The sequence below is a fragment of the Candidatus Uabimicrobium helgolandensis genome (genome assembly GCF_041508025.1).
GTDB lineage: Bacteria > Planctomycetota > Uabimicrobiia > Uabimicrobiales > Uabimicrobiaceae > Uabimicrobium > Uabimicrobium helgolandensis.
On sequence record NZ_CP165719.1, the window covers coordinates 917,573 to 1,032,915 of the forward strand.

At 35.5% G+C, this 115,343-nt stretch carries 74 protein-coding genes, 1 tRNA gene and 1 other RNA gene (2 of these 76 running past the window's edge); 33 read left to right on the forward strand and 43 right to left on the reverse strand.

All coding sequences use genetic code 11. The features are described from left to right. The 7 genes from UABHE_RS03425 to hflK form a co-directional block, all read right to left on the reverse strand. Positions 1–458, reverse strand: partial view of a metal ABC transporter permease gene (locus UABHE_RS03425; protein ID WP_372368822.1) — the 5' portion only. The gene continues 364 nt to the left of window position 1, outside the view; 458 of the gene's 822 nt are visible here — the first part of the coding sequence; the start codon lies at positions 456–458; the stop codon falls past the left edge of the window. Between the two features lie 5 nt (positions 459–463). Continuing rightward, complete coding sequence (locus UABHE_RS03430) at positions 464–1,219, reverse strand: metal ABC transporter ATP-binding protein (protein ID WP_372368823.1); 756 nt, start codon at positions 1,217–1,219, stop codon at positions 464–466. Positions 1,220–1,360: 141 nt separating this feature from the next. Further along, positions 1,361–2,500, reverse strand: a complete 1,140-nt coding sequence (locus UABHE_RS03435; protein ID WP_372368824.1) for an ATP-binding cassette domain-containing protein — start codon at positions 2,498–2,500, stop codon at positions 1,361–1,363. A gap of 105 nt (positions 2,501–2,605) precedes the next feature. Further along, the gene (locus UABHE_RS03440; protein WP_372368825.1) at positions 2,606–4,477 is read right to left on the reverse strand and encodes a heavy metal translocating P-type ATPase; all 1,872 of its coding nucleotides are present in this window, start codon (positions 4,475–4,477) and stop codon (positions 2,606–2,608) included. A 1-nt stretch (position 4,478) separates the two neighbouring features. Then, positions 4,479–5,582, reverse strand: coding sequence for an SPFH domain-containing protein (locus tag UABHE_RS03445; RefSeq protein WP_372368826.1), 1,104 nt, complete (start codon positions 5,580–5,582; stop codon positions 4,479–4,481). After that, positions 5,582–6,883, reverse strand: coding sequence for an SPFH domain-containing protein (locus tag UABHE_RS03450; RefSeq protein WP_372368827.1), 1,302 nt, complete (start codon positions 6,881–6,883; stop codon positions 5,582–5,584). Before UABHE_RS03450 ends, UABHE_RS03445 begins: the two co-directional genes overlap by 1 nt. Positions 6,884–6,893: 10 nt before the next feature. After that, positions 6,894–8,801, reverse strand: a complete 1,908-nt coding sequence (gene hflK / locus UABHE_RS03455) for a protease modulator HflK (protein WP_372368828.1) — start codon at positions 8,799–8,801, stop codon at positions 6,894–6,896. Positions 8,802–10,125: 1,324 nt separating this feature from the next. Between hflK and UABHE_RS03460 the strand changes: the two genes are divergently transcribed. Then, positions 10,126–11,958, forward strand: a complete 1,833-nt coding sequence (locus UABHE_RS03460; RefSeq protein WP_372368829.1) for an efflux RND transporter periplasmic adaptor subunit — start codon at positions 10,126–10,128, stop codon at positions 11,956–11,958. Continuing rightward, positions 11,955–15,227 (forward strand): efflux RND transporter permease subunit, encoded by a 3,273-nt coding sequence (locus tag UABHE_RS03465; RefSeq protein ID WP_372368830.1) that lies wholly within the window; start codon positions 11,955–11,957, stop codon positions 15,225–15,227. Before UABHE_RS03460 ends, UABHE_RS03465 begins: the two co-directional genes overlap by 4 nt. A 13-nt stretch (positions 15,228–15,240) precedes the next feature. On the opposite strand, the gene rho is transcribed toward UABHE_RS03465, so the two are convergent. The 3 genes from rho to UABHE_RS03480 form a co-directional block, all read right to left on the reverse strand. Continuing rightward, complete coding sequence (gene rho / locus UABHE_RS03470) at positions 15,241–16,416, reverse strand: transcription termination factor Rho (protein WP_372368831.1); 1,176 nt, start codon at positions 16,414–16,416, stop codon at positions 15,241–15,243. A 595-nt stretch (positions 16,417–17,011) separates the two neighbouring features. After that, a complete protein-coding gene (locus UABHE_RS03475) occupies positions 17,012–17,851 on the reverse strand; it encodes an inositol monophosphatase (RefSeq protein ID WP_372368832.1) in 840 nt (279 codons plus the stop codon). 100 nt (positions 17,852–17,951) lie between these two features. After that, positions 17,952–19,199 (reverse strand): ComEC/Rec2 family competence protein, encoded by a 1,248-nt coding sequence (locus tag UABHE_RS03480; RefSeq protein ID WP_372368833.1) that lies wholly within the window; start codon positions 19,197–19,199, stop codon positions 17,952–17,954. 148 nt (positions 19,200–19,347) lie between these two features. Here UABHE_RS03480 and UABHE_RS03485 point away from each other — a divergent pair, with 148 nt between their 5' ends. The 4 genes from UABHE_RS03485 to UABHE_RS03500 all read left to right on the forward strand — a co-directional run bounded on the left by UABHE_RS03485 (position 19,348) and on the right by UABHE_RS03500 (position 23,992). Next, positions 19,348–20,169: an aspartate dehydrogenase domain-containing protein gene (locus UABHE_RS03485; protein WP_372368834.1), complete on the forward strand. Its 822-nt coding sequence runs from the start codon at positions 19,348–19,350 to the stop codon at positions 20,167–20,169. Positions 20,170–20,496: 327 nt separating this feature from the next. Continuing rightward, the gene (locus UABHE_RS03490) at positions 20,497–21,015 is read left to right on the forward strand and encodes a macro domain-containing protein (RefSeq protein WP_372368835.1); all 519 of its coding nucleotides are present in this window, start codon (positions 20,497–20,499) and stop codon (positions 21,013–21,015) included. Between the two features lie 399 nt (positions 21,016–21,414). After that, complete coding sequence (locus UABHE_RS03495) at positions 21,415–23,046, forward strand: SPFH domain-containing protein (protein WP_372368836.1); 1,632 nt, start codon at positions 21,415–21,417, stop codon at positions 23,044–23,046. Next, positions 23,033–23,992: a reverse transcriptase domain-containing protein gene (locus UABHE_RS03500; RefSeq protein WP_372368837.1), complete on the forward strand. Its 960-nt coding sequence runs from the start codon at positions 23,033–23,035 to the stop codon at positions 23,990–23,992. The genes UABHE_RS03495 and UABHE_RS03500 overlap by 14 nt, the downstream gene beginning before the upstream one ends. On the opposite strand, the gene UABHE_RS03505 is transcribed toward UABHE_RS03500, so the two are convergent. The 4 genes from UABHE_RS03505 to UABHE_RS03520 form a co-directional block, all read right to left on the reverse strand. Beyond that, complete coding sequence (locus tag UABHE_RS03505) at positions 23,989–24,657, reverse strand: DUF4336 domain-containing protein (RefSeq protein ID WP_372368838.1); 669 nt, start codon at positions 24,655–24,657, stop codon at positions 23,989–23,991. The two genes, UABHE_RS03500 and UABHE_RS03505, sit on opposite strands and share 4 nt — an antisense overlap. Positions 24,658–24,669: 12 nt before the next feature. Further along, complete coding sequence (locus UABHE_RS03510; RefSeq protein ID WP_372368839.1) at positions 24,670–25,500, reverse strand: NAD-dependent deacetylase; 831 nt, start codon at positions 25,498–25,500, stop codon at positions 24,670–24,672. Positions 25,501–25,522: 22 nt separating this feature from the next. Next, positions 25,523–26,413 carry a DMT family transporter gene (locus UABHE_RS03515; protein ID WP_372368840.1) on the reverse strand — a complete coding sequence of 297 codons (891 nt, stop codon included), beginning with the start codon at positions 26,411–26,413 and terminating at the stop codon, positions 25,523–25,525. A gap of 117 nt (positions 26,414–26,530) precedes the next feature. After that, positions 26,531–29,977, reverse strand: a complete 3,447-nt coding sequence (locus UABHE_RS03520) for a hypothetical protein (protein ID WP_372368841.1) — start codon at positions 29,975–29,977, stop codon at positions 26,531–26,533. A 286-nt stretch (positions 29,978–30,263) separates the two neighbouring features. On the opposite strand from UABHE_RS03520, the gene UABHE_RS03525 reads away from it, so the two are divergent. Next, the gene (locus tag UABHE_RS03525; RefSeq protein WP_372368842.1) at positions 30,264–30,791 is read left to right on the forward strand and encodes a hypothetical protein; all 528 of its coding nucleotides are present in this window, start codon (positions 30,264–30,266) and stop codon (positions 30,789–30,791) included. A 134-nt stretch (positions 30,792–30,925) separates the two neighbouring features. On the opposite strand, the gene UABHE_RS03530 is transcribed toward UABHE_RS03525, so the two are convergent. Further along, on the reverse strand, positions 30,926–31,219 hold the full coding sequence (locus UABHE_RS03530; protein WP_372371560.1) for a pentapeptide repeat-containing protein: 294 nt from the start codon (positions 31,217–31,219) through the stop codon (positions 30,926–30,928). Positions 31,220–31,238: 19 nt separating this feature from the next. Between UABHE_RS03530 and UABHE_RS03535 the strand changes: the two genes are divergently transcribed. Genes UABHE_RS03535 through UABHE_RS03550 form a run of 4 tightly spaced genes read left to right on the forward strand, consistent with a single transcriptional unit; the run spans position 31,239 to position 36,077 of the window. After that, the gene (locus UABHE_RS03535) at positions 31,239–31,655 is read left to right on the forward strand and encodes an ankyrin repeat domain-containing protein (RefSeq protein WP_372371561.1); all 417 of its coding nucleotides are present in this window, start codon (positions 31,239–31,241) and stop codon (positions 31,653–31,655) included. Between the two features lie 3 nt (positions 31,656–31,658). Beyond that, on the forward strand, positions 31,659–34,430 hold the full coding sequence (locus UABHE_RS03540; RefSeq protein WP_372368844.1) for a protein kinase: 2,772 nt from the start codon (positions 31,659–31,661) through the stop codon (positions 34,428–34,430). 13 nt (positions 34,431–34,443) lie between these two features. Continuing rightward, entirely contained in the window at positions 34,444–35,571 is a 1,128-nt protein-coding gene (locus UABHE_RS03545) for a hypothetical protein (RefSeq protein WP_372368845.1), read from the forward strand. Beyond that, the gene (locus UABHE_RS03550; RefSeq protein WP_372368847.1) at positions 35,571–36,077 is read left to right on the forward strand and encodes a hypothetical protein; all 507 of its coding nucleotides are present in this window, start codon (positions 35,571–35,573) and stop codon (positions 36,075–36,077) included. Before UABHE_RS03545 ends, UABHE_RS03550 begins: the two co-directional genes overlap by 1 nt. Positions 36,078–36,522: 445 nt before the next feature. Here UABHE_RS03550 and UABHE_RS03555 read toward each other — a convergent pair whose 3' ends face one another. After that, positions 36,523–37,491 (reverse strand): ABC transporter substrate-binding protein, encoded by a 969-nt coding sequence (locus UABHE_RS03555; RefSeq protein WP_372368848.1) that lies wholly within the window; start codon positions 37,489–37,491, stop codon positions 36,523–36,525. A gap of 9 nt (positions 37,492–37,500) precedes the next feature. Continuing rightward, complete coding sequence (locus tag UABHE_RS03560) at positions 37,501–37,881, reverse strand: hypothetical protein (protein WP_372368849.1); 381 nt, start codon at positions 37,879–37,881, stop codon at positions 37,501–37,503. 246 nt (positions 37,882–38,127) lie between these two features. On the opposite strand from UABHE_RS03560, the gene UABHE_RS03565 reads away from it, so the two are divergent. The 3 genes from UABHE_RS03565 (at position 38,128) to UABHE_RS03575 (ending at position 48,368) form a co-directional block, all read left to right on the forward strand. Beyond that, the gene (locus tag UABHE_RS03565; protein ID WP_372368850.1) at positions 38,128–46,437 is read left to right on the forward strand and encodes a HEAT repeat domain-containing protein; all 8,310 of its coding nucleotides are present in this window, start codon (positions 38,128–38,130) and stop codon (positions 46,435–46,437) included. Positions 46,438–46,510: 73 nt separating this feature from the next. Beyond that, positions 46,511–47,401, forward strand: coding sequence for an MBL fold metallo-hydrolase (locus tag UABHE_RS03570; protein WP_372368851.1), 891 nt, complete (start codon positions 46,511–46,513; stop codon positions 47,399–47,401). Positions 47,402–47,414: 13 nt separating this feature from the next. Continuing rightward, positions 47,415–48,368 (forward strand): hypothetical protein, encoded by a 954-nt coding sequence (locus tag UABHE_RS03575; protein ID WP_372368852.1) that lies wholly within the window; start codon positions 47,415–47,417, stop codon positions 48,366–48,368. Between the two features lie 232 nt (positions 48,369–48,600). Here the strand turns inward: UABHE_RS03575 and UABHE_RS03580 are convergent, their stop codons facing one another. Further along, positions 48,601–52,515 carry a DUF4062 domain-containing protein gene (locus UABHE_RS03580; RefSeq protein ID WP_372368853.1) on the reverse strand — a complete coding sequence of 1,305 codons (3,915 nt, stop codon included), beginning with the start codon at positions 52,513–52,515 and terminating at the stop codon, positions 48,601–48,603. 346 nt (positions 52,516–52,861) lie between these two features. On the opposite strand from UABHE_RS03580, the gene UABHE_RS03585 reads away from it, so the two are divergent. Further along, positions 52,862–56,290 (forward strand): serine/threonine protein kinase, encoded by a 3,429-nt coding sequence (locus UABHE_RS03585; protein WP_372368854.1) that lies wholly within the window; start codon positions 52,862–52,864, stop codon positions 56,288–56,290. 93 nt (positions 56,291–56,383) lie between these two features. On the opposite strand, the gene UABHE_RS03590 is transcribed toward UABHE_RS03585, so the two are convergent. Beyond that, the gene (locus UABHE_RS03590; RefSeq protein ID WP_372368856.1) at positions 56,384–58,993 is read right to left on the reverse strand and encodes a serine/threonine protein kinase; all 2,610 of its coding nucleotides are present in this window, start codon (positions 58,991–58,993) and stop codon (positions 56,384–56,386) included. 121 nt (positions 58,994–59,114) lie between these two features. Next, a complete protein-coding gene (locus UABHE_RS03595; protein WP_372368857.1) occupies positions 59,115–61,781 on the reverse strand; it encodes a protein kinase in 2,667 nt (888 codons plus the stop codon). Between the two features lie 496 nt (positions 61,782–62,277). Here UABHE_RS03595 and UABHE_RS03600 point away from each other — a divergent pair, with 496 nt between their 5' ends. Both UABHE_RS03600 and UABHE_RS03605 read left to right on the forward strand, forming a co-directional pair. Continuing rightward, positions 62,278–62,727, forward strand: coding sequence for a GatB/YqeY domain-containing protein (locus UABHE_RS03600; protein ID WP_372368858.1), 450 nt, complete (start codon positions 62,278–62,280; stop codon positions 62,725–62,727). A 49-nt stretch (positions 62,728–62,776) separates the two neighbouring features. Continuing rightward, positions 62,777–64,798, forward strand: coding sequence for a prolyl oligopeptidase family protein (locus tag UABHE_RS03605; protein ID WP_372371562.1), 2,022 nt, complete (start codon positions 62,777–62,779; stop codon positions 64,796–64,798). 342 nt (positions 64,799–65,140) lie between these two features. Here the strand turns inward: UABHE_RS03605 and UABHE_RS03610 are convergent, their stop codons facing one another. From UABHE_RS03610 to UABHE_RS03630, 5 genes are all read right to left on the reverse strand, one after another. Further along, positions 65,141–66,154 (reverse strand): DUF1573 domain-containing protein, encoded by a 1,014-nt coding sequence (locus tag UABHE_RS03610; protein WP_372368859.1) that lies wholly within the window; start codon positions 66,152–66,154, stop codon positions 65,141–65,143. A gap of 11 nt (positions 66,155–66,165) precedes the next feature. Further along, complete coding sequence (locus tag UABHE_RS03615; protein ID WP_372368860.1) at positions 66,166–67,353, reverse strand: multiheme c-type cytochrome; 1,188 nt, start codon at positions 67,351–67,353, stop codon at positions 66,166–66,168. A gap of 8 nt (positions 67,354–67,361) precedes the next feature. After that, entirely contained in the window at positions 67,362–68,570 is a 1,209-nt protein-coding gene (locus UABHE_RS03620; protein ID WP_372368861.1) for an MlaD family protein, read from the reverse strand. A gap of 68 nt (positions 68,571–68,638) precedes the next feature. Further along, the gene (gene pheT / locus UABHE_RS03625) at positions 68,639–70,432 is read right to left on the reverse strand and encodes a phenylalanine--tRNA ligase subunit beta (RefSeq protein WP_372368862.1); all 1,794 of its coding nucleotides are present in this window, start codon (positions 70,430–70,432) and stop codon (positions 68,639–68,641) included. Further along, positions 70,423–71,946, reverse strand: a complete 1,524-nt coding sequence (locus UABHE_RS03630) for a phenylalanine--tRNA ligase subunit alpha (protein ID WP_372368863.1) — start codon at positions 71,944–71,946, stop codon at positions 70,423–70,425. The genes pheT and UABHE_RS03630 overlap by 10 nt, the downstream gene beginning before the upstream one ends. A gap of 346 nt (positions 71,947–72,292) precedes the next feature. Here UABHE_RS03630 and UABHE_RS03635 point away from each other — a divergent pair, with 346 nt between their 5' ends. The 3 genes from UABHE_RS03635 (at position 72,293) to UABHE_RS03645 (ending at position 72,969) form a co-directional block, all read left to right on the forward strand. Beyond that, positions 72,293–72,427 (forward strand): hypothetical protein, encoded by a 135-nt coding sequence (locus UABHE_RS03635; protein ID WP_372364459.1) that lies wholly within the window; start codon positions 72,293–72,295, stop codon positions 72,425–72,427. A gap of 12 nt (positions 72,428–72,439) precedes the next feature. Then, positions 72,440–72,634 (forward strand): four helix bundle protein, encoded by a 195-nt coding sequence (locus UABHE_RS03640; protein WP_372371558.1) that lies wholly within the window; start codon positions 72,440–72,442, stop codon positions 72,632–72,634. Between the two features lie 122 nt (positions 72,635–72,756). Further along, complete coding sequence (locus tag UABHE_RS03645; RefSeq protein ID WP_372368864.1) at positions 72,757–72,969, forward strand: hypothetical protein; 213 nt, start codon at positions 72,757–72,759, stop codon at positions 72,967–72,969. Between the two features lie 678 nt (positions 72,970–73,647). On the opposite strand, the gene floA (UABHE_RS03650) is transcribed toward UABHE_RS03645, so the two are convergent. The 13 genes from floA (UABHE_RS03650) to UABHE_RS03710 form a co-directional block, all read right to left on the reverse strand. Beyond that, positions 73,648–74,604 carry a flotillin-like protein FloA gene (gene floA / locus UABHE_RS03650; protein ID WP_372368865.1) on the reverse strand — a complete coding sequence of 319 codons (957 nt, stop codon included), beginning with the start codon at positions 74,602–74,604 and terminating at the stop codon, positions 73,648–73,650. Positions 74,605–74,614: 10 nt separating this feature from the next. Beyond that, positions 74,615–75,163, reverse strand: a complete 549-nt coding sequence (locus UABHE_RS03655; RefSeq protein WP_372368867.1) for a hypothetical protein — start codon at positions 75,161–75,163, stop codon at positions 74,615–74,617. Between the two features lie 26 nt (positions 75,164–75,189). Then, positions 75,190–76,194 (reverse strand): flotillin-like protein FloA, encoded by a 1,005-nt coding sequence (gene floA / locus UABHE_RS03660; protein WP_372368868.1) that lies wholly within the window; start codon positions 76,192–76,194, stop codon positions 75,190–75,192. A 26-nt stretch (positions 76,195–76,220) separates the two neighbouring features. Further along, positions 76,221–76,607: an NfeD family protein gene (locus UABHE_RS03665; protein ID WP_372371564.1), complete on the reverse strand. Its 387-nt coding sequence runs from the start codon at positions 76,605–76,607 to the stop codon at positions 76,221–76,223. A gap of 42 nt (positions 76,608–76,649) precedes the next feature. Next, a complete protein-coding gene (locus UABHE_RS03670; RefSeq protein ID WP_372368869.1) occupies positions 76,650–77,114 on the reverse strand; it encodes an NfeD family protein in 465 nt (154 codons plus the stop codon). Position 77,115: 1 nt separating this feature from the next. Beyond that, positions 77,116–78,609, reverse strand: coding sequence for a nodulation protein NfeD (locus tag UABHE_RS03675; protein ID WP_372368871.1), 1,494 nt, complete (start codon positions 78,607–78,609; stop codon positions 77,116–77,118). Positions 78,610–78,621: 12 nt separating this feature from the next. Next, positions 78,622–78,945, reverse strand: a complete 324-nt coding sequence (locus UABHE_RS03680; protein WP_372368872.1) for a YbaB/EbfC family nucleoid-associated protein — start codon at positions 78,943–78,945, stop codon at positions 78,622–78,624. A gap of 12 nt (positions 78,946–78,957) precedes the next feature. Then, positions 78,958–80,691, reverse strand: a complete 1,734-nt coding sequence (gene dnaX / locus UABHE_RS03685) for a DNA polymerase III subunit gamma/tau (RefSeq protein ID WP_372368873.1) — start codon at positions 80,689–80,691, stop codon at positions 78,958–78,960. Between the two features lie 32 nt (positions 80,692–80,723). Further along, positions 80,724–80,990: signal recognition particle sRNA large type (gene ffs / locus UABHE_RS03690), an RNA gene on the reverse strand. Positions 80,991–81,004: 14 nt separating this feature from the next. After that, positions 81,005–81,091: transfer RNA gene (locus tag UABHE_RS03695), tRNA-Ser, on the reverse strand. 4 nt (positions 81,092–81,095) lie between these two features. After that, positions 81,096–81,581 carry a tRNA adenosine(34) deaminase TadA gene (gene tadA, locus UABHE_RS03700; protein WP_372368875.1) on the reverse strand — a complete coding sequence of 162 codons (486 nt, stop codon included), beginning with the start codon at positions 81,579–81,581 and terminating at the stop codon, positions 81,096–81,098. Between the two features lie 108 nt (positions 81,582–81,689). Further along, a complete protein-coding gene (locus UABHE_RS03705; RefSeq protein WP_372368876.1) occupies positions 81,690–83,255 on the reverse strand; it encodes a hypothetical protein in 1,566 nt (521 codons plus the stop codon). 270 nt (positions 83,256–83,525) lie between these two features. Beyond that, positions 83,526–85,307, reverse strand: coding sequence for a multiheme c-type cytochrome (locus UABHE_RS03710; protein ID WP_372368877.1), 1,782 nt, complete (start codon positions 85,305–85,307; stop codon positions 83,526–83,528). A 1,053-nt stretch (positions 85,308–86,360) separates the two neighbouring features. Here UABHE_RS03710 and UABHE_RS03715 point away from each other — a divergent pair. Both UABHE_RS03715 and UABHE_RS03720 read left to right on the forward strand, forming a co-directional pair. Then, positions 86,361–87,521, forward strand: coding sequence for a cytochrome c biogenesis protein ResB (locus UABHE_RS03715; protein WP_372368878.1), 1,161 nt, complete (start codon positions 86,361–86,363; stop codon positions 87,519–87,521). Between the two features lie 323 nt (positions 87,522–87,844). Next, positions 87,845–90,055 carry a cytochrome c biogenesis protein gene (locus tag UABHE_RS03720; RefSeq protein WP_372368880.1) on the forward strand — a complete coding sequence of 737 codons (2,211 nt, stop codon included), beginning with the start codon at positions 87,845–87,847 and terminating at the stop codon, positions 90,053–90,055. 406 nt (positions 90,056–90,461) lie between these two features. Here UABHE_RS03720 and UABHE_RS03725 read toward each other — a convergent pair whose 3' ends face one another. Together UABHE_RS03725 and UABHE_RS03730 are read right to left on the reverse strand one after the other, a co-directional pair. Further along, positions 90,462–91,280 (reverse strand): STAS domain-containing protein, encoded by an 819-nt coding sequence (locus UABHE_RS03725; protein ID WP_372368881.1) that lies wholly within the window; start codon positions 91,278–91,280, stop codon positions 90,462–90,464. A gap of 276 nt (positions 91,281–91,556) precedes the next feature. Further along, a complete protein-coding gene (locus tag UABHE_RS03730) occupies positions 91,557–92,696 on the reverse strand; it encodes an STAS domain-containing protein (protein WP_372368882.1) in 1,140 nt (379 codons plus the stop codon). Positions 92,697–92,894: 198 nt separating this feature from the next. Here UABHE_RS03730 and UABHE_RS03735 point away from each other — a divergent pair, with 198 nt between their 5' ends. Continuing rightward, positions 92,895–93,065 (forward strand): hypothetical protein, encoded by a 171-nt coding sequence (locus tag UABHE_RS03735; RefSeq protein ID WP_372368884.1) that lies wholly within the window; start codon positions 92,895–92,897, stop codon positions 93,063–93,065. Between the two features lie 171 nt (positions 93,066–93,236). Then, complete coding sequence (locus tag UABHE_RS03740) at positions 93,237–95,042, forward strand: hypothetical protein (protein ID WP_372368885.1); 1,806 nt, start codon at positions 93,237–93,239, stop codon at positions 95,040–95,042. A gap of 447 nt (positions 95,043–95,489) precedes the next feature. Here the strand turns inward: UABHE_RS03740 and UABHE_RS03745 are convergent, their stop codons facing one another. Then, a complete protein-coding gene (locus tag UABHE_RS03745) occupies positions 95,490–97,808 on the reverse strand; it encodes a hypothetical protein (protein WP_372368886.1) in 2,319 nt (772 codons plus the stop codon). 253 nt (positions 97,809–98,061) lie between these two features. Here UABHE_RS03745 and UABHE_RS03750 point away from each other — a divergent pair, with 253 nt between their 5' ends. The 5 genes from UABHE_RS03750 (at position 98,062) to gshB (ending at position 105,992) form a co-directional block, all read left to right on the forward strand. After that, on the forward strand, positions 98,062–102,759 hold the full coding sequence (locus tag UABHE_RS03750) for a protein kinase (RefSeq protein WP_372368887.1): 4,698 nt from the start codon (positions 98,062–98,064) through the stop codon (positions 102,757–102,759). Positions 102,760–102,880: 121 nt separating this feature from the next. Beyond that, positions 102,881–104,068, forward strand: coding sequence for a glycine C-acetyltransferase (kbl, locus tag UABHE_RS03755; protein ID WP_372368888.1), 1,188 nt, complete (start codon positions 102,881–102,883; stop codon positions 104,066–104,068). Between the two features lie 112 nt (positions 104,069–104,180). Next, on the forward strand, positions 104,181–104,672 hold the full coding sequence (locus tag UABHE_RS03760) for an ATP-binding protein (RefSeq protein WP_372368889.1): 492 nt from the start codon (positions 104,181–104,183) through the stop codon (positions 104,670–104,672). Between the two features lie 9 nt (positions 104,673–104,681). Next, positions 104,682–105,050 (forward strand): STAS domain-containing protein, encoded by a 369-nt coding sequence (locus tag UABHE_RS03765; RefSeq protein ID WP_372368890.1) that lies wholly within the window; start codon positions 104,682–104,684, stop codon positions 105,048–105,050. Between the two features lie 9 nt (positions 105,051–105,059). Beyond that, a complete protein-coding gene (gene gshB / locus UABHE_RS03770) occupies positions 105,060–105,992 on the forward strand; it encodes a glutathione synthase (RefSeq protein ID WP_372368891.1) in 933 nt (310 codons plus the stop codon). Between the two features lie 318 nt (positions 105,993–106,310). On the opposite strand, the gene UABHE_RS03775 is transcribed toward gshB, so the two are convergent. Together UABHE_RS03775 and UABHE_RS03780 are read right to left on the reverse strand one after the other, a co-directional pair. Continuing rightward, the gene (locus UABHE_RS03775) at positions 106,311–106,559 is read right to left on the reverse strand and encodes a hypothetical protein (RefSeq protein ID WP_372368893.1); all 249 of its coding nucleotides are present in this window, start codon (positions 106,557–106,559) and stop codon (positions 106,311–106,313) included. A 72-nt stretch (positions 106,560–106,631) separates the two neighbouring features. After that, positions 106,632–107,693, reverse strand: coding sequence for an App1 family protein (locus tag UABHE_RS03780; RefSeq protein ID WP_372368894.1), 1,062 nt, complete (start codon positions 107,691–107,693; stop codon positions 106,632–106,634). A gap of 79 nt (positions 107,694–107,772) precedes the next feature. Between UABHE_RS03780 and gcvP the strand changes: the two genes are divergently transcribed. From gcvP to UABHE_RS03800, 4 genes are all read left to right on the forward strand, one after another. After that, positions 107,773–110,655: an aminomethyl-transferring glycine dehydrogenase gene (gcvP, locus tag UABHE_RS03785; protein WP_372368895.1), complete on the forward strand. Its 2,883-nt coding sequence runs from the start codon at positions 107,773–107,775 to the stop codon at positions 110,653–110,655. 22 nt (positions 110,656–110,677) lie between these two features. After that, positions 110,678–111,907, forward strand: coding sequence for a threonine synthase (gene thrC / locus UABHE_RS03790; protein WP_372368896.1), 1,230 nt, complete (start codon positions 110,678–110,680; stop codon positions 111,905–111,907). A 1-nt stretch (position 111,908) separates the two neighbouring features. Beyond that, positions 111,909–113,495 carry a leucyl aminopeptidase gene (locus UABHE_RS03795; RefSeq protein ID WP_372368897.1) on the forward strand — a complete coding sequence of 529 codons (1,587 nt, stop codon included), beginning with the start codon at positions 111,909–111,911 and terminating at the stop codon, positions 113,493–113,495. 579 nt (positions 113,496–114,074) lie between these two features. Then, positions 114,075–115,343 carry the start of a hypothetical protein gene (locus tag UABHE_RS03800; RefSeq protein ID WP_372368898.1) on the forward strand. It continues 1,569 nt past the right edge of the window, so the window shows 1,269 of its 2,838 coding nt (coding positions 1–1,269); the start codon lies at positions 114,075–114,077; its stop codon lies beyond the right edge, outside the window.

A 115,343-nucleotide genomic window follows, 5' to 3' on the forward strand; every position in this document is an offset into this window, starting at 1 on the left:
TGAACAACAAAATAGGTAATCATTACAATGAGAGAAATAACGGCAAAAACTATAACTTCAAACATTCCACTACCAATAATACTCGATGCAATAAGTGATTGAATTTGTTTTACACCTTGAGGATGATTAGCGAGAAGTAGCACTGATAAGCTTGCTGAAACCAGAAACACCCACGCGCTAAATTCTTCGCGATTGCTTCCGCCTCGTTTGTCTTTCATTCCCGATATAACTGCTGCAATTATCGAAAAAGTAACGGCAGCGATCATTGGTTGTTGTAAACCTATTATTATATCAACAGCTATTCCAAGTGTTGCGGCTTGCGAAATGGCTGCGGTTAAGAATATTTGCTCTCTATTTACTACAAGAATCCCAAGCATACTTAAGAAGATAGCCATAAATAGCGCTGATAAATAGGTTTCGAAAAATAAAGGAAAAGAGATCATGAATTCTTGTAGCATTGTTCTTATTCCTCATTGCTAGGTTGACGGAAAGGAAAATTAACGGCAATACCAAAGGTTTTTTCTAAATTTTCATTATTAAAAACCTGCTGTTTTGCCCCTGCTATTACGTTTTTATCGTGGAACATTGCTACATGTGTGGCTAAATCTTGACAGATATTTAGATCGTGGGTCACAAAAATAACTGTGATTTTTTTTTCGCGATTTAAGTCAGTGATTGTTTTTAGTAGTTCGTGAGCAGCACGAAAATCAAGGCCAGATGTAGGCTCATCAACAATCATAAGTAGTGGATCGCGAACCAAAGCGCGAGCAATCATTGCTCTTTGACGTTGTCCACCGGACACGTTCCAAATACTACTATTTTTGATGTGCTTAATTCCCATAATTTCCATTACTTTTAGGGTACGTTTTTGGCGTACACTTTTCTTAAAAGTAATTCCAGCAAGACCACATGAAACGAATTCTTCTAATGTTGTTGATACTGACTTGTTTAGTTCACTTTCTTGAGGTACGAATCCTATCCGCGTGCGCCGTGCAAAATCTTTGCGTAAAAAAACAATCCCTTTTAAAGTTCTTATTGCTCCGAGAATAGATTTGATCAAGCTTGTTTTTCCACTACCATTCGAACCGATAAAACACCAAAAATCACCAGAATGAATTTCCATATTTACATCTTTGAGAATGGCTTTTTTACCGTAACCTATAGTTGCTTTTTCAGCAACGATAATCGGGGTTTGTTCAGGTATTTGCTCTTTTTCCAATCGCACTCTCCTTTATTGATTAAGTAACCTGATAAAAACAATTATCTAATTGAATATGAAGCTTCATCTTCTAATGTAGTACAACAAGAGTAATAGAGGAGCAACAAAGTTAGAAAATAAAAAGCAAATTTCAATGAGTAATTATTTTGGAGGGTTATTAGTTTCTTTTTTGTTGATTAAGCTATCAATTAAATTTTGATTCACTTCGACTTTTACTTCACTTTCTTCTGTTGACTTAGGCTGTTCTTTTTTTATTAAGTCTTCAACCTTTACTTCTGGAGCAGGTTCTTCTTTTACTTTAGGTTGTTCTTTTTCTACTGGTTTAGCAACAAGTTGTTCCAGTACATCTTTAGGTTGTTGATCTTTTTGGACTTCAGCAACGAATTCTTTAAGTTCGCGTTTAGTTTTTTGTTGTTCCATTTGCTCTTCACGAGCTTTTTCTATTTGCTGTAAGAAAAAAGATTCAAGGCGTTGTTTTTTGTTTCCTAGTTGATAAACCTCAACTCCTTCTTTGGCAAACCAGTGGGCAAGTCTTTTTTGGCGATCAGGATCAAGACCTTTACTGGTTACTTGCATGACATCTTCATTTTCTAGAAGTGTATCAATATCGCCTTCACAGATTTTGTGTCCGTTATATAAAATACAAAAACGATCGCAAACATCTTCTACATCTGAAAGGAGGTGACTACAAAGCAAGATTGTTTTACCGTGTTTTTTTAGCTCAAGTATGAGGTCTTTAATTTCTCTCGTACCTATAGGGTCTAAGCCAGAAGTAGGCTCGTCGAGAATAATAAACTCTGGATCATTAATAAGAGCTTGGGCAATTCCAATGCGTCGTGCCATTCCTTTTGAATATTCTTTGATAAAGCGTTTACGTGCTCTATCTAAACCTACCATCTCAATCAAATCATTGACTCTTTTTTTACGTACTTTGGCTGGTAAATTGAATAATTTTGCATAAAAATTGAGTGCTTCTTCCGCATTTTGATAAGGGTAAAGGTAGCTTTCTTCTGGAAGAAAACCCAAGCGATTTTTGCTAAAAATACTCCGTGGAGATTGATTGAAAATTGTTACTTTACCATGACTTGGAAATAATAAACCCAGTAGCAGTTTTATAGTAGTAGTTTTTCCTGCACCGTTTGGTCCTAATAATCCAAATATCTCACCTTGACGAACATCAAAATTTAGGTTGGTAACAGCCTTAACTTTTTCCCTGCCCCAAAAGTCTTTATAAACTTTGTGAAGCTTCATTACTTCAACAATTTTTCTTGTATCACTCATTACTATCTCCTAGTAGTTTCGAGTTACTAACCTTACATAAAGATGAATTAACTAAAAGTGTCGTTATTGTCATGGCTACGACAATAACGACGCCCTGTAAATTTATTATATTAGTTCTTCACCAAATCTAACTAAACGCGCACTGTTGAATATAATTACTAATGCGCCAATATTATGTAAAATAGCTCCCCAAATAGGTGTCAGTAACCCAAAACCGGAGAGAGTAAGACCAACGATAATGAAAAATATACCGAAAAATAGGTTTTCGTTAATAATCAGTTTGGTTTTGCGTGCTAGCTTAATCAAAAATGGCAAGCGATCTAAGCGATCGTTTAACAATGCTATTGAAGCACTATTGATGGCTATGTCGTTTTCAGCAGCGGCCATGGCGATTCCAATATTTCCAGCGGCAAGAGCTGGAGCATCGTTAACACCATCTCCAACTACAGCAACACGGTAACCATCTTTTTTGATTTTTTCAACGATTTGTTGCTTAGTTTCAGGAAGGCATTCAGCGTGAACATTGGTACATCCTAGTTCTTTACCAACCTTACGTGCTACTGACCATCTATCTCCTGTTAGCATTGAAATTTCTTTGCAGCCTAAGGCTTTAAGATCGTTTGTGGCTGCAAGAGCTTCTTCTCTAGTGGTGTCTTCAAGACCAATCCAACCAATACACTCTTTGTTTTGCGCAATATAAAGAACACTGTATTCAGCATTTTCCATATCTTCAGGAAGTAATTTAGAAAAATCGCATCCTTCTTCACGTAACCAAGTTTCGCGGCCGATTAAGATAAGTTTTTGCTCAATATAACCGCTCATCCCTTTTCCTGCTGTTTCGTGCACTTCAGGGAGCTCAACGAGATCAATGTTGGCTTTTTTTGCCATGGCAACAACTGCGCGCGCTACGGGGTGATTACTGTATTGTTCAAGAGAACCTGCTACGGATAACAGATGGGATGCTTCTATGTTGGGAGCAGGAGATAATCTTGTTACCGCTAAATTTCCTGTTGTTAATGTACCTGTTTTATCAAAAACGATACTATTTAAATGAGCAGCTTCTTCTAAGTATTTGACATCTTTGATGAGAATACCCAGACGAGCAGCGCAGGATATTGATGCAACAAGAGCTGTAGGAGTTGCAAGAACTAACGCTGATGGACATGTAACGACAAGGGCGGTGATTGCACGTTCTATTTCTTGCGAAAAATACAAAATCATTGTTGCTAACATAATGATTGTTGGTGTATACCAACTGACATGCTTATCGATAATTTGCATAATCGGTGTTTTGGTCTTCTCTGCTTCGAGAATAAGTTGCTTCACACGGCCAAGTGTTGTATCTTCTCCAACTTTGGTTACTTTAATTTCTAGCATACCAGTGGAGTTAGTTGTACCTGCAAAAACTTCGCTGTCAATTGCTTTGTCTACAGGAAGAGATTCCCCAGTGATTTTTGCTTGTTCAACAACGCTTTGTCCTTTGACAACAATCCCGTCCGCAGGTATGTTTTCTCCTGGACGAACACGAACAATGTCGCCTTTTTGCAACTTAGTAACGGCAACGCGCTCTTCACTTCCTGAAGAAATGAGTGTTGCGTCATTGGGAGAAAGACGAATTAAACTTTCAATAGCATCTCGCGCGCCTAGAGCTGTTCTTGTTTGTAAAGCGTCGGCTACTAACATAAAGAAAGCAACTATTCCCGCTGTTTGATACATCTCTAGAGCTATAGATGATAAAATCGCAATCGAAGCTAGCTCTGTTACTTTCATTTGTCCTGTGGTAATAGAACGAATGGATTGAAGAATAACAGGAGCACCTAACATGATAGCTCCTAAAAATGCAGAAAGAGTTGCTATTTCTTTTGGGGTTCCAAATATCATTTCTAAAAAGAAGGAGTTTATGATTAGAGCTCCTCCCAAAAAAGTAGCAAACAATCTCAGCATTACACGTCGTTGTTGTTGTTGGGCAACAGCCATATTAGTTTTCCTCCTTTTCAAGGATATCAGGTTCCTGGCCTTCTGGCGCTTTGAATTTTTTTAATTCAGGATCGCGATTTATTCGTAGGCGCAATTCGCGGTTATTTGAAGAGCTTGATAGTATAAATAGTTCGTAAATTTCAGAACTAATCTCTTCTAGGACTTTGTTGTACTGCATTTCTTGATATACTTCGGGAGTATTTTTAAAGCGTTCTTTTATCGCTTGTAAATATTTGGCATCACTTTGCGCTCTCTGCACAATATTTGATTTAAAAGTTTCGGCATCTCTAATGATCTTAGCTGCAGCAGATTTAACTTCATTTTCAACTTTCATTGCGTAGCCAATGGCCATCTCTAAGTCTTTGAGTTTCTTTACTTCTGCTTTGATAACAGAGTCAAATGCATCTTGTACACTTAGTGGTGGTATAATACGAAATGATAACCAAGTAATTTCTAAGCCTGAGCGAAGTCTGTCTAAACGTTTTTGAGCATTTATTGTTACAAAATCGATCATTTCATCTGATTTTTTACGCGTATCGTTGACTGAAAAAGAGGCAACTGCTTTTATCGTTGCGCCTAAAACAATATTGTGTAGTAATTGCTTAGGATTTTCATTAAACATTACATAATTATAAGCGCTTTTTACTTTGTAACGTATTTGTAATTTCTCTACATGAACGATGTTGGCATCGTTAGTTAAAACATAGCCATCTTTTTCCGGATCGAGATTGTCCTTTGCTCGCCTACGACGCATTTTATCGTTAACATCTGGATCTTCATAATACCAAAAATCGTCAAGTATCAAAGTGCGGTCACGCTTGTCTACACGAGTTACTTTACTAATTGGAAATGGAAATGTCCAATGAGGACCAGGCTTCTTTTCTCTATCTACTTTTGTTCCAACAATGTCACCAAAACGCATGACAAGTGCAACTTCGTGCTGGTCAACAATGAACACTCCTGAGCCAATGAATACACAAATGAGAAGTAGCATAATTCCTTTGAGTATTTTAAAGCTAAGCTTTAAAGCTTCTTCAAGAGATTTATCAGCTAGTTCATTTACATGACTGAGTTCTTCAGAGTTATTGTTTTGTTCTTCAACCATTACTTATTTTCCTCCGCTTGATCTTGTTTCAGCTCAGAATTTTCATTGTCTGGTTGTTCAGATTTTTTGACTTCTTCAGAGTTTTTTTTGTTGTCATCTACGTTATCTGTATTTTCGTTCTCTGTTTTTTTGTTATTACTATCTTCTACAGAATTCTGATTTTCATCGGTATTTTTTTGCTCACTTGCATTTTCTTGACTATTTTCCGTTTTGTTGTCAGTAGCGTGTGTTGCTTGGTCGGTTTTATTGTCAGTAGCATGTGTTGCTTGGTTGGTTTTATTGTCGGTAGCATGTGTTGCTTGGTCGGTTTTATTGTCAGTTGAATTTTCTTGTTTTTTTGTTTGTTTGTCCGACTCAGAAAAAACACCTTGGATGTTTGAATTTTGTAATAAATCAAACGGTTTTGTTGAAGGATCAAGAAGTAAAGTACTACGGTTTGCTTTTAAAATATTGCGTAGAGATTCTAGTTTACGCAGCCAGATCGCTAGTTTTTTATCTTGAGCAAAAATTTTATACTCATCGGCAATCTCAGCGAAAGCTTCACCTTCTATTTCTTTGGCACGCGCTTCGGCCATAATTATCTTTTCTTCGCGAGCTGCATCTGCTTTGTTGCGCTCTATCTTGGAATCTCTTGTTCCTTCTGAAAGATATCTTTGGGCTAAACGATTGCGTTCTTCTTTCATTCTGTTTGCAACTTCTTTTGTTGTACTTTCCGGAAGAACTAAACGTCTAAACCCAAACTCAGTAACAATAAAGCCAAAATTCACAGCGTCTTTGTTGGTTTCTTTTTTAACTGCTTCTTCTATCTTTTCTAAAAAAGATTTTCCTTTTTGAAAAGATAGGACTTGGTTAAATGTATATTTTGCAACAATGTTGTATGTATGTCCACGAATAGAGGATTCTAAATGAATTTTTGCGTCCCATTCATTACCAGTACTTGTCAAAAATACTGCAGGATCATCTACTTGCCACCCAGTATAAGTCTGCAAAATAATACTCTTACCATCAGAAGTAAATATCTGTTCGAGTGTTCCCGTAAAAATTCGCGTGCGTGCGTCAAAGATGTCGACATTTTGAAAAGGATAAGGCCATTTCCAATAAAGGCCTGGTTGCGAGCCATTACTTGGATCTATCATCGTTGTTGGTTTACCAAAGGTCGTGATGACGGCTTTTTCGGTAATACGCACTTGAAAAGTAAAGTAATAAAAAAGTACAGTAGCTGCAATAATAATGGCTACGATCAAGGTAACAATATTTGGTCTTGTTTTTGTTTTGTTTTCATTTTTATTTTCAGTGGTCATTTTCTATACCTCAATTTCCCTCTATACTGTTGTTTTCATCTTCATCGGTAACAGGTATGTCATAGTCCACTATTTTCATGCCCGAATCTTCTAAGTTTAGACTATCCACATGGTGTTCGACGTTTTGAATATTAGTAATGATTAAGCGGCGGTTTTTTAAATTTTCTTCCAAGGCACTTAGATATTGTCTTATTAAGAAAATTTCTGGATCTTGTTTGTACGCTTTAAGTGTATTTTCAAAGACATGAGCTTTGGCTACAGTTGATTTTACTTTTCTTAGCTGTTTTATTCGGGCTTGTAGTATTATTTCTTTTATATAAGCTTCTGTCTTTTTCTCTACTTTTTCTTTGTAGGTTTTTCCAGCTTCGATTTTTGTTTCTTTGGTTTCTAAGGCTGAAATTACGTTTTCAAAATCTAAAGCGACATACGAAGGAGGATGAGCTTCTAACAAATTACAGGATAAAATTGAGATTCCTAGTTGTTTTTTCATACATTCGTTTTGGATTTCTTTTTTCAAAAACTCAGAGGTTTTTTGGCGATCTTTACCGATTAAATCATCTAGTTTTGCAGATGCAAAATAGCGCGTCATTACCTTATTTGCCAGACTATCTATAAGTAGTTCTGGATTTTGGTGTTTATAAATATAGGATTTTAAGTCTTCAATAGAATATGAAATGGCGGCTCTTGCAACCACTAAACTGATACTCAAATTTTCATCTTGTTGTTTGCCAATTATTAAAAATACATCTTCGTCAGCGTGGTGTTTTTTAGCGAAGATGCGCGCAGGAATAATCTCATCTCCATACTCATCGAATTTTTTGATTTCTTCGTTGTACATTTCTCCAAATTGGCCAACAATAATACTATGAGTTTTTTGCATGTCAACATGCACGGATCTTTCTACTGGCCATGGCCATTTGGTGTGGAAACCTGGAGCATAAATGCGATTAGGTGTTCCAAACCGTTCAATAATGACTTTCTCACTTGGATTTACAAAGACAATACAGTTAAGGATATATAGTGAAAAGATTTGAAATAAAAGAAGCGGGGCAATCGCTTGTTCCATAAATTGATAAAACCACGTTTCTGAAACTTTAAATCCAAACTGATAGTCAAACATTTGGGCAATTGTTTTAAGAACACCTTTAGAACCAGAGGACACTTCAAGTATGCGACTGTCAAAAGGAACGCGTGTTTCTTGATCGGAGATTCGTGGCCTATAAAAATCAAGTAATAGATTAAATAATATTTCAATACCGATTAATGACATGATAGTCAAAATACCGTAGGCTACGTACATATCTAAGTTATTAAAGCCAGTGTGAGAAAGTGCTACCGCCAAACAACATAAAAAAGATGTTGCTGCATTGACGTATAGAAAACTACCCCCTGAACGAAGAATACGTAAGTTTTTTCGTTGTGCCATTCCCAGTGCATATTTTGCAATTAGTAGAGAAAAGAATGCAAATCCACCTAAAAATGCGGCGCTTAAAGGTGCTTGTTCTACAATCTCAACAGATCCGTTGTTAATTTTAAATAAATTATATACAGCAATAGTAATAAAGCTTATAGCTAGTAAAAGCGAAGCGATAGGGATAATCCAATCGCGAAAAGTTTTTAGACGGTTTCTTGCTGATAAAGGATCGAGTTGATCAGCTTCATCAAAAATGGAATTTTTATTGTCTGTAACATATTCTTTCTCTGCTTGCTCTTCTTCTTCAGCTAATCTCTCTTGGCGTAGAGATAGATAGCTTAAAAACCATACAACAATTCCCATCATATAAAAAAGGCTTTGTGTACGAATAGAAAGAGAATTCCAATACGATATAGAAAAAGTTAAGAGAAAAAATAAGAACTGCAAAAAACAGGCAAAAAATGCAATGTTTTCTGCTTTTTTCATCGCAACGTTATCATTCATGTTTATTTCCCAGTTGAATTGTTTAGATAATGGTTTTCGCTCGCAAAAGCCGAACTCTTTACTACTCAGTTTTAGCAATTTAGAGTCAAAGTAGACTTTGCAAATACTAGTGCGTCATTAAATTAATTAGGATGGTGTTGCGTCCTGTTCATCAGGTTTAAATATAGAAACCATGCTTGGCACATGCCTTTTATACTCTCTATCGGTTTACGTATATCAAAAAGAATTGAAAAAATGCAATTTTACTTTAGAGTGCTAAAGTATATTTTATGTGCACTATATATTTTTTTCAGATATAAGAAAAATACACGAATTCTCTAGTGGAAAATAACCTCATAAGAGTATTACATGTTAAAGAGTTCCTAAATTTCAAGTTGACTTTAAAATTAATATTAAATTGTACTAGTTTATCCAAAGAGTGAGATAGAAGTGGTGTTTTAGGGTTAGGTTGAAAATTTGCAAAAGAAAATTTTGTTTTAGGAGTTGCGAACATAATTGTCGCTTTACCTAATGTTTGATTATAATAAGTTAATATTGCATGAAAATTATATACAACAACTGTTGTATAAAATATATATAGCCTAAACCACAAAGTGTATTTTGATGCACAATTAAAAACAGTCACTTTTTTTCCTTGAATAATGCTAAAATAGAAAAGTAATATTCCAACCAAAATAAGAAAATGAATAGATATTGTCAATGTTTTTTAAGGTTTTGCATCAGTTTTTTTGCTTTACAAAAGATAAATATTGCAATTATAATATCAAGATTGATAGTACAAAAAGGCACATTATTGAGCAAAATGAATCGCATACCACAAAAACTTGTAGTTGTTGTGATCATATATCGAATATTGATGGATATAAATTTTTGAAATATTCTTATTGTGAAGTCACCATTTATCGCGATTCAAACGGAGCTTGAAGAACAAATTCTTTGAGCATTGGGAGATAGCCCCTAGTTACTAGTAGTGCATCAAATAAATATCTATATAATTAAACTAGGTTATTTTGAGAATTCAACAAGGCGTTTCGAGGGTGCAAAGTATTTATTTTGCCACTAAAAACAGCGAAATTGAATCCAAAGAACTAATTAAATACATAGGATTTGTCTGATACTCTACTGGACGTGTCTACAATTAGTTATTTTAGAGATTAGTTTTATTACTTTGTCAATTACAGATTGTAGTTTGTGGGTTTCAAAGTATTTCGTCCTAAAATAATTCACATTATACAAAAATTAAATGTCGACACGCCCTAACTTTGTAACTTGTATTTGTTGACATTTGTTAACAATAATCTATCGGTAAGTAAAAGGAAACAATATGAGGTTTCAAGGTAAAACTTGTTTTATATTTATTTCAGTGGCTTTGTTACTCGCTTCTTGCAGTGAACCGCCTAGACCATCAAAAAAAGGGAAACGTTATATCCCTGTAGAGGTGACAACTGTTAAAGAATATAGTCTAGCGCGAAAAGCTCGATTAACAGGAACAATGTTACCATGGAAAACGGAAGAGCTGCGCTTCCAAGTTTCTGGGCGTCTTGCTAAATTGCATGTTAAAAGTCCTGGAAAAATGGTTCTGGGAGAGTTAAAAGATGAAAATGGGGTCTTAATTCGTCGCGGAGAAATTATAGCGGAATTAGATAAGGAACCGTATTTACTGGCTTTAGAAGAAACAGAAAATCAAAGGGACGCAGCAGAAACGAAACTTAACGCTGCGCGTCAATCTCTCATTGTATCAAATGAAACAATTAAAGCTGCCCAGGCACGGGTCGAAGCGACAAAAACAGACATAGAAAAAATATTTCCTCTCGATCTCAAAATTGTTCGAGAGCAAAGAAAATTGGCAGAAGAAGAATATAAACTTACAGAAAAAGCATATTCGAAACAAGATACGACAAATTCTCGTATCTTACAATCACGAACTCAGATGCTTGTGGCACAGACACAGGAACAAAAATTACTTCTTGCTGGAACACTAAAAGAAAAAGAGTTGAGAACACACCAAGGTGACTTGTCAAAAGCTAGGGTAGAAAAAGATCTACGTTTAGCTGAAATTAAAATACACGAAGCTGAATTTTTACACGCAAAAGCGGCTGTGAAAAGAGCAAAGAGGTCATTGTATAAGTGCGATTTGCGTGCGCCTTTTGATGGAGTTATCGCAGATATTAATGTTAATCCTGGTGTTTTGATTTCTGCAGCAACATCTGTTTTTGTTTTGGCAATGATGGATCCAATGCGTATAGATGTATCTGTTTCTTTCAAAAAACTTCGTGACTTTCACGTTGGAGAAGAGGTCTCTATATACACTTTAGAAAATCTTAATCCCTTTAATAAGCCAGAAAAAGGAATTCTATACTACTTGAATACTGCCGCTGATCCATCAACTAGAACTTTTTTAGCGATTTTTGCAGCAAGAAACTATCGTAAAGACCAAGTGGAGTCAGCAAAAAATTACAGACATTTTGATCAATTTAGTAGCTTGATATATAAAAACCCTAAAGGTGGTGGGAATCTATATGTGGATACAAGATGTCTACTGAAGGATAAAAAAGGTTTTTATGTATGGAAGGTCGAAGGAGAAAAATCTCTTGCTACAACAAAAAAAGTATATGTCAAAATAGGTAAAGATGTTGCTAATGTTATTACCTGGATATTTCGTGAGTTAGTAAATAGCAGTGGATTGAAAGAAAATGATGTATTGTTGGTGGCAAATCAAGAGGATTTGGATAAATTAAAAGATGGCGATTCTATTATTCGTCAGAGAAGTGACTGGGTATTTCGCCCGCGTCAACTTGTTGCTATAGAATATGCAAGCGAACTTCCTGAAGGTTTGTACCTTCCTGCTGATGCGATTATTAAATCTCAAGGAGAACCTACTCAATCGTTTTATGTTTTTGTTATTGAAAATGAAATAACAAAAAATGGCAAAACTACAGGAGAAGCTGTGCGCCGCGATGTGATCAAAACCAAAGTAGAAGATTTATGGAAAATAGAAGATGGTTTAAAGTCGGGAGAAAAAGTGGTTATCTACGGTGGGTATCGTATTAATAATCGTTATAGACCTTTAAACAAAAATATTCCGGTGCACATCAATAAGGAAATTGATATCAATAATTTGGTGGAAGGTTATGCGTTAAAAGGATCGGTGCGATGAATATACCACGCTTTGCATTACAAAATAAAACAATTACTCTGACCGCCACTTTTTTTGCGCTGTTGTGGGGACTTACAGTTTACGATACGATACCTCGCAATGAGAATCCCGTTATTGTTATACGTACTTGCTTGGTTACTGTTCCATGGCCAGGGGCAAGTGCAGAAAAAGTAGAGCAGCACATCACGAAGCCTATTGAAAGAGCTGTGAGTAAAATAAACTCTGTTTCGCGTATTTATTCAGAATCGCGGATAGGAGTTGCTGTGATTTACGTAGATGTAGATGAACGAATAAAGGACCCGCAACCTATATTTTCTAAAGTGGCAAAAAGTATTGAAGAAATTACTCATCTCTTGCCAAGGGATGCATTTCCGCCAGTAGTAAAATCTGACTTTACAGAGTTGTCTGTAATGCTCTTTGCTCTTTATTCTACAAGCCCAGGAAAAGCAAATAATTACCAGCGCCTGCGTAAACACGCTAAAGAAATAGAACGATATCTTAGTGATATACCAATGATAGGTAAATTTACCACAACTGGTATACAAAACGAAGTTATTAATTTAGAAGTTTCTTCTGGTGAATGGAGCAAAATGGATATCAGTGCTGAGGAACTTTCTTTGGCACTAAATCAAAAGAATATTGTTGCTCCAGGGGGAAGCTTAGATACAGGACAACAGCGTTACATTGTTGGACTGAGTGGAGAATTCGAAACAACGAAGCAAATAGAACAGGTAGTTGTACGTACTGTACAAGATAAAGCGCCTACTTATCTTCCTGACTTGGGAATTCAAGTAAGCCGAAATTTTACTGATCCAAAAAGTTTATACTGCCGTTTTACAAAAGACAGTTTTATTGGTGAAGAATGTCTTATTATTGGTTTTAATATGAAAAAAGGAGGAAATATCGTTGTTCTTGGACAAAAAGTTCGCGAAAAAATCAAAGAATTTTTAGACAAAGATATTCTTCCTGAAGATATTAAACTTACCATCGCATCTGATCAGCCCATTCACGTTGAAGAAGCACTGGATAGCTTTACTTCTAGTTTAGTACAAGGTATCGTTGTTGTTGTTATTGTTGGCTTCTTGATGATTGGTTTTCGGATTGCTCTTGTTATGGCAATGTCAATACCAATAGTGATGATTATATCGATTGGTATCTTTCGGCTTTTTGGAGTAGAGCTGGAAGACGTTTCTGTAGCAGCGCTTATTGTTTCTCTTGGTCTTCTGGTTGATAATGCTATTGAAGTTTCAGAAAATATTCATAGGTTTTTATCAGAAGGAAAAAGTCGTTTTGAGTCTGCGTGGCGCGGAGCAAGCGAAATGTCTATACCTGTACTTGCCGCAACTCTTACTACTGTTGCTGCATTTTTACCGATGTTAACAATACCTGGAAATGAGGGAGAGTATGTTTACGGATTACCAGTTGTTATAAGTACGACTCTTTTAATAAGTTGGCTTGTTGCGATGACCGTAACTACAATTCTGGGTTACTGGATTTTACGTCCAGCTGTAGTTCAAGGTGGTATTTTAGCATTTTTTGTGCGTTGCTGGATTTCATTTATAGCAATTACTACACGTATTCGTACAAAACAAGGACAGCTTTTTTCCTTTATTAAACGATTATTTGGATGGATTATTGGTCGCAATACAATGACTGGTGATGTGAATCATAGTCACGATCACGACCAAGAAGGAGTTGTGAAAACAAGATATACTAAAGTACTACGTTTTTGCTTGAACCATCGTTTTATTACTTTGGGTTTTGGTTTTGGAATGTGTGTTGTCAGTATTACTTTAATGTCAATGGTTGGAAGTCAATTTTTTCCAATGGCACTTCGCGATCAATTTGTTGTAGATATTACTGTTCCTGAAGGCGGATCTACTGATAGAACACATCGAGCATGTGAAAAAGTGGAAAATATTATTAAAAGCCTTTCGCATACAAATGTTGGTGGTGAAAAGGTAAAGCGCCTTAAAAATATGATTAGTTTTATTGGTGGTAGTGCTCCGCGGTTTTATTTGATGTTCGAACCTGGTCCAGAACTACACAATGTTGCGCAAATATTAGTGAATACAACAGAAGCAGAATACACAGATACTTATGCTGCTGAAATACGTGAGTTGGTTGATGAACAGATTAGCGATGCGCGCATTATCGTACGTAAATTAAATATGGGAACAAGCGCTGGTGCTCCTGTTGCTATGCGTTTAATAGGAGAAGATCCTCAAAAAATTTACGCTTACGAAAAAGAAGTATCAGCTTTGTTATTTGCTCACCCGCACATCACTCTTCTATATAATGATTGGGGAAATCCGGTATATCAAGTAAACGTAAACGTAAATACAGAACTCGCTAATATGTCAGGTGTAACTAATCAAAATGTTGCTGAGACCATGAATACATTTCTCGATGGTCAGTATCTAACAACTTTTCGCGAAGGGGACACTAATCTTCCTGTATTTCTTCGTTTACCTGCGAAAGAAAGGCAAAAATTACGTTCCATTAACGATTTTTATATACGAGGTAATAATGGTGTTGTTCCCGTTGAAGGGATCTCGCAAAGTAAAGTTACATGGGAAACAAGTACAATTGTTCACTTTCATCAAAAACGTACTCTAACAATTTATGCTTTCGTTCGCGCTCGAACACTTCCTAATGGAATTGTTATGGATATAATGCCACAACTGAATGAAATAAATGAGCGTATGAAAAAAGATGGATGTCTTCTTAAAATAGGAGGCGAATGGGAAGAAACTCTCAAAAGTGAAGAGAATTTCAATATCGCATTTAGTATATCCTTTATACTCATAATCTTTATTTTAGTATGCCAATATAGTGGTTTTGCAAAAACTTTTATGATTTTGCTCACCTTGCCAATGGCTTTTGCTGGGAGCATGGTTGGTTTAATAGTTACTGGTTGGCCTCTAAATTTTATGTCACAACTAGGCATGATTTCTCTAGCAGGAATGGTTCTTAACGATGCGATTGTTCTAATTGATTTTATTGATCGCCAGCTAAAAGAATCTGATTTGCCTGTAAAAGAAGCTTTAGTAAAAGCTGGTCGTATGCGTATGATTCCGATTTTACTAACGACTTTTACTACTGCAGGAGGTTTGTTACCACTGTCTTTTTGGGGAGGCCCGTTGTGGACTCCGATGGCAAATGTTGTGATTTTTGGATTAGTAACAGCTACGGTTCTTACTTTATTACTGATTCCAACAGTTTATCTTGTTCTTCATCAAGATTTTAAAATAAAAATGATAAAATAGTATTTTAGAGTGGCTATGATATTTTCCTGGTTAAAGAAAATTGCTTTAACAAAGCTTTATTGTTTGGCGTTTTCTTTAATCCTTTGATTAAATATTCCATAGCTTCTCTACTTTTCATGTCGTTTAGTATACGGCGCAATGCCCATATTTCTTGGATATTTTCTTTACCTAACAACAACTCTTCCCCTCTTGTTCCACTCTTTAACAAATCAATGGCTGGAAATATTTTGCGATCTGCAAGCTTACGGCTTAAATATAGTTCCATATTCCCGGTGCCTTTAAACTCTTCAAATATAACGTCATCCATGCGACTTCCAGTTTCAATTAAAGCTGTTGCTATAATTGTAAGACTTCCACCATCTTCGATATTACGTGCAGCTCCGAAAAGTTTTTTAGGTTTTTGAATTGCGTTAGCATCCATTCCACCACTTAATGTTCTTCCACTTGGAGTACTTTCTGAATTATAAGCTCGTCCGAGTCTTGTAAGTGAATCAAGAAGTACCACAACATCTTTACCTTCTTCTACTATTCTTTTCGCTTTTTCTAGCACAATTTCAGCTACCTGAATATGATTATTTGCTGACTCGTCAAATGTACAGCTAATGACTTCGCCTTCTATACACCTGCGCATATCTGTAACTTCTTCTGGACGTTCATCAATAAGAAGAACAATTAGGGCAATTTCGGGATGATTAATTGAAATACTTTTAGCAAGACTTTTTAAAAGTACTGTTTTTCCAACGCGCGGTGGAGCAACAACTAATCCTCGTTGTCCTTTACCAAAAGGAATGAGCATATCGATAACTCGTGGAGTAACATCATCGTTTCCTTCTAATTCCAGATTGATTTGTTCGTCAGGATAAATAGGTGTGAGAGTATCAAAAGTTTGTAGTTTGGTGAATGTTTGGGTTGGACCTCCGTTTACCGATTCGACCTTAGCTAGTGCTCGGTATTTTTCGCTTCCTTTTGCTGCACGTACTTGCCCGCAAACCATTACCCCTGTTCGGAGTCTAAATTTTGAAATTTGTGCAGGAGAAACATAGATATCTTCTTTTGAAGGAAGGTAATTGTGTTTTTGTGAACGCAAAAAACCAAATCCATCAGGTAAAATTTCAAGAACTCCTTCCCCTTTGATTGTGGGTCTATTATTTTTCTTTTTATTTGTATAATTTCGTTTATTATTTTGCATTTTTTTCCCCTAGATTGAAAATATAGCAGAATGATCAATACATTATATAGGTAGTATTGTTTGATGGATTAAAGATAGATTTTTGGTGAAAATGAAATGATAATTTAGGTATGCATTTCTGGACGGATAAATCTCGTACTTTGTGATTATAAGATCTATTGTTTAAATGTCAATATTTTTCTAAAGAGGCCCAATAAAATATTTATAGTACGATTTTATTTTAATAGGGCAGTGAAGTAAAAAGTAAATGTTCCGAGTGATTGTTTTGAGTGTTTTTTTATTAGATTTTTAAAGTATATTACTACACCTAAAACAACTGTGGAGGTACTAAAAGTATCAAATCAGTTTAAAAAAAAATTGTTTACCTAATACATAGGTAAACAATGCAGGAATGAATACTACATAATAAGGGATTGTATTAAGAGTATTTTTGAAAGTCTAGATAAGGAGATAACATAAATGAATTTTTCATTCAATTAAGTTATTCTTAATATTAGATTAATATTAACACATTTTTTGAGTATACACAAATAAAAAAAAGATTTTTTTGACATTTTTTTGCTTTTTTTGATTTTTTTAAAATAAACAAGATAATTTATTCGAAGTGTTTAGCTTTAAGCCTGTATTTCTTAAAACAAGCTAAAAAAGATTTGTGTACTTTTTTATTACAACTTGCAACTATTTCACCGGTATGCCCCATAGGGTTTATATTTTTGCCTTGAAAATCAGTTACGCATCCTCCCATGTTACGAATCATAGCTATTCCTGCGCATAAATCCCAGGGTTTTATTGGTTTGTCACTTGTGGTTACAAAACAAGTATGAGATCCTTTGGCTACACAAGCTAACGAATAAGCGATAGATCCGCCTTGGGTAATGAGTTTTGCAATGCGATTGTCATTCCAAATTTCAATTAAAGGATAAATAAGCTTTCTTTGAGAACGTGGAATGTGGTAATTGATTACAGCGTGGTTTAATAGTTGGTAATTTGTGAAAGGCAAATGGCGGCGATTTAAAGCAGAAGTTTTTCCAATAGAGGTTTGATACATGGCTTTAGTGAATGGGTTGTATATTGTTGCAGCAATACATTCGTTTTTTTCCAGTAGAGCCAGTTGTATACACATTGTGACTTCTTGATTAACATATGACCAGGTGCCATCAATTGGATCAAGAACCCATAAAAATTGACTTTTCGTTTGAAAATTAATCTTGCCAAATTCTTCGCTTAGTATTTTGTGTTTGGGAAAGTTTTCTCGAATAGCGTCTACTATTATTTTTTCAGCCATCTTATCACCAGCAGTAACTGGAGAATCATCGCTTTTAAAAGAAGTAGAAAAACCTTTCTCGCGTTGGAGTTTCAATATTTCTTTAGCGGCAATGCGTACCGCATCACGGCTAATCTTGAGTGCCTTGCGTACTAAATCTGAATTTATCAAACGTAAATTTCCTAGCTAAAAAATAAAACAGGGCATGTTAGCATTATATAAAACTTAACTGCCAACACACCCTGTCTAAGAGTATAAAAATGTTTGGGTATTATTTGCTTGTAGTTGTCGCCATTTCTTCCATTGTTTCAATTTCTTGAGCATCTCTAGAATAAGAGTGCTTTTTTGTACAAGAAATAGAATAGTTTTTGCTATCTCCAACCCAGTGTAAATCACCCGTTTTTTCACGAAGATGTGTTTGTATTTCTACTTTAATATTTTTATTGTATCCTGGATTTCTTGGTATTTTTAAAACCACATCTTTGTAGTATTTTACTTTTCCTTGCCAATAAGATGAGCCGTTTTCAGGTAAGTATGTGTATAAAATACGAGAATTTACATCTTCTAAGTTGTCAATAGTTTCTTTGTTTGGAAGCTGTGTTCCTGAAAAAGATCTCAGAGCTGATTGAATTATTGAGATTGTTGGTCGTGTAAAATTAGCGAAATCAACGTTTGTACTATGAGCACTGCCGTGATGATTTACTTTGAGGGCACAAAAATGAAAAGATTTGTCTTCTGGCCACGTTTTAAAGTAGTTCATTAACAAAGATTCTATATCTAAATAAGCAGGAGCTTTTCCGCCAAGATCACCACTTGTAAAATATTTAAAGCCTTCAAACTGCATTAGAAAACCATATGAATAGTCGTTTTCAGAATGCGCTTGCGCTTCGTAATCAATGTAGTATTTTGATCCGTACGACTTGTAAACTTTTACATTACTTGCAACACAAGTCATTTTCATTTTAGTTTTCACTTTTTTAGTGAGTTGAAATAGATCAACGCCAAGATCTATGTTTTTACGTGGAAATTCTGAAGCTTTTTTTAGAAAATCATCTAACGAAGCACCACGAAATGCAAATTCATCCACAGGATCATTATCAAAATAAGGATCACCGATAGTACTATCGTAACAACAGTCATGGATAATAAATGGAGCAACTCCATGTGTCTTTTTACCTTTGTCAATAACTATTCCTACTTTCCAGTTTTGTTCTTGAAAAGCGGTTAAAAGTTCGGTTGCGCCTCCGTAGTGATCAGAATGAAGATGAGACACAACAAGGCAATCTAATCGTTTATATTTACTACCAAGTAACTCTTGCATACGTCGAAAAATGGCACGGCCTTTACCACTACTGTTCCCAGCATCCACAAGTATTGTAGTGTATTGTCCATCAGCATGTTTCGCAATAATAAGTGTTCCATCTCCCTGACCAATTCCGAAGTGATGGATTTCTAAACTTTCGCCGTGTACAAAAGCAAAAGCAACTATAATAAAAAACACAGCCGTGTATTTCTTCATATAAAAACCTTCCACAAATAGTGAAAATAATTACACATTTATATAATAATATTGAATGTTGTTGCACATTTATATTTATTATAGGTTATTGTCCATGATATGTAAAATGTTATTCAACATTTGTTAGGAAAAGTTAGGAAAAGTTTTTATGGAAAATTCACCAAGAAAAGTAGGTGTTGTTGGATTTGGTAGTTTAGGAAAATATCTTGTAGAAAATATTGATGAATCAGTTGAACTAGCTTTTGTTTATAATCGCAATCCCGAAAAAATAATAGGTGTTGCTGAAAATAAAATCTTAAAAGATTTAGACGATTTTGCAAGTTACGATGTCGATTTGATTGTTGAGGTCGCACACCCTGAGATTAGCAAAAAATATGCAACACGCTTTTTACAGCACGCAGACTACATGCCTGGCTCTCCTACAGCTTTTGCTGATAAAGATTTAGAGAATTCAGTGCGTAGTTTTGTTGATAACGAAAATTCGCACGCTATGTATGTTCCGCGAGGGGCAATGTGGTATTTAGATTGTATTTTGCAACTTGTGGAAAATAAAAAACTGCATAGAATGAATATTGCCATGAAAAAGCACCCGATGAGTATACATTACTATGGTCCACTCGAAACTCCTCTTGCCGAAATTAACGAAGAGACCACTATATACTCTGGAAGTGTGCGCAAAGTGTGCACTTATGCTCCTAATAATGTGAACACAATGGCTGTCGCAGCTTTAGCGTCTGGGCTTAACATGGATGATGTTACTGCGCAACTCATTGTCAATCCAGCCCTAGAATCGCATATTATTGAAATTGAATTGTATGGAGTGGGAGAAGGGCAACAGTGCTATGTTGAAAAAGCGCAGCGTTTTAATCCTGCAAAAAAAGGTGCTGTGACTGGTAGCGCTACATATCTTTCGTTTCTCAACAGTATGAAACGAGCGTATGGACACAAAAACGGGATGCATTTTTGTTAGAAAATCGCGAGTTACATGATAAAGTTTTGGAAGTTTAGATGTTTTATCTTAAGCAAGTCACAAAAAGTTTGGGTGGTATCTCAAAAGTGATGTAATAGTTGATGAAGAAAATATTTGAAGTGGAGTCACAATACTGCTATTTTGCAGCTTATAAGTGACCCGCCAAAAGTATTTACCCATTGGCATTTTGTTCTTTTATTTACTAGTTTTGTTGCTCCTCGTTTACGCAGCTACAGCTGCGCGCTCTCGTCGCGCCGCGCTAGAAAATAAAAGCCCTGCACTGAGTGGGTAACTATTTTTGTCAGGTCACTTAGTAAAAGGAAAATTATGAATATTGAAGTAAGAAAAGCGAATATCATAGATGAAGAAGTCGATATCCTTATTTCCACTGCCAACCCATCTTTGAATATGTCAGGTGGAATAAATGGAGCAATCTTGCAACGCGGAGGTATGGGTGTTCAACAAGAACTACGCGATTACCTACAAAAGCAAAATCGCCATTGGGTGAAAGAAGGAACTATTGTAGTAACGAGTCCTGGCCCGCTGAAGGTAAAACGCATATTTCACGCTGTTGCTATTAATGGTTTTTATGAATCTAGTTGTCAACTAGTTAGCGAATTATTGAGATCTCTGTGGAAAAAATGTGAAGAATACCACGGGAAAACTGTTGCTGTTCCTGCTCTGGCTACAGGATATGGTCCTCTTAGTATCCAAGAATTCGCGGAGGCGCTATGCAATTCGCTCAGCGAAAGTATTCGCATTGAAAAATTGAATGTTGTACTCCATAAACAAGAATATGTAGAAATCGTCAATGAAATGTTGAAAAGTCGTAATAAATTGCTTTAGTTCGTTTGATGTTTTAGGTGGCGACTTGAGTTATTTTTCATTGCAATCAAAAAAAAACCGTATCTTTTCCGTATTTTGTTCTGCAAAAGCCCAAAAATCTCTGTATACTAAAAACACACACGGTACTCCCTGGTAAGGAAGAGTATTCCGTAGGAAGTTTATGCTGGTTAATTAGGCATTAGTTTACAGTTTATTGATTGAGCTGATCTCACTGCACAGTGAAATAAGTGGGCCTTGTAGTTAAGAGGATGAATTCTAAAAACAAAAACTGGTTATTGCTATTTTGAAATTGAGGCGGTCCTAGCTTCAATCGAGTAGTGATTATCATTTGCTGTATTAGAATTAATTTTAACTCCGTTTGCTTATTCTTGATCAGCTCTTTTATTTTAAGGGATTTTTATGTTTAAAAGTCAGAAGATTCAAATACTTGAATATGAAAAAGGCTTGCTGTATAAAAAGGGGCGCTTTGACAAATTACTTGATAGTGGTTGCTACACAATAAAACCTTGGCAATCGTTATCAATAAAAAAAGTTGATATGCGTGAACATTCGCATGTAACAAATACCAAAAATTTTATGACAAAAAATCGCGAAGAAATATCTCTCAATTTAATCTTGCGTTACAAAATAAATGATCCAAGTTTATCTTTGCATCGTGTAGAAGACTATAAAAAGCAAATACTACAAGATTTACAAATGGTTTCTCAAAAATGTATTAGTCAGCAGAGTTTGGAAGAAATACTTGTTGATTCAGAAGATCTTATAGAAAAAATACGCAGAGGGATACAAACAAAAACAAAAGAGTATGGTCTCTTTGTTACTGATTTGCAAATCGATGATCTCAATTCTCCCGGAATTTCATCTAAGATGATTAATATTTGGGAATATGAAAAAGGGTTATTATATCGCAAAGGTAAATTTGAAAAACTTGTTGATAGTGGCCGGTATACCCTCCACTCGTGGGAACATTGCAATATCATAAAAATAGATACGCGCGAAACAACAATAACCATTCCAACAAGAGAAATCCATACCAAAAATAATTTAAAAGTAGATATTGAGTTGATAGTACACTACAAAATTGTTGAGCCGCAAAAAATATGTAATGTGAAAGACTATGAATCGCAGATTTTTCAAGATATCAGTAATACTTTACAGCAAAGTATGCTGGATTATACTGTAGAAGAAGCTTTAGGAGAGCATACTCTTATAAAAATATTGCAGAAAAATGTTGTAGAAAAAACGCAAGAGTATGGGGTTCAAGTTCTCAATGTAAAAATAGAACATATTTGTGTTCCTCGCAAACAAGATCAAATTGTTGATATATGGGAATATGAAAAAGGACTTCTATACCGAGAAGGGAAGTTTGAAAAACTTCTTGATAGTGGTCGCCATTCTATTCGTTCTTGGGAGCCTTTATCGATTGTTAAACTTGATCTTCGCGAAGTAAGCACTACGATCCAGGCACAAGAAATTCTGACAAAAGACAAAATTGGAGTTCGTGTTACTCTGATTGCTCAATACCAAATTATCAATCCTACAGCTGCTATTCACAATGTCGACAATTACCAAGAGCAATTATACCAAGATTTACAACTGACATTGCGTGAAAATATAACAGGACGATCTACAGAGGAGATATTAGAGGATCGTGATGTACTTTCTGCACAACTATTAGATGAAATAGCTCCACGAGTGGAGAAGTATGGAGTATTACTTCACCGCGTTGGTGTTAAAGATATTATTTTACCAGGTGTTGTTCGCAATGTTTTCTTACAAGAGGTTGAAGCTGATCGCCGTGGTCGTGCAGAGAGAATATCCGCTCGCTATGCTGTTTCGATTGCGCGTAGCAAAGCCAATACCGCTAAAATTTTACAAGAAAATCCTCATGTGATGCGTTTGAAAGAATTGGAAACTTTGGCAGAAATGGCGTCGAAAGAAGGGAATGTTGTTATTATTCCTGGGCTGAGTAACCTATGCGGTACAAATGTCGATTCTTACGCGAAAGAGTCTGAAAATGGCAAAGCATAGTTGGCAAAAAATCCTAGATCGTTTGGTTCCACAAAGTAAGTTGAATAACAATGTAAATGAAAGTAAAAGTAACCTTTATTTACTCGCTGAGCATTTGGATATTTCTCAGGAAAAGTTGTTGCATTTCAAAAACAATATAGGTAGCCATTATCATATTTTTAAAGTGGACAAAAAAAGTAGTGAACGGCGTGAAATTTATGCACCTTCGCCGTCTTTAAAAGACTTGCAATACAAAATATTAGAGTATCTACAATCTTTTCCTACTCATTCTGCTGTGACAGGGTTTAAAAGTGGAGGGTCAATTATTGTAAATGCTTGCGCGCATCTAAATCAATTGACATTTTTAATTACGGATATCAAAGATTTTTTTGGGAGTACTTGTGCAAGTCGTGTTCGTGAGTTTTTTGCGCAGCAGGGATGGGAACGCGAGAGCCTGGATACTTTGGTAAGTTTATGTACTTTTAATGGAGGTTTACCACAAGGTGCCCCGTCAAGTCCTTGTTTGAGCAACATACTCAACAATGAACTTGATGAAATAATATATCAATTGGCTGCAAATTATAGCGCTACCTATACTCGTTATGGAGATGACCTCGCTTTTTCTTGGCCTGTAAGCTTTATACACAACCGTTTCCAGGTAGATATTACCCAAGTCTTACTAAAATTTGGTTATGAAATTTCTGCTCAAAAAGGCTGGAAAACTTTTCGAGCAGAAGATGAGCCTGAAATTACAGGCATCATCTTAACAAGAGACGGTAAATTACGTGTTCCACAGAGAATTCACGATAAGTTAAGTCAGTTGTATTTACAGGATACAACAAACTACCATACACAAATGCAAATCAAAGGTTACAACAGTTATATTAAAGGAATTGAGTTGGATCAATATGATTACTTGTATGAAAACAATCAGGACTTTGATAGCTCTTATAACCTACCATTTTAAAATATTGAGAACTGCTGTTTTAGTATTTCTTTTGCGTTTTCAACGACTAAACTTGCGTGAGAAAAAACGATTTTTTCGAAATCCCATTTTTGAATTTTGGCGACAGAATTGCGAACCATTTGTTTGTTTGTCATCGTTAAACGTAGTTCTCTTGGAACAGCTTTCTTTTTGTACACGCCTAAAAATTTAGCTATTAATTTTGGTAAAAAACGATGATCTTCGTGTTCTTGAATAATATCAGTTAATATTAATGTTTTACTCTGTTTGTGAAAAAACACCACTTCCTTTAGAAAAAAACTCCCGCGAAATATCATTTGATCAATCTCTGATTGCCAGCACTTGTCAGGAATATCACCTAGTTCACTTTCGAAATTAAGATCTTTTCTTTTTCTTACTAGTCCTGGAGAGGCATATAATTTTACTTGTGGAAAAGCTAGATAATCTGCCATGAATAAGTGATGTAATTTATTTGGAGAAACAATGTATTTCACTGTTCCTAATTTTTTAAGTTCCTTGAATAATTCATCTGTCAATTTTACAGGAGAGTGCAAGAATAGTTCTCCGTTGTTTAGCCTGATAACCGTCATTCTTGTGCCAATTTCGAGGCCAACAAATTTTAGTGGAGTTTTTACGATCCAGATGTTTTTGCCAAATGATTCGAGCATTGTTTTCCTTTACTATGTATTTTTTAAGGCCGCTTCTATGCCAGAGAGTGCTTCTAAGGCACCACAATTAATTGCAATATGCGGAGTAGAGATTTGTGGTTCTCGGGGATTAATACGAATAACAGTAACGTTTGTATCTCTATTTCCTCTTCGTTCGCTATCGTGGCGAATAGAAGGAATGGCGGTTCCTGCGCCAATTTCAAGGACAACGGTATTTTTTCTTGATTGATATTGTTCAAAATCATCGAGTCGATGTTGTTGTTTGTCTGATCGATCAGAAATCCATTCCCAATCACCAAACATGAGTATGTTGGGTCTAGAAACTTTTTTGCAGTGTATACATTTTGGAATTTGTTTGCTACGCATTGTTTTAAAATCGATATCAAAAGTCTCATTATTTTTCCAAATAGCGCGACGACAAGAGCTTAAACATTGTAAATGATGGATTGACCCATGAATTTCATAAATTCGATCTTCAGCAAAGCCAGCTTTTTGAAATTGCCCATCGACGTTTGAAGTAATAATAAAATACGACAAATTATATTCGCTAATGAATTTTTGCATTAAATGAAAACCTTGATGGGGAATTGTGTCTCGATATAGTTGAGTACGATGACCATAAAACCCCCAAGCAAAATGCGGATCTTTTTTGAAATGTTGAGGATTTGCTGCATCTATGAAATTGATTCCAAGATGTTTATACATCGGATAGCTGTTCCAAAACCCCTTATCCCCTCGATAATCAGGTAGACCTGAATCAACACCAATGCCTGCACCAGCATTGATATACATAATGTCACTATTTTTGATTATCTGTGCACATTTTTGATATATTTGTTTCATACCAGGGTCCTTTCTTACGCTATTAATGATTAGCAATGACAATGCCAGGAACAATTAACAGTGCGCTAAAAAAATGTATGCTACCAATGCTCTCTTGCAAAAAAATATATGCCAAAAAACCACTGAATAGAGGTAATGTGTAGTAAATCATTCCTGCTTTTGATGGCCCAATAGTAGCGATTGCTTTGTTCCAAAATATAAAAGCCAATAGAGAAGCAAAAATACCAACATAAAAAATAGAAGATATGATTTTGATATCAAATTCGACAGCTGAGGTTGTTGCATATTCCCAAATAAAAAACGGTAATAGAAAAATGAGCCCCAAAATAAATGTGCTAAGTTGAAGAGTTGAAATGCTTATTTGTGGAGGTTTACACTTTAATAAAACGCTATAAGCTGCGAAAATAATAGCGGCTATAAGCATCCACATATCACCGATTGTAAAAGATATGTGGCGTATGTGTGAAATATCACCTGCGGTTAGTAGTAATAATACACCTATTATAACTAAGAGAATGCCAATTAATTTACTTTTAGTTATCGATTCGCCCATAAAGATACGAGTTATAATAATAATGAATATCGGAAAAGTAATGGAAATTAATGATAAATTCATTGCGGTTGTGGTTTGTCCAGCTAGATAAATTAAGGTGTTAAATGTAGTAATTCCCAGTAACGATGTAATCGATAAGTAAATGATATTGGATTGAAGTGCATTTCTTTGTTCATAAAAAGATTTCCATGCAAAAGGGAAAAACACAACAACAGCAACTATCCACCTATAGAAAGCGAGACTAATTGGTGGAATGTTTTCACTAAGACCACGTGCAATAATAAAGTTACCTGACCATAGAATTGTGGCGCTGATGGCAAAGAAGTAACCTATTTGCGTATTTTGTAGCTTGTTAGTCAATTTGAAATTCTTTCTGTTTATTTGTATGATTAATTACTCGAAAGTTTTTAATTGGTAAGACCTATTTTTAAACAGGCCTAATTGTCCTACTCTCCGATTTTTATCTTTACTTATATCCTATTTTAAAAAACGTTGGTATTGTTCAACCAACTGTTTTTTACTGGCATATGAAAATTCCGTTGTTTGAGTATCAACCGCAAATAAACTATCTGCGAATGAAAGAGGGCATTGGGGGGCTGTACTTGGAGAAATGCCGAGTATGCCTGCAATACTATTGTAGGTTAATTTTAAAGTACGTTCATAACCAACGTTTGTTAAGGATGTTGACTTTGTTAGAGGTACTCGAAATAACTTTTCGATGGAGAATATGGCTACTTTCGGTATAGCAAAGGTATATTTTTGTCCTTTTTCGATTGTGCCAATTGCTTGATTTGTCAGAAGTAAAATACCAAGGCTATTTGGAGCATTTACAATAGATGAGTATTCTTTCTTGATTTGTTGTGCAGTGGCTTTTGCGTTCCAACGATCATGATAATTCTTTTTTAAATCGCGGATCATTTTTTGACCTTTGGCGGTTTTTTGTAGTAAATTTTGCAGAAGTTCTAAATCTCCTGATGAATCTTGCTCTAAGTTATAAACAGCACGATACGCTTCGACTTTGTTTTTACCAACGATACGATAAAGTTGTTGTAAACTTTGTTGTATTTTTTTGCGTTGTTCAGGTATAAAAAGATGCTTATTAAAAGCATAAGATTTCGGTATCATTTTTACTTGTATTTTAAATTTTTGTTGGATATCAAGTCGCAATTTATTTAATAAATGCTCTGGCAATTTTCCTGCGACAAGTATGTATAATATTTGTGAATTGGCTTGTGGAATAGTGATTTGTTTTGGAGTCATTGTTGCTATTTTTTGTTGGGCATGTTGTTGCCATTTATTGTTGTTTATTACCAAAGCTTCTATATGCGCGTATGCTGCATCTTGATTATTGCTTTCTAGCAAAAATGAAGCATACTGTTCTTGTAAATCCCAGTTGCGTGGATTTTTGCGTAGAGCTTGTTCTAGCCAATATGCGTATTTTTTTTGATTACCATGTAGTTTGTATTTTTGGGCTAAAGCTGTAAATAAATGTGTTTTGTCTATTTTTTGGAAAGGTGTGCTGCTAAGTAGCGATTGTAATTGTCCAAGTTGTTGTAGTTTTATATATTGTTCTGCGGCTATATTAAATTGCTTAGCGAGCATGGCATATTCCCAATACCAAATACGACGTATACGATCGCGCGTATATACCTTTAGGTATGGCACAAATACTTGTTGTATGTCTCTCCATACTTCTTTTTGAGTGTAGTAATAGTCGTCTGGTAACAGCTCGCGATGGGCATCAAGTATAATAAATCGTAGAGGAGAATATGGAGCAGCTTGTTTTAAGATGGTCCTTGCGAAACGCAACATAGTTTCTTTGTTTCCGTACCAACGAGGTGTCAGATAGTGAAACTTTTGAGAATACGCTTCTCTAGGAGCACTGTAGGTTGTTGCTTTTTGAAACCACAGATCTAAATTATTTTGCGGTTCTTTAAGCGCGGTGATTATTTTTATCATGTATGTTGGGGCTTGCCATCTATAAATATTTGTCTTATATGCTGCTTGTAAAAAATTTTTCGCTTTGAGCATTTTTTCGCGAAATAGATTTTTACCGTTTGCCTGTGGTAAAATTTTCCACGCGTGATTTATATAATAATTGGCGGCAATAGTATTGTACCAATAGAGATCTTGTATAGTTCCTTGGCAATACAAAAGCACAAGACGTTGTACTTCCCATTCGTCTTCTTGGGTAAGTATTTGCATGATATTCTTATAGATTTGTGGGTTTTGAGTATCTTGCTTTAGCAAATATAGGTATATGTTTAAGGCTTTTATATTCTGTTTTTCTTTGAGATAAAAATTTGCAAGTACTTCGTTTAAGTAGGTATGAAGATTGTTTTTTTGGCGTACACGAAGTAGATGCCAAATGGGAGCAAGGTGATCAGGAGAATAACTATATGCATAGTGCGCTGCAATAAAAGGCGATTGCTGATTTTTTTGGGCTAATTTTTTCCACGAATAAAGTTCTGTTGTGAACCGCGAGGCAAAATAAACTGGATATATGTCTGCTATTTTTTCTATGTCGTTGTCTGAAATTTTTTGATTGGTCTTTTGAGGCGGTGTAGTTTTTGTATATTCGTGTATTTTGCTTGCAACCCACTGCGGAATTTCACTCATATTGTGAAAAAACTTTTGTTGTTGTCGTGGAGGAAATTCACCGCGAAAAGAAATACTCAAATTATAACCACTAGCTTTTCTGGTGAGTTTTCCAGTTAAGGTATTCTTAATAGAATATTGCTGTTGTGCGTTTTGAATAGTTTGTGTTTTTAACAGTTGATTGTCTAGTAGCCAATTGTGTTCATAAAAAAAGTTTTCAATATTTTTGAAAGGTAGGTTCATTGTTTTTTTCGGTGTATATGTGGCATAAAACATCGACATAATTGACAATAGACTTCCTCGTTGTGTTGTCTTGTTGTTGGTTGTAAATGGTAAAATTAAAACTCCTGGAGGCATTTTCTTTGATACTGAGTGTAGATTATTTCTTACATACTTAGACATATCTCCACTAAATGCCCTTTGATTATTTGCAAGTAAACGATATATATGAATTATTTTATTACCGAGGCCAATAAAATAATTCCAATTGTTACTATGAGCAGTATTGTAGAAAAAAGCTTCACTGAGTATTGTCTGAATTTTTTTTTCTTTTATACTATATATATAAGCGTTACCACCACTATAGACTAAAATCTTGCGCGCGCTTTTGGCGAAAGATATTTGGCGAATTGGTTTTGAGAGTGTAAATGTGGTCGCTAATTTGGTATTTCTCCAAACTTTTACTTGACGATTTGTAGTCGCTGTTGCAATATAATCTTTATATACATCTATACTTACAATATTTTTTCCTGCCGAAAATTCTTTGGTTAAGGTTCCGTCTACTTGGTATAGATATACTGAACCTTTTTGATCAGCAACAACAATTTGGTTATCATCTCTAATTTTTAGGTGTTTGATTTTTTGTTTAAGTTTTGCAATTAAAGAATACTTTTTGGTTTTTAGGTCTATGGTAAATATTTGTCTGTTACTGTCAACGGCAATTAAAAAATTATTACTAACAGCAAGTTTAGTCACTGGTGAATTATGAATAAAAGAATATAATTGTTGGCCAGTTTCGTAATTCCACAATCGAATGGTTCCGTCTTCGCTACTACTTACCAATTGTTTTTTTTGCGTAAAATGTAATCCTGTTATTTTTTGCTGATGCCTTGCAATAGTTGTTTTCTTTATACCATACTTCAAGGACCAAAGTTGAATTATTCCATCCCAGTCTCCGGAAGCTAAAATTTTAGAATCGTTGCTAACAGAACATTCTTCAATAATATTATTGTGTCCAGTAAGTTTGTATTCTAAAGAAGCAAAGTATTTTGCGTTTTGACTGTAGATACATAGGAGTAAAAAATAAAATAACCATAGATGTTTCAACTTATATCTCCTCTAGTAATGTGAGAACTTACGCTTGTGCGTGTTCTAAAATTGTTTCGTTCTTTCCCGTTCCTGACAATGAGAACAAGTGAGGCGTGTTTACGAGTAAATGAAATTACTTTGATTTTCATTTCTCAAACAATAAAACGTATATATGAATATACTCTAACTTAATTAATGACACATAATAATTTTACTGTTAAAATATCTTATGAACAAGAATATTCAGATCATGTTATGAAATTGCGCTTTGCAGAAATTTATAATGTGCTTTTGTAAGGAAAAAATGATGCAAAAAATGAGTCCCTGGACAAAAAAAATAGTTTTATTGATGGTGGCGAGCTTTATCTTTGGTGGATGTAAAGTTGCTGGCGAGTTGGCTGGTAGTTTGGGAGGAAATCTAACCAATTTTGGAGACTCTCAAGGAGTAGGATCATCCCTTACTAGCGGGGGAGGGAGTGATGATTTTGGTATAGAAGATGATTTCTCTGATACAGACACAAGCGAGCAGTACGTGGCTCTTAATAAAAATTTTAATAAAGTTGAAGCCCTTGAAAATTCGCAAAGTAAAATACCCTCTAGTGTTGCATATTCGTATTTTCAGATTTTAAAATCTTTTCGCGGAAATATCCAAAGCGGAAATGTCAATAACCGTGATGAGACAGGTAAAACCCCTTTAGTTGCAGCTATTGAAAAAAATGACGCGGCTATGGTACAGTTTTTAGTTGACCAAGGAGCGAATGTAGATGAGCAAGCAATTGCTGCGGCGCAAAAAACATCAAATTCATTCATTTTACAAGCATTAAGAAAATAAGGGATAGACATGAGATTAGTTATTTTATTGCTGTTAATTTTTGTAGGATGTGAAAGTACATCGCCAAACAGTACTGTCGACTCTCCTCAAACGACAAGTGACGAGAAGTCCAATTCTAAAGAATTTCAAAACACTCAGTCATCGCAAGTAGCTGTAGAAAGTTCAGGTAGTAGTTCTGTAGAAAATTTAGGTAGTTCTGTAGAAAAAGAATTTTCTACGACTTCAGAAACAAGCCAAGTGTTAAGTGAAACAACGCAGCCAGTAAAAACGCAGCCAGTAAAAACGCAGCCAGTAAAAACGCAGCCAGCAAAAACGCAGCCAGTAAAAACGCAGCCAGCAAAAACGCAGCCAGTAAAAACACAACCAGTAAAAACACAACCAAGTGTTAAAAATAATAGTGCGCAAATAGCAAAAGAGGCTGATACTATACGTAAAAATTCTCGTAGTTTGACAAGCGGTTTTCATCCGACAGTTGTAATTCAAAACTTTCATTTTAAAGAACATCTTGGATTTTTAGTACGTTCCAATGCCCGCGATGACCGCGATTATAATATGTTGATGCTTGCTTGCGAGTTCGGTTATTTGTATATAGTACAAGATATTTTGCAACAAAATGCTCAAAGTTCTTTTATCAACCACCAATCTTCCGATGGTGGTAAAACCGCTTTAATGATTGCTGCTGACCTTGGTTATGTTGATATAGTACAATTGTTAATGATCAATGCAGCAAATGCTCAGTTGACAAGAGACAATGGTAAAAGTGCTGTAGATTTTGCACAATATCGCTATCAAAATTCAACAGGTCAAGAAAAAGAAAAATATAAACGTATATTAAATAGTCTTCAAGGTACACAAGGATATTAATTCATGACTGGTGGTATAGAAAAAAAATATAGCGAAGTGCTTAGTGCAGCATCTAGGTATGAGTGGCAAGAAGCATACAATGCTCTTAGTGAAATATCGCAACAATCGCCGGAAAACCCATCTATTGTTATGGCAAGAAAGTGTCTTGTTAATTTACAGGAGCAACAATATGAGCTTGCCGGTTCTATACTTGAGAATGCTTTGTTAGAGGATCAAAATAATCCTCTGCTTCTGGAATTACACACAATATACCAAAAACTCATTGATGAAACGAGTAAAGTAAATACCGACAAAAAAAGCCTAGCTAAAAAAGATGGTATGGTGGTGTATCAATCTAATAGTGATATGACAATTAGTGAGTGTGCAAATGTTTCTGAAGATGCGACGATTAGCGAAGTAGGTGATAAAACAAATGTTGGCGGTATTTCAACAACAGCAGATACAAATAAATACTTAAAAAGCGAAACTTTACCTAGTGAAAATACACCTACTCCAGGTGTGCCTAGCGAAGCCACTTTAGTTGATTCAAATATCGAAAACCCTTGGGACTTAGAGAGTAGTGCTGCTACTATGGTAATGTCTGAGGGAGAAAAACCTGACAATTCTTTTATTGATGCTTCGACAATTACCAAAGCGCATAAGATCGGTCCATATCACGATTTAGTTGAGATCGGGCGCGGAGGAATGGGAATTGTTTATAAAGCTTTTGATACAGAAAATAACCGCTATGTAGCTTTGAAAACTATTCGCGAAGAGGATGTGCCAGAAGAAATTAGAAAACGTTTTACGCGAGAAATGGACATTGTTTCTAAGTTAGATCATCCTAATATCATTCGCATATTTGATAAGTTTTTTTACAACAATCGTATGTTTTTCTCTATGGAATTTATCGAAGGCAAAACTTTGAAAGAGCTTCAAGAGCAAGGGCGCCCCTTTCCATTAGAAGAAACAATTGAAATTGTAGTTAAGATATGCGATGCGCTTGAACATGCCCACGCAAAAAGTATTATTCACCGAGATTTAAAACCTTCTAATATCATGCTTGACATTAATAATCATGTTAAGGTTGTCGATTTTGGCATAGCTAAAAAAATGGATGAGGAAAAATATACGCGTACAGGACAAGTCGTTGGTAGTATTCAGTATATGCCTCCTGAGCAAATGAATGGTAGTGTTCATGATATTGATGAACGCAGCGATGTTTATACCATTGGCACTATTCTCTATGAACTTGTTATGAAAGTTCCACCATTTCCTTTACCTAAAATAAAAGATGAGATGCCAAAAAGGCTCAAGGCTATATGCCTAAAATGTTTGCATGAGTCTAAGGAAGGTCGTTATCAAAATGTTACTCAGCTTAAAAATGATTTACAGCAATTTTCCAAATCATTTCAAGAAACAAAAGCAGAAAGAACTTATGCTTTTGTTAAGCGCATTGCTGTTTTTCTAACCATTGTTGCTTTGTCTACTTATAGTTGGTTTTTATATGGTGATGGTGATAAATTACGCGAAAAAATTACCCAAAACAATGCTGAAATTTCTCATTTGCAAGATGAACTGTCTCTTCGTAAATTAGAAATCAAAAAGCTTAGCGGTGACATACTTTTTCGCGATGGTAAGTTCTTAAAAGCTATTGATCTTTATAATGATGTTCTTGAAAAAACTTCACAAGCTACGGCTATAATTATAGCAAAAGGACTATGTTATTCTGCGCTGGGTGATTATGAGAAAGCGATTGAGCTTTTTTCAAAGGCGATAGAAAAACAGCGCGAAGATCCAGAGCTTTATTATCATCGCGGGTTTGCTTATCATCAACTTCGTGATTACCCACGAGCTATTCCTGATTACAAAAAAACATTGTTATTTAAAAATGAACATCTGAAAGCTCTTTGGGAACTTTCTAAGATATACCATCGTAAACAAAATTGGAAAGAATTACACTCATACTTGCAACAAATTATCGACTTGCATGATAAAAAAAGTATAAATACTTCTCAAGCAAAAGCATACTTATTGATGTCGGATATGTACCTACAAAAAAATGACCGGGTGAGAGCAATTCGTCATTTACTTTTTGCATATTTTATAGACCAAGAAATTTCTTTTAGTGAGCAGCAAAAAATAGCATTTGACCTTGCAATGAATAACGATCCTTTTTTTACTCGTTGTTTGCAACTCTTTGAACAAGTGTATCCTAAGGTGGCGCTCATGTGGTTAAAGGAACATGCTAGTTATACTAAGCCTGTGTTATATAGTGCTGCAGGTTTTCTCCACGAAAATAACAAAGAATATGGTGAAGCAAAAATACTATACGAAAAAGGAATGGAGTATTCCAATGCCCATGCTGTATCACGATTATCACATTTGTACAATAAAGGCTGGGGAGTGGATCAAGATCCTAAAAAAAGCGTTGATTTATTGAAAAACGCTATCGAAAAAAACTTATACAATGGTGATGTTTTTTTTAGTTTAGCGCATGCTTACAACAAAGGATATGGTGTTATTCAAAATACAGCGAAGAGTCGCGAGCTTTACCAAAAAGCAGCAACAAGTAGTAATTATAATGCAATGTATGAGTTAGGTATTCTTTCATATAAACGTAGAAAATATAAAGAAGCTTACACTTGGATTCAAAAAGCAGTTGAACATCATAGTACAAAAGGAATGCATGGCTTAGCAAAGTTTTATCGCCGAGGAACATACGTAATGAAAAATGACAAAAAAGCGGAAGAGCTAATTTCACAGGCAAAAGCAATAGAAGACTACTACAAGTAAAGGATTAATGAACATGGGATTGCAAGAACGCAAAGCAATAGAAAATTTTCAACAAAATGAATATAAAAAGCTTAAGAAATCGCTAGATGAAACCGCCGGTTTTTCTCTTACAATAGATATTGACTGGGATAGTATTGCCAAGGAAGGTTATCCTGAAAATTATGCAAACGATTTTTCTAAGCTATATTTTCTTCCGCTTTTGGAAGCTTTAAAAGCTATTTGTTGCGATGAGTTAGGTAAAAAAGCATTACAAAACAATTTAGAAAATATTATTGTTTGCAATCATTCGGAAACTTATGGTAGATCAGCTATTTCTTTTACAAATAGAGTTCTGAAAATAGACCACCGTTTAACAAATGTTGATTATGTTGAAGAGCGAACGGAGGCAATTAAGGAGGTGCTCGGAAATGCACTTACTGGAGATAAAGAGCCTCCTAAAATTCGCGATTTAGTGCAAAAAATGCCCGCGCGGCCTATTCGCGATATTTTATGTGAATTGCAATATTTAAAAAATCGTTTGCAAAATCAAAGTGATGGCAATGTAGTTAGTGTTACGTTCACTTTTAGTCATGGTGGATGTGTTACTGGTAAAGTAATAGAAATTAAAACAGATAGCAAACCTGGTTTAGTGTTACTTGCTGTAGAGAGTAATTACCAGAGACATGATTTGATTTATTTTAGTACTGATAGTATTCAAATGATACGCATTCATAATGTTGATGAATTTTTGCCTTCGTTCTCTAGTGGAAAAGTAGATCCTTTACATATGAAACCATCTCCAGGAAAATTGACGATTGAGCGCAATTTGCTTACAGTTAGTGATTCCTTACAAGAAGCTTTGGGGAAGAAATTAACTTTCTCTATCGATTGGGAAAGCTTTAACACAGATAGTTTTTTACAAATGGGATCGATTAGTGAACTTCTCGAAAATTTTGAAGCGAGTGTAAAGAGTAAGACTGACGATAAAGATTTTATAACGGAATTTAATAAGAAATTCGGTTCCGTTCACATAAGTGGAACTTCGGAAAAGGCAATTTCGTATGAAGATAATTGCTTGCAAATAAAATATCCTGGCGAAGGTAAAAAATACGAGAGATTATCACAACAAGATATTATTGATGGCATAAACGCAGTTCTGTGATGAATAATATTGTTATTGCGTCAAGAGTAGAAGCGCAAAAGCTTTTAGAGCAAAACCCGTTCTTTTATAATGCGATTTCAATATCAAGTCCTCTTGATCCGATATCAAATTTGAAAAAAACTAAAGAAGTGTTGTATTTGCGTTTTGATGACATAGTCAAAGCATCTGATAACTTAAACAAGTTATCTATTAAACTGACACTACCTACGCGCAATGACTGTGAAAAATCCTTAGATTTTTTTCAAAGAAGTGGTGACTTTTTAATTCACTGTTTTCATGGAAAAAGTCGTTCAACAGCAGTTGCGTTAGGTTGTTTTTTAGACGCCTACAAAGATTATGAAGTCGCTGTAGATAAACTACTTCAAATAAGACCTTGGGCAACACCTAATGAGCTTATTGTTGAATTTATGTGTGAATTATTGGGTACAGATTTCGTAGAAGTGCTTGAATATTTTCATAAAAAGCGAAAGTATTATTTATTAGAGCATTACAAACGTAGAGATTGATGTTTTAAAACTGAACAACGAAATTTTGTGATTTGAACTAAGTGTGATGTAGGAGTTGTTTTGTACCGGTTTTATACCATCTCTATATACCTGCCCAAAAGAAAATCTATTCTGCAAGTTCTTGTATTATAAGATGTAGAGGTATAATTTATAAAGGTTTGCGATGCCCTGCTGGCTATGCCAGCTGTCCTCCCACGGGAAGGACCTACGTATGTTTCTTTGAATGTGAAGAAACGACATGTCAGTGCACAACTTTGAAAATATCTATATTAAGTGCTTCAAACGGAGGTTGCGTTTTTTCAGTACTTTTTGATATACGTAAACTCCCCCTTGGGGGAGTAATCGGCTTTAGCTGATGTGAGGGGCTCGCAAATCAGTAAAATTTCTACGTTTGAGTTTTGGTTAATGATGAATGTAACAGAGTACTAGCCATCGTTTTTATGAGTTAATCATCCAAATACTCATTACTAAACACTTCGTTTATTTTCACGGTTTTTTTATCTAGCATTTTGGCTTCGTGCATTTGTTGTAGTAATGTTTCCCACCGTTTTTCTTCCATAATTCCCAATGTCTCATGTTTTTCTAGTTTATCGAAAACAAGAGGACGAAGAGATTCTACTCCGTATTTTAGTATATCTAGACTCATCTCTTTGTTGATTGAATGAATGTATTCGTTGGTTTTTTGCGGAGACTCTAAGTATTTCAGCCATCCCTTACGGCTTGCTATTGCTATTTTTTTTACAATTTTGCTATGTTTTTTGGCGTAATCTTGCGAAGTAACTAACACACTTGTGTATGGATTGAAGTCAAGAGCGTCGGCGACTAAGATATTTTTTATTTCTACACCTTTGTTTTTTGCAACAAACGGTTCGCTAAATATGTAAGCTTGTTGTGCACTATTTTTGTTTAAGAGAAAGTGAGTTATATTACCTGTATAAGGTACTATGGTCACTCCTTTTAGCGGCAGCTTATATTTGACATAATGTGAAAAAGATGCAGAGGCCGACATTATTAAGGTCATATTGCTAATTTCTTCGAGAGTTGTGATGGAGGTGCTTTTGTGGAACATTATACAGCGCGGGCTTTTACGAATAGGTGCCATGACAGCTGTTATTTTTGCTTCTTGCGAGTGCGCAAGAAGCACACGATCGGCATTTGACACACCGAATTGTTTACCTCCGCGAGCAATTTGTTGTAGAACAGGCATTCCAGGACCACCAGGAATGATTTTTACATCTAGACCTTGTTCTTTGTAATACCCAAGAATTAGTGCTGTGTAAAATCCACCATGTTCTGCTTCAGGAAACCAGTTAAGTTGAAGGTAAATAGTATTGGCTTTTTTTTGTGATTGTTGTTTTTCACAGCTACATAAAGCTATGAAAAACAACAATATTAGAAATGTAATTTTATTCATATTATCGCACTAGTTATATTGTTCTTCAACAATACGTTTTCTTTCCTCGAATAGTTCTTCTATTTTTGTGGTAATCTCTTCGTAGTTTATTTTTATTTGACGTAATTGATCTCCGTATGAATCATCGACGCTCGGAGGGTTTGGGCCTAAAGGATTTCCTGCACTGTAGTTTTCATTACGAGTACTTTCCAAAGCTTCATAGCGTTTTTTCAAATTGGAATGCGCTTTCGCGGCATCTTCTATAGCATTTTGTAAGTTGACTATTTTTTTTCGCTCTTCTTTTAACGCTGTTTCTTGTCGTGAGATGCGTTCGTATTTTTCTTCGCTAGAACTACACCCTACAAAAAAGAAAATGAGCGTGCATATAAAAACAGTTTTTAAGTTATGCATATTGTTATACCTTTCTGAATTACAGTTTAGTTTAAACTCGCTAAAATATATTATATGTTGCTTATTTCTTCAATACAAATAATTTCAATTTGTATTTCAGAATCACACTAGAAATTTTCGTTGACGCTAAAGTTTAATTTTGCTACACTCCGTAGCTTCAAGAGGTCTGAAAACCTCGTTATACATTGATATACCCTACTCAAAGTTTATTTTCTAGGACATATATAGAAAGGCAGTGGCTTCTTTATGAAGTTCAACCCAAAAAACATTGTGCTTTTAATTGCGATGTTCTTGTTAGTCTTCAACGTCGCCATAAACGCACAAAATGACGATAATCAGGTTGATGATCAAACGAATGAAGAACAACCTAAAAACGACGAAAAAAACCCACCACAAGATGGTGAAAAATCTGAAGATGAAGGTGACGAATCTGAAGATGACGTTGAAAAGTCTGAAGATGATAGTGAAAAACAACCCAGTAATGAGTTGGAAAAACTAGCTTCAGATGATGGAAAAATAGTAGCAGCAACACTAGATCAGTTAAGCGCTGATCTTTCTAAATCACTTGATACTCTAATAAGTGGGTTAAATCATAGCAATGTAAAGGTTCGCGAACATTGTGTAGATTTGCTTCTCACGGCTACAGACCACAAAGATAAAGTAATTGAAATTTTTGTGAGCGCTCTAAAAAGCGAAGACGATGTAAACGTCATGAAAAAAATGATGGGTGCCTTAATTACCTGGGAAGCTCTTGTTGCAGAAGCTGAATTTCTTAAGCTTTTAAATCATGAAATTCCTGCTGTGCGTATGGAAGCTATTAATGGGCTTGTGACTCTCAAAAAAGAGAAAGCTCTTGATACTTTATTTGCAGCACTACAAACGGAAAATTATCCCGACGTTAAAGCAACTATTTACGAAAAAATTAGCAAACAAGGCAGTGATGAGCAACTAGCAAAACTTTTACTTCAGGCAGAAAAATTAGATTTTTCCCAAGAAAAAGACAAAGTGCTAAACGAAATAATTGCCTGCGCAGCAAAATACCAGAAACAAATTGGTACAGATATTTTAGTCCGCATTGCGCAAAACTCCCAAAGTAGTTCGGTGCGTTTGCAAGCTCTAAAAAAAGTTTTACCACTTGTCAACCGCGATAACATTGGTATCCTCGTTTCTTTCTTGTGGGACGAAGATTTAGATGTTCGTCAGACAGCGTTTGATAAACTATCAGAGGCAACTGGTCAAACTTTTGGATACAATTCACAAGCTGATTTGGCTTCGCGTGTACCAAGCATTGGTGAGTGGCAAAAGTGGAAAAATATAGATGAACTTGTATACTGGTTAAATTCAGAAGAAACAGAAGATGCCGAAGATGCATACAATAAAATACTAGAGTATGGTATATCTAGCAGTTCAGTATTAATTAAAAGTTATGATAAAGCTAGCGATGCTGGTAAAGAAAGAATTATCAGACTTCTTGGTAACTATCCAACCCCAGAAGCTCTAAAAGTAGTTGCAAAAGGTTTAAATAGTAACAATACAGAAATCAAGAAAGCTAGTATTGCAAATACTTTTAAAGCTTGGAAAAAGTTGCAAGATTCTCAAGTTCTTGTTCCATTGCAAAAATTATTTGATGCTTCAGCAGAAAAAGATTTATCTCTTGCATTTAAACTTGCAGATGCTAAACACAAGAGTGCTGTTGATTTTGTACAGAAAACACTCAAAGATGCTTCCTCTGTAGAAAAAGCAATTCACTACACCACACCAGATTTTTATGAGGCATTAGCTAGTCACGTAGCGCAAAAAAATGCTATCTCAAAAAAGATTGTGGAGTATCTACTACAAGAAGATAATTCGCAAGCTTCGAGCGCGCTTGTTGGTCATTTTTCTGCTCTCGAAGTTGCAGATAAAATAACTCTTCTTTATCAAGTACAATCTCAAAAATTTACCGACTTAGTTGCTGCTTTTTCAGCGGAAAAAAGCAATGAAGTACTTATTGCTTTTTGTGATAAGCTACCGAAAAATCACTTAGCTAGCTATGTTGATGGTTTAGTTAAAAAATATTCCGAAGTGACGGACGAAAATACTAAAAAATCTTTACTTAACACGGTTGCTAAAGCAAACAACAATACTGTTAAAAGTTTTTTAGTGAAAACTTCGCAAGAAGAAAAAAATAATGAGTTACAGCTTTTAGCGCTAAATCAGTATTTGAATCTTCTGGGAGATAAAAAAGCTTCTTATGCTACAGAGCGTTTGGCAAAAGAAGAAAATGCAGCTGTTCGTGCAAAACTATACGAGGTAAACGGTGACTTTACAAAGCTAAAAGAAGCATTGTCAAAAGAAAAAGATGTTGCTGTTAAAAAAGCAATTCTTGGTTGTTTACACAGACTTAATGCAAGCGACAGTCAAAAACTATTATTAGATATTCTTTCGCAAGAAGGAAGCGCTGAGTTAAAAAAATTAGCATTATCTCTAATAGACGAAAAAGGTGAAAAAGTATCAGAAAAGCTTGTGAATGCCTATTCTAAAGCTAAAGATGCTTCTGTTGAAAATGCAATATTGAAAAAATTAAGTGTTGTTGAACAAGCAAAGGCTGCTGAACTTGCTCAGAAGCGTTTAGCTAAAGGAGTGGATGTAGAAGCATTTTCTATTTTAGTTAAAACAAACGCCGAAGAAGCGAAAAAGCAATTTCCAGCACTTTTGGAAAAAAGCACTACTGAGCAAAAAATTGCAATCGTTAATGCTAGTTCTGCTGTTATGGGAAAAGAACACGTAGCGATTTTATTACCTTTTATTATAAATGACGAGTCCCAAGAGTTATTCAATGCAGCGAAAAGTGCTCTTGATAAAATTATGGGTTCGGAAATCAAAGCAGAAGAGTTATCTGCTTGGAATGAAAATTACCAAAGAGTTGTAAAAAACTTGAATACAGCACTAACCTCAGACAAAAAAGAGGATGTCGCTGCAGCAAAGAAAGCTCTTGCAAATCATAAAGAAATTACGACCAAAGAAATTGTAGAAAGTCATTCTGCAAATTTAAAAGCGGTTAAAATTCTTGGCGAATGGCAGACTCCTGAAACAGCTAGATTTTTTGAGGGCTTAACTGGTAATAATGATTCTGCTCTACGAAAAGCCTCATATAAATTCTTGGCAAATGATCCATCTTTTGCAAAAGATGCAACAACACTTTATCTACTTGAATTAAATCCAAGTGCTAAAACTGAATTATTGAAGATTTTACTGAAAGCATATCCAAATGCTTATCGTAGCGATTTGAAAAAACATATTCAGAATGTAGAAAACAAAGATGCTATTTCTACTCTTATAAAAGAGCATGCTGATAGCAAATTAGTTGCTGAGCTTTTTAAAGATGCGAACAAGAATCTTCAAGTAGCTTTATTGTCTATTATTGCAGAAAATACAAATGCCCACAATCTTCGTACATTGGCAGAGAAAATTGTTGATGGTAATGAAGAAGAAGCTAAACCTTTTCTTGCAGTGTTGAAAAACTACAGCGTTGTAGTTGAAAAGGCAAAATCTTCTCGCAAAGAATTTGTTGCTTGGTGGTTAGACTATAAAAAAGAGTTAACTGACCAAGAAAATATTTATACTGTTCTTGAGAAATTAGCTTCTAGCGATATTTTAGAGCAAAAAAATGCGCGTAAAGAACTTGAATCTTTGAAAATAAAAGATAGTGATCTTGAAAAATATCTAAGCGATAAAGAAGTTTCAAATGACGGTAAAAAAGGCTTGTTATCATTTTTATCTCAGTCGCCATCAGAAGAACAAATTAGTTTGTTCTCTCGATATCTTGAGGACGAAAATGAGTCATTGAAGCTTATTGCTGTAGACGCAATTACCAAAATTGGATACAGCAAAGCACCAAATGTAATTAGTAAATTAGCGAAAAGTGATAGTGCTAAAGTTCGTTTTGCAGCTATCCAAGCTATAGGAAAAAGTAGCAAAGAAGATGCAGCTGATGTTTTAAGAGCGAATCTAGGAGATGTTGATTTCAGAGTTCGTGAAGAAGCTTACTACTGGTTGCTTGAACGTCAAGAAGCTTTAAAAGAAACTTCTTTAGAAATGTTTGCCTCAAATCAGCCTCTAAATATTCAAAACATGGCAATAGACCATTTGAAATCATTAGGTGAAGACTCGATTATCCCGAAATTGATTACACACTTGAATAATCCTTTTGAAGAAATGCGTACAAGTGCTTACAGTGCTCTTGTGTCTCTTTCTGGAAAAGATTTCACTTTTGATGCAAAAGCTGATGAACGTCAAGAAGCGATTGACACTTGGAATTCTTGGTGGGTAGAACACAAAAAACAGCAAGAAATTTCAAAACTAGTTACAAGTTTAAGTGACCCACAAGCAAACATTAGCGAAGTAAAAAAACGCATTGTTAGTTTTGGTCCTGAAGCAGCAAAATTAGTTGAACAAGAGCTTCAATCTCCAATAGGAATTGTTCGTAGATATGCTGTTGAAATTTTTAGCGAAATGAAACGCCGCGATATGTCGATAGAAATTGCAAAATTGTTATCGGACTCTGATATCAATGTGCGAATTGCTGCTAAAAATGCTGTTGAGTCGTTGTCCGGAAATGAGATCAAAGATCTTTCTATTGATACCAAGAACGAAGGTGAATGGCAAAAATCAGTAGCGACAATTAACAAGTGGTGGTCAGAACAACAGCAAAAATTGCAAGAAAAACAACAAGGTGATTTACAAGCAACAAAGAAAAAAGTAGATGAGTTACTTGTTAGTCTTACTAATGAAAAAACTGATCGCGCTAAAGTGATTAAAGAAATTGTTGCTCTAGGATCTAGCGCTACTTCTTTTGTAGAAAAACAACTTGCAAATGATAATAACCAAATTGTTATTGGGGCTATTGAAACTTTAGCTCTTTCTGATGCAAAACAATCTGTTGAGCAAATTATTTTGCTACTACAAAAAGAAACAACTCGCAAGTCTGCAGAAGCGGCTCTAAAGAAATTAGTTGGTGACTTACCAATTGAATCTGTTGAATCTATTCAACGTGAGCAGCAAGTAAAAAATCTACAAGGTTGGTGGGAAGCTAAACGCGAGCAGTTGAAGGACAATATCTCTGATGTTATTGACAAAGTTACAGAAGAGTTAGAAGCAAATAGTGATATAGAAGCAGGAGCCAAGAAGCTTGTTGCTTTAAAAGATCACAGTGTTATAGAAGATTATCTTGCTGATAAACGTTTAGTTGTAAAACAAGCAATTATTACAGCTCTTATTGAGTTTGGAAGCAAAGATAGTGTTAAAGCATTGCAGCCATACCTTTCTGGAACAGATGAAAGTGAAAGAAAACTTGTTATTAGTGCTATTCGCGCAATCACAGGGGAAGCTTTTGCACCACAAGTTCCTAAAGATGAAAAGGAATGGGATCAAGTAAATGCAAAAGTTGAAGATTGGGTAAAGAACTGGAACATTCAAAAACAGGAATCTTTACGAAGTGTAGAAGCAGATCTTAAAAAATCTGTTGCTGATAACAAGGTAGCTGAGACAGTAAAAAAATTGCAAGAACTTGGCAAAGATGCTGCAAGTAGTGCAAAATCTCTTCTTTCATCGAAAGATAGTAAAGAGCAACTCGCTGTTTTAGATCTTATTATTGCTGTTTCATCGCAGGATAACATGTCGGAAGTTATTGCACTTGTTGGTGATGAGAATAAAGAAGTACGTACTAAAGCTACTTCAGCATTAGAAATTGTTAGCGGTGAAAAGCTTCCTCAGCTTCCTGATCAGGAACAAGTATGGGGAATACAAATCGCTAAATTGCAAAGTTTTTGGAAGCAAAAGCAACAAGAAAGTATTGATACTACAGCTCTTATGGGTACGCTCAAAGAAGTTGCTAGTGATATATCTGACGATGATGCTAAAAATGCTTTAAAGAAATACGGCAATAATGTTATTAGTGCTATTTCTCCTCTATTAGTTCATGAACAAGATCATGTTCGCTTAGGTGCAGTCAAAGCTTTAGCTCTTATTGGCGATTTTAATCAAGGTATCTCTGTTGCTACTACTTTATCTGATAGTCATTTAAAAGTACGCGAAGAAGGGTACAATCTACTAAGCCGCTGGGCAGAAAGTAAGCCACAAGTTGTCTTTTCTCCACAAGGAGAAGATAAATGGCAGACAAAAGTAGATGATTGGTTTGCAAAATGGCAAGAAAATGAGCAAAAAGCACAATCAGAGAGTCTTGGCAAGTCTTTAGATGCAGATGCTGCAAAAATTAAAGACCTAAGTAATCTTTGGACTCAGGAGCAAGTAGATCAGACGCGCAAAGTTGTTGAATACTTACAAAGTCCTATTAAACAAATCCGTGACAAAGCTGCAGATATTATTAATGACGGTCCTGCACAAGAAGCGGCAAAAGACGAAAGCGTTCAGTACAATGATGAAGCTGCTTCTAAAGAGGAAATTGATGATAATTATCGCGAGTATGCTGAGTGGTTAGATAAAGCAGAAAAAAATCTAAGTACTTTGCAAGAGGAAGTTCAAGAACTGTTAGATGATTTAGATAAGCAAAAAGAAGATCTAAGCGGAGCTATCAATTCTTTAGACGACTATGAAGATGTTCGTGATATCATTGGTGAAATGTCAGATAAAACTAATCCAAAAGTATTAAAGAAATATAGTGAGCTTTTGGAAAAATATGGTTGTGATATTTCTAAATTTGATCCTTATGCTGGTGAAGAACAACGTCTTGATCAACTATACGAAATTGAAAAATCGATATACCCTCTAAAGAGAGAATTAGAGAATCAAGCAGACACAAGTGAAGAAGTTCTTGAGCAAATAGAAGATAAGCTAGATGTGAAAGAAGCAAATACTTTGGAAAGTCTGTCAAAAATAGAATCTTTAGTTTTAGCATTAGGAAAAGATATTGATTACGATTTACGTAAAAATATTGCTGAAGCTTTAAAGCGAGCAACTGATGATTTACAAGGTTATAATGCTTCTGCGAGCAAAGAAGAGCGAAACACCGCACTTCAGTCGTGGAATGAATGGCTTGTTGAGCGTAAACAGTCTATCGAAGAACAACAAAAAAAGTTGGCTAAAAAGATTGAAGACGCTGCTAAAAGTTTAGAAGAGAAAAAACAAGTTACTACAATTGAAGAAATCGCTACTGCGCAACTTCTTGTTGATGCCTTGAGTGGTGCACAAAGTAAAATAGCTTTGGATGCATTAAAAGTTGCTAATGATGGTAAAGAAGCGAGCGACTGGAATCAGTGGTTAGTAGCGAAGAAAAAAGTTGTTGAAGATAACAAAAATCTGCAAAATGCTATTTCTTCTGTAAGTAATATGGCAAATGCTGCAGGGAATTCCACTGAAGCAGCAGCAATTAATTTTCTAGTACAAAACTTGAGTAATTCTAGTGAAGAAGTTCGCATCTCAGCATTTAAAGCTTTGGAAGCGTATAGCACAAAGTATGCTCAAAATCAAGTGCGTGAAGGTTTTGGTTATGATCCAAAAGCACCTGTTGATAAGCTAGAAAAACCAATTGCTGATTGGAAAAAGTGGTACTCCGAGAATGTAGAAGTTCTTCTTCACAGCGAAGAAGAAAAACTCCGTAGTGCTTTACAACTTGGTAAAACATTGCTCAACAATGATTTTGCAAATGCACGCGGTCTAAGCGCTGCAACCGAACTTGTTGACGGATTACGCAGTGATTCTTTAACGATTCGCGAAGCATCAATTGCAGCTCTACAGGGCTATACAAAAAACAATTATGGTTATGATGCGACTGCTCCTGAAAAACAAAGCAATGCTTTAAAACTTTGGGATTCGTGGTTAGCTTATAACAAAACAAATCTATTGGAAAAATTGTACAGTCGCTATTTAGAAACAAATCTTTCAAGTCGTCAAGCTCGTACACGTGCACTTGAAATGATCGCGATTTTGAAAGGCAAAAAACCGGCACCGGAATTAAGTAACATTGCTATTTCTTGGTTACGTCGCGAAACGAGTAAAGATCTCGTTTGGAGTGATAATATTGAAGAACGCACTAAAACACTTAATGAAATTGATGCTTGGTTTAAAAAACAAGAGCCTTTATATCGCATAGATAGTATTGCTAGTGGTTTAAAAGGTGGAGTAACTACAATTCTTGACTTGCAAAACGCAAAACTTTTGATCGATTATTTAGATTCTGCAGAAGAGAGCACTAGAGCAAAAGCTATTAGTGAACTCAATAAAGTGACCAACAATATTTTTGATTGGAATGCAAAAGCGGAAAAAGATAAACGTGATCTTGCGAAGAAAGATATTGATGCGTGGTTGGCAGAACAAGAAGTTGTTGTGCCTCTTAGAGATCAAGCTGCTGTTTTAAAGAGCAAAGAAGATGTAAATAGAGACAATATCAAAGGTTTGATAGAAGCTTTAAGCAATTCTTACAGTTCTGCACGAAAAATAGCTGCTGACGCTTTAAGTCCATACTTCCCTGAGAATGTGAACTATAAGTATGATTCTTCAGAAAAAGATAGAGAAAAAGCTTTAGAGGAAATTACCTCTTGGTACGAAGAGCTCGAATAATTATTTTGAGTTTATTATAAATAAGCGCAACTACTATTTTGTAGTTGCGCTTTTTTTTTGAATGGAGAAACAAATGCAAAAACGCATATTGGTTATAGTTACGATGTTACTATTTACTTGCTTACTTATGGCTCAGAAAACAGTTGAAATAGGAAGTCATAAACTAGACAATAATATTCACATGCTCACTGGACCAGGAGGAAACATTGCTGTTTCTGTTGGACAAGATGGTGTTTTTATTGTGGATGATTTGTACGCACACCATTATACTAAAGTAACAGAAGCTATTAATAAAATTACTCCACAAAAAGTTCGTTTTGTGATTAATACTCATTGGCATGCCGATCATTCCGGTGGAAATGAACTATTTGCTGTAAAACAAAAAAGTACAATTCTAGCACATGATAATGTTCGCAAGACAATGTCCGAACCACAAATGATTCAGTATTTTAAAAGTTTAAAGCCTGCGTCACCTCCTAAAGCTTTACCAGTGGTTACGTATTCAAAGACAATGACACTACATTTTAATGGTGACAATGTCGTTCTTTTCCATGTTCCAAATGCACATACTGACGGTGACTCCATTGTTCATTTTCAAAAATCAAATATTATGCATATGGGGGATACTTTTTTTAAAGGACGTTACCCTTTTATTGATCAAGATCACGGTGGTTCTATAAAGGGTATTATAAATGCTGCCAATGTAGTTTTAAAAATAGCAAATGAAGAAACAAAAATTATTCCAGGTCACGGTAGTGTTGCCAATACTAAAGACCTTACTTCTTATCGCGATATGTTAATTAAAGTTGAAAAGACAGTAAGTGCACTTATCAAAGAAAATTTAACTTTAAAAGAAATTATAGCAAAAGATCCTTTGGCAGATCTAAATCCTATATGGGGACAAGGTTTTATGAAGGCAGATCTTTTTTTAACTATTTTGTTTGATGATTTGCGCGAAGAATAGAAGGTGAGATATTATGCGTTTATATTTATTTCTACTAATAATCAGTGTTGTGTTTGCTGATGAAAGTGGTCTACAATCAAGAAATGTGGAAGTTCGTGCTAGAGCAATTGCTGCGATAGGTTCAGCACAGGGAAAAGAAAATTTTCTCATCTTATACAAACACTCTCGTAAGATGAATACCATCGAAAAGATTGCGTACATGAAAGTTCTTGGTCGGTGGCAGGGAAAAGAATGCACTAAAGCAACAAATATTTTGATAAATACTCTTCTTTCGCGAAGAGAATCGCGACAAGTCAAAATCGAAGCTGCTAATTCGTTGGCAACTGTGGTGAATAGAGATCAAACTCTAGAAGATGGAAAAGCGAAGAGTCGAGTAAAGAAAGCGGTAGGCGCTTTAAAGAAAGGCTTAGTAAATACTCGAAATTCTTATCAAGTACGCGAGAGTATTATCGGCGCTTTTACAACAATTGGTGGACTAGATCATATAAAAGTAATTTCCTTAGGTTTAAAAGATAAATACCAAATGGTACGCATTCGTTCGATACAAGCATTTCGTAGTCTAAATGCTGTAGACCATGTAAAGCTACTGATAAAATCTTGTTTACGAGAGAAACATTCAACAATTCAGAAAGAGTATGTTGAGACTATTTACGAATTGAATAAGGAAAAGGGTTTTCCTTTTTTTGTGAAAATACTTAACAATCGCAAAAATGCAAATCATCTTCGTATTAGGTTAATAGAAATGATCGCTAGTTATCACAGTGAAGAGTTTCGCAATTTTCATAGTAAAGCTGTAAAAGCCATTGCTAAGTGTTATCCTAACGAAACTGATTTAAGTACCAAGAAAGCCGTTATTCGTGCTTTAGGTAATTTCAACGTCAATGAGCCAAGTATCCGTCGCATATATGCAATGACGCAAAAAGAGCGCGATTCACTTAAAGAATTAGGGGCACAATTTCTTAAGTAACGCAACTGATTTAAAACAGAGAATTTTTGTCGTTCGCGATAAATACGAAAGACAAAAATTTTCTATTTTAAATTTGGTCTGAGATACTTATTTATAAATAAGTATCTCAGACCAAAGCTCTCCTAGTTCTAAATGCAATAGTGATTTAACAACTATGTGACTTCTGTTTGGGCTAATATATTCAATATTTTTAGCGCTATTATGAATTCCTTAAGGCAGTTATCTATACTTCCTAGCCACTACACATTTGCAAAATAGGTAAGTAGCCGCTGCCTGTACTTCCGGTAATGACATTATTGGAATTCATGCATATTAAGTCAATATTTTGCGGCCAATGTGCAATAATTTTGCCGTTTTTTCTATCGATAATATCAGTACGTAAATTACTAGAAGATGCGAGGTAAGAAGTACTTTCGTCGAAAACATGGTCGATATGTATTTTTCCGTGCATTTCTTTTATACATTTTAAAGTTTTTACATCCCAAATTTTAACCATTCCATCCCAACCCCAGGTTACAATAGAACTACCATCTTGGCAAAAACGAACACTTTGAATATTACGCCTGTGCCCATAAATATTGTGCAAGCATTTTCCCGTTGTACTGTCCCAAATACAAATGCGGCAATCTCCAGAAACAGAAACGATGTATTTACCATCAGGGCTGTAGTCAATATCTCGTACCCACTTTTTATGTTCGCGTAGAGCAAATAGACATTCGCCACTGTCTACTGACCAAATTCGTATTGTGGTGTCTTTACTACAAGAAGCTATTTGAGAATTATTTGGATGAAAAAGTGCTTTTTGTACCCAGTCTTCGTGACCAGAATATCTTTGTAACCGCTCTCCACTATCTAGGTCCCATAGATGAATAAATTTATCACGGCTACTCGAAATAAGATATTTTTTGTTTTTACTCAAAGAAAGAGAAGTAATACCACTTTTGTGCTTAGAATGAATAATTTTTGTATTGTTTGAATTCCAAATATAAATATTGCGGTCGTTTCCAGCTGCGATTATTTTCTCAGAGTCTTTATCATAAATTAAACTGTTAACGCGACCACTATCGACTTTAAAAGTCTTAGCTAACTCTCCATTTTCTTTCCACATTTTAACTGTACTATCCCAAGATGCTGAGAGAAAATAATGAGGTTTTTGCCAATTAATTTCAGATATCTTATCTTGATGCTCATCATTTTGTTTTAAAGTAGCTTTTTTCTTTAAATTCCATAAGCATACTGATTTATCTTTGGAGCACGAAGCGAGGTATTTGCCCTTTGGAGAAAAACTTACACCGTGTAAACGCGCTTGGTGGCCGTGAAGTACACTAATACATTCTCCACTGTGGAAATTCCACACGCGTATATGTTTGTCTTCTCCTCCAGATGCAAGGTAATTTCCACATGGTGAAATGTCAATGTCGTTTACACCTCCAACTGTATGACCAAGTAAGGTTTTTTCGCAAATATTGTCATCTAAATTCCAAATACGAATAGATTTGTCTCGCGAACTTGAAATGACTTTATTTTCAGTAGGATGAAACACAACACTCCATACCTCCGCGTCATGTGTAAATTGAGCTATTTCTTCATTGCTCTCTAGATTCCATATGCGTACTGTTTTATCTCTCGATCCTGAGACTAGAAGTTTTTTCGTTGGATGGAATGCAACGCTTTTTACCCAGTCTTCGTGTCCGTATAAACTTTTTATTTTGTTGCGAGATTCAATTGAGAAAATGGAAATGGCATTATCCTCGCGACCGGCGCAGACCCACAATTTTTCGTTAACATCCAAACATTCTATTTTATTGGGACTTTGGTCTATCGTTTCATAACACTCTCCACTTTTTGCGTCCCATATTTTTATTAATCCATCTCGACCTGAAGATATGATTTGTTTTCCATTGAAGGTATACCTTGCCTTGCTTACAGCTGCCTGATGCCCTGCTAGTATTTGAAAACATTCGCCACTAGCAACATCCCAAACGCGTAATTTCATATCGTAGAGGCCGCCCGTTGAAACCATCGTTTCTCCGTCAGGAGAAAAGGCTATATCATTGATTCGACCAAAATGAAACCGCAAGTTTTTTTCGAGAGGAGAATGAAGGAGATTTTGCGGAGGTTTTAAACTACGAATCCAAATGTGTTTTTCTTGCTCTTTTTTTTGCCGCCATGCTTCTACAAATAAATGAATAGAGCTGTTTTTTTCTGTCCAGTATCCAAGGTTCCAAGCGGTTTGAAATAGCGTTTGTGGATTTCTACGTAAAAAAGGTAAGTATAGTTGTACAATGCGATATAAATCGGAAATTAGAGTTAGGTCTGAGTTAAACAGAAAACAATTTTTTACTTTTAATTCTCGAGGGACTGGTACTGACTTTTCAAAAAGAATTCTCTGAAAATCTTGCGCAAGATCTTCCATCATATTTGCTTTGTGCTCAAGAAAATTTACATTACTTAGAAGCTCTACTAGAGAAGAATATCGTTCTCCCCACTGTAATTGATAAGGTAATTCGTATTGTGTTCTCTCGTATTCGAAACCTTTACTTTGTAAATATTTAGCTAGAAATTGATGATAGTGACGAAGTTTTACTTTTCCTAAACGCATTTTTACAGTGCGTTCAAATTCAGGATGAAAAAAAGTAAAAAGATGATTGCGACGTGTGATAAAATTTGCTAAGGATTTTTGGATGATCAGCGTAAGGTCTCCGCTTACTGATTGTTGTGAACTTTCATAGAATAAGACTTCTTCTAATTCACTTTCAGATAATCCTGAACGACTAGCAGCAATTGATCCAAGGTATTTTTCAATAAGGTCTTGCCCATATTTATTTTCGAGGCGCTCTAATACTTGTTCAAATAACTTATCTACACTTTGAGCTAATTGTCCTACCGCCATACCCGAAGAAAGCATTTCATCGAAAGCAACTTTTAAAAATAAAGGACTCCCAGCAGCGCGTTTTTTTAAAACTAGTTTATCGGCATGGTCGAGTTCGCAATTATGGTTGTCCTGGTAGTAATCAATTAGAGATTCGATTTCGTTTTCTTCTAGAGGAGGGAGTTCTGTTGTTTTTAAGTTGGAAATTTGGGAAATTTTTGGCCATGGATTTACTGGGCGCGTTGTTAAAACCACACGTATATTTTTAGGTAGATTGCGTGGAAGCCAGTGTAGTTCAAGTGCTTTACCTTGTGCCTCATCAAGACCATCAATGCAGACAATGATTTTGTTTTTTGATTTTTCTAAAGCATTGGTTATTGAGCCGCGTAAATCGTTTTCATCTATGTCGTGATTTAAGATCTGCAACTCTTGAAGTTGCTCTGCTAAACTTTCGAGAATTTTATTGGTTTGTGCAGTATTTGTTCCACCCATACTCATATAGTGCCATATAACAGGAATATTCTTTTGTCGTAATTCTTGGATAAAGTAAGCCAATAAAGCAGATTTCCCAGTTCCTGCAACAGCACGTACGCACATATAGTTTTGCTTTGTTTCGTTTTGGCTAAAAGTACGTAATTCTTTTAGATATTGCTCGCGCCCAACAAAACCTTTGACTTTTTCGTTGATAATGTCTTCGCGAGATTCAGACATTGAAGAAACTTGAAAGTTCATTTTTTGAGGGTAATCACGCTCTAATCGTTTTTCTAATTCATTTTCTATAGTTTCTAAAATAGTTTTACTAGATTCGTATGAAAAAACTTGTTCGTTTTGATCACGTAGTGTTTGTTTTAGTTTTTTTATCGATTGTAAATCCTCTGCACTCTCATTGACATCATCTCGCTCTTGGTTTTCTAACAAGTAGAATCGCTTGTTTTCATCGATTGTATTTTGAGAATGATGTATTTCCATTGCCGTGATGGAAAGGCGTTGCGTATTTACTTTTCCTTGGGCTTCTTTTTGTGGACGCCAACCGTAACGATGGCCCAGTATGCCGACAAAATACTGACACTCATCTATTTTTTCTAAACACCAATTAACAAGATCTTCTTCTTTATGTTTTTGTCGCCAACGTAGATCGTAAGGAACAATAGCTATTTTTCTATCATAGAATTTCTGTTGTAGATTGCGAAAAATTTCCGCTAGTCTATCTCTTTCCAATTCTAGATCTTTAAAAGTAGAACTGATAAAAATTTTGACAGTTTTCCATACGTACATTTATTCAACTCCTCTGAATAGAGCATGCGATCAACCATGCCTTGATTGTTCGCGATGGTCAAGGATCACGCCGCTACGGTTACGATAGTTATTAAATCTAATTGATGACACTCCTCATTACATAAAACCATTTGACTAAAAATTATATCGAGAATACTTTCTATTCTAATATATTATCGTCAATGTTGCTTTTTAAAGTTGTTTTTTTTATGAATGTACCTTTGTTGTTCTAACGAGGCTGTTTGCAAGCGCGCTCGAAGAAAGAACTTGCGAAAAATGCTTTTAGAATCTATAATAAAAAAAACTCGCAATGAATTTTATAACCGATAAATACAGGAATACAACCATGGTCAATGAATTAAAAACTGCCCAAAAAGCAATAGAGATTGGTTTAATTTCAAAAAGTCAATTAGACGAATGTTTAAAAATACAAAAAGACATTGGTTCTTTGGGAATGGACCAGAAAACATTAGGTGAAATTCTTATTTCTAAAGAGTATATTTCTCAAGAAGATTGGCAGGAAGCAGCCAATGACGTCATGGATTTTGATGGAAGTTTTTTTAATGATTCAACGCACAAAACTATAAAAATTAATGATACAGACAAGACAATTCCAACATTAGAAAAAGATCTTCTTCCACAAAAAAATGTTCCTGTAATTGATGGCTACGATATTATTGAAGAGATTGGTAAAGGAGCTATGGGAAGTGTATACAGAGGTGTTCAGGTATCAATGGAACGTCCTGTTGCTATTAAAGTCCTAGATAAAAAGCTTAGCAAAGATAAAAATTTAGTAGATCGCTTTACTCTTGAAGCGCGGACAACTGCAAGATTGAGCCATGATAATATTATTGGTGGTATAGATGCAGGAAAAACAAAGGATGACATTCATTATTTTGTGATGGAGTTTATCGAAGGACAGTCTATTGGCGATCTTCTTGATGAACAACAAAAACTCGAAGTTGAGGAAGCTGCTAATATGCTAATGCAGGTAGCAGATGCCTTGGATTATGCACATGAAGAAGGTATTATTCATCGCGATATAAAACCAGATAATATAATTCTTACTGAAGAAGGTATTCCTAAACTTTGCGATTTGGGGCTAGTGCGCGATTTTGGTAATGATAGCCGCTTGACAATGGAAGGACATGCTCTTGGAACTCCACACTATATCTCTCCAGAACAAGCACGAGGGCTTCGTGATGAAATAGACCATCGCTCAGATATATATTCTTTAGGGGCGAGTTTTTACCATATGATAACTGGTTCACCTCCTTTTCCACAAAAAAACCCTGCTGTTGTCTGCGCAATGCATGCGACAAAGCCATTTCCTCATCCACACTCTATTGACTCAAGTATTCCAAAACAAGTTTGCAAAATTATAGAGCGTTGTACGCAAAAAAAACCAAATAAGCGCTACCAGTCGTGCCAAGAAATTGTTCGAGATTTGCGTAAATTTTTGGATAACTATACTCCTTTCCAAGATGATGATGAAGTCGAAAATGAATATGAGAATGATGAAGGATACGATGATTACGACTACGATGAAGGGGAAAAGCCTTTAGAGTTTATTGAAGATAAGCCTCAGCCACGTCGTAATGCACGTCGAAGACGTGCTGCTACTTATCGTGCTGTTCCTGTCCAACAAGTAGCTACAAAAAATTATTCTACTTCGTCAGTAATTGTCGCTATACTCTCTGTGCTAATTTTATTTGCCGGTTCAGGATACTTTGTTTACGCCTTTTTTATTGTTGATAAAAAACCTATTGGTAAAGATCCTATAGATTCGCAACCTATTTCTCAAGAAGATGATTTTGAAAAAATAAAAGAAGGCATTGTTGTTTTTTTACCAAATACGAGTGTTCTTGATTTGGATAACCGCGATATTATCAATGAAGAGTACAACAAGTATTCCACTCTGAAAAAAGAATATAAAGGTAGAATAGAGAAAGATGAGAAACTGAAGTCTTTTGAAAAGAAAATTTTTGCTTTTATTGATGAAGAGCAACAAAAATTTGATAAAAATCTAAAGATTGAAGCTCAAAAACGTTACGATAAAATTATAGCAGAGGTTTCTAAAGCGGAAAAACGTTGGAAAAACAAAGACGAAGATGCGCCATCTATAGATTTGAAAACAGCTCATGACCTTTTAGATTCATTTCCTAGGGGTTTGGAAACGACCGGAAAAGGCAAAGAGATTCTACAAAAAAAAGAGACTATCCTCTATCTTTTGAATGACGAAATTAGTAGAGGAGAAAAAAAGGCTGTTATACTTCGCAAGAATAAAAAATATCCAGAAGCACTGAAGATCTATGAAAAGCTATTACTTTTTGCTTTGGACGCTGACAAACTAAAATTTGAGAGAGCAATAAGGAAGACGAAAAAAGAATATAAAGGACATGAAAAAAAGATTCTTTTAACAGAAGGGCCAAAGTTTCGCGAAGGTATTGATCGACCTCTTTTAAAAGGAATTGATTTTTACGGTGAAGCTGAAGAACATGTGAAAAGTTATCAAGAAAGAACGGGTTTTGAGGGAATTGTAGCGCAAGAGTTAAAAAAGCTACGTTATTATACTGCAATTTCAAAACAACTAATCAACAAAAAATTATTGAAAGAAATAAAAACGGCAAGTCCGAAAAGTACCTTACGTAAAATGCGAATTAGAGCAAATGATGAAAGTCTATGGGCATTAGGGGTTGCGATTATTCCCCAAGATTACATTCGCAAATCTTATGAGATACTAAAAAACAATCCTTTTGACAATAAAATTTATCTTCAATATCTAACGAGAAAAATAGCAAATGATGATGCCAAAATTCTTTACAAAAAAACAGCAAAGTCGGCAAGAAGTAATGTAAAGAAAGCATATTCCCTTGTAAGTGAATTAATGGGAAGAAAATATAGAAAGACTCAGTATTTTGTGGAAAATACGAATAACATTCGCAAATTAAAAAATACAATTGAGTCGAATTATCTTAAAAAATATGCGCTTGAGTTGTATTTTGAAAATTCGTTTAGTGAGCTAGATTATAAAACTTTGGCGTTTTCTATAGATTATAGTTTAGAAAGTGGAAAACACCTAAAAGACTTTTTTGGAACAACTCAAAGTCAATTTTGTAGTATAAAAGAGTTAAAATTACATTGCTACACAACTCGTATAAAAGATGTTTTTGAGATTTACTGGAAAGGAAAAATAAGAGGTAACTTGTATACGGAAGTGCTTGTTACTCCTGATGATGATAACACTACCAATTTAGGGCTGTGTTTTTTCAAGAAATCCGAACAATTAGATAGTTTAGATAAACATTTGTTTTTGATTAACTACTCAACCCGAGATCTAGTTTTACATGAAATAAACAACAAGGTAGACAATGCTATTTCTTATAAATCGCAAATAGCAAAAATCGACAAGGAAAAGGATGTTGCTGTTTTAGGATATGTAGATGGTAAAGCAACCTATTTGAGATTCGAGCAAAAATATAATCAAATACCAATAAAAAAATTGCCATTAAACAAAGTAGTGAGTCAAAAAGAGATATTTTTATCTATCGATGTTAGTGGTAATCGCATTGAAGCAAAAGCAGCAAAACTAAAAACTAAAACTGATAAAATACGCAGCACAAAAGGATATGTTGGTTTTTATTCTAACTCTAGGGCCATTTTTTCCCGTTTGAAAATAAAAGGGACATTTGATGAAGGTTGGGTAAAAGATACTGTTCGCTACGTACAAAAAAACCGCAAAAAATATCTCGAAATTGCTCGTAAAAGAAAATAGCAATAAACTATAAAATGAAACGCGGTGTAGGGGTCTTGCTAACCTTACACCGCGCTGCTATAAGAAAATTATTTCAAAGATTTGCATGCTGTATTACTTGAGCCACTCAACAACAACCTTTTCTTTACTGGTTGTTAGAGTATCGCTAACCTTTCGTTGAAAGATTTCAGCTGTTGTTTTCCTTGGGCGCGATTCTAAAAGTTCCTCAATTCGTTGTCCGTGTATAAGATCTGTGCGATAACTAAATTTAGAATATTGCTTTGAATCTTGCGATTTTGTATGGTTTATTGAACTAACGTATTTTTGCGATTTATCAGACCAATTTTTTCCCAAAGACCATAATTGCAATTTACCTTCACAATAAGTCAATAAAAAATCATTATTTATAGAAACAGAAACTGCAGATAAAGATAATTTTTGATGAAACTGTAGTTTGAGGTCGCTGTTTTCTTTTGAGGAAACAATTTGTTTGTTTCTCGAAATACGTTGTTGTTGCATCATCGGACTATAAGTCGTTTGTTGTTGCTGCATCTGCATATTAATTGGTAAGCGCTCTTTTTCGGTAATTTTCCAAATGTAAATATTCTTTGCATCGTAAATAACGAGAGTTTTATCATGAAGAATAATTTGTGCTTTGTCAGAGTCTATTTGCGAGGGGATTTGGGCGAGTTCTAAATAACTTTTATCTTTGAAAAAATGTACCATTAATTTTCCATTTTTCGATAGTGTTGCCAATAAATCGCTAGAGTAAAAATACTGTTTATTACTATTTCTTCCGCTTGTGAATTTCTTTCCTGTAAAATCTTTATTTATAAGAGAAAAGTCTTTACAGTGTTCACTGTAATTGACACGTAGAGTATCCTCGTTTAAAAAGCTTAGGGTAAGTGAATCGCAGAATGATTTAAATACTTTCTTTCCTTTGTACTTTCTTTTTTTTTCGCGTATAGAAAATGAATGTACATGTTCTCCAGAAGATTGCCAAATTTGTATAGTATTGTTATTGTGTGCTGCAACAAACTTACCTTCCTCACTCACTACGATTTCCGACATAGCAAAGTTATAAGAAAATTGCCTGTGTATTTTTTTTGCCATGCAATCCCATATAACGATTTCTTTTTGCCTGGCAATTGCAATATAGTTTCCAGTTATTGGAGAAAAATGTGCTTCTTTGTTAAATTTGCCAATGTTGTGCGTTGATACATTACTATTTGTATAGAGATTGTTGTATTTTATAGTGCCATCTTCAGAAAAAATGATGACTTCCTCTTTGTAAACATTAAAATGTAGTGAAGATAGCTTTTTTTCCCAAATTAAGCCATAGTTTATTATTGATTCGTGGATAAGATTTTTTAGTTCTTTTTGCAATTTGGGATCGCGCATTTTTTGGTCAACAGTAAATTCCAAGCCCGCTCCAGCGAGAGCAGCAATATCACCCCACAAAACACTATTTTTAGTTGTAGTAGCTGTATTTTTGAGTTCTAATGCTTTGGCTTGGGCAATTTTTGCTAAGTGTAAATTGGCATTTTTACGTTCGCTATCGGCTTTTTGTTTCGCTCTTTGTGCGTTTTTACTTTGCTTCTCTGCGTATTGTCTTTGCTGTTCGCTATTTTTCCACTGAATGTATGAAAAAATACCTGAAGCAGAAATAATGAAAAATACAGCTGCCAGAGACAACACCAAGACTTTATTGCGTAATATAAATTTCTTGGCATTAGTAAAAGCATTTGGTGGCGTAGCGCTAATAGGACGGTGGTGTAAATAATTTTGTAGATCTGTAGCAAGAAGTGCGGCATCTTGATAACGCTTTTGCGGATTTCTTTCTAAACACTTTAGACAAATTGCTTCTAACTCTCTGGGGATGTCAGGATTTAGTTGTGAGGGAGAGATAATCTCACTGTGAAAAATTTGATGAAGAACATTAATATGAGATTCTCCATCAAAAGGTGGACGTTTACATAGTAGTTCGTATATTGTGGCACCCAGAGAATAAACATCACTACGGCGATCAACAGTGCGACCCTCTGCTTGCTCAGCAGGCATGTAAGCTAATGTTCCGAGTATAGATCCAGGGCTTGAAAGGCTTTGCTGAACGTCCAACATTTTTGCTAAGCCGAAGTCCATAATCTTTGGCTCGTTGTCTGAGGTTAGCATTATGTTCGAAGGTTTTATATCGCGATGAATAATATCTTTTTCATGAGCAAAGTGAAGTGCGCTGGCTATTTCACTTCCCAATCTGGCGACAAGTTGGTAAGACATCGAATATCTTCGCGAAAGAGTATCTCCATCTATATATTCCATCACTAAATGATACTGTGGAGTCTCTCCTGAAGAAAATAACTTTACAATACTTGAGTGTTCTAACTTTGCTGTCGCTTGCGCTTCTTGGACAAATCTTTGTAATTGTACTTCACTAAGATTTTGCGAAAGGATAAGTTTTAAAGCCACAAACCTTTGTAATTTTGTATCAAAAGCTTTATACACAACCCCCATTCCACCACGACCAAGTAACGATTCAATACGATAGTGTCCAAACATCTCTCCTTGTTGTAAAATAGAAGCGGGTTTTTTTGCAGAATTGTTTGTTGATAAACTAATGACTGTTGGATTTTCTGCGGTGTCTTTCTCATCTATAATCGTTTGTTCGTGTGAAATACTATCTTTACCATTATCATTATCTAAGTCGCATAACGTTTTATTGTCCATGCTTTTCCTTTCAGAAAAAATACCTCTGTAAAAAAGAAAAGCCCTCATTACGAGGGCTTTTCTTTTAGTATAGAAATACAAACATAGTTTACACTAAAGATCTTACAAAGTTAGGCATATACTATTTTTGGACATTGTACTTCCATAGTTCTATGTCATCTAAACTAGAAGAAATAATTGTATTCTCGTCTTGGGAAAATGATATACTCACAATTGAACTATTGTGTTTGACAAGGGCCGCGGCTTTGGATGTTCCATTTTGAAGTAGAACAATCTTACCATCTTCGTTTCCCATTGCTATCATACTGCTACGAGAACAAATAGCTATACAAGAAACAATATTATGGGTATTGATTTTTATGTTGTCTTCAATTTCTATTGCTTCTGCTTGTAAAGAGCTACGCCAAAGTGTAATATTTCCATCCAAATAAGTGACTACTGTAAATTGCTGTGCAGCGAAATCAAACTCGTGATTCATAAACTGGTATTCGCTATACTCACTAATATTTTTCTTAGCAAGAACAGGATTCATCACAAATGTGTTTTCTAATAAATCTCCCGTTTCTACACTCCAAGTAAGTAGAGATTTACTTTCACTACCAGTATAAAATACATTTTTTTCCGGATCGAAAGCAACATAGACAATTGGATCAAAATGCGCATTTAGCGTAAAAATAGGGGTAATTGCTAACGCCGTTACTTTTCCTGGCTTTTGCTTTATTTTGATTTTTGAAATATCCCATAGTTTTACAGTACCATCTTCAGCGCCTGTAAGCACAAATTCGCCTTTTATTGCTAAGCCTAATACTTTGCTACCATGGCGTAGGGTATTTCTTTTTGTTGTTGCTGTATCGCCGATGACAAAATTTCCATCATTGTAGCCTAGTAAAAAACGTTCGCCGTTTTGCGAAAGTGCGCTGCTTGTCAATTGTGCTTTGATTGGAAAATTGTTTTTACCACTTGTCGGTAAAGTATTTTTCAATTGTCCATTGTTGACAAGAAGTGGATTTTTAGGCTTTTTTGGTGTTGGATCTGGAGATGGATTTGGCGATGGATCTTGCGGTTCACTAGGATTTCCGCTGTTACCATTATTTGGTTGTTTTGATGATGGTGTTTTACGTTTTTTTGTAGTGTTATTCTTTTTTGTAGTGTTGTTCTTCGCAATAGCATTTTCATTTTTTACTTTTACAGATTTTTCTGTTTTTGTAGAAGCATCTGCTACATCAAATGCATTACGCTTTTTTTTCTTATTTACAACAACTTGTTCTTGCTCTTGTTGATTTTGTAATTTTGCAATTTTAATCAATTCATTTTTTAATTTAATTTGATTGATCAAATCAGTATTTAATTTGCGAATAAGTATTTGAGGTTTATTCTGTAGTTTTGCTTTTTTCAATGTCTTTTGCAAATGAACAATTTTTTGTTGTTGTTGTTTTATTTGCCCGCTCAATAAAGAATGACTTTTTACAATCTTTTTCATCTCATGGTTTTTAGCCACAAGCTTATCATTTACTGATTGTAATTTCTCGATTTGCTGTGTTTGTGCTTGTTCCCCATTTTCCAGTGGGTGGTTCGTACTATACCATACAGCTGCAAAAGCGAATAGAATACATGCTACACCCGCCATAACACCGCAAAAAGCTCTATTGCGTTGTATAAATTTTGTCATAGCAGATATTCTTGTTGGCGGTTTTGCAATTATTGGACGATTGTGTAAGTAATTGTCCAAATCTTTGATCAGCTCACTCATATAACGATAGCGCTTCTCTGGGTTTTTTTCTAAACACTTAAGTGCAATTGCTGAAAGTTCTATAGGTACATTTGGGTTGATATTTCTTGGGCATTCTGGATCTTGGTGTAAGATTTGATAGAACACACTCATATGAGAATCACCTTCGAAAGGCGCTTTTCCTACAAGAAGTTCATAGAATGTTGCTCCCAAAGAATATACATCGGTACGAAAATCAATCGCCTCGTTTTGCGCTTGTTCTGGAGACATATAGAGAAGTGTACCTAATAAATCACCTGTTTTTGATATATCATCGGCGCGATTTATAAGTTTTGCGATTCCAAAATCGAGAATTTTTACTTCACCATTTTTATCTATAATGATGTTTGATGGTTTTATATCGCGGTGAATGACACCTTGTTTGTGTGCTTCATCGATAGCGATAGCTATTTTTTTAATTAGTTCAGTAGCTTTTTTAGGAAAAAGTCTTCGTTCGCGACTAAGATCTTTTAAGGTGACACCATCTACATATTCCATAGCAAAGTAGTGTTGTGGTTTATCACCAATATCGTACAATTGCACGATATTAGGATGATTTAATTTAGCAATTGCTTTCGCTTCTTGGCGAAAACGTCTAATTTCTTTGCTGTGTGCATTTGGTATATGTGATAAAACCTTTAACGCAACTTCGCGGTCGAGTTTTTCATCAACAGCTTTGTAGACCAGTCCCATTCCACCGGCACCGATTTTTTCAGTGACAGTGTAGTGAGCGAATTTTTGCTTTTCTTGCAAGCCTTGATGAATCAATTGTTGTTGATCTGTAACTTGATCTCTAGGTGCTACAGGAACAAAACTTCCGAGTGTTTCCCAATTGACAGTATCTTCGTCAAGTTTTGAAATCTCAAAAAGGCTACTCACCCCGTTTAGTTCCGCTGACGAAACACTCATCGCGTTTTCTTGTTGTTCATTATCTTTTACACAATCAACATCGAAAAAACTATCCATGTCAATAGAATCTAGTGAATCTAAATCTTGCTTAGGTTTATGTTTATCTTCCATAAATCCTCCCCTTAGTAAACCATTGTGATTATTGTCACTTTGGCTATATTATATATACACTGTAAGTATACCATCTCAGGGGGTGTTTGCAATGAATTTTTACATAAATTTAAGTTATTTTAGTAGGTGGAGAAACGCTCTAAAAGCGCCTGACAAAAATACTTGTCATTACTCGGATTTTTTTGCTATTGTCATAAATTATGCTTACAATAATTAGGATTTAACTCTCTCTGTATTCAAAGTAACTCTATTCTCACAAATCTAAGTGTTTGCACTAAGTTATGGAAGATAGAAGTTTGAAAACGTTTTACAATATAGCGAAAGAGAAGCATTTGCTAGAATACTTGCAGTCGCAGTACATTTCCAATAAATATAAATAAAATATAGGTTTTACGAACCATTTTTGCGCGTAGCGGTTATAGTTGTATAGTTTGCTTCGATTATTTATAATAATGAACGAATTAGTTATTTACAAATTTGCATAAAGGAAATCAAAATGAGTGAAGTACGCGATAAAATTAGCGAAGACTTAAAACAAGCAATGCGTGATAAGGATCAAGATAAGTTGGGAACATTGCGCATGATCAAAACTGAAATTGTAAAAAAAGAAACTTCAGACAAAGCAAATGAATTAGATGAAAATGGACTTTTAAAGCTGCTTAATACAATGAAAAAACAGCGCGTAGAGGCTATCGAGCAATATGAAAAAGCAGGACGCCAAGAATTAGCGGACCAAGAAAAACGCGAGATAACCATCATTGAGTCCTATTTACCAAAGGCTTTGTCTTCTGAGGAAATTGCTAGCATTGTAAAACAGGCTATTGAAGAAGTAGGGGCAACAGAAATGAAGCAAATGGGACAAGTAATGAAAAATGCTGTTGCCAAAGCTGCTGGTCGCGCTGATGGTAAGTTGATCAGTTCCGAAGTACGTAAACAATTGCAATAAATATTAAACAGTGTCTTAGCTATTTATATGCTAGGACACTTTCTTAATAATAAGTTCGGTAAAGGAAAAATCAATGGACGATCCACACCTCTGGTTAGAAAATATTGAAGATCATCAAGCATTGCAGTGGGCAAAACAACAAAATGAGATAACCACATCTCATATGCAAAAGCAGCCATATTTTAATGAGATATATGATAAAAATTTGGAAATACTCAACTCCGATGATCGCATCGCCTATCCCACGATACGCAGGGACTATTTGTATAACTTTTGGCAAGACGCTAAGAATGAACGCGGAATATGGCGTCGTGCGAAATACGATGATTATTTCAATGGCGGTGAATGGGAAGAGCTATTAGATTTGGATAAGTTATCAAAACAAGAAAACGAGTCTTGGGTATTTAAAGGCGCAGAAGGATTATATCCCGATTATGAAAAGTATATGATAAAACTATCACGAGGTGGTGGAGATGCAACTGTTGTTCGCGAGTATGATATCACTACAAAATCTTTTGTGGAAAATGGGTTTGAATTGCCTGAAGCAAAATCATTTTTAGCATGGTATGACAAAGATACATTGTGGGTAGCGAGCGACTTTGGAAAAGATAGTTTAACTAATTCTGGATATCCAATGAGCGTACGTGAGTGGAAGAGAGGGACAGAATTAATCGAATCCAACATTGTATTTAGAGGTGAAAAACAAGATATTGGTAGTTATAGTTTTGTGATACATACTGATAAGCATAAGTACAAATTAATCATACGTGCAAAAACATTTTATAGCGCAGAATATCATGTTTTTTACAAAGACAATTTGCAGCTACTTGATGTTCCCGATGATTGTAAGCTCACTGGTTTTTTACAGGAATACATGATTATCCAGTTAAAATCTGATTGGACTTTACCGCAAAATAATTACAAGGCTGGTAGTATACTTGTTATTTCATTTGAAGAATTTATGAATGGTTCGCGTAATTTTGATGTAGTAGTTGTGCCAGAAGATGATGAAACTGTAACATCTATACAACTTACTAAAAACTACATTGTTATCAATAAATTAAAAAATGTGCGTAGTCAATTATATCATTACAATATATATTCTAAAAAGCTAAACCAAGTACCAACGTCAGAATATGGAAGTATTCATTTAATCACTAGCGATGACAATAGCGATAGTTTTTTCTACACTTATAGCGATTTTTTAACTCCACCAACATTGCATTTTTTTCAAAATGATCAAATAAAAAAAATACGGCAATTACCCCATTTTTTTAGTAGCGATAACTTCCAAGTACAGCAATTTATGGCAAATTCCACAGATGAAGCGAAAATTCCTTATTTTGTTGTTTCGAGTAAAGATACTCAACTTAATGGCAAAAATCCTACGTTGATTAAAGCTTATGGTGGTTTTGAAGTTTCTTTATACCCTCATTACTTAGGTACAATAGGAACTTCTTGGTTGCAACGCGGAGGAGTTTATATAGTGGCAAATATAAGAGGTGGGGGAGAGTTTGGTCCTAAGTGGCACAGATGTGCTTTGAAAGAAAATAGACAACGTTGTTTTGATGATCTTGCGGCTGTTGCTAAAGATATTAGTCATCGAAAAATTTCTTCTGCAAAATATACAGGTATTATCGGAGGAAGTAATGGTGGACTTCTTGTAGGAGCAGCGTTTACACAAAAACCAGAACTTTACGGAGCCGTAGTTTGCCAAGTGCCTCTTTTAGATATGCAAAGATATCATAAACTCTTAGCAGGTGCAAGCTGGGTCGCAGAATATGGAAATCCCGATATCGAAGAAGAGTGGGAATATATAAAGAAGTATTCTCCGTATCATAACTTGTCGCCCGACAAAGAGTACCCTGTAGTTTTTATTTACACGTCGACTAAAGACGACCGTGTTCACCCTGGACATGCACGTAAGATGGTAGCTAGGATGCAAGAAATGGATCACAAAGTGTACTACTATGAGAATTTGGAAGGTGGACATGCTGGAGCGACAACACATCATCAGCAAGCCTTTGCAAGTGCGTTATCATACTGTTATCTTTGGGAGCAGTTGGAGTAATAGGTTGTCTTTATTTCAAGTACGCTGAATCAACGAATAAGACAATCTCATAATTGCGTAAAATAAAAGAACTTGTAGAATAGATTTTCTTTAAAGCAGCGCGGTGTAGGGGTTTTGTGCCGCCCGTATTACAAGCACAAAAGAATAGCGTTTGCGATTGTTTGTATCTATAGGGCTTTAAAATTTTACAATAGTTTGGAAAAGCCGGGCGGTATAAGACCGCCTTACACCGCACTTAGTGTATCTTACAAGGTTACAGTACTACGTTAATAATGATATTTTTCTTAACTTCATGCATGACATTACCCGCAGGACGGATTTAATTTCATATCGATTTACGCTTTATTTTTTCGACTTCATAACATAACCTTGAAGGGGTATCTTCAACTGCTGCTGTTTTTCGTCTGATGTTTCAATGATAATTGCATCGCGTATTTCACCAGCTTTCATTTGCTTTGAAGGTTTGCATACTACAATAATTTTGTAGTACTGATTCGGAATCATCACTTCTTTTGTTATCAACAATTCTTTCCATGGTGAATGAATCGCTTTAATGTCAAAAGAACCTCCATTGCGATGATATACAAATGCGTGTCTTGTTTTCGATTTACTTCCGCGTAGTAAACCAAACGAAATTGTGTCAGGGCGCACTCCAATGTCTCCAGCAACTCGTGCTAGAATAGAAACGACAATTTTTTCATAGCCAGGGATATTCGTTTCAATAGTTAATTCACCATCAATACGGCCATAGGGAATGTCTTTTTTTGTGATGAGAGTGATGCACTTTGCTGGACGCTTTCCTGGATAAAATCCATCGTAGATGTCGTCTTTTACTTCTATATCAAAACATTCTTGCTGTTGATCAAATATATTTTGCTGTATTTTTGTTATTTTGAACTTTTGTTCATTTTCTGGAGATATCCACAGTCGTTTTTGTTGGACGTTTTCGCGGCGAAATTCGCCAAAACTCAAGAATTTATGTGACACAGTACCTGTTTGTACAACATCTGCTTCAAAATTAGCATATAGTATTGGTGAATGCACTGAATTGGTAAATACTTTTATTTGCCAAGACGAATGACCTTTTTTTCCTCTAGGATCTAAGTGTACTTTTATTTGAGAAGTACCACCGGGATTAAGAAAAGAGGGATCTGGTTTTGCAGAAGAGCATCCGCAAGATGTCTCTACTTTTTCAATAGTAATCGCTGAATTTCCTATATTTTTTACCTCAAAAGCCATATCTACTTTTTTAGTGTCGGGAATTTTTCCTAGCGGTATTGTTTGTGGAGAAATAGAAAGATCGTTTTGAGCACATAATAATGATACCCAAATAAATACTAAGAGACATCTAAGCATGGAATACTCTCCTATTTTTCGCGCCAATGGCGAATTTTTTTCATATATTCACCATAAGCAAAATGTGGACTATGATCTTTATCATGGCAAGATATACAAGTATCTTCACCGTTTGTTCGTCCATAACCAGGTTTAGGATTAAAAGCGTGTTCTGCTCCTGGTCCATGACAGTTTTCGCAACCGACATTGATTAAATAGTCACTCTCTTCAAAATTGCGATAGCCTTCTGCAAATTCGTAACCAACAACGTGGCATTTTACACATTCTGGATCATGGTGGTAGTTTTGTTTTTGAAGTGTTGCAAAAGCGTGGGCATGATCTTGTTTACTGATCCACTCGCGATATTCTTTAGTGTGGCAGGACATGCACATATCGGTGCCAACATAACCAATAGGAGAACTTCTTTTGACAACAAAATCAATTAAATGCGACTGCTTTACTTGTTTTTTGTATTTTTCTAAAATTTTAACGACCTCTTTTTGAGGAGGATATTCGCTACTAATAGCAATGTGCTCTCGTTGCCATTTAAATTTACCGTTTTCCCAATTAATTTTTAAAACACCTGCATAACGTCCGCGATCTCCTGCACTTAGCACTATTGTTTTTTCTTTTGGTGTTAGTGGTGTTATCGGATTATCTGCATCGTTAACTAAAAAAATGCGCCAATATTTTCCTTCTGGAAAATTTGTATGTACTTGTGCAGAAGTTTTGCCTTTTGCCATCACAAAAACCAAATCAACATTGTTGTCTTTCAAAAAAGACTTAGCTCTTTGTAAATCTTTGTCGGTTTCATAGCGCAAAACAACAAATAGTTTATCGCGAAAGCGTCCTATATACGGTTTTGCTTCTTCGCGGCCGCTGTCCACTTCTTTTTGAGTAATGGAGGAAAAATGGTAATTCATTGCTTTTATCATTTTATGGTATGTTTCAAACTTAATCTGTTGTTGACGATCGTTTTTTTTGCTGGCAAAACCGCCATCAATTAACAACCATTTTTTATCTTTATTAAGATAATTAATCCAGCCACTTCTTTGTGCGACTCCACCTGTTTTCATACCGGTGCAACCGCACGGCTCTAATTCTCCTGAAGCCTCTCCTGTGTAGAAGACGTTTAGTGAATTAGATATATTTTCTTTACGCGCAAAACTCCATAGCAGCAAGGAGAGTGCGCATACATAAATAATCAAAAGCTTTTTCATACAAAACCTCAAAAAGCGCGGAATAGTATATTGGTAAACGTTGTGATAGGAACTTGCTCGCGCGCATCTTCAACAGAATCAGAAAAGCTTTTTATTAACTGACGGATTTCAGTGTACAGTGCATCATCAGCCATTAGCTTGCCAATAGTTCCTTCTCCTTTTTCAAGGCGCGTAGCTACTTTTTGTAAACTAGCAATGGTATTCTTTAAGTCACTTGCCATTTGCTCGTCGCTTATGAGCATTCCCAAAGTACCTTTGCCATTATTAATACCATTAATTGTACTATTGACATTGCCTACCATAGAACGCGCTTCTCTTAGTGTTTTTTCTACTTCTAAGTAAAGAGTGTCGTCCATAAATAGTTTTCCAATAGTTCCTTCACCTTGGTTGATTCGCGTAGTAAGCTTATGTATATCTTGCGATATTTTATCGGCATTTTTCATAGTATTTTTTAAATTTTGATATAACTTATCATCGCGGAGCAAGCGGCCAAGAGTTCCCTTGCCTTGACGAACACGACCGGTAATAGCAACAACATCTTTTGATATTCGGTCTAAACGCTTGTACAATTTGTCATCGTTTAACAAGTGCCCAAGAGTTCCTTGTGCGTTTTTTAAACTATCTGTGATCTCGCGTAAATTCTTCACCGCTATCGCAATATCGTCATAGATTTTGCGTTCTCTGATAAGAAGGCCAATTGTTCCATCGCTTTTCAAGCTTTTGGCTACTTCTTTCATTTCAGAAATTAACTCATCCATTTCTGGGTTGTCAAGAATAGAGTGTTTTGCTTTTCCCTCTAGCTTTTTAACCTTATCTGATTTAGCAGCAATAGCTGGGAATTGAATAACTGGTTGCGGATTCTCTTCTTCAGAGTCCCCAACATGAATATCAATAAGTTTGCCACCTAAAGCGCTAGCGTCTTTTACTTTGATATTGTAGCCTTCGTATAAGTTAAGAGGTTCAACAAGATTGATATCAACTTTTACCCGTCCATCGTTTTGCAATTTTAAGTCAGACACTGTTCCCACTTCCATACCTGAGGCAAGAACCTTGTGGCCAATTTCAAGACCATCAACACGGTCAAAGACAATCGCCATTTTTGCGCTACGCCCTTGTAAAATAGTAAAGTCTTTAATTATGATGGTGAATAATGCAATAACAACGAAACCGACAAAAAATACAATACCAACGATAAAATCGCGTTTATTTGTTTCCATTTTTCCCCCTAAAAAAACACTTAAGGTAAGTGTGGTGTAGGGGCGGTTTGCGCCGCCCGGTTCCAGATTTACTTAAAAAGCACTGCTAGCGGAATCTCAGCCAAGGCAATTGGGTTTGTTAACCCAAAATTAACAATAACCTGCGGATGTATTTCTCCAAGAACAATATTTCCATTTTTTGTCTCGACTTCTGCGCAACGACCTTCAATAAAACTTGGATGAGTACTTACTTTATAGCTGCCTTCCCACCCTAGCTCTGCTAGTATCCCGTCAACATAAGAACGAATCTCGGCATAACTAGCCTTTGGCCCTGTAATTGCAAAACACAAACGTCTTTCTTCCCAACTTTTAGTGTCATGGTTATCATTGCCAACGTGGACAACGTTACCTAATTCAAAAAACTTTTGTGGCATTGGTTTACGTTTATTTTTTGCAAAGCTTTCTAAAATGCCAGTCATTAAATGGCAGCGAACTATATTGTGCTCTACTAGTTTTGGGTTTTGAATCACTGCGTGATCATCGCCTGGTGTTAGTTGTAACTTGGTAAAGTGGTTTGCTTCTGTTGTTAGCATCAAGGACATGATTTCATTACAATCTAGCCCTACCATTACTTGTCTTGCCGTTTCGCTTAGAAGTTCTTCTGGTCTTGCCTGGGCAACGGTCATTGTTTCTACCATTTTTGGCTTAATGTTATGGTAGCCATAAGCGATACCTAGGTCTTCAAAGATGTCTACTTCGTGTTTTATATCAGTGCGGAATGCTGGATAGTAGATTTCATAGTTGGGAAAACGACCATCTACACGAAAACGCATTTTTTCGAGAAGCTCTTTGAACTGTGGAATGGTAAAGTTGATGCCTAACCATTTACGCGCCCGTTCGGCGTTGATTTTGATTCTGCGTAAAGCTAAATCTGGAGTTATGGTTTTTTTGTCGCCATTTACCATTTTTACTAGTTCAACACTACCACCTAGTTCCACCAAAGAGCTCACTAAAGTGTTCAAACTTTTGTGGACATCAGTTTTTGTTAGCCCAGTTACATCGATGAATAAATTTTTACTACCCTCTTTCACTCTTGTTTCTTCGCTATTGATGATAGGAGGAAGTGAAAGCACTTGATCTTTACTATCTATTAACAACGGATATTTTGTACTTTTTTCTAGTAAATGAGCATAAGCTTTGCCCTTAGTGTGTTCTGTTAATATTTGCTTTGGAGTCATTTTTTCATTGGCATTTCCCAAAGGACAAAATGATAATTCTTCAGGCGCAACAGCTTTATAAGTAATAGGTCCACTGATCGTGTCTAAATCATAAATTCCAATAGAAGCTAACTTGCGATCACGGCCAATGCCCCAGTGTAAGTTTTCTTGAAGTTTCATTATTGTACGCAGTAGCTTTGAATCGATTTCAGGCATATGTACTATGGCGCAGGCTATGTGTGGACGATAGTTGTCTGGCTTTTGCAATTCTTCTGAGACAAAAACTTCTAGTTGCGCGGGAGCAAGAGAAAATTCTGCTAGCCCTTTTTCTATCCCCAAATAACCTTTGAGCGTGCGAGCAAGTCCGCCAGCATCAAATAGATCTGGTCTTGCCGGTAAGAGATCTAAACGAATAGTCTCTTCTTCGTCAACGGAATTAAACGGCTTTTCCTCTTCGTAGTCGCATTGTGTACAGCGTTTTGGCGCTTCTTCGTGCTCTTGTTTTTCTATAAATAAACTACATTTAGGGCATTGATAAATAATTGTTTTACCCATGCCATCTACATCACATCCCAAATACTCTAGTGTATCGGATAAATTTTCTGATGTGATTGGTTGCCCTAACAAGTCTGATAATTGTTTTACTGATATCCCTATTACTGGCACAACTTAGCCTCCTGTAACCAATCCAAATCTGATCCGTAAAGAGTACGAATATCAGATATACCGTAACGTAACATTGCCAATCTCTCTAGACCTAGGCCCCAAGCCATTACTGGAACATTACATCCCAAAGGAACGGTCACTTCTGGCCGGAAAATTCCTGAGCCACCTAATTCAATCCAGCAACTCTTTTGTTCCATCCACACAAATACTTCTGCTGATGGTTCAGTATATGGGAAAAAAGAAGGTTTGAACTTAACTTTCTCGAATCCCATTTTACGATAAAATGCTTGCAATGTACCTAAAAGAGAGCAAAGAGAAGCATTTTTATCTGCTACAATTCCGTCTACTTGATGAAATTCTGGTAAGTGCTTAAAACTAATGGTTTCATTACGAAATACGCGCCCTACACAAAAAACTTTGCTTGGGGGGTTCGGGTTTTCTGATAAATAGCGAATAGAGGAAGCAGTTGTGTGAGTACGAAGGACCATGCGTTTTGCTTCTTCACTATCCCACTTGTAACCCCAACCGCTTGAGCCCGTTTCTCCACCATCTTCATGTGTTTTGCTAATGCGTTCAACTAATTCTTTATTGGGTAAGTCACCAAATTGCGGTTTTTTCATGTAGAATGTGTCTTGCATATCGCGTGATGGATGATCTTGTGGTTGAAATAGAGCGTCAAAATCCCACAATCCTGTATCTAAATGCGGTGAAACTGTCTCAAGAAAACCCATTTCTAGAAATGTACGCCTGGTCTCTTGAATAATCTTTTGAAGTGGGTGACACTTGACAGGAACCTTTATATCTGCTTTTTCGGTAATATCATATGGGCGAAGTTTTATTTCTCGAAAGCGGCCACTTGCAATGTCTTCTGGCGTCAATAAGTTTACTTGCTCTTCTTCTACTTTTAAACTAGGCAATGCTGCTTTACCAGCTTCAGTCATTGTTATATAACGCACAGTACGTTCTTTTAGTTTTGCTAACTCTCCACGACGACGTAATAGTTTTTCTACATAGCCCGAGTCAATTCCATCTAGTTCATCAAGAAAAACACTACCTTTGACGATAGCAATTTTAAGTGCTTTTTCATCATGGGCATCTTCTGATATTGCTTTGCTACCTTCCTCTGTTAAGTCAAGACTTTGAGCATTTTTTTTAAACCACCCACGCAACATTCCCCATTTCATAATGTCACCCATAGAGAGATTATTTTGTTTTGCGTGTTTTGCTACATCTTGCATTGTTAAACTGTTATTATTTTGTTGAAGAACAGTTAGAAATTTTCTTTCTGCTAATCCTTTTTCTACTAATTCTTGGGCTTCAGATGTTGGTAGAAGTTCTTGTCTTTTAAATTCTTCTATTTCCACCCAGCCTTCACTTTGCGCGAAGGTCATTGTCCCCATAACCATAGGCTGTTCCACATTTGTTTTCTCACAAAGTTGCTTGATACTTATTTTATTTGTATCAGCAACTATTGTGAATAGCTGATATTGCTCTTTTGTGATTTGTGTAGACATTTTCTCATTCCAATATTGAAATTTATCATTGATAGGATGTGTCATGTGGTAAAAAAAATGATGACACGCTCAACTTTAGAGGTTGTATTTCGCGATGTATAATAAGAGAATTGCATTTTACTGTCAAGAACAGTAATGAGATTTTGGTGTTTATAAAAGGATTATAAGATCTGTTGTAAATAGAAAAGAATGTTGTGTGATTCCAATTATAACTAAGATTACTACAAGTTGCGACCTATAAAAGTTGTCGTATAGTCTGGTATAATTACTCTTACAAATTCGATGTGCGCGGTTCGAATCTCGTGAGACGCAGTCGTGGCACATGGCACGAAGTAAGGGTAATGCAATGAATTTTAATCATGAAAAATTAGATGTATATCAAGTATCACTAGAATATACAAAAGAAACATTTAATGTGATGGAGAAAATGCCATCAGGTTACAGCTATTTAAAGGATCAGCTAAAAAGAGCATCGCCTTGAGTCCCTCTTAATATAGCAGAAGGCAATGCCAAATTTAGCAAAAAAGAGAAAGCAAGGTTTTTTTCTATAGCAAGAGCATCAGCAAATGAATGTAGTGCAGTATTCGATGTTGCTAAGATAGCCCAAATAATAGATTCAAAAGAAAAAGAGAAAATCAAAAAACTACTCTATAGAATAATTTGTATGCTTTCAAAGTTAATAGTTTAATTTTCGCACATGGAATATCGATCCACGACCACGAACCTCAAAAATCGAATTGCACACATCGTTTTTTTATACTGTTATAACGACTCTTCTCTTAAAGTAGGAAAAACAAGAAGGAGAAAGTCATGGAAAAAGAAATTATAATTGTTTTCTGTATATGTGATGAGATAAAACAAGCACTCAAGATTGTAGAAGATCCTCAAGTTAAAATGACTAATTCAGAAATTATGACAACAGCATTGATTACTCTTTCGAATATATTGTTTCTGAAGCTCTTAATGTCTCTATCTTACCTCAGAGAAAGAAAAATTCTAAAAGGCTTTTTCCGGAGCTACTGAGCTTATTCAAAAGGTTACCCGTAAAAGGATTGAAACTACTTTTAGTCAGATCACTTCTTTTTTTCCAAAGAAAATTCATGCTGTTACCTCTTATGGATTTGAGTTAAAAGTTGTCCTTTTGTTCTCGCTTTCACTTTTTCTTGTTATTTTTAGGTCGCAATTATAACTAAGATTACTACAAGGAAGGATTATTTGTAATGAAGAAAATGTCGCGAAAATTTTTGATTTTAAGTGGTGTTCTAGTTTTTTTAGCGCTACTTGCCGTACATGTCTTACAGATCAATCTTTGCCATGCGAGGATATTCGCTCTAAATTTTGGCGTTGCAAATTTTTTCGGCGGCTTTTGTGCGAACTTTTTTATCTTTATCAAAAAGAACTGCTTTTTGAAGAACTTCTTAGTCGCAAACTTTTTTTATTATTCCAAAACGCACAATATTGTTTTATGTTCAATAACAATTTTGTTGATTAGACCTTGATCTGTTATTTTTTCGCTGCGGCTAAACGCACTGAGGAATCTTTGTCTTCTACAGCAAATTTCCTCAAAGTATTCTGATCGAAAGTTTCTAATACGAAACGCAAGCGATTTGATTTATCTAAATCACTCGTTAAATTTACTAACTTTCTACTAGCAAACATGCTAAAAGGCTAGAACTAGCCTTTTAGCAAAATTTTATACAACTACTCAGGTTTTACAGTGTAAATGTTACCTTTGCGGAATGCTTCAGCTATTGCTTTTGGAACTTCAGCTTGTGCAAGAACAACAAGTGCGCGATTTTCTTTTACTTTTGCCTTCATTTCTTGTTCTTGTGCAATCGCCATAGCTCTTTTTTCTTCTGCTTTTGCTTGTGCTACACGTTTATCAGCTTCAGCTTGGTCCGCTTGGAGCTGTGCACCGATGTTGTCTCCAACATCTACGTCTGCGATATCGATAGAAAGTATTTCGAAAGCAGTTCCAGAGTCGAGACCTTTTCCAAGTACATATTGAGAAATCATATCAGGATTTTCAAGTACTTTTTTGTGTGTCTCTGCAGAACCAATAGCAGAAACAATTCCTTCACCTACACGAGCAATAATCGTTTCTTCTTTTGCCCCACCAACTAAACGATCAATGTTTGCTCTTACGGTTACACGCGCTTTTGCTTTTAACTGAATTCCATCTTTTGCTACCGCAGCAATGGTTGTGCGTCCGTCTTCACTTGGACAATCAATCACTTTTGGGTTTACGGATGTTTGTACAGCTTCAAGTACATCGCGTCCGGCAAGATCAATTGCCGCTGCTTTTGGAAACGATAGTGGTATGTTTGCTCTGTTTGCAGCAATAAGAGCACGTATCACGTTTGGCACATTTCCTCGGGCAAGATAGTGTGTCTCTAGGTCTTTTATGCTTATCTCTTCTAGTTCCGATTGCACCGACATAATTCGTGCATCTACCATGACCTTAGGGTTAACTTTTCTTAACCACATTCCCACTAAACTACGTATGGATACCGGAGCACCAGAAGAAGCTGCTTGAATCCACAGCATTCCAAAATTTAGTAGAATCAGGGCCAATACTAAAATAACAACCGCAGCCACGACAAAACCTATTGTAACGAGTATTTCGTCATTAGCTTTTAGTAAAAAGTGTATCATCATAATTCCTCACTCAAATATCCTGGACATCCCTCAACGATTTGGGTTTGCCAAAAATTTCCGATAAAACAAATGCTCGCTGCAAATCGTTTAACTGTTTATTTTGTAGAATAAGCTCATCTATTCCGATCTTCTTATCAGGGCTAGATGTTTTTGTGCTAGTTACTTGGTGCATTGAAGATTGTAAAGTCGTGATGTGCTCATTAACATGTTGTGTTACATCGTGTTCTACTGCTTGAGATACTCTGTCAAAGTTATTACTTTGTTGTTGTTCCGATATAGAGGCAAAGCGGTTTTCGTCTTTTCCACTGATAGAGGAAAAACGATTATCGCTTTGTGCAGACTCTAACTTTGGTTCTTCGTATAGAGCAGCTTCTTCGCTTATAATACCTTGACGTTCTTGTAGAGCACGCATTCTCTCTAAATATCTTTTCACTTCATCTCGAGAGCGATTTTTTCTAGGAGCAGCACGTTTACCTTGCTGTTGCCCTTCAAAAAGCTTACGTAAAGCTGGACCGATAAAAAAAATCAAGACTATCAGAAAAGTTAAAAAATCATCCATGAGTTGGTCCTTCTATGAAAGGATTACTATATTTTGAAACCACTGTTAGATTCGCCAGCTAAAGCATTACGCATACTAGAGTCAGCCATAACATTACGTAGTTTGTAGTAGTCCATAAGTCCAACCTTGCCTTGACGAAATGCGTCGGCGATTGCTTCGGGAATTTCAGCTTCTGCCATAATAACTTTCGCTTGGTTTTCTTGGATTTGTGCAATTTTTTCTTGTTCATGCGCCACAGCCATTGCACGTCTTTTTTCAGCTTTTGCTTGTGCAACACGCTTATCCGCTTCGGCTTGATCAGCCTGAAGTTTTGCACCAATGTTGTCGCCTACATCTACGTCCGCGATATCGATAGACAGAATGTCAAAAGCAGTACCAGAATCCAAGCCTTTTTCCAATACTTTTTTGGAAATCATATCAGGATTTTCAAGTACTTTTGTGTACTGCTCAACGGAACCGATAGTAGTTACGATACCTTCACCTACGCGAGCTATAATTGTTTCTTCTGTAGCTCCCCCAACAAGTCGGTCAAGATTTGCTCTTACAGTAACTCTTGCTCTTGCCTTTAATTGAATACCATCTTTAGCTACAGCATCAACTGTTTTTTTCTTCGCTGTTTTTTCAGGGCAATCAATTACTTTTGGGTTTACAGATGTTTGCACCGCGTCAAGTACATCGCGTCCAGCAAGATCTATCGCAGCTGCTTTTGAAAATATAAGAGGGATATTTGCTTTATTTGCAGCAATAAGGGCTCTTATCACATTTGGTACATTCCCGCCTGCTAGGTAGTGCGATTCTAAATCCTTCGCAGCGACATTTAAGCCTGCTTTTACTACCATAATACGGCTTTCGATAATTACATTAGGATTTATCTTTCGAAACCACATCCCAATAAGAGAAATCCAGGAAACTCTTGCGCCTGATGCAAAAGCTTGGATCCACAAGAAGCCAAACTTAAATAATATAATAAAAAAGGCAAGACCAAGTAGACCAATAGCTGGCCACACAAAATATTGTATTTCCGATCCCATTTAAATATTCCTTAAAAATATTTTTGTTATTTCGCCTTGATAGGGCGCACAAAGATCTGGTTTGCTTCTACTTTTACAACTTTTACAGGGGTATTTTTTTCAACAACACTACCTTCAGACATCACATCGTAGCGCTTTTTTTCAATAATTGCGAAACCTGAAGGACGTAGCACGCTGTCTGTCACACCTTGTTTGTGGAGAAGTTCTTCGATACTATCCTGCGACGAAATATAACCAGTTTCTACCGATTGTTGATCGTCGAGAACAGTCCGCTTAAGCCCCCAGGATATAATCACTGGGATAACAATAATAGACGCAACTATTAGAGAAAATCCATAGATCGGACTATCAAGTTCTGTAAAAGCGAAATAAATACTGCTGACAATAATGATACTACCTATGAAACAGAATATTGCATCTCCGACCCCACTTAAATATTCCTTAAAATATTTTTGTTATTTCGCCTTGATAGGCCGCACAAAAATTTGATTTGCTTCTACTTTTACAACTTTTACAGGAGTATCTTTTTCAACAACACTACCTTCAGACATTACATCATAACGTTTCTTTTCGATAATTGCGATACCTGAAGGACGTAACATGCTGTTAGTAACACCTTCTTTGTGGAGAAGCTCTTCGATACCATCTTGCGATGAAATGTAACCAGCCTCTACCGATTGTTGATCGTCGAGAACAGCCCGTTTGAGCCCCCAGGATATAATCATTGGTATAACAATAATAGACACAATGATCAGAGAAAATCCATAAATTGGACTATCAAGATCTGTAAAAGCGAAATAAATACTACTTACAATAATAATACTACCTATGACACCTACAATTCCGCCAGGAACAAAAACTTCAGTAAATAAAATAACGAGCCCGGCTATGTAGATAAGGCATATGATTTCAAATTGCATTTCACGATTCCTCTGTTTTTTCTGTATTCTCTGCTTTTTCTTCTGTATTTTCGCTAGCTTCGGAAACCGCTTCAGTTTTTTCAACAATGATACGATTTCCTTCTACAAACAAAACAGACACAGTTTCACCAGCACTAATCATGCCTCCCTGAGTAACAACATCATAAAACTCTTCGTCAATTTCTACTCTACCAGAAGGTCTTAATGTCGCAATTACTTTACCTGTTTTTCCAACAAGCTCTTGGTTTTTTGCAAGATTTTCGTTGTGTGCTTTAGATATTTGTCCTGTTTCTAAAGAAAGAGGTCCAAGGGGTTTTTTCTTAGGAAATAGATTTGATATAGAAAAGAACATTCCTATATTTGCACCAATACTCATCGTAATTGCCATTACATTTCCCATAAACAAACTCATTTCGCGCTCGGTAGAAGGATACACGAAACTTTGCATAGAAAAAAGTACTCCACAGAAGCACATAACAGCTCCAGCAACTCCAATAACAATCATTCCTGGCATAGCAAAAACTTCAAGCCCAATGAAGCCAAGACCTAGAACGAACAATACAATCTCCCAAGATTCTACTAACCCTGCATATGTTCCGCCAATAAAGAACAAGAACAAAAAGGCCATTCCCCCTAAAATAGGGACACCAATACCAGGAGATAAAAATTCTATGAGAATACCAAGGAAACCAAGAGTTAAAAATAAAATACGCATCCATTTATGAGTTAAAATTTGCGTTAAAGTATCAGAGCTAACATTAGATACTTTTTCTACATTGTACTCTGTCAAGTTTAGCGCAGCAAGTAGTTTTGTTTTTGTCTCGTATACTTCGCGGCAGATACCATATTTTTTACACTCTGTTGCAGTGAAAATAGCCACGGCTCCCCTCTTTACAATAACCCCTTTGTCGTGAATTTCTTTATTGGGTTTTGAAGGATCGCTGCGCATTTCGTTTAACTCTTCAGTTGTTTTGAACAACGGTTGTGCTCGGTAGCTGATTTGACGCACTTCCATACTTGGATCTACCATAGCTTGCATGAGTGCAACAGGGTACATGTGTAATTTTGCACACTCACCAAAGTATTCTTTTGCAACCTTGATAGCTTCCTTATCGATACTTCCAAAAGTAGTCTTTAGAACTACATTCCCGAGAGTTGCACCTGGTTGCATATATATTTTTTCACATGCAACAGCTAATAAGGCAGAAGCACCCTGTGCTTGTGTTACGTATGCATAAGTAGGGACGCCGTTTTCTGCAAGAAAATCTAGTTCGCGGCAAATAGAGTTAGCTGCTTCTACTTTTCCTCCAGACGAATTGATTTCCAAAATAATTACTTTTGCATGTTCTTTATCTACAGCTTTTAGCTTATTAATAATTACTTTTGTTAAATTATTAGATAAAGGCTCTTCAACCTTTAAATTGTAAACAGTGTGCGCATCGTTTTGAGCGAAAACAAGCACTGTGAGTAGCAAAACTAAAAAAAGGTTTTTCATGTCATTTTTCCATTACTTTTGGAACATTTTCATAATATTGTTAAAATCTAGTCCGCCTGTTAGCTGACTCATTTCCGTTTGTAAAAGTGCTTTTGATTTTTCAAGTGCTTGGTTTACTGCGGCAACAGTCATATCTTCTAGAAAGTCCGCATCTTCTCCAGAACTTAAAAGTTCAGGATCAATATGAATTTTAACTATTTGTTGACATCCGTTAGCTGTGGCGATCACTTTACCACCTCCAACACTAGCCTCTACTGTTTTATTTTTTAATTCATTTTGAATTTTAGCCATATCTTGCTGAGCTTTTTGCATTTGTTCGAACATATTACCAAACATTCACTTTCCTTACTATTTTCTAATCGCTTCTACTTTTATTACTCTTGCAGAAAAAAGTTCCAGACATAAAGACACGATTGGATCGTTTTCGGCAATAGCTTTTTGCTTTTCTTGGTTCTTACGCGGTTGATTCTCTCCTTCGTACTCCAGCTTTACTTGGGTATTTCCTCCGTAAGCTTTTTTAGCGGCTTGAATTACAATAGGATTATTTTTTTTATTTTTCAGCATATCTATTGTAATTTTATGGCTTATATCCATCTTGATAATTAAAGTGTTGTTTTCCTTAGTTATTTTTGCGTCGTCGCGCAGAATATTTGCCATGCGCCCAATGTTTTGTCTTAGTATATCAAGAAAAGCTTCTTTTGGTTCTTGTGTTTTTGTTGTAGTTATATTCGGTTGCTTTGTTACATTGGACGTTTTTGTTGGAGAAAATGTTTGTGCCGAAATCGCTATATCATTTTTTTTTTGATTTCGTGGTTGTTGAAAAAAATCTAAAGGGCTATTTTTTCCTTTTAAGTTACCCTTTGGAGGGAGTGGATTTGGTGGCAATGATTGCTGTGTTTGTGTATTTCGAGCTAATGGATTTTGAGCTGATTGCGATGTAAAAATTTTATTTTTTTTTTCCAAATTATTAAGACAATTAATCATTTCATCTAATGGTAATAACGATTCGATGTTCATGATTTTAAGTAATAGCGTTTCAAGTAAAATACGCCCCAAAAGACCTCTTTGAAAATGAACTTTACAAGTTACTATGTGTTGTATCGCTTGAAAAATGTAATTTTGATCAAAACACCCGTGTAATTTTTTTAATTGTTCTATGTAAAAATCAGTTCCGCTAATAAACTTTTCGCCAGACACCGAAAAAACGAGTAAATCTCGTAACTGTTGTGCTAATTGATCTATAAAATTTGAAAAATCTCCGCCTTCTTCACTAAACAACTCTACCACCTCAAGTAACTTAACTGCATTTTTGTCTGCTAGAGCTTGGAGTGCTGTAAATATATAGTCACTATCGTTACCCAATACTTTTTCTAGATCTTTGATATCTATTTTATTACCACTGTACGAGTATATTTGATCTAGTAAAACAACTGAATTGCGAAGAGCTCCTTTTGCTATTTGCGCAATTTGCAACAAGGCTTCTTTACTAATCTCAATATTTTCTTTTTTTGCCACCGTTTTTAAAAGTTCTACAGCATCCTCGATTTTAATTTGTCGAAAATCAAATCGTTGGCAACGAGAAAGTATTGTATCTGGAATAGAGTAAACCTGAGTTGTTGCGAAAATAAACTTTACGTGAGAAGGTGGTTCTTCAAGAGTTTTGAGTAGCGCATTAAAAGCAGCTTGGGTTAACATATGAACTTCGTCAATAATAAAAATTTTGTATTTTCCTTGTGATGGTAAATACTTTACATCATTTTTTATATTGCGAATTTCTTCTATACCACGATTAGATGCACCATCAACTTCTAATACATCCATATCCTCACCAATGGCAACTCTTTGACATACAACACATTTATTACAAGAAATACCATCCTGTGTTTCAGGGCAATTAAGAGCTTTAGCAAAAATACGCGCTGTGGAAGTTTTGCCAACGCCGCGGGAACCACAAAATAGATAAGCATGATGGACACGGTTATTCACTATAGCATTTTTGAGTGTTGTTGCTATATGCTGTTGCCCAATAACTTCATCAAAATTCTGCGGGCGATATTTTCTTGAAAATGCAAGATAATCCATGTGGAGATTCCGAGGAAGGTTGAGTGAGAGAGTCGTGCACCTTTACTTGATTTCCGGTTTATAAGTTTTATTGGCAGTTAATTAATATCTGGAATTCCTAGAACACCTTAGGGACCTCACTATGGCTGCTGGTTTCACCCTCTGACCAGGTTCGGAGGTATAAGATTTCTAGGCGCCAGATACTTCAAGCACCACTTACCACTAAAGGTCCTATAAACACTTGAAAACCTCGTAAAGGCATCAACCCCTATATAGCGGATTTAGGGTACAGGACACCGCTACTTTCCCATTTAGCACGACAAAATTTTAATTACGGAGGAGGAGGGATTTGAACCCTCGAAACAGTTTCCCGTTAACACGCTTTCCAAGCGTGCGCCATAGGCCGCTAGGCGACACCTCCCACATTATTTATTTTTCTTGCGTTTTTCACGAAAGAAATTTTGAATCAAAGATAATGATTCATCGTAACAAACTCCAGCGACCACTTCAATAGCATGGTTTAATTTGGGTTCGTTTGTCACGTTAAACACAGTTCCGCAAGCCCCTCCTTTAGAATCTCGAAGGGAAAAAACAACTGTGGATATACGACTGAGCACTAAAGCTCCTGCGCACATTGCACATGGTTCCATTGTTACATAAACAGAGCAACCATTCAGTCGCCACGCTCCTAAATACTGCGCAGCATCATTAACAGCTAAGATTTCAGCATGAGCTGTTGGAGATTGTAGGGTCTCTCTTTGGTTATGACCGCGACCAATAACCTCACCGTCTTTTACAACTACGGCTCCAACAGGCACTTCATCTTTTTTTAATGCTGTTTTTGCTTCTTCTAACGCTAACAACATATATTTTTTGTGAATGTCATCAGATGTAGCATTGTAGATTTGCATATAACAAAAGTCAATAGAAATTTTTTATAATCTTTAAAAATATAAAGTAAGGGGAGTATAAATTTAAATTTATACTCCCCTACTAACAAACATCACATTAAAGCAACATTAGAATTTTTGGCGAATTTCCAAACGAATACCGTGAAGGTCTTCTTGTTCTGGTAAAATAGCATACATAGCATCTACTCTAAAAATAGTTGCATTCCATGTTGTTCCCCAGTTTACAGGAAGTTGAAAACGCATTTGGAAAGCGTATTGTTCACCTTCAAATTGTATTCCGCCTACTGCTGCTCGATCTGCACCTTCTAATTCTTGCACAGTTGCAAATTCGAAAACAAGTTGCTTATCAAGTGCAAATAAATATTCAATACCTAAAGCAAAGCCATATGTATCTTGACCTGTATCATCTAGTTTAGGAAAACCTGTTAAGCCATCTGTTTCAAAGTTGATACCAGTTTGAAATAGGTTTCCATTGTTATTAGCTAAGGATTGAGCTCTGTCAAAACCAGCAAATAAGTTGAAGTAAGGTACAAGCGTAGAAGGAAGAGGTGAAATAATTGAGTTCTCGATAAGAATTAGAACTCCATCAGCTGTGTCAGTATCTTCGTCTTGACCAAAGTTCCAGATAACACGTATACTGTTAGAAAGAATACCAGCGTAACGCTTTGAGAATGATACAATTACGTTGTGGTAGTCTGCAAAATTTCCAGTATTATTAATACCATTTTCGCTACTATCACGAGTATAACCGTAACCAATCTCCCAGTAACCTTTCCAGGCTTCAATAAAAATGTTTACACCAAAAATATCAGCATCTTCATCAGCAGCGATTGCAAATGTATCAATACGATCAAAGCCAGCAAAAAAGGTAATATCCATGTTCGAGATATCAAGTGCTGGGACGTTAAGAGCTGGTATTGTGAGTGCTGCTCCAGTAAATGCTTCGTTAAACCATACACCATTGTGGAATAAAAGGTTGATTAGACCAATACCAATTGGCATACTAAAGCCTGTTTCATTACCTGTCCAACCTTGAAGCATAACACCAAGGTCACCTTCAAAAAACAAGTTTTCAACATTGAAGTCTATTCGTTCTTCAAAAGCGTGATTTTCACCACCAAAATCAAAACGTGTAAAATCGCCACCTTGTTGTAGAGGTTGCATGAAAATGTGTATACGCTCAGTAGAAGTAAGTTGAATATCAATATTCAAGTTCAACTGCCAGGCAATTACACCTTGTTCATTATCTCCGTTGGTATTGTAAGCGATTGCAGTTTTAAAATCACCAAAAACAAGAACGTGAAACATACTAGGGTTTTTTGCACCCCAAATATATGACATTGCTTGATCAAGTGTTGGCCAACCTTCTCCATCCCATACACCAGTTTTAGGAAAAGATCCATATGGATACAAAGGACGGTTAAGTTCTAGTAGAGGACGAGGCTCTCTGAAAGGAGTCTTTCCCCCATATATAAAAAGTTGTTTATCCGCGCTATAAGGTTTGTCTTCATAAGTTGGATCTGGTCGGAAAGCTTTGTTACTGTGTTTTACTTTTGTTGCGTCTTTGGGACGATAGGGATCAATCTCTCCGCCGTCGGCAAATAATGGAGAAGACACTATAATTAGTGATAAAACTCCAAGTAAGAGATATATTATTTTTTTGTTACCCAACATTACTATTCCTATTCAGTTATTAGCAGCTTGTATAAAATTGAACGCGATTTTTATGTTAGGGATGTGGGCAAAATAAATTATCCCACTACTTGCTTTTTTGCATTATAACATTGTTATTATAAATTAACAAAACTGTGGTTATGTTAGATCTATAATGTCTGAATAAAATACAAAATTTCTAGTATAATTGAGACATTTTATTTTGCCCACACCCCTTAGAAAATAACATGAATAAACATCTACGAAAAAATCGCAGATGTTTACTTTTACTTACTCAACTTCAAATTCAACTGAGTAAGGATGAATGTCGAGCATCCATTCGTTCATTGCTTGTTCCATTTCTGGAGTTGCATCACAGAACTTCATGAAGTATATAGGTTCCGCGCGGCTACGCATACGAGAAGCCAAACGATAAGTTCCTTTTTTCTTCATTAATTCAGCTGGAACTTTGTACTCTGCGTAACGGTAACCCAAAGGAGGTAAACTACGACCTTCCATTCTTACGAATGGTGGGTGGTTCATTAGCGAGTTCAAAAAGTTATTTGGTCTAATAATTGGTCTTTGGTCTGCGTCTAAGTTAACTGGTAAATACATTTCGCGATCAGTACCTTTGACATTTGTTGTTAAGAACTTACTTTGCAGGTTAAATAGTTGCTCATCGTGCTTAATTGTTCCATTACGCACGTCTGCAGAGTGAAGATCACACATGTCTCCAACACTATCCATGTATCCAGTTTCCCAAACGTTTACACCATCAGGGTCAATCAACGCAACGTTAAACCACAATTCTGGTTGTGCACCAAGAGAACCCGAAGGTAAGTTGTGACCTAAGTCAATGTTGGTGATTTTATAACTGAAATTAAAAGACTGTCCAGCTTTAGGTTTTGATTCGAAGAATGGTCCATCGATACGACTTCCATTTTCCATAACTTGAAGACGAAGTTCTCTTTTCTTTTCAAGTTCTGCAAGGTTGTCAGTAACAATGTCGCGTGCATCAAAACGATCGTCAACTTCTTGCCATTCTGCAGGAAATTCGATATTTTTTAGCTCGCCATTTTCAAGCTTCTCTTCAAATTCTTCTGTTCCCCAACCAGCACGATAATCAAACTTTAACCAAGTTTGCATGTCGAATCTTTCCCCTTCTTTATGGTGAGGAAAGACACCTGGGTGAGTAATAGGATAACCTGGTCCATAGAACGCATGGTTTGCATGGATTCCATCTGGTTCAATAGGAACGCCATTTACTACAGCAACTGGTCCTTTAGCAAAACCTTTTGGCTCTCCAGGGACTCTACCCATGTGACACTCTTGGCAAGTGATGCCTTTTTTACGTGCCGGAGAACTTAGGTATTGTTCGTATACAACCTCTAACTTAATACCAGCGTAAATTGCTACTTGGTGACAAGAAGCACAGTACTCTGATTTGTTAAGTTGCTCGAATTTGATACCTTTAAGGTGGATTGCAGGTCCAGTTTCTTTATCATTGGTAGCCACTTTGAACTGGGTTTTGTTTTTTACAACATGTTCAACACCTTCTCCAGTACGAGTACCGTAGATAGGTTTATGAATATCACCAGGAACAAGTCGACGCATACCATTAAAACCACGGGTATATTGCTCTGTAACGCGGTGGCATGTAATACATGTTACACCTTCACGCGAAACTTGAGAACGTTTCCACAGTGGCATATCGCGAGGCTCACCTAAGGTGGTTCCAACGCTCATATGACAACGTACGCAGAAAGCACCTTTTGTTGGAGCTAAACTGTGAAGTTTTTGCTCAAACTTGTGAAACATTGGTGAAATAGCTGCGTATGCGTGGTTAGAAGATCGCCACTCATCATAAATTTGTTCGTGGCAAGGAGCACATTTGGCTGCACTAGGATATTGATCAGTGTCATATACAGCAGTGTGAGGATCAACACCTGTAAGCTTTTCTTGCAAAGGTGTTGGTGTAGGAACTGAGTCTTCTGTTAAAGCTGTCTCAGAATAACATCCCACAAGAGCTGAACTGACGAGAAGGCAAATCCCGAGCATCCAGATTTTTTTCAATATTTTATTTTCTCTCATAGATTAGGAGAACTATATCTAAATGATATAATTCCTTCCTCCTTCCTGGGCATAACTCAAGAAAGGCATAGTCATATGTATAAACTACGTCTGTAGCGATGCAGAAATCTGTTTGATGTGTTTAAGTATATCCGGTTTATATGTAATGTATAGAGATGTAAAATGATGATAACATGATTACATATCGGAATTTAAATAAAACACTTGACAATGCCGATAAAAAAACGCAAATAGTTCTTTAGATTTATTATCATTAAACATAAACCGAATTCACTAGATGAAGATACGTTATAGTATAAAAGATGTCAAGTATTTTTTTGTTTATAACATTAAGTTAATGTTGTAATTTCGCATATTTTTTGCAAATAGTTCTGTAAAAATTTGCGAATACAACTATAAACAGGTATGTTTGTAACTAATTTTAGCGGCGAAGAAATGATAAATATATTTATGTTTTACCTATCCTTCTAAAAAAAAAAAATTTAAAATTTATGAGTTTTTAATAGTGATTATTTTAAAATACGTTTGTATGTGCTGGACATGTTATCAATTAGAAAAAAGCATACTTTTATTGTATTTTACAATGAATAATTATTTTATTACCAACCGAGAGCTTGATTGTTACTCTGACCACAGCCGTTTTTGCGTTTCTTAAAACGCAATTGCTACTAGGATCAAAGTTCTATTTATACTCCAACCAACAACAACTTTGAATAAACACTCAATTTAGAATGAAAGATGTTGAATTGAGCATGTTGTTGAGAACAGCTTTAGGAATGATTTAAAACTTGTATAAGTCACAATGGTAACAAATCTTTTAAGTTACGATTTATACAATCATTAAAGTCTTACATATTAGAATAAAAAGTCTTGCAAAACCAAACTTACTCCATTATATTCTCTGTTGCACATGCGTATTTTATAAATATAGGACGCATTGATATTTAGGTTTTAAAGCGTTTTGTATTGTCAACATGTCTTCGCAAGATCTAACACAATTTACTTCTGAACATTTGAAGTTAAAGGATAACTAAAGTGAAAAATAAACAGCTTCCAAAGAGTATAGATTTTCTTTCATCACATGGACTAACGGTTATTTCTTTACTTTTTTTAATGGTAATTACCATAATTGGAACGATAGATCAAAAATTTATTGGTTTATACCAATCGCAAAAAATTTATTTCGAATCTATTTACTTTACAATAAAATTATTCAAAGCTAACGGCTACGTTTTTTTTCTTCCTCTTCCAGGAGGTTATACAATTCTCGCCGTTTTATTTGTCAACTTAATTCTTGCCTTTGTATTTAAATTTCGTTGGCGTTTACGAACATTTGGAATTATTGTATGCCATATTGGTTTATTACTTTTACTTATTGGTTCTTATTTAACATATGCATATTCTGTACATGGACATATGACATTTGCGGAAAAAGAACAAAGGGGATATTTTGTCAGTTATACTGACAATGAAATTACAATAACCGAATTCTCCGAGCAAGGTGAAGAAACAAAATCCTTCGCGAACAACTATTTATACAAAAATTCAAATTTACTTGCTCCTTCTAAAAACATCCACTTGCAAGTAACGCACTTTTTTCAAAACTGTGACGCAATTCGCAATACAGATAATCTTTTTACTAATCAAGAGTATGTTTTGCGAAAACTCCAACCAGCATTAGAAGCAGAAATGAATACTGTTGGTCTTTATACTTCTGTTTACAGTGGAAAAAAATTAATCGGGCGTTATTATCTATATCAAAGTGTACCTGTAGTTTTTAACTACCAAGAGAAACGATATAGTATCCATATTCAAAGGCGTAAATATCCTGTTCCTTTTTCGCTGAAACTGCTAAAGTTTACTCGAGAATTATATCCAGGGACACAAACACCAAAGCACTATGAAAGTAAAGTAACACTAAAAGAAAAAAATCATACTGGCGAGCAAACAGAGCGCGAAATACTCATTAGCATGAATCGTCCACTAAGACATCGAGGGTATACATTTTACCAAAGTTCTTTCAATCAAGAGCAAGATCAGATGGGTAACACTGTAAAGTACTACTCCACACTGGCTGTAATGAAGAACCCAGCAGAAGAGTGGCCTTATTTTTCGTGTCTACTTGTTGTTTTAGGCATGATTATTCACTTTATTCCCAAACTACTTCGTTTTGCACAGCGACAAGGAAAAAAATAAGTATGTCTTGTTGTATTTAAACAATACTAGGTATTTTGAAATGTATCGTAATTGTGCTTCAATTTATTTAAAAGCACCAAGTAACGGGAATATAAAGAGAGACACACTTTAATTTTATATAAAGCGTGTTTTAGTAATAAGTGACTCACCAAAAGTATTTATCCATTGGCATTTTGTTCTTTTAATTTCTAGTTTTGTTGCTCCTGAATTACACAGCTACAGTTGTGTCCTCGTAGCGCCGCACTAGGAAATAAAAGCCTGTATTCAACGGGTAACTACTTTTGGTCAGGTTACTTACAACAAATGATTATTGGAGCTGCACTATGAAAGAAACAAAAAGCCTTATTCGTATTTGCTTGCTTTTAGGTTTATCTGTAGTAGTTACAGTGGCTTTTTCTACTACACTGCAAAATAGTCAAAACTCAAATCAAGCACTAGCTAAAAATCAAGGAATCAATTGGGAAAAGATAAAAACTCTTCCGATTCAAAAAGGTGGGCGAGTTATGCCGCTAGATTCCTTCGCTCGCGTAATACTAACTCAAATCTCAGGAAAGTCGTCTATAAAAGTTGGTGGAAAAAAAGTACTTGCTGTTGAATGGTTAGTCAAAACAGTATTTGAAAATTCAACAGACGATCACGCTATTTTTCTTATCGAAAATCCACGTGTTATGGAGGCTCTGCAGCTCAAGTATAAAAGTGATCGCGATCGCTATTCTTATAATGTGCTTAAAGAAAAAGGAAATTTGATTAATCAGTATGCGGGGGAAGCTGCTCGTATAGAACAAGAAGAGCGTAGTATTTTTCAAAACCAAATTATTCATTTGAGTAACAATGTTTTTTATTATGAATCTTTGCAAAAATCACTTCGTTTTTGGAAACGCGAAAAAAACTTATCTGGAGTAGGTACTTTTTATAATGAAATATTGCCAGAATTAAATACTATTCGCGTAGAAAATCCAAATATGAAAGCTTCTTTTAGAAATATGGTTCATGAACTTTTAACATTTTCATATGAAAAAGAAAAAGGGATAGCAATATCTCGGTATATGTATCACTTATATCTAACAGGCGAAATCTGTAGTAAATTTGGTAAAATGGCGCTTGTGCAAAAAATTTCTAGTATATTTAATAGCTTAAATAATAAAGATATTCCGCAAATGCGTAGCGAAATTTTTTCAGTAGTACCTCCACCGCAAAGACTCGTCCACTTTCTTGAAACCGTAAAAGAAATGGATGGTAAGAAAGACTTACCAGCAGAAATGGAAAAAGAATTCAAGCATTACATTCTCCATTATCTCGAAGGAAAAGTGATAAAAAAGGTAGAGGAACATAAATTTAAGCTAACAGAACAAGGTAAAGAAGTACTGAAAAATGTTGACCAAGAATGGAAATCTCCTTCATTTGTTTTTTATTCAACCTTTAACGATCCAGATGATTTACGAAGAGATAGTTTGGAAGCATTAAACCTTATTTACTATGGTTTTTCAAAAAATAATATTGATGATATTAACAATGGTCTACAGAAAATAAAGAAATTTAATTCTTCAATGCTGAGTGATAGTACAACAAGTAAAATTGACTTAGAAGTCTCTTACAACCGTTACGATTTATTTTACAAAAGTTTATTTTTATATTTGTTTAGTACTATATTTTGTTTAGTTTCATGGTTAGGTTGGGGAAAGAAACCACTATTCTGGGTATCTGTGGCTTTTCTTGTAGGGGCTTATATTTGTCATTCTTGGGGTATAACGCTGCGAATGATGATAAAAGATCGTCCACCTGTCTCAACACTTTATGAGTCTATTGTTTTTGCTGCGTGGGTTGGTGTTACTATCGCAATGATAATGGAATATTTTTCAAAAGCGAGCAGAAGTATAAGTTTGTTTACTGGAGCAATAAGTGGTTGTATATTGATGGCAATTGCAGGTAAATACGCAATGGACGGTGATAATATGGCCGTTTTGGTAGCTGTACTTGATTCCAATTTCTGGCTATCAACACATGTTACAAGTATGATTATTGGTTATTCCGCATGCTTAGTTGCTGGGGCTATAGGACATCTATATATCCTCATGCACTTATTCCCGAATTATAGTAAAGAACAAGCGAAGGAAGTGGGTAAACTAGTATATGGAACCTTATGCTTTGGAACTATTGTCGCATTTTTAGGAACAATTCTTGGTGGTTTGTGGGCCGATCAATCCTGGGGACGATTTTGGGGGTGGGATCCTAAAGAAAATGGAGCAATGCTCATCGTATTGTGGAGTGTTATATTACTGCATTCGCGTTTAGGAGGTTATATCCGCGATTGGGGACTTGCTCTAGGAGCAGTATTTGGTAATATAGTTGTTGCTGCTGCATGGTGGGGTGTAAACCTTCTAAGCGTTGGTCTCCATAACTATGGATTTACCCAAGGATTATTTAATAAATTAGCTTTATTTACTGTCATAGAGCTAGCTTTTATTGGTTTTGGAATATTTTTATGGTACAAAAAAAATAAAACACCAAAAGCCCAAAAAATAGCGACTTCATAACGAAGTAAAATTTTATCAAAGAGAAGAAAGGTAACATAAGTTACCTTTCTTTTTATATAAATCTGTAACAAATCATACCTACAACTTCACTACAATATAAACTCTAAACAAATCACTTCGAAAGATAATACCAAGTAAGCTCTATTAATTTTATCACATTGCTGGCGAGTTTGTCACCGAATGTGAAAATTTTTATGATTAAAGCTAGGGCGTGTCATCATTCAATACAGATAAAAATATAACGGATTCATTTAATGATACGCCAGTAGTATTGAGCCCGAGCCCGAGCCCGTTTGCGAGCGACAGAAAGTGATTTATTGGTTTGGAAAAAGAAACTTTGCTTCATGGTAACCTAACAATAAAAAAAATTGCACGTTCTAACAAAACAGATAGTTGATGACGCGCTCTAGTCTGAATTATTCTCAGAAGATTTCAGTTTAATCGTATATTTCAGTATTGTTTTTTTATCCCAAATTCTTTTCTTTATGCAAATAGGGCGTGAAATTCGCTGATGCTGATCGTTAAAAATATCGATATTTAAAAAAGTATTTGCTGCTGAAGTTACTGGAATGATCGAAAAATACACTTTCGAACAGTTGTCGTCCAAATAAAAAAAGGGAGGTTGAACAATACAACTCTTTACATGAGGCACCACTTGATATTTGTTACCACAATTATTTGCTATTTTTATTTCAATGACAGATTCTTTTTTTATATGCAAAATGTCGGGATATGTAATTTCTAGAATGGTTGTTAGTGACTCAGGTTTGAGTTGTGAATTTTTAGCTTTTGGAACCTCTTCGCTTGTCTTATCTAGCCGTTCAATTTTTTGAAGGTAGTGTTCAATAGAGTTTTTTAACTTGCCTGATTTTTGTAAGTCAATAAAAGTATCTTTTATTGTGTCAAAAATAGCAAAACAAGAAGTCATACCTAACATTTCGAATAAATGATATATTTTTGCTGAAACCATACACATCTTTAAATCAACATTCGCATCTTCGCATTGTTGTTGTAAATTAGCGAGGAAACCAATACCAGTACTATCAATATAATGAACATCAGTAAGAGACAAAATAATGATAGTGTCTTCTTTTTTTAAAGATTGATAAAATTTTTGGATTTGTATTGTCGTGTATTTGTTTATAGCGCCTAACATCGCTATAAAAACAATGTTGTTTTTTTGGGAAAGTGGGAATGTTTGTGTGATAAAATCTATTTTTTTCATATAGTGCCTATTTTCCAAGCTTTGACATTTTTACTCTAACCGCTTAGTCTTATCTCTTAAAAATTGAACCACAGAGGGCGTAGAGAAAAAAACTAATCAAGAACAAACATGTGGAAAACAAGAGCTAAAGCAGTAGCATAAACTTTGATAAAAACGTGTCTAAAGCAATCTTCAGCGATTGAGATCAGGTAATTTCTATTTTGTAAAATCAAAATAAGGTATGTTCTAAAAAACTTCCTAAAATACAATAATTTTTATTTTAGGAAGTTTTTCGTATTACTTTTTCTTTTTTGTCATTTTGAGTAATTGTCCTCTTGTTGGAAGAGGAAATACTTCTAAACGATCAACTTTTCTTGCAATTGCAGGAAGCCGGGCATCTTTAGGACCATTTTGTACCAAGAAAGGATTTAATGATTTTAAACCAATAACCATTTCGTTAGCATCTGCTACAGCAAGAACGTGAAAGTTTTCCTTTGCTTGTGGATTACTTTTTTCTGCTGTAATGTTGATCGCATTTTCTAATGCCTCTTTTACTTCTTCGCAAAAAACATTTGAGTAGCCTACTTGTTGTGCTAAACAATGAATTGCAAGTATTACCGGATTTCGATAAATAGCGTTACTAGGGTATGTCATATCAATAACATATGAATTGATTTTTGCATGAACTGTTTGCTGACCAAATTCATTCATTGTAATATAACTGTTACAAGGACATTTATAATTACCTTTAGCAGCAAATTCAAGACTTCTTTGGCATACAGAACAAGGCGCAACATGAGGAAAGCGAACCGCCTGTTTTGGAGGGGTTGCTACTCCTGATATTCCCTGGTCACTACCAAATGATAAATCAATACTACCGCCCATTCCCATTCCCATTCCCATTCCCATTTGTTGATTAGGAGGTGGGGACATCGCTGGTGGCGGAGTTGGAGCCTGTCGCGACACAGGTGGAGCTGGAGGAGGTGGTGGACTAGGCTGTGCAAGCGGCGGCGGTGGTGGTGGCGGCGGCGGTGCTGCTGCTTGAGGGTTTCCTGCCATAGGGGAGCTCATAGACTCTGCAGTAATAGATTGAATAGCGTCTTTGTCTGTTTCGTATATTTTGAAAAGAGACAATAACCCTAGCATGTCGAAAAGAGCGATTACTTTTTCAGGAACTCCCACAAGTTTGATGTCCCCGCCACCTTCCTGAAATTTATCAGCTAGTTTTACAAGGAGTCCCATTCCAGTACTATTTATATATTTTACTTCTGAGAAGACCAAAATTAAATTCTTAACGCCTTGATTAAAAAAACCAATGAGCTTATCTTCGAACTGACGAACAGTTGTTCCATCGATAGCTCCAAGGATTTTAGTAATGATGATAGGTGAACCATCAGGCAATTTTTCTTGTTTTGATTGGAAGAGTAGTTCGGGCATTGGTTCTCCTAAACTCTTTCAAAGATATTTGTATGCAACTAAAAAAACTATATTACACTGGGGTGATTGAAGTGAATGCAAAATTTATAGATTTAACTTGAATTTATTCTTATAAAGAATATAAAATATGTTAAACTTTAAGAGCTAAGTATATTGCACAAAAAAGAAATGTCAAGAAAAAATTTTGAAAGGTAAAAAATGCAAAATCCACCATCTATTCCTAGGCCAGTTGCAGAAGAAGAATGGACTTTTGTGAAACAAATACAAAACTGCGAGCACCATTTTATTCTTTTATCAAGAAAAGCAACTTTGCCGCAAACTGTTCCAGCAGAAAAATTTCATCCAGTTGAATTTTTTCTTAAACCCTAAATCATACTTTCCTACCTAACATTCTCTACAAACTGATTTTGGCGCTTTTGTTCACGCTCACGTTCATCGCAAACGTTTATAGTGCAAATAATGTACATAAATCATTTTGTAAGCGTGAGCTTTTTTATTTGGTCGTCTATACATTCTGTTTTAGTGCTCTTGGAGAAAAAAATGCAAAAAAAAAATCATATTATTGGTTTTTTTGTTGGTTGTTTAGCGGTCTGCTCTTTGTGGTTTACACTAAACTTGCAAGAATACAATTTTTCTATTGCAATATTAATTTCTGTTATATGCTATTCTATAGGTCATCTTAGTGGTTGCTATGTTTTTGAAGTTATTCCTCAAACCACTCTTATCTGTTCATTTTTGCTATTTGTATTTTTTACAACCTATTTTATTCCTCCTATAAACAAATACCGTAAGGAACTTAATCCGAACAAAGAGGAATTTTTAAAAACCGCGCCTCCTGAACTTGTATTAACAACAACAGCTCTCGGAGGTCTACGTGGTTTTTTAATTGATATGTTGTGGTTGCGCGCCAACAAATTGCGCGATGAAGGTAAACATTACGAAATCATACAATTGTATGACTTAATCGGAAAACTTGAACCTCGTCTACCATCGATATGGGAATTTACGGCTTGGGAAATGTCTTACAATATCGCTGCAAGTACACCAAAAAAAGAAGAAAAGTGGCGGTGGATATTGAAGGGAATAGAGCAACTCCGCAATTATGGTATTCGTTATAACCCTGGTTCGTATAAGTTGTACTGGCAACTAGCTTTTATTTTTTTTCATAAAGCAGGTGTTAACAACAAAGAGCAATATGGAAGTTATTTTCAACAACAAATCATAAAAACAAGTAATGATGTTCTTGGCACTCGCCCAAATCTACAAGCACTTGTGGATGCTCCTCGGTCTTATGGGTTGTTACTCAAACATCAAGATATAAAGCCTTTATTGGAAAAAAGAGATTACATTGAGAAGATCAATAACAGATTATCACAAGAAATCTCGCTATCATCTGTAAACAAAGTAATATATGAAGAAATAAAAAATCATAAAATTGGTCTTGATGAAGATCAGCAAAAAAAATTACTTAAAGCTTATGCGTTGTTACAAAAACACTGGATGGTAAAAAATCTACATCAAAAATTTGGAATGTCGCCCAAGAAGATGCTTGCGATAGAAAAAAAATATTTAAAAATTGATTGGCGCCTTGCAGCTGCGCATAGCCTATATTGGGCGCAAGAAGGTGTTGATATTCAAAGTCGAAAACCGGATTCATGGATGGAAATAGAGCAGAATAAAGTAAAAGTTCAAAATATGAATCGTTTGCGTTTTAATGCCTTAAGAGAAATTTTTGAATACGGTTTTCCTGTTGATTTTTCTGATGACAAACTGATTTGTATACCAAATTTTCACGTAATTGAACCTCTGAATGAACTGTTTACAGAATTACAAGAAATTTGGGGAGAAAATGGGATTGTTAGTCATGAAGAATTTTTACGTGATGTAGTAAAGACTACTTATGTTTATGGTCGCAAGGATATAGCTAATAAATATTACAAACGCATGCGCAAACTTTTTAAAAACCCTGAGTACAAGAAGAGCTTGCAAGACTATGTGATTTTTGAAATTGCTAGAAAAATAGATTTTTGGGGACGCTCTAGCGAACTAGAAGCATATATCATTGGTTTTTTAAAACGAGGTTATCTTGATTTGTTCAAAAATTTCGTAGATGAAGAAGGTAAGAAGCGTGCTTTAGAATTTCAATATTTCGCTAAACTAGTTCATGCTCAATATGTGAAGCGTCATGGAGAAGTAAAGCATTTAGCGAAACCATATCGTCATTTTGTAGAAACAGCTCAAAAATCGATAAAAAACACTCTTGCTTCGCAAAATGGAAAACAACGAGGACAAAAAATTTGGGAAAATATCCGAGCGGCTTATCCCGAACTTATTATTGTTAAGTGAGTCGCAAAAGTTTTTGAGCACGTTTCAAGTCAGCGTAGAATTTGAGTGTCAAAGAAGGAGAGCCTGAGAGGCACATAACTGTAGCTATGTAACCGAAGGCTCAACGCCGCTATGATACTCAAAGGCAAGCTGCGTGCTCTTAAAAACTTTTTGCGACTTGCTTAAATGAAGCTCTTGAAACAAGATTACAAAACGAGATGCGGATATTGGACATGATATTAGGGGCGTTAACATACCCCTAGTATTTGATAAATTTATGAACAGTAATTGCTTTCCATTTTGCGATTGTAGGGCGGTATAAAACCGCCCAGCTTTCGCAAATAACTGTAAAACTTACTGGAAATACAAAAAAATCACAAATGTTATTCCTGCCGCATTTGTAGTAGAGATACAAGAACACCCTACATCGCTTCCATAAAGCTACTCTAAACTAGAGTTGTAATCATTCTAGTCCATAAACCTATCTTTATCTATCTTTTGACTTGTCTTTCTAGGTTTTCTCTTAATAAGAGGAATCGCCATTGTACTAGAGTCAGCTTCCTTTTTATCGACCTTACGCCCACTAGAACTAGCTTCGCTCTCGTCTTTTTTGGAATCGTCTTTAGTCTCATCTTTTTTGGAATCATCTTTAGGATCATCTTTTTTGAGATCATCTTTAGATTCCTCCTTTTTGGGCTCATCCTTTTTTAGTTCGTCTTTAGACTCATCTTTTTTAAGATCGTCTTTTTTGGAATTGTCTTTAGTCTCGTCTTTTTTAAGATCGTCTTTTTTTGAATCGCCTTTAGACTCATCTTTTTTGAGATCATCTTTTTTGGAGTCGCCTTTAGACTCATCTTTTTTGAGATCGTCTTTTTTGGAATCGCCTTTAGGCTCATCTTTTTTGAGATCGTCTTTTTTGGAATTGTCTTTAGGCTCATCTTTTTTGGAATTGTCTTTAGATTCATCTTTTTTAGATTCATCTTTTTTAGAATCGTCTTTAGAATCGTCTTTAGACTCATCTTTTTTAAGATCCTTTTGAGATTTGTCTTTTTTAGAATCGTCTTTAGACGCATCTTTTTTGGAATTATCTTTAGGCTCGTCTTTTTTGAGATCGTTCTTTTTAGACTCATCTTTTTTGAGATCGCCTTTTTTCAACTCATCTTTTTTCGTTTCAGCTTTCGGCCCATCTTTGTTAACGTCTGTTGCTTTTGGATCTTTTTTATCATTAATTTTTGTATCATCTTTTTTAGATTCGCTATCTTTATCCCTTGTTGTACTGTTCGAATCTGTTTTTAAAGAGTTGGTTTTTACGTCTTTTGGTTTGTTTTTCTCAGTACTACTAGAACTCTCATTTTTATTATTTACAGTGTTAGGAATCGATTCAGAGTCTTTATTTTCGGAGGCTCCATTTTCTAAATCTTCATTTTCCAAAGGAGGGGTACTATCTTCAAAATCATCTTCCCAAACTTCGTCAAAATCTGTTGCATCGATTTCTTTGCGCATTAAAAAATATATCAATGTACTAGATGCAAATACGTATGTTAGTAAATAACCGTATACAAAGTATTGGGTCGCGTAGTAAAAAATCATTAGAAAGACGCCAATACACGTCCAAAATTTATCTAGGTGCCAAAAATTAATTAGACGCATAGAGCGTACACGAGGTTGTACTTCGTTGCTGCTTTTTTCCCAAAGATAGGAATGGGTAGCGACACCTTGAATGTAAGCCCATATATCACTAACACTAGCGCTATACATTTGAACATTATTTAGATGCTCTTGCAGTTGTTGTTTACCTTCTTCGCTTTTTTCATTTTCTAATTCAGATAATAAATTACTTCTAACTTCGTTGTAGGCTTCTTGGCTTAAATAATAAGTGGTTCCTGACTCTTCAAGAGAGTTATTCACTTTTTTTCTTTTAACAACTTCAACAGTTTTCCAGTTCTCGTCAAATATGTAAGTTGAAATTTTTTCGCTATTTCCAACAAGTGAGGTGTTAAATGTAACGTGAACAAAAATACCACCTACCCACAATAAGAAAGCACATGACACAGCAACGAAACCATGATATATCATATAAGACCAAGGGCGTGAATATATATATTGTAGAGTGGTAATTACACCTTCTACTCCTTCGCAGCCTTCGGTACAAATAGAAGAGGAGATTAAGTTAAATCCAAAAATTAAACCTATTCCTAAAACAACAATAAAAATCGACGATAGTATTACTAAAAAAAATAGAGCCACAAAAAGAATAGGCCCGATTAGTGGAAATTTTAGTGTTAACCATCCAGCAACGTAATTACAACCACAGAAAAATGCAATAACTAGAGCTAGCATTATTGGAGTAAAAAATAAAGATAGTTTGTGTTTCCACGCAAACTTAAACGCCGCAGAAATTGACATAGCTTCTTGCTTTGATATGTGGTAAGCAATCATGCGATTAATTGCTCCACCAAAAAAAGTCCATACAAGTAAAAACCATGTAAATAAATTGGCCATCACTCCATAAGAAGGTGTTTGTATAACTTTTTCAAAAGCTAATTTACTTCCGGGTAAAAGAGAGTAAAGCCCCTGGAACATGCTTACGCCATTATCTCCTAAGCATGAAAAAAAGAAGTAAGTACTTCTAGCTATTAAATTTTCTTCGTCACTAAATAACTCGATTACATATACACCTGCTACTAGCATCAAAATGGCTAAAAAGCCTATAAATATAGCACTTAAGTTTATCGGTACGCGTTGCCCAGCAAATGGTCCTGACCAACTTCGACTCGCTTCGTTCATGTTCTTGAATTCCTTTCGATAAAATCTATAGCTGAAGTATTTTTAGTGTCAAATTTTGCGGCAACCAATACTACAAAAGTAAGACGATTTTCAAATACTGTTATATATATAAAATTAACATCTAAAAATATGTTTGCAAACTAATTTTTGACTTAAAATACAGGTTGATGCTTGAACTAGATATTTACAACTGATACAATAACTCAAAAATATTTTTGGGCTATTATGATGTGCAATGCTAAGGGGGTCTTTTATGGCCATAAAAATTGGGCAGACTGTAGATAATTATTTGATTGTCGAAAAAATAGGTAGTGGTGGTAATGGTGTTGTTTATAAAGCAAAGTATCAAGAAGATTTTGTGGCTGTAAAATTTCCAATAAGTAACAACATCGCATATGATACACATCTTATTGAAAGCTTCAAAAATGAAATATCCGCAATTACTCGCCTTGAACATCCTTACATTGCTCGACCTCTAAATGCAGGGGTCTACAAAATCAACGATGAACAGATGATTCCATATCTAGCAATGGAGTATGTGGAAGGAACACCTCTGTCAGAAATAAGAAATCTCCCTACACGCGATGCGGTCATTTTGATGTCGAAAGTAGCAGAGTGTATTACCTATGCACATAAAAAAAGAGTTATTCACAAAGATTTAAAGCCTTCAAATATTATTGTTGACGTCGAAGGTAACCCGAAAATACTTGATTTTGGGATTGCAAAATTGATGGATCAATTCTCAACAAACTCAAAGTTGTTTGAAGGTTCTCCAAACTACGCAGCTCCAGAACAATTTTCAGGAGAAGGCTGCGATGAGCGTACTGATATTTGGACAATGGGTGTTATTTTATATGAATTATTAACGACTAAATTACCTTTTCTCGTCGAAAATTTTGAAGAATTATCTGATTCGCGAGTACAGATTTTTGCTGTTCAAGAAAAAGTCATTAACGATAAACTTCTCAAACCCTCCAAGATCCATGAAGATATTGATAATATTCTCGACGAAATTTGCCTAAAATCTATGGCTAAAGCTCCTGAAAATCGTTATCAGAGCGTCGATGAAGTGGCCACTCGTTTAAAGCAGTGGGGGCGTGAAAACAGAGATCGTGAATTTAAAAAAGCACAAAAAATGTTTTTGGGCGCCAAGTTTGTACCAGGAAAAGTGCGTAATAATCTAATTAATAAAACTTTAGAACAGATACATGTGGCTTTATCCTATGATTTATTAACTCCTTCGATAAAAGATTTAATAAAGCGTTGTTACTACATCTTGCATTCTCCGCAAATCTCTATTGTGGAAATGCCTTTACCAAAACTAGATGAAAATACTTGGGAACAACTTCACCATCGCATAGAAAAAATCATGCTTTTAGAACATAATTTTCTTGTGCCAATAAAAGATGTAGTTCTTGGCATTGGAAAAAATGCGATCATTCCGCATCAGGTTGTTCTCGTTTATGAGCAACCAAAAGGTAAAAGTATATTGAATGTTGAAGCAACTCCTGAATCGGTCACTAAATTTATACGAGAAACTATTACTATACTTAACTACACTCAAAATATGGATCTCAAGCCTTCCCTTCCTTCGCCGAACCAGATTTTTATAGAACCAACAGAAATTATGACAATGGATTGGTTGTGGGAAAACAATAAAAAAGGTGTCAATGCTTGTGATTTAATGGCTCTGGCATACAATATTTTTCTAAAAACACCTTTTGATCCCGATATGCCTAATTGGCAAAGAATACCTGAAATTTTTCGTGGTGAACTAAAAGAAACATTTATTGGAAATACCATAAAAACACCGCAGCAACTTTTAGATGCCTTAGAGAAAAAACTCGAAACGATGAAAATAATAGAAAAAGGTATTTTAGATCGACCATTTTCTTTTCCGCCGGGAGAGTATACTTTTTCAAAGTCTTTGAAAATAGAATCAAAAGGTAAATTAGAACTCACCGGAAAAACAACTTTGGTTTTTGAAAAAAATACTGGGATTTCTTGCCATGGGCAAATTGACTTTCAAGGCGAATGGAATCCTGATTCGGATTATGGTAGTATTACCTTGAAACCACTATCTTCACGAGAAGGCTGGCAAGGGATTCAGATACTTGCTAATCATGAAAATATAAATATTATCAAAGGATGTAATATCGAAAGTGCTCATGGCGTTTTAGAAGAAAAAAGCCTAGTTTGTGGTGGAGCAATTCACATACAAGGGGGTAACTTTCGTATTCAACAGTGCAGATTTTCAGATAACAAAGTTGATGGTAGCGGTGGCGTGATACACGTATCAAACAAAAACAATAAAAAAGCAAATCTTGAAGTCAAAGAATGTCGTTTTATTAACAACAAATCAAATTTACATGGTGGAGCGATCAGCAACTATACTTTCGGTAAAATGAATATAGTTGATTGCCATTTTGAAAATAACCGCGCTTTAGAAGAGGGAGGCTCGGTTTATATTCGTGGTCTTGACAGTACTAATCAACTAAAGACAACAATTGCTTCTTGTCATTTTATAGAAAATAGATCCAATATGTCAGGAGGAGCAACTTATTGTGGCTTCTTTACGCACACCTTAATCAAAAATTCATACTACGACAGTAACATTAGTGAAGACAGTGGTGGTGCTATTGCGACTATTGGCAATAAAAATATAAGTGAAATTATAATCGACAAAAGTAAATTTGTGAGCAACCGTTGCCAAAATCGCGGCGGAGCTATTCTGGCGAAAAAGAATACAAAATTGACAATAAAAGATAGTCGCTTTGATGGTAATACCTCTATTCGCGATAGCGCAGGGGCGATAGCAATTGATGGCAAAGGAAGTAATAATTATAGTGTAGTTGAACTTACGAAGGTTGCATTCGTCGAAAATAGATGTCACATTGATGGTGGAGCTATTAATGCAAATTTACTTTCTAAAGTAATTTGTCACGACTGTCGTTTTGAAGGAAATTATACTGAGAATAATAGTGGTGGAGCCGTTGTTCTTGTCGGTAACAGTGGTGAGCTTTTTAGCGAAGGTGAATTTCATAACACTGTATTTATACGTAACCGTTGTAAACAAGATGGTGGAGCAGTTAACGCAAACCTATATACTAAGACATTGTTTGAGTCTTGCCGTTTCAAAAACAATAGTTGCGATGATAGCGGAGGAGCTGTTGAAATTGTCGGTGAAGAAGGCGATAATTTTTCCGAGGCACTATTTAAAGAAGTGATGTTTCTTAATAATCGTTGTCGCATTACAGGAGGTGCTGTTAATGCCGTTGATTATACTCGCATACATTTTGAAGGGTGCCAATTTGAAAACAATAGAGCTGATGAAGACGCAGGGGCGGTATATGTGCGTGGTGCTGATGTCGGGAAATATAGTGAAATCACTTTTCGCAAAACCCAATTTATAGAAAATCGCAGTAAGTTTTCGGCAGGAGCCGTTTATTTGAATACGTTAACGCGTTCCAAGTTTGAAGAGTGTTTATTTAATTCTAATTGTGCTGATAGCAAACATGCAGGGGCTCTTCTTATTACAGGGAAACGTGGAAAACATTGTACAGAAGTTAGTTGCAACAAAGTACACTTTATTGAAAACCAGTGCAAGGCAAATGGTGGAGCAATTCATTTAGGGTTTTATTCACTGTGTATTCTTGGAGATATACGTTTTGAACGCAACAACAGTGAAGGCAGTGGTGGCGCAATAGAAGTAATAGGTAAAGACGATAGTGGACCTACAAAATTAACGTTAAAAAAAGGAATACTCGCTGAAAATTCATGTGGTAACGATGGTGGTGCTATTGCTGCAAATGCGCATACTCAAATGGTTGTAAGCGACTGTAGTTTTCGCGCCAATAGTGCAAAAGGTAACTGCGGAGCTATTGGTATTGTTGGCAAAGTAGATAGTCAACCGAGTAAAGCCAAATTTGAAAAAGTGTCTTTCATCGAAAATCACAGTAAAGGAGATGGTGGGGCCATTGCTGCTGGTGTACGTAGTCGCTTAATCTTTCAAAGTTGCAACTTTGAAGGTAATGCTGCAGAAGGATCTTGTGGGGCTCTTGGAATAGCAGGGAAAGACAATAAAAATTTAAGTGACGCTACGTTTAAAGATGTTGAATTTATAGATAATCGCGCAAATATTGACGGCGGTGCTATGGTAATTGGTAAATTTAGTCGTATAAAATGTACGAAGTCATCTTTTTTTAAGAATTTTGCTGAAACAAAAACAGGTGGAGCAATACTTGTTTTAGGTGCCCATCCGTTATTTCCGACGATATGTAATTTTAGTGAAGTTAAATTTGTCAAAAACCATTGTGCTATAGACGGTGGAGCTATCAACGCTAACATTTATACACGTAATACTTTTGAAAATTGTTTATTTGAAGAAAATTTGGCGCAAGAAAAGAATGGTGGAGCTGTTGTTTTGTTAGGAAAAGACAGTAGTTGTTATACAGAAGCCTCTTTTCGCAAAGTACATTTTGTTAAAAATTCTTGTGGTGTTTCTGGTGGAGCAGTAAATTCAAACGACTTTACTCGCAGTTTGTTTGTAAATTGTATATTTGAGCGAAATCGCGCTCTGAGTAAAAACGGAGGTGCTGTTTTAATTCTTGGAGATAATAGCCAAGAACCAAGTGACGCTAAGTTCAGCAAAGTACAATTTATTAATAACTATGCTGCAGGTTCAGGAGGAGGAGTGAATGCTCATGTTTACACAATTACTAATTTTGAAGATTGTTTTTTTAAACGAAATATAGCAGATGAAAATGGCGGAGGAGTATTTATCCGCGGTTTACGACGCGTTCCAAATAAATCTTATATAACAGGAAGTCATTTTGTTGGAAATGTTGCTGAAAATATTGGTCCTGACGTTGCTCTTCATGCTGTAAAGGGTGTAACAGAAGCTTCTTTAATTGAAGAAAACACAATAGAAATAGACGAAGAAGAGATTTAACGGTATGCAAAAGTTTTTGAGAGGCATTGAGAACAACATTCCTCTTTACAAGAACTGCAATTCATATTAGAATAACTATATTAACAACAACCACCCTTAAAGAATACAAAGGTGAATTTGTATGTTTGGAAATATAAAACAACATTTAGAAAAAGAACTGCAAGGTATTAAAGATTCAGGTGTATGGAAAGAAGAAAGAGTTATCACCGAATTAAAACGAACAAACCTCAAAGTTGGTCAAGGTCGATATGTAATTAATTTTTGTGCAAATAATTATCTAGGGCTTGGCGATGATAGTAGATTAATAGATGCTGCTAAAGAGGGTTTAGATTCTTGGGGTTACGGATTATCCTCTGTTCGCTTTATTTGTGGTACGCAACTCATTCATAAAGAGTTGGAAACAAAAATAGCTTCTTTTTTGGGAGTAGATGACTGCATTCTATATGCTTCGTGTTTTGATGCTAATGGCGGTTTATTTGAAACGCTTCTTAGCAAAGAAGATGCGATTATCAGCGATTCTTTAAATCACGCTTCCATTATTGATGGAATTCGTTTGTGTAAAGCGCAACGTTATGTGTTTAAACATGCTGACATGAGTGATTTAGAAGAGCAATTACAGAAAGCACAACAGCAAAGATTTCGCCTTATAGTCACTGATGGTGTATTTTCCATGGATGGAGATATCGCTAAATTAGATGAAATATGTGAATTAGCACAAAAGTATGATGCACTTGTGATGATAGATGACTGTCACTCTACAGGTTTTCTTGGCTCGAAAGGCAAAGGAACACACGAATATAAGAATGTCGAAGGTAAAGTAGATATCATAACTGGAACGTTGGGGAAAGCTCTGGGTGGTGCTTCTGGGGGATTTACTGCTGCACGCAAAGAAATAGTTAGTTTGCTACGCCAAAAATCTCGCCCTTATCTTTTTAGTAACTCTGTACCTCCGCCTATTGTTTACTCAGCAATTAAAGTTCTAGATCTTATTTCTTCTTCAACAGAATTACGCGATCGTTTAGAAGAAAACACGAAATATTTTCGCAATAAAATTACAGAAGCAGGTTTTAACATTAAATCAGGAGAGCACCCAATTATACCTATTATGTTGGGAGATGCACGTTTAGCCAATCAAATGGCAGATGACCTTTTACAAGAAGGTATTTATGTTATTGGTTTTTCATATCCTGTGGTTCCAAAAAATGAAGCTCGTATTCGCGTGCAAATATCAGCAGCGCACACAAGGGAAGAGTTAGACAAAGCAATAAACGCTTTTAGTAAAATAGGCAAAAAATTAAATGTTATATAGGGTGTATTGGTATTTAGACTTGTTTTCTGTGTGGTTATTAAATTACTTACATGTAGAACAAATTTAAATTAAGGCCCTAGATCACTAGAGTTTTACTTGGTTTGGAATTGTCATGGAAATACGTAAACAAGAGCCACCTGAGTACGGTGAGAGAGTTTTGTATCAAGAATTAGAAAGTAATCTTGCCTTAAAGAATCCATTGATAAATGACATTATCTCTGTTCTCGACGAAAAAGGTTTTCTAGATGAAGATGATAAAATTTGGGCGAGATTATGCTTAGATGAAGTCATTGTCAACGCGATAAAACATGGTAATAAAGAATGTAAAAATAAAAAATTTACTACGGCTTTATACGCTACTGATAAAGAATGGGCAGTACGTGTAGAAGATGAAGGGGAAGGCTTTTCTCCTGACGAAGTTCCTGATGTTGAAGATGAAGAAACTTTAGGCTATGATCATGGACGTGGTATTTTGTTAATGAAAAACTATATGGATGAAATATGGTATTTCAATAATGGAGCCAGCGTACAATTGATGAGATATAAAAGAAGTAAATTCAGAAAACTACTGGATAAAATATTAGTTTTTTTTAAAATTAAATAGGAGCTAAAAATGTCTCAAGGGACACTTAAAATAGAAGAAGAAAAAAACTTTACTATAGTAAGCTTTTTCGACACTGTTATGTTAGATGAAACTAATATCACCACATTCGCAGAAGAACTGGTATCCGTTATCAAAAGTCGACAAAAAATTAATCTAGTTATTGATTTTGCAAATATCGAATTTCTTTCTAGTGCGGTGCTTGGTAAACTAGTAAAAATTAGAAAAATAGTAAAGAAACAAGGAGGCAAGCTAAAACTTTGTGGTTTGCGTACCAATCTAATGCAAATATTCAAAGTTACTAAACTTCATAAAGTATTTGATATTGTAGCTGATAGAAAAGCTGCGACAAAAAGTTCTGGTTTTGGTTTGTTTGGCTAGGATTAAAAAATGCAGCATTTATTTATTACAGACCCATTTGAAGTTTTGATACCTAACCACGATTCGACGTTAGCCTTAATGAGAAGCGCTCTAGAACATGAGCATCAAGTGCTGCAGTGTCAGATGAATGACCTGTATTGGAATGGTTGCGAAGTTACTGCACGAGCAAAGACTATTGAAAAAAAACAAGAGTCTTTGGTTGTAGTAAACGCAGAAGTAAAAGAAATCAACCTCAGTACAAGTTCTTTACCTATTGTTTGGATGCGTAAAGATCCGCCAGTCGACAATACTTATATTAAGGTTTGTCAACTACTTCGCCTTGCAAAATGTACTGTTCTTAATAATCCTAATTCGCTTATGGCTTGCGATGAAAAGTTGTTTGCTTTAGAGTTTCCCGAATTAATTCCCAAAACATATATTGTTCAACAAAAAAAACATATTGTTGAATTAGTAAAGGAACAAAAACGGTTAATAGCAAAACCGATAGGTGCAAAAGGCGGAGAAGGCATTTTTATGTTCTCTCATGATGATAAGAATCTTGGATCTCTTATCGAAGTAATGACTCAAAACGGAAAAAGTACTATTATTCTCCAAGAGTACTTACCTCAGATAAAAGAAGGTGACAAACGTATATTTTTGTTAAATGGCGATCCCTTAGGAGCTGTTTTACGTTTACCACAAGAACACGATCATCGTGCAAATATGGCCGCTGGAGGAACAACCGTAAAAACTACAATAACTCCAGAAGAGTATCGCATTTGCGAGATAATAAAACCAAGAATGTTGGAACTTGGAATGCATATTGTTGGGATTGATACGATTGGTAATAAACTCACTGAAATTAATATAACAAGCCCTACTTGCCTAGAAGAAATAAATAATTTTGATGCAACAGATCCTTGCGGCAAAATCATAAGATGGGCGGAGCAGTTTGCGTCCTAAACAAGTCGCAAAAAGTTTTTAAGAGCATGCAGCTTGCCTTTGAGTATCGTAGTGGCGTCGAGCCTTCGATTATGTGCTTCTCAGGCTGTTTTTCTTTGACACTTAAATTGTACGTTGACTTGAAACGTGCTCAAAACTTTTTGCGACTCACTTAAGAAATAAAGTAGCATTAAAGCGTACAAATTATTTGTATGCTTTGAAAGTTTACTTTGACTTTAATTTAAGTATGGAGAATATTTTTAAGTTTTAGTTTATCGCTATCAAACTTAGAAATGTATTGTTAAATTATTTATCAGAGATTATTTCTTGCCACATTCCTTATGTTTTCTTTTTGTTTACTTTTGTTCCAAAAATTGCAAGTAGAAGACATGTGACTATTAGTAGAATTATGAAAGAAATAAGCATCAAAAAAGCACTAAGAATTGTCAGGCACATAAACGCTGCCCATACAAAAACAACATATGTTTCTCGCAAATCAATTTCTTCATCCCCAACAAGCCTTTTCATCAAATAAGAAAAAGATATGATTATTCCTAGTCCTATCACGACTTCTAATGCTATATTCATAAGCAATCCCTAATGGAAAAATGTGTTTATTCCTCTTTCGAAAATACAAACATAATTTTGCTATAGCGGCATTTATTTCAATTCGATATTTTCTAAATCCTTGGCATCAGTAAATAATATCCACTTAGCTTTTACTTCAGAAAAAATATTTTCGTAATTAGCCAAAGAATCACCCGTTTTCCCCACGTCGCGTATGCATATGGCAATTATTTGCTCTTTGTATTTCTTCGCTATGTGTGCGTAGACAACAGCGTCCATTTCTCCCGTGTCACCCACAAGTATATATTTTCGCTTAGGAAATTTATCTATGATATTTTCAATGATAGCGGCTTTGTATTTAAACTGGTTTGATTTTAGAAATTTAATAATAGAGGAATCTTTTATGCGAAATTTTTTAAGATGAAAACTACCAAGAGGGTAATTTTTGGCAATAAAGAAATTGCGCAATTCGGGATATAGCTGCCAAGGGCTACCCGAAACATAATGAAATCTAGCTCCTTGTGATTTCCATTTTTGATATATTTCAGGCATGTGAGGTACTTCTTTAAATGGTCGTAGAAGCGTATTGCGTACGAGTTCTTTTTTATTTAGGACATTACTAATTTTAATTGTATCGTCAATATCGGAAATAACAGAGATACCTTCTTGTTCAATAATATGTATTTCACCGTAAAATTTTCTATCATCACCCTTTCGTTCTGGCAGTTGATATGGTAGAATACCGCTCTTAATATGCTTTTGCATTTGCTCTTTATTCCACTTCATAGATAAAGAAAAGTGGCCATTTGCTTTTGACTTAGGCAAAGTTAAAGAACCTCCTCCTACGTGGATGGTTATTTTCTTGCCTCTTTCATTATCGACTAAAAAATAGCGCATGCGTTTCTTGAAAAGTGGATTGTTGCGCATTTCTTTATCAGAAAGTTGAATTGTCTTTATAAACATATTGCGAAAAATAGAACTATCTTCTAGTTCGTATATCCACCCGTGGATATCAACGACTAGTTTTTCGTCTTTGTAGTAACCATATGTTGGAAAAAAAGTAACTGTTTCATCTTTTTTTACGTATCCTGATACAAACAAAAAACTAAATCCTAAAAGTAGAGTTGCGATAATTGAATATCTAATATATTTCATATTACCTCCATATTTTATATGTTTTGGAATTGTTAAAGTTTAATAAAAAACTGTCTTCTAGTCAATAAAGGAAGTCATAGTGGAAAAAAATATTTATCACACCGATGTATTTGCCAATCGTCATATTGGACCAAATGAAGTGGAAACAAAAGAAATGCTTGATGCTATAGGAGTAAAAAATCTAGAGCAACTCATTGCAGAAACTATTCCACAAAAAATTCGCAGTAGTAAAGAACTCAATATCTCAGAAGCACTTTCAGAGTATCAGTTGGCTGGAAAACTTAAGAAATTTGCCCAAAAAAATAAGGTGTATAAATCATTTATTGGACTTGGCTATCACCAGTGTATCACACCTGCTGTTATCTTGCGAAATGTATTCGAAAATCCAAATTGGTATACACAGTATACGCCGTACCAATCAGAAATAGCGCAAGGGCGTCTAGAAGCTTTACTAAATTTTCAAACAGTGGTATGCGACTTGACGGGAATGGGAATAGCGAATTCATCTTTACTTGATGAAGCAACAGCGACGGCTGAAGCAATGACAATGTTTTATCGCCAACGCGATAAAAAAATGAAAAAAAATGACGCCGATGTATTCTTTGTGTCACACGAATGTTTCCCACAGACAATAGACGTTTTAAAAACGCGTGCAACACCTTTGGGAATCAAATTGGAAATAGGTGATTTTCAGAACTTTGTTTTTCACGAAAAATGTTTTGGAGCACTCGTACAATATCCCACAACCAATGGTCAAATACACGACTACAAACCCTTTATTGAAAAAGCCCACGAAAATAAAAGTCTTGTCGCCGTTGCTGTTGACTTGCTTAGTTTAGCTATTCTAACTCCTCCAGGTGAAATAGGCGCTGATGCAGTAGTTGGAAACTCTCAAGTATTTGGTGTTCCGATGGGATATGGTGGACCGCATGCTGCTTTTTTTGCAACACACGAGAAATTTCAACGTAGTGTACCTGGAAGAATTGTCGGAATTTCGAAAGATAGGTTTGGAAATAAGGCGTATCGTCTTGCTCTGCAAACAAGAGAACAACATATTCGCCGCGAAAAAGCAACTTCGAACATTTGTACTGCGCAGGTTCTTCTTGCTATAATTGCCAGTATGTACGCTGTTTATCACGGCTCAGAAGGGTTAAAGAGAATAGCAAATAAAGTACATACTCTTACGAAAATACTAGATACGGAGTTAAAAAAATTAGGGTATAATTTGGCCAATAGCCATTATTTCAATACCTTAACAATTGAAGTATCGCAAGAGCAAAACGCAGCAATAAAAAGTAGTGCTTTAAAATGCGAAATGAATTTTCGTCATCTACCAAACCAAATTACCATTGCGATTGATGAAACAACAACTTGCGAGCACATAGAAACCATATGTGAAATATTCGCGACTCATAATAAACTCAGTGCAGCGAACATCGATTTTGTTAACTATCAAACAACTGATGTTCTTGGTGCATTTAGTAGAAGTAGTAAATTTTTAGATCATCCTTGTTTTCATGAACATAGATCAGAAACAGCAATGATGCGTTATACAAAATCTTTAGAAAACCGCGATTTATCACTTACAACTTCGATGATCCCACTTGGTTCATGTACAATGAAACTTAATGCTGCTATGGAAATGATTCCTGTTTCATGGCCTGAATTTTCTCAATTGCATCCTTTCGCACCACAAGACCAAACGTTAGGGTACCAAGAATTATTTGAAGAACTTGAGGCTGACTTAGCTGAAATTACGGGTTTTTACGCCACATCATTGCAACCAAATTCTGGCGCCCAAGGTGAATATGCCGGTCTTATGGTGATAAGAGCATATCATATTGGTCAAGGACAACCACAGAGAAATATAGCGCTTATACCTTCTTCTGCACATGGGACGAACCCAGCAAGCGCAGTTATGGCGGGAATGAAAGTTGTGGTAGTAAAGTGCGACGAACAAGGAAATATCGATGTTGACGATTTACAACAAAAGGCGTTAAAACACCAAGATAATCTTTCAAGTTTGATGATCACTTATCCATCTACACATGGTGTATTTGAAGAAGAAATACAAAAGATTTGCCAAATTATTCACGAAAATGGTGGACAAGTTTACATGGATGGCGCAAATATGAATGCACAAGTTGGTCTGACAAGTCCTGGTATTATTGGTGCAGACGTTTGCCATCTCAATCTTCATAAAACTTTTAGTATTCCTCATGGTGGTGGCGGACCAGGTATGGGGCCTATATGCGTTCAAAAACATTTAGCACCTTATTTACCAGGACATTCATTAGTGTCTATAGGTGATAATAAAGCTATTTCTGCGGTTTCAGCGGCACCTTGGGGAAGCTCAAGTATACTGCTAATATCTTATGCTTATATTAAAATGATGGGGAAAAGTGGACTGAAATGCGCTTCGCAATATGCTATTCTCAATACCAACTATTTAAAGAAAAGATTAGAGCGCGATTTCAAGTTGTTATATAGTGGTAAAAACGGTAGAGTAGCGCATGAAATGATCATAGATGTTCGAGAGTTTAAGAGTATTACTCATGTTACAGTTGAAGACATAGCTAAGAGATTAATGGATTATAATTATCATGCACCAACAGTATCCTTTCCTGTACCAGAGACTATGATGATAGAATCAACAGAAAGCGAAAATAAAAAAGAATTAGATCAATTCGCTGATGCTTTGCTCAGTATACGTCAGGAAATAAGAGAAATTGAACAAAAACAAGCCGATGTCGAAGATAATGTTCTCAAAAATGCCCCACACACTGTTTGGGAAGTGACAGCAAGTGAGTGGAAACACTCTTATAACAGAGAGAAGGCTTGTTTTCCACTCGATTATATTAAAAACAACAAATTTTGGGCTTATGTTTCGCGTATAAACAATGTGCAAGGAGATCGCAATTTGATTTGTACCTGTCCAAGTATTGAAGAATACGAAGAGTAGGGACAGATTCGAGGAAAAAAATATGAAAACAGTAAATGGATTTCGTTGTATAAAGTGCACGAAAGAATGGCTACTAACACAAGCTAAATACGTGTGTCCTTCTTGTGGTAATAATCTAGATATCGTATACGATTATTCTGAGATATCGAAAAAAATATCAAGAAAAGATTTACAACATAATACCAGTTACAACATGTGGCGCTATCAACATTTTTATCCTGTTGATAACCTGTGTGATAAACCTGCGCTACATATAGGTTGGACACCTTTGTATAAAAGTTCGCATACAAGTAACTTATATATCAAAGATGATGGACGTAATCCTAGCGCATCTTTTAAAGACCGTGCTAGTGCAATTGCTTTATTAGATGCGATATATAAAAAGTCACCTTGTATTATAGGGGCTTCCACTGGTAATGCTGGATCATCTATTGCTTGTTTAGGCGCAAGTGTAAAAATGCCGATTACAATTCTTGTTCCTAATAGTGCTCCGCAGGCTAAACTAGCACAACTACTGATTTTTGGCGCTACAGTAGTACCTATAGATGGTAATTACGACCAAGCTTTTGACCTTTGCCAAGAAATTGCAGTAAAAAATAATTGGTATAATCGTAATACTGGCTACAATCCTTATACTCGGGAAGGTAAAAAATCTTGCGCTTTTGAAATATGTGAACAACTCAACTGGCAAGTACCAGACTGGGTTTTTGTTTCTGTTGGTGATGGTAATATTATAAGCGGTATTTGGAAAGGCTTTTATGATCTATATCATTGTAAATTTATAGATCGCTTACCTCGTTTAGTTGCTGTACAAAGTTCACAAAGTAACGCAATTTTTCAAGCGTTTACGCACTATAATAAAACAAAGGAGCTCTCTGTAAAGGAAACACGTGCAACGACTCTTGCAGATAGTATCTCGGTTGACATCCCTCGCGACGGACTCGCAGCTTTGAAAGCAATTATTGACTCTCAAGGTACAAGTGTTGAAGTAAGTGACCAGGAAATTTTGCAAGAAATTCAAGGTATTGCTAAAGAATTTGCGGTGTTTGCTGAACCTGCTGGAGCAACTAGTGTTGCTGGCTTTAAAAAACTCACGGCACAAAATATGATAAAAGAAAATGAAAAGTGCGTTTGTGTTGTTACAGGAAATGGTCTCAAAGATGTATCTTCTGCACTATCTGTTGTTAACCGTCCTCAACCAATTGCTCCTGATATAAGCAAAATCGAAGAATACATACATAGGAGAATTTAATTTGCACACCATAAAAATTACTTACGGAAAAGAACGTATAAAAAATGATGTACTTATTGTTGATTATTTTGAAGATCAACCTATCGATTATGGAGAGCGTTTTGCAGATAACGATCCATTTTACGAAATTGCGAAACCAGCTTTTGAAAGTAAAGATTTTGCTGGAAAATGGAAGCAAACTATTATTTTATATGCATCAGGGAAGTTGCCAGAGAAAAGAGTTATGCTCATTGGTTTAGGTGAGCGTAGTGATGTATATCCTTTTAAAATAAAAGTTTCTTTGGCTCATGCTTTAAAGAAAATGAATTCCTTTCACGAATTAAAAACGGTGTCAGTTTTCATTAACAAAGAATACGATTCAGACAAAGTGAAAGAGATCGCTACCTTTCTTGTAGAAGCAGCCTACATGAGTCAATATCAGGCTAAAAACTACAAAAAAGATCAAAAACTTTTTTCTCCTATAGAGCATCTTCATCTTGTTATATCAGACAATGCTGACGAAAAAGATATAGAAGAAGCTATTCACCAAGGAAAGATTATAGGCCAAGGAATTAACGAAGTTCGTGACTTAATTAATAAACCAAGCAGTGAAGTAACCCCTAGTTATTTAGCAAATTATACTTTAGACCTAGCTTCGAAAAATGAGCAAATTGAATGCAAGATTTTTCACCGAGATCAGCTAAAGCAAATGGGAATGAATGGTATTGTTAGTGTTGGTCAAGGTTCTAATGAAGAACCCAAATTAATAATGTGTACATATACGCCTGAAGTAGAAGCCCAATATTCTATAGCTCTCGTTGGAAAAGGAGTCACTTTTGATTCTGGAGGTATATCATTAAAACCATCTAATAACATGTACCTCATGAAAATAGATATGGCTGGTGCTGCTCTTGTTATTGTCCTTATGAAAGTTATTGCTCTACTAAAATTACCAGTTAAAGTTTACGGTCTTGTTCCTACCTGTGAGAATATGCCTGATGGAAATGCTCTAAAGCCAGGAGATATTATTACCGCTTACGACGGAACTTCCGTTGAAGTAATAGATACTGATGCTGAAGGACGCCTTATTTTAATGGATGCTCTGGGGTATGCTGTTACTCAAAAACCAAATATGATCGTAGATATTGCAACGCTAACAGGAGCATGTACCGTCGCTTTGGGAAGATATGTTATCGGTGGTATGAGTAACCACGACCCAATAATGGACATTATGCGCGCGAGTGGGGATTATATGTATGAGCGGGTATGGGAACTTCCTCTTATGGAAGAATATAAACTGATGCTACAAAGTAATTTTGCTGATATTAAAAATTTCGGAGGCAAAGAAGCTGGAGCTATTACAGCAGGAGCTTTCTTGAGCCATTTTGTAGATGAAGTACCGTGGATACATTTAGATATTGCAGGAGTAAGTTGGTTTAATACAGAAACTTCTCTTATGCCTCATGGTGCAACAGGTATTGGTATTCGCTTAATCACAGACTTCATGAGAAGAATTCTCAAAGAAGATGGAAAGATTTGGGAAAATAAAACCGTAGATATTCGCCAAACACTTTATAAAGAAAATGAAGTTCCTAAATACGATGATTAAATATTTGATTTTTTTGGTTATTTTAAAATAAATTTTAGATCGATTCAGGTGTAGAAAAGAAGAATCTATCCCTTTACTTGGCTTTTTTATCTATCAGTTCTAACTGACAATGAAAACCTGGCGCAGGATTGAGATGGTTACTTCTTTTCATATGCCTAAGTTACAAAAAAATGATAACATTGCATTAAAAAAGTAAAATTTTGCCTTTAAAATTGTTTAAAAACTTTTATGAGGGTAGGGTGTAGCAAAAAATAATATCCTTAAGATCGCATTGGTCAAGAAGACTCTTTTGACATTTTACTTTTTTTCTGTTATCGTTAAGTAACAACAAAAGCCTTCGGGAATGATTACAAACAATCTCAAACCAAGTGAGCTGACTTTTGATCACTTAGAGAGGTGGCAGAAAATAAGTACCATTTTACATAATCTTTGATTCATCAGCTTCGTTATTTCTCGCTTATAGAACAATGCTATGCGCGCTCCAAATGCCTAGCTGATAAATAAAATCTCTATATAAAATTTGGTGTATTTTCCCTGCCCGCATCTCTTATTATAAAAAATTATCTAAAAGGATTCGACATGTCTGAGGTAGTCAAAGTAATTTTAAAAGATAAAATTGCGAATAAATTAGTTGCTTTAAAATTAAAGCAGCAAAACAAAATAGGCAGAGCTATTCTCGTTCTCAAAAAAAAATATGAGCACCTAAAAGATTTAGAATTAGCACTGTATTATAAGAACGAAGAACTAGATCTAAACATGAACGTACAACAATTTATCACCGACTACAACTATACGGAAAAAAAACGTATTGAAATACGTCAAGTCACAGCAGCTGTCGAAATAGAATCAAATAATGATTTTGCAGCTCCGCCTATAGCAGAACCAGCGCCTATTGCTCCAGAAAAACAAGCAAATGACTATATTTCAATGATGAGTCAAGGTAAAGAAAGCTTTTCGAGAGCTATACTTGAACTTCTTGCTTCTGCCGGAATGATTAATAGTGACATTAACGATATACTCATAAAAGTAAATCAACTCAACAAATCGGTATCACAAGTACTTGTTGATGGCAAATACATTTCTGAACAAGACTACTTAACTACAATCGGCGATAAACTTGACATTCAAACTATAAATGTCAACCATTTAGATATCCCAAATGATATTCTAAACAAAATAAACAAAGATGTTGCTGAACATTGTTGTGCACTACCAATAAAAGAAGAAGGTGGTGTTTTGTTTGTTGCAGTTCCTAACCCTTTTGATGTTTCAACATTACAAGAAATTCGTTCGCTAGCTAAACAACAAATAGAAACAATACTTTCAACAGAAAAGAGTATTCAGCAACGCATCGAAAAACTCTATAGTAAAAAAGAAGAAAAAATCATTATTGAAAACGGTAGAAGGGTGTCTAGTGAAGAACTATCTATGGATAAATGTGATGCTCCTACAGTTTGGCAAGATAAAGATGACCTTTTTGCTGATGATGAGCCACAAAAACCAGAAGGACAAATATGGGATGCTCCAACTCTTGTTGCTCGCTCTGGAGAAGAAGCTAGCCCTGGTTTAGTTGAAGAAGAGCCTTTTGATTTGCATGAAGAAGCAGCTTTTAGTGGTATGGATGAGTTACTCAAATCTGCAAATGAGGAAGAGGGCTTAGAAATAAGTGCAGCAGAACCAGTAACTATAGATAACAGTGAGTTTTCTCTTGGTGAAAACATTTCTGCAAGTGTGGATATTGAAGAGAATGCGCTTGGTGGTTTTGTTAGTGGCTCTGATGACGGCATTGCTATTAGTGGTGATATCGAAAATGAAAACATAAGTAGTGGTATTTCCATCGATAGCTCT

Coding starts and splice junctions, on each gene's coding strand:
- UABHE_RS03435 (WP_372368824.1), bottom strand. CDS start 2,500: ATGAGTGATACAAGAAAAATTGTTGAAGTAATGAAGCTTCACAAAGTT.
- UABHE_RS03440 (WP_372368825.1), bottom strand. CDS start 4,477: ATGGCTGTTGCCCAACAACAACAACGACGTGTAATGCTGAGATTGTTT.
- UABHE_RS03445 (WP_372368826.1), bottom strand. CDS start 5,582: ATGGTTGAAGAACAAAACAATAACTCTGAAGAACTCAGTCATGTAAAT.
- UABHE_RS03450 (WP_372368827.1), bottom strand. CDS start 6,883: ATGACCACTGAAAATAAAAATGAAAACAAAACAAAAACAAGACCAAAT.
- hflK (WP_372368828.1), bottom strand. CDS start 8,801: ATGAATGATAACGTTGCGATGAAAAAAGCAGAAAACATTGCATTTTTT.
- UABHE_RS03460 (WP_372368829.1), top strand. CDS start 10,126: ATGAGGTTTCAAGGTAAAACTTGTTTTATATTTATTTCAGTGGCTTTG.
- UABHE_RS03465 (WP_372368830.1), top strand. CDS start 11,955: ATGAATATACCACGCTTTGCATTACAAAATAAAACAATTACTCTGACC.
- rho (WP_372368831.1), bottom strand. CDS start 16,416: ATGCAAAATAATAAACGAAATTATACAAATAAAAAGAAAAATAATAGA.
- UABHE_RS03480 (WP_372368833.1), bottom strand. CDS start 19,199: ATGAAGAAATACACGGCTGTGTTTTTTATTATAGTTGCTTTTGCTTTT.
- UABHE_RS03485 (WP_372368834.1), top strand. CDS start 19,348: ATGGAAAATTCACCAAGAAAAGTAGGTGTTGTTGGATTTGGTAGTTTA.
- UABHE_RS03490 (WP_372368835.1), top strand. CDS start 20,497: ATGAATATTGAAGTAAGAAAAGCGAATATCATAGATGAAGAAGTCGAT.
- UABHE_RS03495 (WP_372368836.1), top strand. CDS start 21,415: ATGTTTAAAAGTCAGAAGATTCAAATACTTGAATATGAAAAAGGCTTG.
- UABHE_RS03500 (WP_372368837.1), top strand. CDS start 23,033: ATGGCAAAGCATAGTTGGCAAAAAATCCTAGATCGTTTGGTTCCACAA.
- UABHE_RS03505 (WP_372368838.1), bottom strand. CDS start 24,657: ATGCTCGAATCATTTGGCAAAAACATCTGGATCGTAAAAACTCCACTA.
- UABHE_RS03510 (WP_372368839.1), bottom strand. CDS start 25,500: ATGAAACAAATATATCAAAAATGTGCACAGATAATCAAAAATAGTGAC.
- UABHE_RS03525 (WP_372368842.1), top strand. CDS start 30,264: ATGATGCAAAAAATGAGTCCCTGGACAAAAAAAATAGTTTTATTGATG.
- UABHE_RS03540 (WP_372368844.1), top strand. CDS start 31,659: ATGACTGGTGGTATAGAAAAAAAATATAGCGAAGTGCTTAGTGCAGCA.
- UABHE_RS03545 (WP_372368845.1), top strand. CDS start 34,444: ATGGGATTGCAAGAACGCAAAGCAATAGAAAATTTTCAACAAAATGAA.
- UABHE_RS03550 (WP_372368847.1), top strand. CDS start 35,571: ATGAATAATATTGTTATTGCGTCAAGAGTAGAAGCGCAAAAGCTTTTA.
- UABHE_RS03555 (WP_372368848.1), bottom strand. CDS start 37,491: ATGAATAAAATTACATTTCTAATATTGTTGTTTTTCATAGCTTTATGT.
- UABHE_RS03560 (WP_372368849.1), bottom strand. CDS start 37,881: ATGCATAACTTAAAAACTGTTTTTATATGCACGCTCATTTTCTTTTTT.
- UABHE_RS03565 (WP_372368850.1), top strand. CDS start 38,128: ATGAAGTTCAACCCAAAAAACATTGTGCTTTTAATTGCGATGTTCTTG.
- UABHE_RS03570 (WP_372368851.1), top strand. CDS start 46,511: ATGCAAAAACGCATATTGGTTATAGTTACGATGTTACTATTTACTTGC.
- UABHE_RS03575 (WP_372368852.1), top strand. CDS start 47,415: ATGCGTTTATATTTATTTCTACTAATAATCAGTGTTGTGTTTGCTGAT.
- UABHE_RS03580 (WP_372368853.1), bottom strand. CDS start 52,515: ATGTACGTATGGAAAACTGTCAAAATTTTTATCAGTTCTACTTTTAAA.
- UABHE_RS03585 (WP_372368854.1), top strand. CDS start 52,862: ATGGTCAATGAATTAAAAACTGCCCAAAAAGCAATAGAGATTGGTTTA.
- UABHE_RS03590 (WP_372368856.1), bottom strand. CDS start 58,993: ATGGACAATAAAACGTTATGCGACTTAGATAATGATAATGGTAAAGAT.
- UABHE_RS03595 (WP_372368857.1), bottom strand. CDS start 61,781: ATGGAAGATAAACATAAACCTAAGCAAGATTTAGATTCACTAGATTCT.
- UABHE_RS03600 (WP_372368858.1), top strand. CDS start 62,278: ATGAGTGAAGTACGCGATAAAATTAGCGAAGACTTAAAACAAGCAATG.
- UABHE_RS03610 (WP_372368859.1), bottom strand. CDS start 66,154: ATGCTTAGATGTCTCTTAGTATTTATTTGGGTATCATTATTATGTGCT.
- UABHE_RS03615 (WP_372368860.1), bottom strand. CDS start 67,353: ATGAAAAAGCTTTTGATTATTTATGTATGCGCACTCTCCTTGCTGCTA.
- UABHE_RS03620 (WP_372368861.1), bottom strand. CDS start 68,570: ATGGAAACAAATAAACGCGATTTTATCGTTGGTATTGTATTTTTTGTC.
- UABHE_RS03630 (WP_372368863.1), bottom strand. CDS start 71,946: ATGTCTACACAAATCACAAAAGAGCAATATCAGCTATTCACAATAGTT.
- UABHE_RS03635 (WP_372364459.1), top strand. CDS start 72,293: ATGAATTTTAATCATGAAAAATTAGATGTATATCAAGTATCACTAGAA.
- UABHE_RS03645 (WP_372368864.1), top strand. CDS start 72,757: ATGGAAAAAGAAATTATAATTGTTTTCTGTATATGTGATGAGATAAAA.
- floA (WP_372368865.1), bottom strand. CDS start 74,604: ATGATGATACACTTTTTACTAAAAGCTAATGACGAAATACTCGTTACA.
- UABHE_RS03655 (WP_372368867.1), bottom strand. CDS start 75,163: ATGGATGATTTTTTAACTTTTCTGATAGTCTTGATTTTTTTTATCGGT.
- floA (WP_372368868.1), bottom strand. CDS start 76,194: ATGGGATCGGAAATACAATATTTTGTGTGGCCAGCTATTGGTCTACTT.
- UABHE_RS03670 (WP_372368869.1), bottom strand. CDS start 77,114: ATGCAATTTGAAATCATATGCCTTATCTACATAGCCGGGCTCGTTATT.
- UABHE_RS03675 (WP_372368871.1), bottom strand. CDS start 78,609: ATGAAAAACCTTTTTTTAGTTTTGCTACTCACAGTGCTTGTTTTCGCT.
- UABHE_RS03680 (WP_372368872.1), bottom strand. CDS start 78,945: ATGTTTGGTAATATGTTCGAACAAATGCAAAAAGCTCAGCAAGATATG.
- dnaX (WP_372368873.1), bottom strand. CDS start 80,691: ATGGATTATCTTGCATTTTCAAGAAAATATCGCCCGCAGAATTTTGAT.
- tadA (WP_372368875.1), bottom strand. CDS start 81,581: ATGCAAATCTACAATGCTACATCTGATGACATTCACAAAAAATATATG.
- UABHE_RS03705 (WP_372368876.1), bottom strand. CDS start 83,255: ATGTTGGGTAACAAAAAAATAATATATCTCTTACTTGGAGTTTTATCA.
- UABHE_RS03720 (WP_372368880.1), top strand. CDS start 87,845: ATGAAAGAAACAAAAAGCCTTATTCGTATTTGCTTGCTTTTAGGTTTA.
- UABHE_RS03725 (WP_372368881.1), bottom strand. CDS start 91,280: ATGAAAAAAATAGATTTTATCACACAAACATTCCCACTTTCCCAAAAA.
- UABHE_RS03730 (WP_372368882.1), bottom strand. CDS start 92,696: ATGCCCGAACTACTCTTCCAATCAAAACAAGAAAAATTGCCTGATGGT.
- UABHE_RS03735 (WP_372368884.1), top strand. CDS start 92,895: ATGCAAAATCCACCATCTATTCCTAGGCCAGTTGCAGAAGAAGAATGG.
- UABHE_RS03740 (WP_372368885.1), top strand. CDS start 93,237: ATGCAAAAAAAAAATCATATTATTGGTTTTTTTGTTGGTTGTTTAGCG.
- UABHE_RS03745 (WP_372368886.1), bottom strand. CDS start 97,808: ATGAACGAAGCGAGTCGAAGTTGGTCAGGACCATTTGCTGGGCAACGC.
- UABHE_RS03750 (WP_372368887.1), top strand. CDS start 98,062: ATGGCCATAAAAATTGGGCAGACTGTAGATAATTATTTGATTGTCGAA.
- kbl (WP_372368888.1), top strand. CDS start 102,881: ATGTTTGGAAATATAAAACAACATTTAGAAAAAGAACTGCAAGGTATT.
- UABHE_RS03760 (WP_372368889.1), top strand. CDS start 104,181: ATGGAAATACGTAAACAAGAGCCACCTGAGTACGGTGAGAGAGTTTTG.
- UABHE_RS03765 (WP_372368890.1), top strand. CDS start 104,682: ATGTCTCAAGGGACACTTAAAATAGAAGAAGAAAAAAACTTTACTATA.
- gshB (WP_372368891.1), top strand. CDS start 105,060: ATGCAGCATTTATTTATTACAGACCCATTTGAAGTTTTGATACCTAAC.
- UABHE_RS03775 (WP_372368893.1), bottom strand. CDS start 106,559: ATGAATATAGCATTAGAAGTCGTGATAGGACTAGGAATAATCATATCT.
- UABHE_RS03780 (WP_372368894.1), bottom strand. CDS start 107,693: ATGAAATATATTAGATATTCAATTATCGCAACTCTACTTTTAGGATTT.
- thrC (WP_372368896.1), top strand. CDS start 110,678: ATGAAAACAGTAAATGGATTTCGTTGTATAAAGTGCACGAAAGAATGG.